Genomic DNA, 115343 nt, shown 5'->3' with positions numbered 1-115343 from the left:
AGTTGGCTGGGGCCTTGGCAATCCAGTTTCCTGAGTTAGAATAGAAGAGATCGTTCTTATTATAACCGCTAGTCAGTGGATCTTGATCATCTATAATTGCTTTCATGAGGCCTTCAAAATCACTGCCACCAGAGAATTTTTCAGCATCAAATCCGTCAATAAGTCCCAGTTTTTCGAGTCTTTGCATAGCAGAGCCGCCAACGACGATGGTTGGCTTAAGGCCGACTAGAGATTTGTCAAAATTATTGCTTTCTAAAACAACAACATCAGCTTCCTCTGGTGTGTCGACAAGATCAAAGCCTAGATTTTTTAGTGCTAGAGCTGTATGTGTAGGCGAATCAACACCTGCCCAATAAAATTGATGAGGAGGTGAATAGACTTTTAAGGCTTTCAAGCTTGGGCCATTAGGAACCTTATAGAGTGCATCCCCGTAGATGGCATAATCTCCCAGTAGGTTTTCAAATGTCGGTGTATCAACGATATATCCATCGTCTGTTAGATAGACTTTCTTTCCTTGGCGAATGGCTTGGTTAACTGCTTTTACGGCACTGTCAGATGTATTTGCAATCACATAGTAAGGAGCTGAGTGGTTAATTTCGCTTGTACGAGTAGCACGAAGAGCTGTTACGTCTCCTAATTTTCCTTCAAAGAGTTTATCCTTGAAGACAGCTTCTGCTTTAAAGCCACGCATGTCTGGGAAATTCACCAAAAGTTCGGCATACATAGCTGACCAAGCGGATTCATTAGAACCTTTATAAAGGATATGGTTGGCATAGCCTCGTTTAGCTTGGGCCATATCAACAACCAGGTCCCCTTTCTTATAGTTGCCTACATCTTCCTTCAATTCTTTAAGAGTGACACCATTTCTCTTGAAATATTCAATCATATTGAAGGCTTGTTGGGAGTCGTTGTTTTTATCAAGGCCCATCGGAATAACATAATAGTCAGGGAAGAATTTCTTTTGGCCATTCTTGATCCGTCCAACGACCTTACCATCAGGTCCTACTAATTCATTCTCTGCTTTAGGATCTTCTACCTTATTGATACCTCTGAGATAGAAGTTGAGGCGCATTTCCATCAATTTATCTGGGTTTTGAGATAAGTAAGAAATACCTCCCAATACTGCGTGGTATCCAGCTTTATAGGACTCTTGATTTCCTTCAGGTATTTCGATTGTATGCCCTAAGATACCATGGTACATAGCGTAAACTCCAGTATAGCCGGAGAAGGAATCGTCCCAGCCATCACCCCAGTCTAGTTTAGGGATAATATAGCTGTCATACTTAGAGTTAGCGACGCCGGCACGTCCCATGTGGTGGGCGTTTTCCAGCATATTTTCTGACAAGAGGTCATATTCGAAGTTGGGATCATGAGGTGGTGTTGCTGGTTCGATCAAGAATTCTTTAACGAATCCATGGATGTCATAAAGAGCAATGGGATTCCATTTATTGATGAGGCCAGCGACAGTTCGAGTTTCAGGGTTGGCCTGATAACTTGTGTCCCGGTTGGGGTCAATTCCATTAGCTAGTGCACGAGTATTGGCAACATCTCCGTCCGGATTTTCTGTGAAGTCAAATAAGAAAATAAATTTCTTGAGGAGTTCCTTGACACTAAGAGTCACATTTTTGGCAAGGCCATTGGCATCAGTTGTCTGGAAAGAAATAAGATCTTTAGTAGCAAAGGTATTGAAAAGTCCGGTGATGATGTCGATGGCGGGCTGTTCATCAGCGTGGGTATTGTTGATAAGGACTGGGAGCTTATAATCCAGTGTACCGTTCTTTAAGGCAGCCAGCATTTCGGCAGGCTTTGTGAGGGCTTTTGGATTGGTTGTATTGAGGTAGTCATCAATGCTCTTCTGATCGGAGCTAATAATTCCCAGTTTAACATCTCGTCCTTGCGCGCTCTTGCCAATCGTTTCGATTTGAACCAAACGATCATCTTTAGCTTCTTGTCGACTCTTTTCGATAGAGGCCAGCATTTCATCGTGGGTATGGAAGTCTTCATATGGTCTTAGGACAATGTTTTTGCGAATAGTAAGCCCCAAATCTTCGCTGACCCCGACTAATTCATGATTTCCCATAAAGTTGCGGTAGGTTCTGCGAATATTGTTGGGTGTTCGTAAACTCAGATCTTGGCCAAATAGTTCGTTAAATTTCAGAGATAGCTTGAGGTCGTTTCCTTCGGCTTTTTCTTCTATGGTTACAAAGGGATCTCCAGAGAAGGTTCCGTCTTCCATCTTCCATGTTTTCCACTCGCTAATTGGCTTATTATCAAGTGTCCAGTTAATTTTGTTAGCTTTGGCACCTTGTTCTTGAACGGTTTCCTCAATGCTGGCTTTTTCAGACATATAAACCTTACTGTCTGCAAGCTGAACTTTTGAGTCTTCGCTACTTGCTGCACGTGTTTCAGACTTATCAGGTGCAGTAGTGTTTTCAGAGCTAGTTTCCTTTTTGTTTTCTGCTCCTGTGGCTGGGCTAGTAGCCGTTTCGCTTGTAGTCTTATCCGATTCAGCTACAGGCTGAGTTTCCTTATTAGCAGTATCTGCCTGAGGTTGATCAGAATGATCCTCTGTTTTCTCGGCACTGACAGGAGTAGGATTTTCGACAAGACTACTTACTGGACTTGCTTCTTGTTGCGCTTCAGTCGGATTTAGCGTATCGGCAGCTACGTTTCCTTGGGCTAGAACAGCTAGAAGGGCTGCGGCTGACAGGCTAAGAACCTGAGTATATAAGCGTTTCTTATAGGTGTCTTTCATAAGAGACCTCCTTTGTAATGTGTTCTTTAATCTTACTATATCAATTTTTGTAATCGTTTTCAAGAAAAAGCATAGATAAAAAATATGCTTTCAATAGACAAATCTGAGAATCTTGTCTTGCAATTCCATCTATGAGCCTTGTCGAACAAGAAATGACGGGCTTATTTTATATGGATGAATTATGGATTCCTGCCTAAAATAGAAGAGTGAGAAGAAAGCATGTATAAGCTCGTCTGAGGAATTTCTACAATTCCATGCAAAATCACATCTTTTATGCTACAATAATACAAATAAAAAATGGATTGGAGTCGACAATGAAAGCAATTATTACGGTTGTTGGGAAAGATAGATCAGGGATTGTTGCAGGAGTCTCAACTAAGATTGCAGAGTTGGGATTGAATATAGATGATATTTCACAGACTGTTTTGGATGAATTTTTTACGATGATGGCTGTTGTTTCAAGTGAAGAAAAACAAGATTTTGCAGCTCTTCGTAGTGAATTTGAGAGCTTTGGCCAGACTCTTAACGTCAAAATCAATATTCAAAGCGCAGCAATATTTGACGCTATGTACAATATCTAAGGGGTGAAGGATGGATATCAGACAAGTAACAGAAACCATTGCCATGATTGAGGAGCAGAATTTCGACATTCGGACTATCACCATGGGTATTTCACTCTTGGACTGCATCGATACAGACATTGATCTGGCTGCTGAGAAGATTTACCAAAAAATCACGACCAAGGCTAAAAATTTGGTGGCTGTTGGGGACGAAATTGCTGCAGAGCTCGGGATTCCTATCGTCAACAAGCGGGTCTCAGTGACTCCGATTTCGCTGATTGGGGCGGCCACGGATGCTAAAGATTATATTCCTTTAGCTAAGGCTCTGGATCGAGCGGCTAAGGAAATCGGCGTAGACTTTATAGGTGGTTTCTCTGCCTTGGTCCAAAAGGGCTATCAAAAAGGCGATGAAATCCTCATTAATTCTATTCCACGAGCTTTAGCAGAGACGGACAAGGTCTGTTCTTCTGTCAATATCGGCTCAACTAAGACTGGTATTAATATGACGGCAGTTGCGGATATGGGACGGATTATTAAGGAAACAGCCCAACTGTCTGACATGGGTGCAGCTAAATTGGTCGTCTTTGCCAATGCGGTAGAGGACAATCCTTTCATGGCTGGTGCCTTCCATGGTGTTGGTGAAGCAGATGTGGTCATCAATGTCGGTGTTTCAGGACCTGGTGTTGTCAAGCGGGCTTTGGAAAAGGTGCGTGGTGAGAGCTTTGATGTGGTGGCGGAAACGGTCAAGAAAACGGCCTTCAAGATCACGCGTATCGGTCAGTTGGTTGGTCAGATGGCCAGCGAACGTCTGGGCGTTAAGTTTGGGATTGTTGACTTGAGTTTGGCTCCAACTCCAGCGGTCGGAGACTCAGTGGCCCGTGTTTTGGAAGAAATGGGCTTAGAAACAGTAGGTACCCATGGCACAACAGCAGCGCTTGCCCTGCTCAATGACCAAGTCAAAAAAGGTGGTGTTATGGCCTGCAATCAGGTTGGCGGACTATCTGGTGCTTTCATCCCTGTGTCAGAAGACGAGGGCATGATTGCGGCTGTGCAAAACGGTTCGCTCAATCTAGAAAAGTTAGAAGCTATGACAGCCATCTGCTCAGTAGGTTTGGATATGATTGCTATCCCTGAGGCGACGCCGGCTGAAACCATTGCAGCCATGATTGCGGATGAAGCAGCGATTGGCGTCATTAATCAAAAGACGACAGCTGTGCGGATTATTCCAAAGGGCAAGGAAGGCGATATGATTGAATTTGGCGGGCTCTTGGGAACAGCTCCGGTCATGAAGGTCAACCAAGCTTCGTCAGCAGCATTTATCGCGCGTGGTGGACAGATTCCAGCGCCGATTCACAGTTTTAAAAATTAATAAGAAAATCGGGTCTGTGCAGACAGGCCTTTTCGATTGAACAAGGAGAAGAGATGACAAAAACGAGATTATTTATCATTCGGCATGGGAAGACAATGTTTAATACCATTGGCAGAGCTCAAGGTTGGTCAGATACTCCTCTGACAGCTGAAGGGGAGCGTGGTATTCGAGCGTTGGGGATTGGCTTAAAAAAATCTGGCCTTTCCTTTGTAAAAGCTTATTCAAGTGACTCGGGTCGAACAATTCAGACTATGGGGATTGTGTTGGAGGAACTTGGCTTAACTGGGCAAATCCCTTATACCTTTGATAAAAGAATCCGAGAGTGGTGTTTTGGTAGTTTTGATGGTGCTTATGGTGGAGAACTCTTTCATGGTGTCATTCCTCGTGTTTTGAAGACGGATGACTACAAGGAGCTTAGCCTGCCGGACTTAGCGAATGGCTTGGTTGAAGTGGATACAGCAGGTTGGGCAGAACCATGGGATAAGCTCAGCGATCGGATTTTAGAAGGTTTTGAAGCTATTGCAAAAGATGTAGAGGCTTCCGGTGGAGGCAATGCTTTGGTGGTCAGCCATAGTATGACAATCGGTACACTTGCTTATTTAATTGATGAAGAGATTAAGAAGAATCCTGGAGTTGAAAATGGAAGTGTGACGGTTGTCGAATATGCCAATGGAAAACTATCCATTGAAAGTTTGGGAGATGTGTCCTATCGTCAAGCTGGTGCAGAGGTTTTAAATAGTCGCTGACAGGAATGGTCTTGATTTTTTCCTAAAAGTGGTATAATAAAGGAAGAATAAGGGAGGCAAGTAAATGTCAAAAACAAGATTGTATATCGTCCGTCACGGTAAAACCATGTTTAATGCGATTGGTCGAGCGCAAGGATGGTCGGATACCCCTCTGACAGCTGAAGGTGAACGAGGAATTCGAGAGTTAGGGTTGGGTCTAAAAGATGCTGGTATAGACTTTAAGCGGGCTTATTCTAGCGATAGTGGTCGGACTATTCAAACCATGGGAATCATTTTAGAAGAGCTGGGCTTGAGAGATAAGATTCCTTACCGTACAGACAAACGCATTCGTGAATGGTGCTTTGGTAGCTTTGATGGGGCTTATGACGGTGAACTCTTTATGGGAGTCATGCCCCGTGTCTTTCATGTCGAACATGTCCACCAGCTTAGCTATCCAGAATTAGCGGAAGGATTGGTAGAAGTGGATACAGCGGGCTGGGCAGAATCTTGGCCTAAACTCAGTGGCCGTATTTTAGATGGTTTTGAGAGTATCGCCAAAGAAGTTGAGTCGCTAGGAGGAGGAAATGCTCTGATTGTCAGTCATGGTATGACGATTGGAACCTTCGCTTGGTTGATTGACCACGCAACGCCTCGAGGTTTAGGCCTGCACAACGGCAGTGTAACTGTAGTAGACTACGAAGATGGTAAGTTTACGATTGACCGGATTGGTGATATGTCTTATCGTGAAGTGGGCGCCAAAGTAATGGAGTAATAAGTTGAAACACGCTAAACATCTAAGAGTAAAAAGGAAATCCAAGGCCAAGAAGGTTGGTTTGACGATCTTACTATTACTTATCTTGACCTTAGTCATAGGTGGAACGGTTATTTATTTTCGCCCATCCTTATTGAAGAATCTTCTCAGCTATGTTCAGGTTTCGAGTCAAGGGAGTAGCTCTACTAAGCCAAGCAGTTCTAAGTCTTCAAGATTAACAAGTTCTGATTCTGATTTACCCAAGGTGTCTTCAGCGGATTGGAATTTAGTCTTGGTTAACCGTGATCATCTACAGGAGGAAAAGACGCCATCTTTGACTCAGGTTGGGGAAATCCGGGTGGATAGTCGTATTGCTGAAAATACTCGCCAGTTTCTTGCTGCGGCTCAGACCGTAGCTCCAGGAGAAATACTAATTTCTGGTTATCGGAGCCGTGCAGAGCAAGAAGAGCTCTTTAATGAGAATGTTGCAGCAGAAGAGGCTAAGGGCCTGTCGCATGAAGAGGCTGTTAGTGCTGTCCAGAAACAGATTCAGCTTCCAGGAGCTAGTGAACATCAAACAGGTTTGGCTATTGATATGAGTGTTCCTGAAGGCCTGGAGGATGAACTAGCTGCTAAGATAGCTCAACTAGCACCTCAATATGGCTTTGTCCTTCGCTATCCCGAAGGCAAGAGTAATATTACTGGGGTTGATTTTGAACACTGGCATTACCGCTATGTCGGCGTAGAGAACGCCCAGTATATGCAAAAGCACAATCTAGTTCTGGAAGAGTACATCGCACTGCTAAAGGCAACAGAAAAATAAATCAAGTAAGTCAGGTGTTCCTGGCTTTTTTTATCGAGAAATTTGCATTATGATGACTAATGTGATATATTTATAACATAAGATGTGATATATTTATAACACAGAAGGAGGATCTATCATGAAAATAAGTCAAAAGTTAGCCTTGTTACTACCTTTGTGGATTCTGGTCTTATGGGGAGATTGGGCGGTTTTATCTGGGGCTGTTCGATTTAGCTTGCTGGAAAAGTTGATATTAATTGGTGGGACAGGAATTGGTCTATTTTTTGCTACTTGGGGTGCTTTAAAAAGCAAACAAAATGAAGTTAGGGAGAGGAAGATTTTCTCTATTAAAGAAAAATTAAATGGTATCCTCGTTTTATCTGCTTCGTCTATCTATACACTAGGCATTTGGCTCAGTACACCACCTGCTGGTCTTTTAAAAGAAATCGTGATGGCAGTAGGTCTCCTAGTGCAGCTGGTTTTTCTTGGTTACTTTATCTTAAGAAAAGCAGATGAGCAAGCAGATGAGCGTTTTTATGCAAATCTATCTAAGGCTGCCATGACAGCATTTGCTAGCAGTATAGTCGTTCTGTTAACCTTAGCCTTGCTTTTAACGATCATGAAGGAGCTGTATATTCCAGGAGGTATCTTTTTTATAGTAGCAGGGGTGCTGGTCTTGCTTTTCAATTTTGTATTCATGTATTTGGAAAGTAGAGGGGCATGAAGGGGAAAGTGAGCAATCTTATTACAAGTTTGAAGTCTACTCGTGAGGCTCGTGGCATGACCCAGCAAGAGTTGGCAGAGCGTATCGGTGTCAGGCGAGAGACCATTTTGCATCTAGAAAATAATCGTTACAATCCTTCTCTTGAAATGGCTCTAAAAATTGCACGAGTCTTTGATTTGAAGATAGAGGATCTATTTGAGCTAAAAGAATAATTTAAGCAAGATTCCTATATAAACTCTTGACAACTATATCGGACTGCGATATAATACATATATCAAGGTTCGATATATCGAAGTGAAAGGGAGGAGCAAAGATGAGTGGATTGACAGAAAAACTCAGGCGAGTCTATGTACCGATGACAGAGACAGGATTCTATATTCTCTTTTGTCTCCAGAAAGAAAGGCATGGCTACAGTATTACTCAAAAAGTCAAGGAATTGACAGATGGGCAACTATCTATCAGTCCCGGAACCATGTATGGAACCTTGTCCAAAATGGAAAAGGATGGTCTGATTGCCTTTGTTCGCGAGGAAGAAAAGAGGAAACTCTACCAGATTACAGATCTTGGGCAGAAGATTTTGAACTTGGAAATTCAGCGGATTGAACGCCTTTACCGGAATAGTAAGGAGGATGTTTGATGGGAAAGAAAGTCGTCTACAGGATCTTTACCATTGCAGACTACGATAGAGAAGCGTCCTATTTTAAAAAGATGCATGGCCAGGGCTGGAAGTTGAAAAAAGTAAACTATTCCCCTTTTATAATTGCAGTTCGTTATACTTTTGAAAAAACTTCACCTCAGGAAATGGCTTATCAATTAGATTTTCGTCCTATAAAGAAGGCGGAGCGAGACTCCTATTATCAACTATTCAAAGATTGTGGTTGGGAGCATATTACAAATTTTAATCAATTTTCCTATTTCCGCAAGCCGGCTTCTCAGCTTGATGCGGAAAGTGACCTTGAGATCTATAATGATGCTTGGTCTAAGCTAGAAATGGTTAAGCGTTTGCTTATATGGCGGTTTTTCCCAGCCCTTGTAGCTTTGTTTTTTGCTACTTATTTAGTTTTAAGTGTAGCTCAAAAAGGTTCAGATGTAGATTGGCTAGTAAAATGTATCTTATTAATAGATACGATATTGTTATTTATTTTATTTGGTCAATTGGTTCATATCGGCTTGAGTTTCTGGAGAAGGAAGCAGGAGCTCAAGAGCTGATGAGCCCCTTATCAACTGTTTTTTATGAAAGTGAGGATAATGATGAAAAAAATGATTATTGAAGTTCAAGGCTTAAAAAAGAAGTTCAAGGAACAAGAAGCCTTGGCAGGAATTGATTTTTCCATTCAAGAAGGAGAAATTTTTGGCTTTCTAGGACCATCTGGATCAGGAAAAACAACGACCATTAATATCTTGACTGGGCAGCTCAAGGCAGATGCTGGAACAGCTCATGTGCTGTCTGAAACGGTTGAGGATTTAAAGGTAGAAGTCCTGGAGCAGATTGGAATTGTCAGTGATACGAGTGGCTTTTATGAGAAGATGTCACTCTATAACAATCTCAAGGCCTATGCTATGATCTTTGGTGTTGATATGAAGAAAGTTGATGAGCTTCTTCAAAAAGTGGGGCTCTATGATAGTCGCAACAAGGTGGCTGAAAAGCTATCTACAGGTATGAAGCAACGGATGCTATTGGTCCGTGCCTTGATTAATCAGCCTAAATTGCTCTTTTTGGATGAGCCGACCAGTGGTTTGGACCCGTCAACTTCCCGAACAATCCATGACTTGCTACTGGAACTAAAAGCTCAGGGAACAACTATTTTTCTGACGACACATGATATGCAGGAAGCTACACTTTTGTGCGATCGTTTGGCTTTATTGCATAAGGGTAAGTTGGTCGAAGTAGGCAGTCCGCATGAGATTATCCAAAAGTACAATACAGATAAGAAAGTTCGTTTAGAATATGTAGATTTGACAACGAAGACGGTGGCCTTTGAGGAATTGCAAGGAGGCATGGATCTGTCAACTGTTATCAGTATTCATTCTTGCGAACCAACTTTAGAAGATGTTTTCATCACTTTGACAGGAGGTACCTTAAATGTCTAATAAATTAAAAGGTATGATTTGGCTGAGAGGTCAAGTGACATTAGCAAATAAAAGTATTCTATTACAAGTTCTCATGCCGGTTTTCTTCGTTTTTCTTTATAAATTTATTTTTTCACTGAATGGAGCGGGTCAAGAACTGGGAGCAGACAGACTAGCTACCTTGTTAATGAATATTTCTTTGCCCTTCTCTTTAGCCATGTCTGTTGGGACACCCATTATTATCATCTTAGCTGAGGAAAGGGAAAAACATAATTTGCAAAGTTTGCGCTTGGCTGGTGTGACAGCGGGTCAATACATTCTCTCCGCTTTAATCTGGCCGGCGATTATTGGGATTTTTTATATCGTCGTTACCCCGATTTTGATAGGAGCCAAGCTTTCTAATCAGGTATTCAGCTATGGTTTGGTTCTCTTGTTAACCTTGCTAGTCTTAATTTTCTTCTTCTTAATGGTTGGTCTGTTTTGTAAAAATCAAGTCATGGCTCAATCCCTTAGTGTTCCGGCTATGCTCTTGGTAGCTTTTATTCCTATGTTTTCAAATATGAATGAGGATTTATTTAAGGTTCTGCGTTATAGCTTTTTGGGCCTCTTTACTATTTTTATGAAAGATTGGTCTAACTTCCAATTTTGGAGTGGAGAACTTTTGGCTCTCGTTCTCTGGCTACTTCTTTTTGCAGGACTTTCCTTCTACTTAATGAGTCACATGAAATCCTTGGATGATTAAACTAGGTCTTTAGACTGATTTTTAGCACTCTTGTAAAAAGAGTGCTAATTTTTTGAGTTTTTATCTTGACATTGTTTCGGAAGAGTGTATAATAGAATCATGAGTTAGCACTCGAGGTTATCGAGTGCTAACAAAGAAGGGATCTTGAATGGAGGTGGTACCGTGGTAACGGAGCGTCAAAATGAGATTTTAAATTTGATTATTGATATCTTTACCAAGACTCACGAGCCAGTAGGATCTAAAGCTTTACAGGATTCTATCAATTCGAGTAGTGCTACTATCCGAAATGATATGGCAGCTCTAGAAAAACAGGGACTATTGGAGAAGGCTCATACATCTAGTGGTCGTAAACCTAGTGTTGCTGGTTTTCAGTACTTCGTCAAGCATTCGCTATCTTTTGATCGTCTAGCTGAGAATGAACTTTATGAGGTTATCAAGGCCTTTGACCATGAGTTTTTCAACTTGGAGGACATTCTTCAACAGGCAGCGGACCTTCTAGCTAAGCTGAGTGGTTGCACAGTTGTTGCCTTGGATGTCGAACCCAGTCGGCAACGTTTGACAGCATTTGATATCGTAGTACTCAGTCAGCATACGGCTCTAGCAGTCTTCACTCTAGATGAGTCCAATACTATCACCAGTCAGTTTATGATTCCGCGCAACTTCCTAAGAGAAGACTTGGATAGGCTTAAAGCTTTGGTTCAGGAGCGATTTTTGGGACAGACAGTCTTGGATATTCACTACAAGATTCGGACGGAAATTCCTCAGATTATCCAGCGCTATTTCACTACGACAGATAATGTCATTCATCTGTTTGAGCATATCTTCGGTGATATTTTCAAAGAGAATGTTATTGTGTCCGGCAAGGTTGGCTTGTTGAATTTTTCAGATTTGAAGGCCTATCAATTCTTTGATGATTCACAGAAGGTGGCCTTTGAGATTAGAGATAGTCTAGCCGAGGATCAGATGCAAAGTGTGCGCGTGGCAGATAGCCGAGAAAGTTGCTTGTCTGATTTGACCATTATTTCTAGCAAATTCCTGATTCCTTACAGAGGATTTGGAATTTTAGCAGTCATTGGACCAGTCAATCTCGACTATCAGCGAGTGGTCAGCCAGGTTAATGTGATTAATCGTGTCTTAACTATGAAACTGACGGACTTCTATCGCTACCTCAGTAGTAACCACTATGAAGTCCACTAATTACAGTATAATCATTCCTAAAAAGGAGGTGCCTTGTGGCAAAACATAAACAAGAAAAACATCCAGAAGATGTAGAAGTAAAAGAGGAAGCAGTAGAAACAGCTGAGCAAGCTGAATCTGCAAGCCCCGTAAAATCAGAATTAGAACTAGCAAATGAGCGGGCAGATGATTTTGAAAATAAATATCTCCGTGCTCATGCAGAAATGCAAAACATCCAACGCCGTGCCAATGAAGAGCGTCAGCTCTTGCAACGCTATCGTAGTCAAGATTTAGCGAAAGCGATCTTACCTTCTTTGGACAACCTTGAGCGTGCTCTTGCTGTTGAAGGATTGACAGACGATGTCAAAAAAGGATTGGAAATGGTGCAGGAAAGCTTGGTTCATGCTCTCAAAGAAGAGGGCATCGAAGAAATTCCGGCCGATGGAGAATTTGACCATAACTATCACATGGCCATTCAAACTGTTCCAGCTGACGACGAACATCCAGCAGATACCATCGCACAAGTCTTCCAAAAAGGCTACAAACTCCATGACCGCATCCTAAGACCGGCTATGGTGGTAGTATACAACTAAGATATAGAGCCCGAAAAAGCTCACAGTAAAAATAGGAGATTGACGAAGTGTTCGATGAACACAAGGAAATCTATCTTTTTTACCCAGAGCTTAGGGCGAGTTCGATTAGGCGGTAAGTCAGAAATCTGTGATTTCGTTGACGCACCCCTGCAAGGGTGATTAGGCTTGTCACGAGCGTTTGCGAAGTGAACTGCCAATCAGCTACTGCGTATAATTTCGACTTCTCATGTCGTAACCTTACATAATAGAAAACTTGTCCGAAACGACAATAAACTATGAAGAAAGATAAGAAGAAATTGTTCAGCTTTGCAATAGTGAGCGAAGCGAACAAAAGACGATACTCTTCGCCGTGGTGTTATTTGCGCAAACTTTGAGACCTTAGGCTCAAAGTTTAGTCAAAGAGATTGACGAAGTCAAGCTCTGACGGCGCCGCCACCTAAGAAGAGTATCAAAAAGAAAGAATGTAAAATTTAAGGAGAAAAACACATGTCTAAAATTATCGGTATTGACTTAGGTACAACAAACTCAGCAGTTGCAGTTCTTGAAGGAACTGAAAGCAAAATCATCGCAAACCCAGAAGGAAATCGTACGACTCCATCTGTAGTATCATTTAAAAACGGTGAAATCATCGTTGGTGATGCTGCAAAACGTCAAGCAGTAACAAACCCAGATACTGTTATCTCTATCAAATCTAAGATGGGGACTTCTGAAAAAGTTTCTGCCAACGGTAAAGAATACACTCCACAAGAAATCTCAGCTATGATTCTTCAATACTTGAAAGGCTACGCTGAAGAATATCTTGGTGAAAAAGTAACTAAAGCAGTCATCACAGTTCCAGCTTACTTTAACGATGCGCAACGTCAAGCGACTAAAGACGCTGGTAAAATCGCTGGTCTTGAAGTAGAACGTATCGTTAACGAACCAACAGCAGCAGCCCTTGCTTACGGTTTGGACAAGACTGACAAAGAAGAAAAAATCTTGGTATTTGACCTTGGTGGTGGTACATTTGACGTATCTATCCTTGAATTGGGTGACGGTGTCTTCGATGTATTGGCAACTGCAGGAGACAACAAGCTCGGTGGTGACGACTTTGACCAAAAGATTATCGACCACATGGTTGCAGAATTTAAGAAGGAAAATGGCATCGACTTGTCAACTGACAAGATGGCTCTTCAACGTTTGAAAGATGCAGCTGAAAAAGCTAAGAAAGACCTTTCAGGTGTGACTTCAACTCAAATCAGCTTGCCGTTCATCACAGCAGGAGCCGCAGGTCCTCTTCACTTGGAAATGACTCTGACTCGTGCGAAATTTGATGATTTGACTCGTGATCTTGTAGAACGTACAAAAACTCCAGTTCGTCAAGCTCTTTCTGATGCAGGCTTGAGCTTGTCAGAAATCGACGAAGTCATCCTTGTTGGTGGATCAACTCGTATCCCAGCCGTTGTAGAAGCTGTTAAGGCTGAAACTGGTAAAGAACCAAATAAATCAGTAAACCCTGATGAAGTAGTTGCCATGGGTGCAGCTATCCAAGGTGGTGTGATCACTGGTGATGTCAAAGACGTTGTCCTTCTTGACGTGACTCCATTGTCACTTGGTATCGAAACAATGGGTGGTGTCTTCACAAAACTCATCGACCGCAACACTACTATTCCAACTTCTAAATCACAAGTCTTCTCAACTGCAGCAGATAACCAACCAGCCGTTGATATCCACGTTCTTCAAGGTGAACGCCCAATGGCAGCAGATAACAAGACTCTTGGACGTTTCCAATTGACAGATATCCCAGCTGCACCTCGTGGAATTCCTCAAATCGAAGTAACATTTGATATTGACAAGAACGGTATCGTGTCTGTTAAGGCCAAAGACCTTGGAACTCAAAAAGAACAAACAATTGTTATCCAATCAAACTCAGGTTTGACTGATGAAGAAATTGATCGCATGATGAAAGATGCAGAAGCTAACGCTGAAGCAGATAAGAAACGTAAAGAAGAAGTAGACCTTCGTAACGAAGTTGACCAAGCAATCTTTGCGACTGAAAAGACAATCAAGGAAACTGAAGGTAAAGGCTTCGATGCAGAACGTGATGCTGCCCAAGCTGCCCTTGATGACCTTAAGAAAGCGCAAGAAGACAACAACTTGGACGAAATGAAAGCAAAACTTGAAGCATTGAACGAAAAAGCTCAAGGACTTGCTGTTAAACTCTACGAACAAGCCGCAGCAGCCCAACAAGCTCAAGCAGGAGCAGAAGGCGCACAAGCAACAGGAAACGCAGGCGATGACGTCGTAGACGGAGAGTTTACGGAGAAGTAGGCGGTAAGACAGAACTAAAAATTGAAAGTTTTTAGTTCGTAGTCGAACCCCCGCGAGGATGATTAGGATTTTTGGGAGTCTGAAAGACGAACCCAAAATCCAATCAGCTACCGCGTTAAAAGTGTTTTGAAAATTAGATGAGGTAGATAGGTCTTTGTCTTATCCTCTGTCTGATGTCAAAAGTATAAAAAGAAATCCAGAGGTTGCAACCCAGCCTCTGTTTTTCGGTAAGATAGAGGGTGATGCTTATGAAAAAAGCACTTTGTATCATTTATCCTAATTTTTCAATTTATGAAGTAGTTGGTCTGACCAGTACTTTAGCTCTATCTTTTGGTATTGAAATCGATTATGTTGGTTCAGATAGAAATGTTATAAGGTCGGAAGATGGATTAGCCTGTCAACCTACTAGAACACTGGATAAAGTAGTTATCGAAGACTATTCTTGTGTCATTTTGCCAGGAATGATAAATATTGCTTCTGCTTTGCACGATGAAAAATTGATTTCTTTCCTAAGAAGTTTGAATCAGCAAGAGATTTTGATTGCAGCTATTTCCTCAGCGCCCATTTTATTGGCGAAAGCAGGCTTATTGAAGGACACGAAATTTACGGGTGGGATTTGGCAAAACTTCTTTGACTATTTTGAATTTCTTCCACGGGAAAATTTCAAGGCTAAAGCTGTCCTGCAAGATAAAAATATCATTACTGCTGTTGGCTTTGCACATCAAGAGTTTGCAAGAAAAGTGCTTCTTAGTCTAGGCTTGGTAGGTAATGCTGACAACTATTTTAAAGAACGGAATCAGTATTCAGAAGAGGAATTGATATTCAATTTGTCAGAAGAAGAATTTGCTGAGATGAAACAGAGCATAAAAAACAACTTCTAAGAATTCTCTTAAAATTTAAAGAAAGAAACATGGGTGTTCGCAACTGAACACGGATTCCAAAAATTCTGACTCAATATGAAAGAAAGGAACTGAACCCGACCTAAATCGAGGGTTGGTTTCGAAAACATTATAGAAAGGAACGAGAGTGTTCGCAACTGAACACGGGTTCTAAAAATTCTGACTCAATATGAAAGAAAGGAATTGAACCCGACCTAAATTCTCAGAAAAAAGAGAAATCTGTCTAGGAGCGTCGCTCCGTCGCCTGATTTCCTATTTTTCAGTCGAATTTTACGGTCTTGGTATCTTATATGAACAATACAGAATATTATGACCGTCTAGGTGTCTCTAAAAATGCTTCACAGGATGAAATCAAGAGAGCCTATCGGAAATTATCAAAAAAATATCACCCAGATATTAATAAAGACCCTGGGGCAGAAGATAAGTACAAAGAGGTCCAAGAGGCTTATGAGACTTTAAGTGACGAGCAGAAAAGAGCGGCCTATGATCAGTATGGTGCTGCTGGAGCCAATGGTGGTTTTGGCGGTGGCGCAGGTGGCTTTGGAGGCTTTGATGGAGCTGGCTTTGGTGGTTTCGAAGATATCTTCTCAAGTTTCTTTGGTGGCGGTGCTTCGCGAAATCCAAATGCTCCTCGTCAGGGTGACGATCTTCAATATCGTGTAAATCTCAAGTTTGAAGAGGCTATTTTTGGTACTGAAAAGGAAATTAAGTACAATCGGGAAGCGTCTTGTCGTACATGTAGCGGATCAGGTGCTAAGCCAGGGACAAGTCCAGTGACTTGTGGACGCTGTCATGGCTCAGGTGTCATCAATGTAGATACGCAAACTCCTCTGGGCATGATGCGTCGTCAAGTGACCTGTGATGTCTGTCATGGACGCGGAAAAGAAATTAAGGAACCTTGTACGACCTGTCATGGAACAGGACATGAAAAACAAGCCCACAGTGTCCATGTTAAAATCCCAGCAGGTGTGGAAACTGGCCAGCAAGTTCGCTTAGCAGGCCAAGGAGAAGCAGGTTTCAATGGTGGCCCTTATGGAGACTTATATGTAGTCGTCAATGTCGAACCAAGTGATAAGTTTGAGCGAGATGGATCTACTATTTACTACAAGCTCAATCTAAACTTTGTTCAGGCCGCTCTTGGAGACAGTGTGGAGGTTCCAACCGTTCACGGTGATGTTGAGCTCAATATCCCAGAAGGCACTCAGACTGGCAAACGCTTCCGCTTACGTGGCAAGGGAGCTCCGAGTCTTCGTGGTGGAAGCATGGGGGATCAGTATGTGACTGTTAACGTTGTGACTCCAACAGGACTGAATGATAAGCAAAAAGCGGCGCTCAAGGACTTTGCGGCTGCAGGGAATATCAGTGTAAACCCTAAGAAAAAAGGCTTCTTTGACCATATTAAAGATGCTTTTGATGGGGAATAAAAGAAAGGCAGAGAGTGGACTGAAGTTATAGTTCACTCTCTCTTTTTTGGATTTAAGATTTTTTGAAATCTTGCTTTAAAATATAGGTATCTGAATTAAATCTCTTTATCATTAAATTATAGAATCTTGCTGAAGGCTCATTGCAGAACAGGGGGTAATAGCCTATAATGAAGAAAAAGAAACCGTTTACATATTGGTTTTTCTATTTATTAAAAAGGAGATTTTATGATGGTCTTTCATAGAGAACAGCGTTTTTCTATTCGCAAATTTTCAGTTGGGGCAGCTTCTGTTCTAATTGGAATTACTATGGCTGGACAGGTTGTTTCGGCAGAAGAGCTTCCAACTACGCAGTCAAATGTTGTCGCTCCAGCAGATTCTACTGAACCCAAAGCTACAGAAGAAGTGGCAACCTCTAGTCCCGCACAAGATAAGTCTACAGCAGAGGAAACGTCCGGAGCAAATCCTGTAAACAATAGTGAAGCAACTCCATCAACTTCTGCTCCAGCAGAATCTAATACAGATACTCCTAAGCAAGACAAGACCCCTGAAAAAGATGCTACAGGAGAAGCAGAAAAAAGAAATGATTCTGAGGAGAAAGCAGGCTTACCTACTGATGCACCTAAGAGCCAAGAGTCAGACCGTGTTGATGAAAAGCTTGCCATGAGGAAAATGATTTCAGTTGATGCAGGTCGTAAATATTTTAGCCCAGAACAATTGAAAGAAATTGTAGACAAGGCTAAGCGTTATGGTTTTACAGACATGCATTTACTGTTAGGAAATGATGGACTGCGTTTCCAATTGGATGATATGTCGTTAACTGTAGGCGGTAAGACCTATTCTAGTGAAGATGTTAAAAAAGCTATTGAAAAAGGGACCAACGATTATTATAATGATCCAAATGGCAATCACTTAACACAAGCTGAAATGACGGACTTGATTGACTATGCTAAACGACAAGGAATCGGTCTTGTTCCGACAATCAATAGCCCGGGCCATATGGATGCGATCCTGAATGCCATGAAGGAGCTGGGAATTGAAAAACCTAATTTTGACTACTTTGGCAAGGAATCTGCTCGAACAGTTGATTTAAATAATCAGCCTGCTGTTGATTTCACAAAAGCCCTGATTGAGAAATATGCTGCATATTTTGCCGGTAAAACGGATATTTTCAATATTGGTTTAGATGAATATGCTAATGATGCGACCAATGCTAAAGGCTGGCAGGTTCTACAAGCAGACAAGTATTATCCAGGAGAAGGTTACCCAGAAAAGGGGTATGAAAAATTCATTGCTTATGCCAACGATCTAGCTAAAATTGTTAAGCGAAATGGCTTGAAACCAATGGCTTTCAATGATGGTATTTACTATAATTCTGATCAGAGTTTTGGTGAATTTGATAAGGATATTATTGTGTCTTATTGGACTGGTGGCTGGGGAGGCTATGATGTTGCTTCTTCCAAACTTTTGTCTGAAAAAGGGCATAAGATTCTAAATACCAATGATGCTTGGTATTATGTTCTAGGTCGGAATGCAGAAGGGCAAGGTTGGTATAATCTGGACCAAGGATTGAAGGGAATTGCTTCTACACCGATTACCAGTGTTCCTAAGTCTGAGGGAGCAGATATTCCAATTATTGGTGGTATGGTGGCTGCATGGGCAGATGAGCCTTCAGCGCGTTTTTCCCCATCTCGGCTTTACAAGTTGATGCGTCGCTTTGCCGACCAAAATGCTGAGTATTTTGCTGCCAATTATCAAGATGTAGAAAAAGAATTGGCAGCAGTCCCAAGTGACTTAGCTTCTAAATATACACCAGAAAGTATCGCTCGACTTAAGGAAGCAGAAAATGCTGTTAAAGAATTAGACAGCCATCTTAGTCGAAGCAAGCAAGAAGAGATTGATCTTGCGGTTGCTCGCTTAAAAGAAGCCCGTGAGCATCTCCAGCCAACCCCTGATTATCAAAAGGTGCTAGATGCCCAAGCTGAAAGAGAAAAACTAGCTAAGAGCAAGGTGATTTCTATTGACGCTGGTCGGAAATATTTCTCATTGGATCAGCTAAAGAGAATCATTGACAAGGCTAGTGAATTGGGATATTCAGATTTGCATCTGCTAGTTGGAAATGACGGGATGCGCTTCATGTTGGATGACATGACCGTTGAAGCTAACGGTAAAACCTACACAAGTGATGAAGTGAAAGAAGCAATCTTGGCTGGTACCAAGGCTTACTACGATGATCCAAATGGAAATGCCCTCAGCCAGAAAGAGATGGATGAGCTGATTGCTTATGCCAAAGGAAAGGGGATAGGCCTTATTCCAGCACTCAATAGCCCAGGCCATATGGATGCCCTTTTGGTCGCTATGGAAAAACTAGGTATTCAAAATCCTCAGGCTTATTTTGATACACTATCCAAAACAACCCTTGATTTGGAAAATGAAGAAGCCAAGTCCTTTACCAAAGCTTTGATTGGAAAGTATATGGATTACTTTGCAGGCAAAACCAACATTTTCAACTATGGAACGGATGAATATGCCAACGATGCTACCAATGCTCAGGGTTGGTATTATCTCAAATACTACAACCTCTATGGTAAGTTCGCAGAATATGCTAATTCTCTAGCTGCTATGGCAAAAGAGAGAGGTTTGCAGCCAATGGCCTTCAACGATGGCTTCTACTATGAAGACAAAGACGATGTTGAGTTTGATAAGGATGTCTTAATCTCCTATTGGTCTAAAGGCTGGTGGGGCTATAACCTGGCATCACCACAGTATTTAGCAAGTAAGGGCTACAAATTCCTCAATACCAATGGGGATTGGTACTACATTTTGGGACAAAAACCGGAAGATGGCGGTGGTTTCTTACAGAAAGCACTTGATAATACTGAAAAGACACCATTTAATCAACTAGCTTCTACCAAGTACCCAGAAGTAGACCTTCCAACAGTCGGTAGCATGATTGCCATCTGGGCTGATAGACCGCAAGCTGAATACAAGGAAGAAGAGATTTTCCAATTAATGACTGCTTTTGCTGATCATAATAAAGACTATTTCAAGGCTAATTATGGCCCTATTCGGGAAGAAATTGCTAAAATTCCAACCGATTTAACCATCTATACACCAGAATCTGTTGCAGCTCTAAAAGCAGCTCAAGATGAGGTTGATTGGGAATTAAGCCGGATGAAGCAAGAAGAGGTGGATAAACTAGCAGCTAAACTAAAAGTTGCTCGCGAAAATCTCAAGCTAATCACCTACAATGGCAGCGCTGATGAGGAAGAAGTTCGCGCTCTTGTGGAATATAAACCATATCTTGATATTCAAACAGAAGAGATTGCCTTTGAGACAAAAGAAGTAGCAAATCCAAACCTTGAAAAAGGTCAACGCAAGATTTTGCAAGTGGGAATCAAAGGTGAAAAAACGAATTTAGTTGAAATATCTGCCCAGGACGGTAGTAGCAAGCTTGTGGAAAGTTTCGTTTCTAAGGATGCTGTAGCCGAAATTGTGGAAATTGGGACAAAAGAAGCAGATTCAGCAAAAATGGGTGGAAGGCAGGTTCAACCAGCCCCGTTGGTTACTCCTTCTGTTAAGGGATCATCACCTATTAGCCAAGTAAGTAAGAAAGAAGAGGGTCTAAAACCGACTCAAACTAAGCAGCCAATAGCTGAACAAAAATTATCTCAACCATCTGCCCAAGCAGTGGCTAAGGACAATAAACTTCCGCAAACTGGAACAACTTCAGCTTGGCCTATAACTCTTCTGGGAACAGCTTTAGCTATGATCGGTTTGGGTGGACGCAAGAAAAGGAAAGGATGATTTATTATCGTTCTAAAAATCGAGTGTAAACCTAGGCTTAAATAATTATTTGGACAAGAATAAAGACGAGGTCAAAGAAAATAGTTTGGCCTCGTCTTTTTGTTTATGACATTATGGGGAATAGGCCCTCTAAGGGGGGTGCTAGCTTAGGTTCTTTTTCTTCACTCGCCTGGTTTTCCAGTTATGATGTGTTGAATTCCTTGATGGATATGAGGGAGCAGTTCAGGTAGAAAATTAGGATAGGCTGTTTGGTGTTGGAGTTCTTCCAAAGGGATCCATTCGACAGTTTCATTTTCTGAAAGACTAGGGAATTGCTGTCCTTTTGGTTTCATCAAGTAATAAAAGCAAATTTCGTGACAGTCTAGTCCTGCCAATCGTCCTGTTTCCTGCCGGAAGAAGTTTTCATGGATAAATACTAGCCGATCAATCTCGTATTCTTGACCGGTTTCTTCTTGGATTTCCCTTTTGACAGCTTCCTGGGAGGATTCTCCCAACTGAATAGCACCTCCGAGTGGATAGAAGTAGCTTTCGTCAGGGTTGGTCATGAAGGCCACGGCTCCTTCTTCTATGATAAGTGCTGCGGCTTTGTATCTGAAACGTCTATGTTCTTCTTGAAAGCTGATATCTGCTAACATTCTTCCCTCCTTTTTTAGAATTAGTATATCATTTTTTTGTTGATAATGGCATAATGAAAATGTTCTTGCTACTACTAGCTTTTCCTGCTACAATAGGTCTTATGACTAGATATAAAGCGATTATTTCCTATGATGGACATGACTTTGCTGGTTTCCAAAGACAGCCTCATGCTAGAAGTGTCCAAGAAGAGATTGAAAAAACCTTGACTCGAATTAACAAAGGCCAGCCTGTGGTCATTCATGGTGCAGGTCGAACAGACAGTGGTGTTCACGCTCTGGGACAAGTCCTACATTTTGATTTAGCAGAAGAGCGGGATGAAGAGAAATTGCGTTTTGCCTTGGATACACAGACGCCAGAAGATATTGATTTCATCAGTGTGGAGCGGGTATCGGATGATTTTCACTCTCGCTACAATAAACACAGCAAGACCTATGAATTTTTGGTGGATATCGGTAGACCCAAGAATCCTATGATGCGCTATTATGCCACACATTATCCTTATCCTCTGGAGCTGAGCCTGATAGAAGAAGCGATTACTCAGCTAGAGGGGACGCATGATTTCACAGGTTTTACTGCTTCGGGGACCAGTGTGGAAGACAAGGTTCGGACCATCACTGAGGCCAAGGTCCGCTATGATGCAGAGCGTAATTTTCTGGTCTTTACTTTTTCGGGCAATGGCTTTCTCTATAAGCAGATTCGAAATATGGTTGGCACACTTCTCAAAATCGGCAACAAGCGTATGCCAATAGAGCAGATCCAGAGGATTTTAGCGGAGAAAGACCGTCATCTAGCAGGGCCAACTGCCGGTCCCAATGGCCTTTATTTGAAAGAAATTAGATATGAAGAATGAAGCTGAGATAATGGTATCTTGGCTTTATTTGATTGGGAGTAGCTTTCTAGAAAAGAGACTAAAAGATTCTTCTCTGATACATTTTTATTTCTATCTGGGAAGTCTCTTTAAAATGTCATATGGAATAGGTGTGAAATGACTATTTGGAGCGATTTTTAGCGATTCTACAAAAAAAGCTGAAAAATTCTCCATTTTTTAGTAGTTTTTAAAGAAATAAATAGCTTTTTCAGGAAAAATCTATTGTAAAAAACATCTAAAAGAATTATGATAATACTATGTGTATAAATGCTGTCTTTTAAAGGCTGATAGGGAGTTGGCTAGTGAAGACTTGGGGAGAAAATTTATACATCCAAACAAATAATGGGAGTTATGAAGTGAAGGATTTTAGAAAAGTACAGGAGAAAATTCAGAAATTTTCGATTAGAAAATTATCTGTTGGTGTAGGTTCCGTTGCAATTGCTGCTTTGATTTTTGGTAGCTTTTTGACTAGTCCAGCTGTTGCTGCTGATGAAGTTGGAAAGACTGGTCAGGCTCATTACACTTATGTTGAAGAGCAAGAGTTAACTGAGCAGGAGAAGGAACTGATTAAGCATGAGCTTCCTTCCGATTTGCAATCAGGTGAGAATTATTACCTGATTTATCGTAAGCAGGGGAAAGCAACAGTTTTGCCTCAAACAGGGAATAATGGTCAACCGCTTCTTGGCATGCTAGCTGGGACGGCTATTTTGGCTGTCTTGGTGTTTTCCCGTAAGAAGACTGGCAAGTTGGTGGGAGTGCTTTTGATTGGAGCGTTAGGACAGAGCCTTTTGCTTTCGCCTCAAGTTTTTGCGCTAGAAAATAAAGAGTTGGCTTCTTATAACCGTCAAGTTTCGATTTCTTCAGGTGTTTCTGAAGCAGATTTAGCGATTGAAGGTTACGACTATATCGGTTACTTTACTGCTTCTGATTTGCATTCTTTGAAGGGGACGGCGTCGGCCTCTCTAACTGAAGAATCTAACCATAAAAACCAACTAGCAGTACCAGAAAATTCAAAATCTGGACGGGATGTTAGGGGTCAAGAAAAGCAAACAGAGCTTATGGAAGAGGAAAAACCAGATCAAGATATTTCAAGTCAGGCTGGAAGCATCTCTGATTCCACTCCTAACCCATCTTCTCAAGGATTACATCCAAATAAGGAAACTTCAAAAGAAGAAAATAAAACGAATCCGAATCAGTCTGAAAAAAACAGCAGTAGTAAGGGAGAACCAGAAGTTCAACCGGAGAAACCAGCTTATACAGAGCCAATTGGAACAGCAGGAGATACAGCCCCAGTAGAGCCTGCGCTTCCAGCATACACAGGATCTGTGAATGGCGAACCAGAAGTTCAACCGGAGAAACCAGCCTATACCGGACCGGTTGGAACAGCTGGAGATACAGCCCCAGTAGAGCCCGCTCTTCCAGCATACACAGGGTCAGTAAATGGCGAACCAGAAGTTCAACCAGAGCAACCAGCCTATACCGGACCGGTTGGAACAGCGGGAGATATAGCCCCAGTAGAGCCTGCGCTTCCAGCATACACAGGATCTGTGAATGGCGAGCCAGAAGTTCAACCGGAGCAACCAGCTTATACAGAGCCGATAGGTACAGCAGGAGATACGGCCCCAGTAGAGCCTGCGCATCCAGAATACACGGGTGGTGTTAACGGGGAATCAACAGTTCAAGCTGAACTGCCTAGTTTGCATACAGAGGTCAAGCTAGAAACAATTGAACCAAAGGTTGTTCACAAAACTGATGATAGCAAGTATCTTGATGAAGAGACAACTGTAGAAGGAACTCCAGGCCAAAAAGAAATTGTAACCAGCTATGAAGTCTTGGATGGCAAGCGGATATCGGAGCCACAAATAACTGAGCGCACCTTGCATGAAGCAGTTGATACAGTGGTCACTCGAGGCACTAAGACTCGCGTTAATAAAGAAGAATTAAGTAAGCAGCTAGCTTTAGCAGCGGCTGTGGATCCTGCAGTTTACACCAATCAATCCTACCAGCAATTGCAAGCAATTAAGAATATGGCTGAGTCTGTTTATCAAACTTCGTCGAGTCAAGATGAAGTAGATGCAGGTGTCAACCAACTCAAGCAGGCTTTAGCCGACTTATTGGCTCTTAAAACAGCGCCAACTCTGACTGTTTCAGCGGTTAAGAAGGATGAATTGCAGAAATCAGCGCAAATTCAATACCAGCTGACGGACAGGGATCAAGCCTTTACTAGTGCTCATGTTCGCCTGAAGAAGGATGGTCAATTAATAGCAGAGCAAAACTTGGCGACCGGTCAGTTGACTGCCAGCTTCAGTGGTTTGGACTACTATACACCTTATGATATCGAGACGACCCTGTCTTATGACTTAGGAAATGGCTCTGAAAGCAAAGAGTTAGCTCGAGAGACAGTTCAGCTTGACCTGAAGAAGGTGGAACTCAAGTCCATCACTAATGTCGCCTTGATGAAGGTTGAGAATGGCCAGACAAAATTGATGCCTACTTTGGCTGAAAAACCAGCAAATCTGGATCAATATTACCTGCACTTTACATCCGATCAGTTCAAGGACACTGTATTGCCGGTTACCTCTATTGAGGAAGTGGTCGTTGATAACCAGCCTGTCTTCAAGATCAAGGCTCAGCTACCAGACTTGTTGCAAAGAAGTGCAACTGGTCTTCAAAACAGCTTTGATTTCTATCTGGAAAAGGCCAAGAAGCGTGAAGGGAATGTCTATTATGACTTCCAAGACCTCTTGGACGGTATCAAGGAAAATCCTTCTGGAACCTTTATTTTGGGTCGCAGTATCAGTGCCAAACTGATTGATAAACCTGCCAACAGCAAATCTTACTTGCCAGGTGAATTCAAAGGCCAGCTGATTGGTGGGCAAAATGGTGAGCGCCATGCGATTTTAGACTTGGCGCATCCTTTATTTGATACGATTACTGGCGGAACGGTCAAGGATATTGACTTTAAGCGAGTTAATATGGTTTATCCAGATTCGCAAGCGGGCGATACAATTGCGACAATTGCTGCTCGTTTGAAGAATAAAGGAGTAATCGAAAACGTCAATGTCCAAGGCTACTTGGAAGGAAGAGACCATATAGCCGGTCTGGTTAACAATATAGAAGGCCAATCTCGAGTTGAAAATGTCTCCTTTAAGGGCCAGATTAAGTCTAAAGGCGGAAACTCTGTAACAGGTGGTATTGCAGGCAGCAACTCTATGTCCTTGGTGAAACGCGCCTACGTTGAAGCGGATATTTGGGTGCACAGTGCTCGTAATGCAGGTATGTTGGTTGCTCAAAACTTCACTGACAATTCAGGCTCAGGCTGGGGCAATTGGGGCAAATTGATGCAGTCCGTTGCCAAAGGTAAGTTGGAGGATGCAGGCTCAAGAAATGCTGCTGGTATCTCTGCTTCCATTTGGCCATATGGAACTATCAATGACACTGTCAGCTATGCTACAGTAGTGAATGGTAAAGAGCTCTTTAGCTCTGATAATGAGATTACCGATGCTTGGATGGGACAAAAACTCCAAAACCTCTTTGGCGTACAGGGACAAAGCTCTGGAACCAAGACAGGAAAAGACGTCAAGTTCCGCCGCTTGACAGAAGCTGAAGCCGAGCAAAAAGTCAAGAGCTATCGGATTACGGCTCTTGAAGAAACCAGTGCAAATGAAGTAACGACTGAGAAACTAAATGCTGCTATCCTGAGAACAAGTACTTATCAAGATAAGCCAGGTTACAAGGCAGAAAATGAACAGCTTTATCAGAACCTAGAACGTTTTATGCCTTTCTACAATCAAGAGTTCTTGATCCACGAAGCCAATAAGCTGGTGGATGCTGGTAAGGCGGGCGACCTGTTGACCAAGAAAGTCTTAGCAGTTCAAGCCCTGAAAGGTAACCAGTTTGTTGCTGGCGGAACGGATGCAGATAAGATCATGGTTCATTTTGCAGACGGAAGCAAGACTATCTACAATCTTCAAAATCAAATACAATTTGAACAGACTGCTCTGCCGGAATATCAGATTGCAGAGCTTGGTACAGTCTATACTCCAAATCACTCAACGGCTGTCAAAGAAGACTTGCTGGCTCAGTTGACTGAGAGCTTGAAGAGTTTCGAACTGTACAGCGATGAAGTCTATCGTTCTGTTGGTCTGCCTAATGATAATGACAAGGTCAACAAAGTGAAGCGCCTCTTCCTAGATGAATCTTTGGCTGAAGTGAAAGCAAACTTGCAGGATATGCTTGGTAAGCTCTTGGCCAATGAATGGACAAGATTCCATGCTGACAATCCAGCAGCTAATGAAGCTTTGAAAACTAAAATCGAAGAAAACAAGACTGCTATCATGCTCGGTCTGACCTACCTCAACCGTTATTACGATCTCAAGTTTGGCGACTATAACCTCAAGGAGCTGGTGCTCTTCAAACCAGATTTCTATGGAGAAAAAGTACCATTGCTGGATCGCTTGATTAAGATTGGTCGTTCGACAGAAAATCAACTGAAAGGGGCAGACAATGTCAATATGTTTGCACGTCAGTTGAAGGCTGAGTCCAAGTCTAGTGATTTGGTAGCTTACTTGGATTACAACCGTCGCCTGCTGACTGACTTTGCGGACATGGATTCATGGTTCAAGGATGCAACTCGAGGCTTTATTCAGTTTGAAGAACGCCAGTCAGAAGTCGAGGAGATTAAGTCTGCTAAGTATCGCGTCTTTGATAACCTCAACTCTGAATATTTCAGCAACTATATCCTTCCACTTCTAACCTTGAAGAATACGCGCTTAGCCATTCTGTCAAACTATAGCACGATGGCCTTTGTCAACAGAGATAAGCGCCGGTCATGGTCTGATGAACGATTTAATGCACGCATCAAGGAAGTAGCGACCCAGCATCGAAATCACGTAGATACTTGGTACAAGCTTCTCTCAGATGATATCAAGTCCAGAATGGTCAAGCAAAATGTAACGGCTGTATGGGATGGTTTTGATGTGGAAGGACGTGGCTGGATTGATGTCAACGGAAATGATAATAAGGGCAATCCTTATGCTCCATCCCGCGAGTTCTTTAACCTAGTTGGCGGCAGAGCTGGTGGCTGGTACAAGTCAAATGGCTACGGTGCCCATGCTGCTGGTTCAATCCGTGTGAACTTCGAAGCCTTTGACCTCTTGACGGAATACGGTGTATCCGTCTTCACGCACGAACTCACCCACGTCAATGACGGCTATATTTATCTGGGCGGACATGGCAGACGACAAGGTATCGGACCAGAAGGCTATGCCCAAGGGTTGCTCCAATCACCTGTTCCTGGTCAGCCAGGCTGGGGTGCTCTGGGTCTCAACATGGCCTTTGATCGTCCAAATGATGGCAGCCTCATTTTCAATAGCTCGCCAAGTCTCTTCAAGAACCGAGCAGACATCGACCATTACATGAAGGGCTATAATGATACTCTCATGCTGCTGGATTATCTTGAAGGTCAAGCAGTTGTGGATAAAGGAAATGCAGCTGCGGCTAAATGGTTCAAGAAGGTTGAGCCTAAGATTGTAGATGCTCGAACTCAATATGATGTCGTGAGAGAGTTGACAGCAGAGGAGAAAGCGGCCATGTCAGTTTCATCTGTAAATGACTTGGTTGACCAAGGCTTGCTTTCTAACCGTGCAGTTGACAATAGAACTTATAATCCTGCTGATTACGACTCTAGTTACATTGCGATTGACTTTATGACGGGTATCTATGGTGGCGGTCAAAACAACACTGGAGCACCAGGCGCCTTGATGTTCAAGCATAATACCTTCAGAATCTGGGGTTACTATGGCTATGAAAAAGGCTTTGTAAGCTATGCTTCCAATAAACACCGTAAGACAGCCAATGAGCAAGGTGTGACTGGTTTGAGCGATAACTTTATCATCAAGCAAATTTCTGAAGGCGAATTTGAAACCATGGAGGCCTTCAAGAAAGCTTACTTCAGAAAAGTTGTGGATAAGGCACAAAGCTCAGGTATTAAGCCGGTGACTATCAACGGAAAAGTCTATAGTACTTATGAAGAACTGAAAGCTGGCTTTGCAGAAGCTGTTGACAAGGATCTGAAGAAGTCTCGTGTCGATGAACGGGTAACCAAGGACTTCAAGTATGCTGTCTTTACACAATTACTCAAGAACACCAACAGCTTTATGGACGAAAACTCTATTTGGGGTTCTTAAGAAAAAGTGTCAAATTTGTTGCGTGTATAATTGCAAATAATGACCTTTAGCAATATGCAATCAATAACCCATTTGGATTAGCTCTGTTTGTGTCGTCACTGACAGTCTGATTCAGATGGGTTATTTTCTTGCGTATTAGTGATTCCTAACATCAGCCATCTCCGATTGTTATACTCTATTTTCAAAAATCTGTCCCCAGACAGTTCCTGTTTTTAGTCCTTGCTGGGGTATTTTTTTCCTGCTAAAATAAACACATAGCACCTTATAAAGCTATTGTTTCGCTGGATTTACGTAAAAAATAGTAGATTTCAGAAGAGAAGACCGCCATCTGGCAGAAGGGCAATAGCAGGTTCAAACGGTATTATCTAAAGGAGATTCGTTATGAAGGATAAACTCATTTTAGCCCTATCGGGTAATGATATATTTAGCGGTGGCGGACTACATGCTGATTTAGCTACCTATACAGTCAATGGTTTGCATGGTTTTGTAGCTGTGACCTGCCTGACTGCGATGACCAACCAAGGATTTGAGGTCCTTCCGGTTGAAGAGGAGGTTTTTACTCAGCAACTATCCAGCCTCAAAGATGTTCCTTTTTCTGCTATTAAAATAGGGCTTTTACCCAATCTAGCAATAGCAGAGCAGGCATTGGAATTTGTCAAGCAGCATGCGGACATACCAGTAGTGTTAGACCCTGTCCTGGTCTGCAAGGAAAATCATGATCTGGAAGTTAGTGCATTGAGAGAAGAACTCATCAGGTTCTTCCCTTATGTCAGCATCATCACGCCTAATTTGGCAGAAGCTCAGCTATTGACCCAAAAAGAAATCAAAACTCTGGAGGACATGCAGGTAGCAGCGAAGGAGCTTTATGATTTAGGAGCCAAGCATGTGGTGATAAAGGGTGGCAATCGTTTGAGCAAGGAGCGGGCGGTGGATGTTTACTTTGACGGCCGAGATTTTGAGGTATTAGAATCGCCAGTGCTAGCTAGCAACAATACCGGAGCAGGTTGTACATTTGCTTCCAGTATTGCCAGTCAGTTGCTTCTAGGCAAGTCTCCTCTTGCAGCAGTTCAATTTTCTAAAGATTTTGTTTACGGAGCGATTCAGCGCTCAGATCAATATGGGGTGGTTCAATATGAGAAATAATCAAGTTAAAAAATTAGTTATCTTAGCTTTCATCACAGCTCTGTCTGTCGTTTTGGGGAATTTTTTGAAAATCCCTACGCCTACCGGCTTTTTGACCTTGTTGGATGCAGGGATTTATTTTACGGCCTTCTACTTTGGACACAAGGAAGCAGCTATTGTCGGAGGGCTTTCAGGCTTTTTGATTGATATGATTGCTGGCTATCCTCAATGGATGTTCTTTAGTTTGATTTGTCACGGACTGCAGGGCTTCTTTGCTGGTCTTGAAGGTAAGAGTCGCTATCTTGGTCTAGTTTTGGCCGCAGTTTCTATGGTTGGTGGCTACGCCCTCTTTGACAGTATCATGAATGGTGTCGGAGCAGGTCTGGCTGGTATGTTGGGTAATTTTATGCAGAATGCTTTTGGTTTGGTAGTCGGTTACGTCCTTTACAAAGCTTTTCCAGCTAGTTTGAAAAAGATGGTTACAGTGAAATAAGTGGGGTGAGACATGGACTTAGATAAGATTGGAGAAGAAACGCGTCAGATTCTTCAAGATGTTCTAGATAAAGCGTCCTTGGATGAGGGTGATATTTTTGTTTTGGGTCTATCCTCTAGTGAGGTTATCGGAGGTCATATTGGCCGAAATTCCAGTTTAGAAGTAGGTCAGGTCATTGTTAAAGCAGTTCTGGATATCTTAGAAGAGAAGGGGATCTTTCTAGCAGTTCAGGGATGTGAGCATCTCAATCGGGCTTTAGTGGTTGAGAGAAGCTTGGCAAAAAAGAAAGATTTAGAAATTGTTAACGTTCTCCCCACTCTTCATGCAGGAGGCAGTGGTCAGTTAGCAGCTTTCCAGTACATGAAGGATCCAGTTGAGGTGGAATTTATAGTAGCTCAGGCTGGTCTAGATATTGGAGATACTGCTATTGGCATGCATGTTAAGCATGTTCAGATTCCTATCAGACCAAAGCTTAAATCAGTAGGTGCTGCCCATGTTACAGCTTTAGCTAGCCGTCCTAAGCTGATTGGCGGTTCAAGAGCAGCTTATAGCGAAGATAAAATAAGAAAAGGCTAATAGTAAAAAAATATTATATAATTTTGAAAAATTTTTTAAATATGCTATAATGGAGTGTATTCAATAAATTTTAAGGAGAAATGACAGAATGTCTGTATCATTTGAAAAAAAAGAAACAAATCGTGGAGTTTTGACTTTTACTATTAGTCAAGAACAAATCAAACCAGAATTGGACCGTGTCTTTAACTCAGTAAAGAAAACAATTAATGTACCAGGTTTCCGTAAAGGTCATCTTCCACGTCCTGTCTTCAACCAAAAATTTGGTGAAGAAGCGCTTTACCAAGATGCTTTAAACAACTTACTTCCAAATGCTTATGAAGCTGCTGTGAAAGAAGCTGGTATCGAAGTTGTAGCACAACCAAAAATCGATGTCGTTTCTATGGAAAAAGGTCAAGATTGGACTATTTCTGCTGAAGTTGTTACAAAACCAGAAGTAAAATTAGGTGCTTACAAAGACCTTGAAGTATCTGTAGAAGTTTCAAAAGAAGTAACAGACGAAGACGTTGATGCACGTATCGAACGCGAACGCAACAACTTGGCTGAATTGGTTCTAAAAGAAGGTCCAGCAGCTGAAGGTGACACAGTGGTCATTGATTTTGTTGGTTCAGTTGACGGTGTTGAATTTGACGGCGGAAAAGGAGATAATTTCTCTCTTGGACTTGGTAGCGGTCAATTTATTCCAGGATTTGAAGATCAATTGGTTGGTCACAAAGCTGGCGAAACAGTTGATGTGGTTGTAACTTTCCCTGAAGACTACCAAGCAGCTGATCTTGCAGGTAAAGAAGCTAAGTTTGTAACTACAATCCATGAAGTAAAAGAAAAAGAAGTTCCAGCTCTTGACGATGAACTTGCAAAAGATATTGATGAAGAAGTAGAAACTCTTGATGAATTGAAAGAAAAGTACCGTAAAGAATTAGCTGAAGGAAAAGAAGCTGCATACAAAGATGCAGTTGAGTCAGCAGCAATTGATCTTGCGGTTGAAAATGCAGAAATCGTAGACTTACCAGAAGAAATGGTTCATGAAGAAGTTCATCGTTCAGTAAACGAATTCCTCGGCAACATGCAACGCCAAGGAATCTCACCTGACATGTACTTCCAAATCACTGGTACTACTCAAGAAGACCTTCACAAACAGCACGAAGCTGATGCAGAAGCTCGTACTAAGACAAACTTAGTGATTGAAGCTATTGCAAAAGCAGAAGGATTTGAAGCAAGCGCTGAAGAAATCGAAGCAGAAATTTCTTCACTCGCAAACGACTACAATATGGAAGCAGATCGTGTTCGTCAACTTCTTTCAGAAGATATGTTAAAACATGATATCACTATCAAGAAAGCTGTTGAAGTCATCACAAGCACTGCAAAAGTGAAATAATGATTTGAAAAGTCCTAGTTTGACTAGTGACTTTTCGTTTTTCTAAAAGGGAAAAAGAGCAAAATTCTTTTGACGAAAATTCAAAAATATCGTACAATAGAAAGTAGCGAAAAAATACGAGAGGGCGAATGTCCTTTATCAGCTTAAAAGGAGACCAACTTTGGAATTAGAAGTATTTGCTGGACAAGAAAAAAGTGAACTTTCTATGATTGAGGTAGCGCGTGCGATTTTAGAATTGCGCGGTCGTGACCATGAGATGTATTTTAATGACCTTGTCAATGAAATCCAAACTTATTTAGAAAAATCAAACAGCGAAATCCGAGAAGCTCTACCATTGTTCTATACTGAGCTAAATGTTGACGGAAGCTTTATTCCGCTTGGTGACAACAAATGGGGCCTTCGTTCTTGGTATGCAATTGATGAAGTGGACGAGGAAATTATCGCGCTTGAAGAGACTGATGAAGAAGATAGTCCGAAATCACGGAAGAAAAAACGCGTTAATGCCTTTATGGATGGTGATGAGGATGCCATCGACTACAGCGATGATGATCCAGAAGATGAGGATTCATACGAAGCAGATCCTGCACTCAACTATGACGATGAAAATCCAGACGATGAGAAGAATGAAGCAGACGCTTATGATGCTGAAATCAATGAGATTGCTCCGGATGATCTAGACGAAGATGTTGACATCAATGAAGAAGATGATGAATTTTCTGACGATGATGCAGAGGGCGAAGAAGAATAAAAAGAGAGACTGGGGCAAAAAAGCTCCAGTCTTTTTTGTCAGAATCGAATTCTTTTTTAAATACAAGTCAAGGAGAGAGTGTTCTTTGGCCTTGAAACAGACTTAAGAAAGTCGTATAATGATGGGGAATAAACAGAAAATAGCGACGACAGGGAGGGTGCTGCGATGAAATTTATCCTGGATCGAAGCCTAAGCGACTTAGGAATTGAAAGTGTAGTCATTGGTATTGCTAAAAATGTCAATCCGCATGCAGAATTATCTCTAACCTTTCTAAAAAAGAAAAAGGAAAGAGAAGAGTGGGCTCTAAGTTGTGACCTAGATCAGGTTCTCCAATCACCGATTATTCAAGGCTATGAAGATATCTTGCAACGTGTAGGTCGCAGTGTCAAAAAAAATCCTCCAACTGTTCCAGCTCTGATTAAAAATATCCGCCATCGCGGGTCTCTTCCTTCTATCAATACGATTATCGATATTTATAATGTAGAAGCCTTGCAATCCCTGTTAGCTATTGGCGGACATGATTATAATAAAATTGGAGAAAAGATTGAGTTCACTGTCAGTCAAAGAGAAGATACCTTTCTGCCAATTTTGTCTAAGGAGAAACACGTAGCTAAAACAGACTATGTCTATCGCGACGACAAAGGGATTTTAGCTTGGTTAGATATTCGAGATAGTGACCTCTATAAGTTTGATGATGATACCAAAGATGCAATTTTTATCATTCAAGGGAATGCTAATACTTCCGTTGAGATGCGTTTGGAAGCCTTGAAGCGAATCCAGTCTGACTTAAAAGAATGCATGCCAGATATGAAGTTTGAGGCATTGGTTATCAAGCAAGCTGAAGATTGATTTAGTAGCGGGGGATAGACATTATCGGTTTCAGTTTGAAACATTGCTCTCCTATATTTCGTATAAAAAGCCTCTTGGTTGAAAGAGGCTTTTTTTAACAAAAAGGACAGTTGTTTTGATAGAGGGTGTGAGAGGAGAAAATGCTATAACTGACCGGAAAAACTTATCATTATTTATCTTGAATGCTTACTTTGGTACGTGAAATAAAAGTAGAGTTAAATTGTGGGAATGAATCAAAGAGAAGGCTTTATTTCGGTATAAAAATGCTTAAGTTTCTTGAAAGTTATAGGAGAAAATGCTATAATGAAAAGAACATTCTAAAATCAGAAAGAATATAAAGTAAGGATAAAAATGGCAAATATTTTAAGAACAATTATCGAAAATGATAAAGGTGAATTAAGAAAATTAGAGAAAATGGCAAATAAGGTCATTGCTTATAGTGACCAGATGGCTGCCTTATCCGATGAGGAGCTAAAGGCTAAAACAGATGAATTTAAACAACGTTATCAGAATGGCGAAAGTTTAGATGACTTGCTCTATGAAGCCTTCGCAGTTGTTCGTGAGGGCGCGAAGCGTGTTCTTGGTCTCTATCCTTATCCAGTACAGATTATGGGGGGGATTGTTCTCCATCATGGTGACGTACCAGAGATGCGTACAGGTGAAGGGAAAACTCTTACTGCGACCATGCCTGTTTACTTGAATGCGTTGGCAGGAGAAGGAGTTCACGTTGTAACGGTCAATGAATACCTGACAGAGCGTGATGCGACCGAAATGGGTGAACTGTACTCTTGGTTAGGGCTTTCAGTTGGTATTAACTTGGCTGCTAAATCTCCAGCTGAGAAGAGAGAAGCCTATGCTTGTGACATCACCTACTCAACGAACTCAGAAATTGGCTTTGACTACCTCCGTGATAACATGGTAGTTCGTGCTGAAAACATGGTTCAGCGTCCACTTAACTATGCCCTAGTTGATGAGGTGGATTCCATTCTGATCGATGAAGCTAGAACCCCTCTGATTGTTTCTGGACCAGTTTCATCTGAAACTAATCAGCTTTACCACATGGCGGATAGCTTCGTTAAGAGTCTTAACAAGGATGATTATATCATCGACGTGCCATCAAAAACAATCGGCCTGTCTGACTCTGGAATTGACAAAGCTGAAAGCTATTTCAAATTAGATAATCTCTATGATATTGAAAATGTGGCATTGACTCACTTCATTGATAATGCCTTGCGTGCTAACTATATCATGATTTTGGATATCGATTATGTGGTTAGCGAAGAACAAGAAATTCTAATCGTTGACCAGTTCACCGGTCGTACCATGGAAGGACGCCGCTATTCTGACGGACTTCATCAGGCTATTGAAGCTAAGGAAGGTGTTCCGGTTCAAGATGAAACTAAGACATCTGCTTCTATTACCTACCAAAACCTCTTCCGTATGTATAAAAAACTGTCTGGGATGACTGGTACAGCTAAGACTGAGGAAGAAGAATTCCGCGAAACTTATAATATCCGTGTTATTCCAATTCCAACTAACCGTCCAATTGCTCGTATTGACCATGAGGATTTACTGTACCCTAGTTTAGAATCTAAATTTAAGGCAGTTGTGGAAGACGTGAAAGAACGCCATCTTAAAGGACAGCCTGTTCTGGTCGGTACAGTTGCAGTTGAAACCAGTGACTATCTTTCTAAAAAGCTGGTTGCAGCAGGAATTCCTCATGAGGTATTGAATGCTAAGAACCACTATCGTGAAGCGCAAATCATTATGAATGCTGGCCAACGGGGTGCTGTTACAATTGCAACCAATATGGCTGGTCGTGGTACCGATATTAAGTTGGGTGAAGGCGTTCGCGAATTGGGTGGTCTCTGTGTGATTGGTACAGAGCGCCATGAAAGCCGTCGTATTGACAATCAGTTACGTGGACGTTCTGGTCGTCAGGGAGATCCAGGTGAATCTCAATTCTATCTATCTCTTGAAGATGAGCTGATGCGTCGTTTTGGTTCTGAGAGAATCAAAGCTGTCTTGGATCGTTTCAAACTGAGCGAAGAAGAGTCTGTCATTAAGTCTAAGATGTTTACACGCCAAGTTGAAGCGGCTCAAAAACGGGTTGAAGGAAATAACTATGATACTCGTAAGCAAGTCCTTCAGTATGACGATGTGATGCGTGAACAGCGTGAAATCATCTACGCTGAACGTCATGATGTTATCACAGCTAACCGGGATTTGGCTCCAGAGATTCACGCTATGATCAAACGGACTATTGATCGTTTTGTTGATGGAAATAGCAGAGCTCCTCAAGAAGAAAAATTGGATTCAATTTTGTACTTTGCTAAGTATAACTTGGTTCCAGAAGAGTCAATTTCTTTGAGCGACCTTCAAGGTTTATCTGATGAGGAAATAAAGGCTAACTTATACGAACGTGCTTTGGAAGTCTACAATAATCAAATTGCTAAACTTCGTGATGAAGAAGCTGTTCGAGAATTCCAAAAAGTGTTGATTCTACGTGTTGTAGATAACAAGTGGACAGATCACATTGATGCATTGGATCAGCTTCGTAATGCTGTAGGTCTCCGAGGTTATGCTCAAAATAATCCTGTTGTTGAATACCAATCTGAAAGTTTCAGAATGTTTAACGATATGATTGGTTCAATCGAGTTTGATGTGACTCGTCTCATGATGAAAGCACAAATTCACGAGCAAGAGCGTCCTCGTACGGAGCATAACATTGTAACAACAGCAACGCGTAACATCTCAGCGCAAGAATCCGATCTGCCAGCAGATGTTGATTTGGCAAAGGTTGGCCGGAATGAACTATGCCCATGTGGCTCAGGTAAGAAATTTAAAAATTGCCACGGCCGTCGTTAAAAAAGATTGAGGGGGAGTTGGAATGACATTTACAACAAGAGGTCCTATTGTTGACGTAGAGCAGGTTCGTACCTTGTCTCAGCTTGATGAAAAAGCTTTGGCAACGAAGCAAGTTCGCGACCAGGAGTTGGCTGCTATTCTCAGAGGAAAAGACAAGCGGATTTTATTGGTCATAGGTCCTTGCTCCTCTGATAATGAAGAAGCGGTCATAGAATATGCTAAACGTCTGGCCGCCCTTCAGGAAGAAGTAAAAAAACATGTTTTCATTGTTATGCGGGTCTATACAGCCAAACCCCGTACAAATGGTGACGGTTATAAAGGCTTGATTCATCAGCCTGATGCAGCAGGAGCACCAGATTTAATGGCTGGTATCAAGGCAGTTCGTCATCTGCACTACCGTGTCATTACTGAGACAGGCCTGACTACGGCTGATGAAATGCTCTATCCTGAAAATGTATCTCTAGTCGACGATTTGGTTTCCTATATGGCTGTAGGAGCACGTTCGGTTGAAGATCAACAACACCGTTTTGTTGCTTCAGGTTTGTCTACTCCTGCGGGAATGAAAAATCCGACTTCAGGTAATTTAGCTGTGATGTTTAATGCCATCTATGCTGCACAAAATAAACAGACCTTCCTCTATCGTTCTCAGGAAGTGGAGACCTCAGGTAATCCTCTGGCCCATGCCATCCTTCGTGGCGCAATTCATGCTAATGGAAAGAATGAGCCGAATTATCATTATGAACATCTTCTTGAAGCGATTTCAGGTTATGAAAAGTTAGGCTTGTCCAATCCTTTCATCATGGTTGATACGAACCATGACAATTCAGGGAAGCAATATTTAGAGCAAGTGCGGATTGTTCGTGAGACTCTCTTAAATCGAGACTGGAATGAAAAGATTGAGCAGAGTGTTCGTGGCTTTATGATTGAATCATATTTGGAAGATGGCCGACAAGATCAGCCAGAGGTCTTTGGAAAATCCATTACAGATCCTTGCTTAGGATGGGACAAGACTGAACAGTTGATTCGAGAAATTTATAGCCATTTAGAAAAATAACTCTATTATTGAAATGAAAGGGACCGTTTGGCAAAAGAAAATGTCGCCAATTGGTCGGAATGCAGCAAGCTCAGTTGGATTTCCAGCTGAGTTTTGTCTCATTCTGAGAACAAAGATGATTATAGGACATGGAATTGATATAGAGGAGTTATCTTCTATTCAGCGGGCCTATGAAAAAAATGCTCGCTTCGCAAAAAAAGTCTTGACAGAGAAAGAATGGCTTCGTTTTGAAGAACTTTCTGGCAAGCGAAAGATAGAATATTTGGCCGGTCGCTGGTCAGCTAAAGAGGCTTTTTCCAAAGCTTGGGGAACAGGAATTGGCAAGCTTAGTTTTCAAGATTTAGAAGTCTTGAATGATGAAAGAGGTGCTCCAGTATTTACGAAGACCCCTTTTTCTGGGAAGGTTTGGGTATCTATTAGCCATGCAGGTACCCTAGTGATGGCTAGCGTTATTTTGGAGGAAAGAGATGAAAACTAGTATACATAGGCCAAGTCAAGCACTTGTTGATTTATCAGCAATTCATTTTAATATTGAGCAATTAAAAGCCCATTTGCCTCAAGATGTTGAAAAATGGGCTGTCGTCAAAGCTAATGCCTACGGGCATGGTGCAGTAGCTGTTTCAAGTTATATTGATGATATTGTAGACGGTTTTTGTGTCTCAAACATTGACGAAGCTTTGGAATTAAGAGAGGGTGGCCTGGATAAAAAAATCTTAATTTTAGGGGTTTCAGCCATAGAGGCAGTACCTCTGGCAATTCAGCACAAGATTACATTGACCGTGGCTAGTTTAGAATGGCTGGACTTGCTGGAGGCTTCAGGCTCGTCTTTGCAAGGTCTGGTTGTTCACCTGAAAGTGGACTCAGGTATGGGCCGGATTGGCTTTAGAGATAGCCAGTTTCTTCAAGAGGCCATTAATCGTCTCCAGGTAGCTGGTGTTCAGGTGGAAGGAATCTTTACTCACTTTGCAACAGCTGACGAGGCAGATGCTAGTAAGTTTGAAGAGCAGTTAGCTTGTTTTAAGGGGATCTTAGCGGAATTAGATGATCTTCCACCGATTATTCATGCTAGCAATTCAGCTACTTCTCTTTGGCATGCGGACACTGTTATGAATGCTGTTCGTTTGGGAGATATTATTTATGGTCTCAATCCTAGTGGAAGTGCCCTTGAACTGCCTTATGAGATAAAACCAGCTCTTTCTTTGGTTTCAGAATTGGTTCATGTCAAAGAAGTAGAAGCAGGGGCTGATGTTGGTTACGGAGCAACCTACACAGCGGATGAAGGACAATTTATTGGAACAATTCCACTGGGTTATGCAGATGGCTGGACTAGGGATATGCAAGGTTTTGACGTTCTCATTGATGGTCAACGTTGTCCAATAGTTGGTCGAGTATCCATGGACCAGATTACAGTTCGCTTGCCGAAGAAATATCCTCTGGGCACACCAGTTGTTTTCATTGGTAAGAGCGGAACAGAAAGTATCTCGGCGACTGACGTTGCTGAGAAACGAGGAACGATTAACTATGAAGTGGTTTGTTTGATTAGTGATCGGGTACCAAGAATTTACAAGAATTAATTAGTTTAAGCCTCCTTGATGAAATATGTAGTTAGAGAAAGCCATTTGATGCTAGAACTGAAAGAGGAACTATGAATTTACACCAACCCTTATCGGTTCTGCCGGGAGTAGGACCGAAATCAGCAGAAAAGTTTGCAAAGCTTGGTATTGAGACCTTACAGGATTTACTACTGTATTTTCCTTTTCGCTATGAAGATTTTCAAAGCAAGCAGGTGCTTGATCTAGAGGATGGAGAAAAGGCCGTCATTTCTGGTATAGTTGCGACACCAGCAAATGTTCAGTATTACGGGTTTAAACGCAACCGTCTCCGTTTTTCAATCAAGCAAGGGGAAGTCATCCTAGCTGTCAATTTCTTTAACCAGCCTTATTTGGCGGATAAGGTTGAAGTGGGGGCAAATATTGCTGTTTTTGGAAAGTGGGATAAGGCTAAAGCTAGCTTGACTGGGATGAAGCTCTTGGCTCAGGTCGAAGACGACTTGCAGCCAGTTTATAGGGTGGCTCAAGGGATTAGCCAGACAAGTCTGATTAAATTAATTAAAACAGCTTTTGACCAAGGCTTGGATTTACTGATTGAAGAAAATTTACCCCAGGTCTTGTTGGAACGCTACCAATTGCTATCTCGAGCAGAAGCAGTGAGGGCCATGCATTTTCCAAAAGATTTGGCAGAATACAAACAGGCGCTACGTCGTGTCAAATTCGAAGAATTGTTCTATTTCCAAATGCAACTTCAGGTGCTTAAAATGGAAACAAAGGATGTCAGCAATGGTTTGGTACTGGATTGGCAGGAAGAGCAGCTACAAGAGAAAAAAAGTCAGCTACCTTTTCCTCTGACAGGAGCTCAGGAGAGAGCTTTGACTGAAATTTTGTCTGATTTGAAGTCGCCTGCTCACATGAACCGACTCTTACAGGGAGATGTTGGAAGTGGGAAGACAGTAGTGGCTGGTTTGGCCATGTATGCTGTGCATACAGCTGGCTACCAATCGGCTTTAATGGTTCCAACAGAAATTTTGGCTGAGCAGCATTTTGAAAGCCTCAGTCAGCTCTTTCCTGATTTAAAACTAGCCTTATTAACCGGTAGTATGAAAGCAGCTGAGCGTAAAGAGACTTTGCTGGCTATAGAGCTTGGTCAGGTAGATATGGTAATTGGAACCCATGCTTTGATCCAAGATGGCGTTCAATACCATCGTCTAGGACTGGTTATCGTAGATGAACAGCATCGCTTTGGGGTTGCTCAACGTAGAATTTTGCGGGAAAAAGGAGACAATCCTGATGTTCTCATGATGACTGCTACTCCCATTCCCAGAACTTTGGCCATTACGGCTTTTGGGGATATGGATGTATCCATTATTGACCAGATGCCGGCGGGACGAAAGCCTATTATTACCCGTTGGGTTAAGCATGAGCAACTCGAGGTCGTACTCGATTGGATAAAAAAAGAATTAGTAAAGGGAGCTCAGGTTTATTTTATTTCTCCTTTGATTGAGGAATCAGAAGCTCTGGATCTAAAAAATGCTATTGACTTAGAAGAAGAACTGCAAGCTTACTTTGGAGGAGATGCCCGAGTCTCTCTTCTTCATGGTAAGATGAAGAGTGACGAAAAAGAGGCTATTATGCAGGACTTCAAGAATAAAGAGGTAGATATTTTAGTGTCTACAACGGTCATTGAAGTGGGTGTTAATGTGCCCAATGCAACGATTATGGTTATCATGGATGCTGATCGTTTTGGTCTCAGCCAGCTCCATCAGTTGCGCGGGCGTGTGGGACGTGGTGATAAACAATCCTATGCCGTTCTTGTCGCAAATCCAAAAACAGAGTCCGGGAAGAAACGTATGAAAATCATGACGGAAACGACAGATGGCTTTGTACTTGCTGAGGAAGATTTAAAAATGCGTGGTTCAGGAGAGATTTTTGGAACTCGTCAGTCTGGTATTCCAGAATTTCAAGTGGCCGATATCGTAGAGGACTACCCTATCTTGGAAGAAGCTAGAAAGGTAGCTAGCCAAATTGTGCAGAATAAAGACTGGCGGAGGGATCCTAACTGGCATCTAGTGGCTCTTCATTTTGATAAGCAAGATTATTTGGATTAAGCTTTTTGAAAGTTTTTTATAAGAATGACTTAAGTTTTACTGCCTATAATAAAGTCAATCAAAAGAAACGAGGTATTGATCATGACAGTAAATATTCACGTAGATTATAAAAAAGTTTTCAAGGATTCGGAAAAGATTTTTTCTACTTACGGCAAGTAGGGAATCTCCTTTTTATAACATAAATGAAAATAGGGAGACCACTTAGGATGAGTGGTCTTTTTTTGTTGTCTTAAAACAAATTCCGATTTTTATACGTACTCTTCTACGATACATTATTTTGTAGTCAATTACACAGTCATCATGGGAGTCTATCCTACTCTTCGTTTTATTCCAAGTTGATTTCTTTTCCTATCAGAAGCAAAAACTTGGACTTTACGTGCTTCGTTTCAAAATTATATAATAAGAATGAGGAGGAAAGAAATGGAAAGTCGATTATCAGAATTGTTCCAACGTGTTTGTACGACTGAGCAGCTTACCACAATTGATGAGCTTAGTCGATTATTTAAGGTGTCTAATCGGACGATTCTCAATGATATTGAAAAGGTAAATGGCTATTTAAAACAACATGATTTTCCGCCCATACAAGTCAAAAATAAGAGAATTTCTTATCCATTAAAGTTATATCTGACCTTCTCAGATTTATTGGTAAATAAGAGCGAACTGCTCCTTTTAGATGAGGAAATTCGGCGGAAACAGCTGCTGCTTGATATGCTATTGGATATGGATCATTTTAGCATTACCGCAGCAATTGCCAAATATGGTCTATCTAGAAATACGATTATTAAAGAAATTAAAACGATTCGGGCGGCACTCTCCACACAAGGGATAGAGTTAATACCAATTTCGTTTGTGGGCTATCATCTATCTGGTGATGAGGCAGTGATTAGACGGCTTGCGGCGAGTTTATTTCCTGTTGCCAAAATTAATATTTTTGCTTCCTCTGAATTTGTTGCGCAATTGGAAGAGCTCAGCCAACTTTTGTCAGTACTATTAGAAAAACTAAACCGGCGCATTTCGCAAACGGCCTTTGAACGTCTGCTGGCTTATTTCTGGGTTTCTTATTCTCGTTTTCAACAGCAGCATTTCATACCTAAGAAAGAGACAGTTGAACAGCTAATTTTAGAAGAGCTAATACTGCAAAGTATCCCCCTTTTCCATCAGCTGTTTGCAACAATTAGTCATCATCCAGAAGATTTAAAGTACCTAGCAGATCGGGTGGCGGAAGCTTCTTTATTAGACCCAGAAGAAAGACTTTCGGATGACTGGCTGTCTTGGAACGTGATTGTACTAGATTTTATCAATAGCGTTTCTAAGTTGACGGAAGAATCGTATTTTTGTGTTGATACAGATTTATTTGAAGGAATTCTGACTCATTTAAGGCCTGCGACGAAGCGACTTTTAAATGGGGAAGAACTCTTGAACCCTTTGTATGATGAGGTTATTAGCCATTTTAAGGAGTTGCATGAGGCTGTTCTTGAAAGTTTGCCAGCACTTGAAAGAAAACTGGGAGTGACCTTTACTTTACAAGAGAGTTCATTTTTAACCTTGTTTTTTGAATCATCTCTGCAACGTAAACGATTTCAAAAGCGGGTTTTAAATGATATTATTATTGTTTGTAATGAGGGGATTAGTACTTCTCAGATGTTAAACAGCCGTTTGCAGCGAGTATTTGCTTTTAATATTCTAGGAACTTTCAGTAAACGTGAAGCACTTGCTTGGCAGCAAACCCATCATGCAGATTTGATTATTACAACAGTTGATATCCCAGAAGCGCGTTTTCCAACAATCAAGGTTAATGCCTTGCTTTTGAGTGAAGATATTGAGAGAATTCAAAAAATATCTAATCAGTCCTTAAAAGAGATTCATGCTGATGAAATCCTAACCGTCATTAAACGGCGGATTCATTTAAAAAAAGAGCAAGAAAGTGCTATCTTTTCAGATTTGACTTTCTTACTGCAGGGAACAATTTTTAAGCAAAAACAAAAGAAAGAGGAGAAAAAAGAGCCAATGTTAATGGAAGTTTTAACCCAAGCAACAATTGAAGCCAATTATCCTGCCAAAGACCGTGAAGATGCGGTTAGAGAGTGCGGGCGCCTGCTTGTTCAAAGTGGAGCAGCAAGAGAAAGTTATGTCGAAGGAATGCTAGAAAATGTCCAGGTAAATGGGACTTATATTGTCATTGCCCCAGGGATTGCCATGCCACATGCACGACCGGAAAAAGGAGCGATAAAAATAGGATTTAGTTTACTGACCTTGCAAGACCCTATAAAATTTAACCATCCAACAAATGATCCGGTAAAATTAGTGATTGGTCTTTGTGCAACGGATCATCAGACGCACTTAAAGGCTTTGTCAGAATTGGTTGAAACACTCAGCCATCAAGAAATCATTACTCAACTTTATAGTGCTAAAACTAGCCAAGAAATTTATTCTATCATCAAAGGAGGAACAGAAAATGATTAAGATTGTTACAGTTTGCGGTGCTGGAGTAGGAAGTTCCATGATGGAGCGTTTGTTTGCTCAGCAAATTCTTGATGCGGAAAACATTGAAGCTGAAATCGATGCGTCTGATATTGGTTCGGTTGATCCGAATAGCTACGACATTGTGATTACGACATCCGATTTTGCCAATCAATTAGCGCATGCCCAAAGCAAAGTAATCCGTATTGATAATTTAATGGACAAGGAGTACTTGAAAGAACAGCTATTAGCCACGATTGCTCAGTTAGAAAAGTAAGCTCATAAAGTAGGAGGTATCAAAAATGAATTTTTTATTATATCTGATTAATAATGTTCTAAGCCAGCCGATTTTTATCATTGGTCTTGTCGTAATTTTGGGTATGCTTGCGGAGAAGAAATCGTGGGATAAGATTCTTCCCAGTACCATTAAAGCGATTATTGGCTTTACAATGATTAATATTGGCGGCCAGACATTGGGTGGAGCTTTGCTTCCGCTTCAATTGATGATTTCTAAGATTTTTGGGGTTGATGCACAAAATATGACTGATATTGGAGCAGCTCAGGCTGAGAGTCTTGCTTCCATTGGAACAGAAATGGCTCTAATTTTTGCAGTAGGGTTTTTAATCAATATTCTATTAGCCCGCCTTACTCCCCTTAAGTTTGTACATTTATCTCCTCACGTTTCTTTCTTCTTTGCTGGAATGATAGCAGCCTTGTTGAAATTTAACACCCAGCTGGACTTTATCCCGCTTGTTCTCCTTGGTGCAGTTATACTAGGTCTTTATATGACTCTAAGCTGTGCGTATGTCAATGTTTTTATCAAGCCAGTTAAGGGAGCAGATGGTTTTACTTTGGCGCATTCCAGTTCAACAGGTTTGGTTGTTGCCTCTATTTTAGGAAAAATTTTTGGCAATAAAAACAGTGATTTGGAAAATCTAAAACTATCAAAGAAATTAAATTTTCTGCGAGAAATGACGATTGCTTTGACCCTCGTAATGACCTTGCTTTTCTTTTGTCTCGGTCTTTTTGCAGGCAATGACTGGATGATGGAAGAAGTCAGTGGCGGTAAGGATATTGTTGTATTTAGTATTACCAAAGGGGTAGAATTTGGTATGTGGATTACGGTGATTATCACAGGCGTTCGTATGATGCTGGCGGAGATTATTCCTGCCTTTCATGGAATTGCTGGGAAGTTCATTCCAAATGCTAAACCCGGCTTGGATATTCCGCTGCTCTTTCCTAATTATCCCACCTCTGTCATCGTTGGTTTCCTCTGCAGCCTAGTCTCTGGGCTCATTGGTATGCTGATTTTGGGAGCGGTAAACTATCCAGTGATTGTATTTCCAGCCCTGATTCCGACTTTCTTTACTGGCGCCATTACAGCTATTTTCGGCAATGCTCACGGAGGAACGCGTGGGGCGATTATTGGTTCTCTGACCAATGGCTTTTTGCTCATATTTGGACAAGCTCTGTTGCTGCCTTTGGTTGCAAGCTATGCACCAATTATGAGAATTCTTAGTGAAACGGATTACTGCGTTTATGGTCCAATTTTAGGTTTCTTCCTTAAAGCAGTAGGTGGTGGTTTCTGATGATGCCTATTTTCTATTTACCCATTTCCTATCCAGACAGAGAAACCTTCTTTCAGTTACTGGATTTATTGCAGAAATATCAAGTGCCAATGGTAGAAATCGGTCTTCCTGCAACAAATTCTTTTTTAGATGGAGAGCTGATTCAAAGAATAAATCACCAACTGCTTCAAGCGGGGCTGTCAACAGCTGAACTGACAAAAATATTGTTACAAATCAGGGAAAAGTACACTTTTCAAGTAGTGCTGATGACCTATAAAGAAGGAGTAGAACGTTTTTCTCTACAGGAGCTCCCAATGGACTTGTATGCAGGAATCTTGTGTGTGGATGCTGTTTTATCGCAGATTACCTTTCCAAAACAGGTAGCTCTTGTATCTCCCGCAAGCAAAGCAGTCGATGTGAAAACTCAATGTGTTTTGTCGCATACATTTATCTACTTAATGTCTCATTCTGGGAAAACTGGTGAAAAAGTTTCTTTAGAAAATGCCCCCTATCAAGAAATTTTACCCCTACTCAAACATTATTCAAAAGATCCAGTTTATGTTGGTTTTGGCGTAAAAAATGCTCAAGATGTTTCTTGCATCAGGGATTCAGGTGCAGATGGTGCCATTGTTGGAACAGAATTTCTCCACCAATATGAACTGGGCGGTCTTTCTCAGATTGAACAGTATTTACAATCATTTCAGTAAAGCTATTCTTAGATTAAAAGGCGGTGGGACAGAACAAAAAATGAAAATTTTTAATTCATCGCTTCTCAGTTTTAAAGCTCTACATTTTCATTTTCGAATTTTTAAGTTCAACAAAAAACGGGGCTGGGACAAAAGAATCCCAGCCTCGTTTAAACTTACTTATAATAGAAAAAGGCGATTTATCCCTCCATGTATTCTTTTAATTCCTGTCCTTTTAGTCCTGCATTAAGAGCAATGAGGAGTTTAAGACGGGCCTTAGGTGCATTTAGCTCTTTGACGAAATAGACGCCGGATTCGTGAAGCTGTACACCACCGCCAGGATAGGCATAGACAGGTTCAGCGATACCATTAAAGCATCGAGAAACCAAGGCAACAGGGATTCCTTGATTAATGAAAAAGGTTAATTTTTCAGCGACTTCCTGAGGGAGGTTACCTGCTCCAAAAGCTTCAATGATCAAACCATCCAGATGACTACAATCAAGTATATCTAGTAATTCAGTCTTCATGCCAGCGTAGGCAGGGATAATAGGGACAAAGCCGGTGATCTTGTCTAAGTCAAAACGAACACGTGGCTCAGCTGTTTTAAAATATAGAACCTCTTGTTTCATGATAAGTCCAAGGGGGCCGTGGGTTGGAGTTTGGAAGGTGCTGACATTTGTGGTATGAGTCTTGGTAACGTATTTAGCTGCGTGAACTTCATCATTCATAACGACTAAGACGCCTTTGCCGTGAGCTTTCTGGTCAGCAGCTACACGCAAGGCAGAAAGGTAATTATAGACCCCGTCGCTACCTAGCTCATTTGAACTACGCATGGCACCTGTGAGGACGACTGGGATGTCAGGAATTTCCATAGTGTCTAGGAAATATGCTGTTTCTTCAAGGGTATCGGTCCCGTGGGTAATGACGACTCCATCAAAATCCTTAGAAGAGGTTTTGATTTTTTTATAGAGTTGAAGCATATGTTCTGGTGTCATATGGGGGCTAGGGATGTTGAAAAAATCGAGAGCTGTAACTTGGATGCCTTCCAAGGGGACGGTAACATGATTCATAGGATTTTCGTCGTTTGTTACAACCTTGCCGGTTCCATCAGCCTGCATAGAAATGGTGCCACCAGTATGCAATACCAATATTTTTTTGTTCATAGATGAGCTTCTTTCCAAATTGTGTTATAATTTATTTTATCATAAAAGGAAAGAATAAGAAGTATGGAAGTAAAAGCTGTTTTTTTCGATATTGATGGTACTCTGGTCAATGACAGCCGAACTGTCCTCAAATCAACAGAGCAGGCTATTCAGAGTCTGAAAGAACAAGGTATTTTTGTCGGTTTGGCCACAGGAAGAGGTCCCTTTTTCGTCCAATCTTTCATGAAAGATTTGGATTTGGATTTTGCAGTTACCTATAATGGCCAGTATATATTTTCAAAGGAAAAGGTTATTTCTGCGACCCCTATTGATAAGTCTAGTCTTCGAGAAATCATTGATTATGCCAAAAAGCATAAAAAGGAAATTGCTCTTGGGACAGAAACAGATATGGTTGGCAGTCATATTATGCGCTTTGGCATGAGCAAATTCTCTCAGTGGAGCAGTCGCTTTGTGCCTAAAGGTTTTGCACGTTATATTAGTTATGGCTTTAACAGGGTTGTTAGTAAAGCTCTTCCACAACAGAAAGACGATCTGTTAGATATTTCGCGAGAGCCCATTTATCAAGTGGTGATGTTGGCTACACCTGAAGAAACTCAGGCTATGGAGGAATATTTCCCAGATTTGAAGTTTACTCGTTCTAGTCCCTATGCGGCAGACATCATCAATGGGGATACCTCAAAGTTGCAGGGTATTGCGCGTGTAGGAAAAGAATATGGCTTTGATATCAACCAAGTGATGGCTTTTGGCGATTCAGACAATGATCTTGAAATGTTGTCGGGAGTAGGCATGTCAATTGCAATGGGAAATGGAACTAGTAAGGTTAAAGAAGTTGCCAAGCATACAACGACCAGCAATAGTCAAGACGGGATTCATAAAGCCTTGGAGCATTTTGGTATTTTAGCAAGTGAGAAAGTCTTTACTAGTAGTGACCATCATTTTAATAAGGTTAAAGAATTTCATGGAGTCATGGATAAGAAGACTCAGGAAGAACCGATCGCATGGACGCCTGAAGGAGCTCGCCATCGGGCAGCCTTTAAACTTGAAGAATTAGTGGAATTTTTGCGTGCTTCAAGTAGTTCAGAAGAAGAGTTTGACGAGGCAGTTGCCCACTTGCACGATGCTCTAGACAAGGCAGCTACCAAGGTTAAGAGAAAGAATCCAGCAGAGATTTCTTTAGTTGGTCAAGTAGATGCCTTGATTGATACACTCTACTTTACTTATGGAAGTTTTGTTTTAATGGGGGTGGATCCAGAGCGACTTTTCACAATTGTCCATCAAGCCAATATGGGTAAAATTTTCCCTGACGGAAAAGCCCATTTTGATCCGGTAACTCATAAAATTTTAAAGCCGGATGATTGGGAAGAGAAATACGCGCCAGAACCCGCCATTAAAGAAGAATTAGGAAGACAGATAAAAGCCTACGAAAAAAATTGTGGCTCCAAAGAAAAAAACTGAGATTATCTCAGTTTTTTTATATCTAAAACAAAATGTCTATAAGGTTTTTTCGCTATCACGGACAACGAGCAAGTCAACTTTAGCATGACGCAGGATATACTCAGATGAAGAACCGACCAATAAGCGCTCAAAAGCATTGAGTCCTGTTGCTCCAACCATGATTAAGTCAACCTTTTGTTCATCTGGAATTTCTGTTGCTAGTAAAGTTTTAGGATTTCCAAGTTCAACTACAGTAACAACATCACCAACACCAGCCTCACGAGCTTTCTTTTCATAGCCAGCGACTAATTTCTTTGCATCTTCCTGCAGTTCTTCATATACTTCAGCATCAAATGTTGATACACTTTGAAGAGCGCGAGTATCAATAACATGAGCAATGGTTAAGCGAGATTTGTTTCTAAGCGCAACATTGACTCCTTTTTCAAATGCCAATTCTGCTTCACGGGAACCGTCAATTGCAACTAGAATATTTTCATATTTTTGTAACATAAGCCTACCTCCATAAAGATGCTAAGAAAGTTTCAGCAGTTTAGGAACCTGTTGAAAACGATGGTTAAGAAAAACCTGGCTTTCAACTTGAATTCTATTTCATAAAATATGAAGATTGTTTTAAGAGTTCCAATCCTTGCTGAAAATTCTCTTATATTTATATTGTAAACCTTTTCATGAAAGAAGTAAAGCAATTTTCGGTAAGAAGGGGAGAAATTCTCGTTAAAAAATGAAAAGAAATCAAGGCTCAAATAGCTTAATGAAGGGTGAAGAGCTCCCTTTACAGGAAGTTCCTAATCAATTTTTCTTTCATTATTTTTGTGATATTTTTTGGATTTTTGAGAAAAATTGAGTTATAATAAGACGATTGATTGAAACGAGGAGTTCAAAATGAAAGAATACAATAAATCTGTCAAACTAGAGCATGTAGCATATGATATTCGTGGCCCAGTCCTCGAAGAAGCTATGCGTATGCGAGCGAATGGTGAACGGATTTTGCGTTTAAATACTGGAAATCCAGCTGAGTTTGGCTTTACTGCTCCAGATGAAGTCATTCATGACTTGATTATCAATGCTCGTAGTAGTGAAGGCTATTCTGATTCTAAGGGATTGTTCTCAGCTCGGAAGGCTATTATGCAATATTGCCAGCTCAAAAATATTCCTAACGTTGGAATTGAAGACATTTACCTAGGAAATGGTGTCAGTGAGCTGATTGTAATGTCTATGCAGGGCTTGCTAGACAATGGAGATGAAGTTCTGGTTCCTATGCCGGATTATCCATTGTGGACAGCGGCAGTAAGCCTAGCTGGAGGAAATGCAGTTCATTATCTTTGTGATGAAGAAGCAGATTGGTATCCAGATATTGATGACATTAAATCAAAAATTACTTCAAACACCAAAGCTATCGTTGTGATTAATCCCAATAACCCAACAGGAGCCCTGTATCCGAAGGAAGTGTTAGAAGACATTGTTGAAGTTGCCCGTCAGAATGATTTGATTATCTTCGCAGACGAGATCTATGACCGTTTGGTTATGGATGGTGAGAAGCATACGGCTATTGCAAGTCTAGCACCCGATTTGTTCTGTGTCAGCATGAATGGTTTGTCAAAATCTCACCGCATTGCTGGCTTCCGGGTTGGCTGGATGGCGTTGTCAGGTCCTAAGAAGCATGTTCAAGGCTATATTGAAGGATTGAATATGTTATCCAATATGCGTCTCTGTTCCAATGTTCTTTCCCAACAGGTGGTTCAAACTTCATTGGGAGGGCATCAGTCTGTAGATGAGTTATTGTTGCCAGGCGGTCGTATCTACGAACAGCGTAACTTCATTTATAAAGCTATCAATGACATCCCGGGTCTTTCTGCAGTCAAGCCTAAGGCAGGTCTATACATTTTTCCTAAGATTGATCGCGAAATGTATGAGATCGATGATGATGAGCAGTTTGTTTTAAATTTCTTAAAACAAGAAAAAATTCTGCTAGTTCATGGCCGTGGCTTCAATTGGAAGGATCCTGATCATTTCCGAATTGTATATTTGCCACGTGTGGATGAATTGGCCCAAGTGCAAGAAAAAATGACTCGTTTCTTGCAACAATACCGGCGCTAATTAAGTTAATAAAAGTGAAAAGAAGAACGAAATGTTCTTCTTTTTTTGTTGTTTAAATGGAATAAGGCTAAATTACTGTATCAGATGGTTTCTAAATTAACTTTTTAAGTTAAATAGTTCTAATTTTAAAATTGTTAAAAAAATGAAATAAATGACATAAAAGCAGATCTAAAAAAATGGGAGTGGAAATTATGTTTGTTTTTATCAAGTTTTCGTATATTTTTTATGTAACATTTTAATGACAAAATTTTCGATTCTCTTGTTTGAAGTCCAAATGAACTGGGTACCTACTTTTCTGTCAAATCTAAAGATGGTAGAATAATTCCATCATTATTTTACTAATGATGAAAAGATTTAAACACAAAGGAGAGTTTTTATGTTTAAAAAAATGCTGAGTGCATTTTCTGTTGGTGCCCTTGCTTTGTCTTTGCTCTTTGCCAAAGAGGCCAAAGCAGATCAAGTGACAGGAGGCAAGCCGGCGCCAGAAGATACGATTGATCAAGGGACAAATACCCAAGCTGTTTCAGCAGTTAATAAGGCTGAAGTTGATGCTGCTAAAGACAGCTTAGATCAAAAGAATGAGCAGGTCAAAGAAGAGGAAGCAGCGGTCAAGGAAGCGGAAAAATCCGTAGAAACTGCCAAAGCGAATGCTGAGCTGGCAAAAGAGGCAGTTAAAACTGCTGAAGAAGGGACTCAAGCATCTTCTGCAACTAAAGAAGCGGCTAGAGAGGCTGTAGCTAATCAAACGGAAGCCGTGAAGGAAGCAGAAAAAGTAGCTCAAGCAAGTCAAACTGAACTGGATAAAAGTCAGAATCAGGCAAACTCTCAAGCTCAAAAAACTCAAGAGGCTAAAGAAGCTCTGAAAAAAGCAGACGAAAAGGTTAGTCAAGCTCAAGCTGATTTGGAACGAACTCAAAAGAGTCAAGAGGGATCGAGTGCAGAAGTTTCTGCAAATCTTGAACAAGCAAAAGCAGATGTAGCCAATAGTCAGGCTGCAGTCAATAAAGCACAGGAGGAAGTGAACAAGGCTGAGCAATCAGATAGTCAGCGTCAAGAAAAAATTGATCAGGCTGTTTCAAATAAAGCTCAGGCAGACTCTGATGCTGAAAAGGCTAAACAAACTTTGGATAAAGCAAGTTCTCAGGAAGCTGAAGCTCAAGCTAAGCTCAGTCAGGCACAGGCAAATTTGGAAGCAGCCCAGGCTACTGAAAATGACAGTCTGAAACCTTCTGTTTCTAACAACAAAAACAGGCTTTACATGACGCCGGAGTATATTGCCGCATTGAAACAGTTGGCTGATCCAAATACACCGCAATCTCAAATCAGTCAGATTGAAGCAACGTTGACAGCAGTTAACGATAGGGCCAAATCTTACAATAACTACATAGCAGATCCGAATGATAGCACTAAAATGTATGATACCAATAATATTCCTTATGAGGTTCGCAGAGAGTTATCGCAGTTTGCTTCAGAATTAATTAACCAATTGCGTGCTCAAATGGGAACGGGTGAAACCTTACTAACTCCATCATCTTTAGAGTTTGCTGACAAGGTTTCCCAAGCATACAGAAATGACAATTGGAACTGGGATTTGATGAATCGCTATCACCATGATACTTGGGGGATAAATCGGGTGGCTCGTGAATATGGATTGGTCACGACCACTTCTGAGCAAGAGCAACAAGGGCTTCAATACTACGAAAATGCCTATATCTGGCGAGCTAATACAGCTCAGATGAGCGTGGCAGATATGAAGCGAGACATCTACTTCTCTCTTGTTGAATTTATGTATAATGGCTATGAATGGGTCCATGCCAAATCAATTTCTGGTCTTAATACAGGAAGCCAGAAAAATTATCTAGGCGTTGATTTTTCGATGGAGAGCGATATCACGGTAGCCCATTTCACTATGGTTTCCGAAGATCAAGTTAAATATGCGACAAAAAATAACTTTGATGCTACACCTTTAACAGCCAGTGGAAATTCTACTTCTAGTGATCCGCAAGCTTTAGCCCAGGCTCAGGCAGCCTATGATCAAGCTAAAAGCGCTCATGATCAAGCGCAAGCAGAAAAAAGTACTGCTCAAACTGCTTATGACCAAACTATAACTGCGGTGCAAGTGGCGCAAAAACAATTAGATGAAGCCAAGCAAGCGCCTCTAGAACTTGCAACTGCCCAAGCCGCCCTAGCTACTGCTAAGCAGGAATTAGAAAAGAATCAAGAAAAATTATCTAAGGCTCAAGAGGCACTGAATCTTGCGAATTCGGATCAGGCAGATAAGGCAGCTGCCCTCTCAAAAGCTCAAGAGACCTTGTCGGCTGCTCAGGCCGCCCAAGCTGTAGCCAGAGATAGACTAGCTCAAGAAGAAAAAGCGTTGGCTCAGGCCAATCAGGCTTTGGATCAAGCTCGAACCAAGCGTGATGCCGCCCAAGTGGCAGTTGCTCAAGCTCAGACTGCTTTGGATCAAGCCCAAAAGAATTTAGCAAACCTGCAGGATGCTCAAACGAATCTGGAACAAGCTCAAGCCAATCTGGCAGCAGCTGAGAAGGATTTAGCTGATAAGACAAGCGATCTAGCAGCTAAACAGCAGACTCTATCAGAGCTGAAAGCTGCTCAGGCCCAAGCAGAGAAACTCTATAACCGTTTAGCTGCTCAAATCCAAGCTCAAGAGAAACAAAAACGCGATGATCACTATCGAAATATTTTGGATCAGACAGAGAAGCACTTGAATGGCTCTGTCCAGTCTAATCCAAGCGTGGAAATGCAGACGCAAGAACCTAGCCCAGATCCGCTAGTGAAAACGAAAGAGGAGCCGATTGTTAAAGGAGTTGCTACTCGCAAAGCGCCTGCTAACAGAGTGGCATCGACGTCATCAGACCCTGGTGAAAATCATTCTATGCAGACGTCTGTAGGCTCTTCAAAATTGCCAAATACTGGAAGCAGACTTTCGGTCTGGGCGATGATGAGCGGAATTCTCGCTTTGGTATCTGGTTTTGCATTGCTGGTCTGGAAGCATAAAAAAGAGAGTAAAAACTAGATTTTTTGAAAAAACTATAGATATAGCAAACAAGATAATAGGCCGGAAGTTAGGGTAAGTTAAAACCCTAGCTTCCTTTTATCTTTCAAAAAAAGAAGCGTTGAAATCCCAATAAATTTAAATCAGGACCTCGCGCTGTTTTCAAAAATATGTTGGTTTTGAAGGAACTAAAATCGTTCGCTGGATAAAATGTAAAGAATTATTATTCAATAGGCAATTTTCAGATAATTATTGAAATTTCTGTCAATTTATGATATAATCAATCGGACTAAATACGAGGTGGCTTATGGCACATTTATTAGAAAAAACAAGAAAAATTACATCTATTTTGAAGCGCTCTGAAGAGCAACTTCAAGAAGAGTTGCCATACAATGACATTACAAGACAGTTGGCAGAAATTATGGACTGTAATGCTTGTATTGTTAATAGCAAGGGACGTTTGTTGGGTTACTTTATGCGGTACAAAACAAATAATGACCGTGTAGAGGCCTTCTACCAAACTAAAATGTTCCCAGATGATTATATTCGTTCTGCTAATTTAATTTACGATACAGAGGCTAATTTGCCAGTCGAGCATGAATTATCCATCTTTCCGGTTGAGACACAGTCGGATTTTCCAGATGGTTTGACAACTATTGCACCAATTCATGTTTCAGGGATTCGTTTGGGTTCCTTGATTATTTGGCGAAATGACGAGAAATTTGATAATGATGATTTGGTCTTAGTAGAAATTTCAAGTACCGTTGTGGGCATTCAGTTATTGAATTTCCAAAGAGAAGAAGATGAAAAGAATATCCGTCGTCGTACAGCAGTGACAATGGCAGTAAACACTTTGTCTTATTCAGAATTACGGGCTGTTTCGGCCATCCTAGGAGAGCTAAATGGGAATGAAGGCCACTTGACAGCTTCTGTCATTGCTGACCGTATTGGAATTACGCGATCTGTTATTGTCAATGCCTTGCGTAAGCTAGAGAGTGCTGGGATCATTGAGAGCCGGTCTTTGGGAATGAAAGGGACCTATCTGAAAGTGCTGATTCCAGATGTTTTTGAGGAAATAAAAAAGAGGGACTACTGATGGCAAAAGCGCTAATTTCCATTGATTATACAGTTGATTTTGTAGCAGATGAGGGTAAATTAACTGCAGGAGCGCCTGCTCAGGCAATTTCTGAAGCCATTGCCCAAGTAACTGAGGCGGCCTTTGAGCGTGGAGATTATATCTTCTTTACTATTGATGCCCACGATGAGAACGATGCCTTTCATCCTGAAAGCAAGCTTTTTCCACCCCACAATATCAAGGGAACTAGTGGTCGAAACTTGTATGGGCCTTTGGCTGATTTCTATGAGAAACATAAAGGAGATTCACGGGTCTTTTGGATGGATAAGCGCCACTATTCGGCTTTTTCTGGGACGGATTTAGATATTCGTTTGCGGGAAAGAAAGGTAGATACGGTCATTTTGACAGGAGTCTTGACGGATATTTGCGTTATGCATACGGCAATTGATGCCTATAATTTAGGCTATCATATCCAAGTGGTGGAACCTGCTGTGGCTTCGATTTCAGAGGAAAATCACAAATTTGCCCTCAATCACTTGCAAAATGTACTCGGTTCGACTATAATAGAAACAATTTAAAAGTAAAAGAGAAGCAGAGTAGGTTTGCTAACTTGCACAGAGAGCGCTGGAAGCTGAGAGCAGCGCCAAGAAGGCAAAATCCGAAAAACATGTTTCATAATCTTTTGCGTGATAAAGCGCAAACGTTGCTCACGTTACGAGCTTAGAGGCTACCTTCTTAGGTGGCAAATAACAGTGGTACCACGGTTTTCGTCTGTTTTACAGAGGAAGCCGTGGTTTTTTCTATATCTCTAAGATTTCATTCAAAATAGAAAACAAAGTTCGATCCAAGGCTTTTTGATCAACCATTAGGGAAATTGATAATTGGATTTCAATAATAGCTTTGTGTACTACGGTATAGGCAATCCAGAATATAGAAAAAGAAGTTTTTACAAAATGAGAGTATAAAGAAAGAGGAAGAGATGAAAGAAATTTTTATCGGAAACTATGGTTTAGAGCAGGTCGGACAGACTATGACAGCACAAGGCTGGGTGGCCAACATCCGCAATCACGGTAAGCTGGCCTTTATTGAGTTGCGGGACCGTGAGGGCTTGCTTCAGGTTTTTGTTGGCGGTGAGATTGAAGACTTTGCTAAGCTAGAAGAAATCGGCAAGGAAGATCTTATTGCAGTGACTGGACAAGTGGTTCAGCGTGAAGATCGTTTTATCAATAAGTCCATTAAGTCTGGTCAGGTTGAGCTGAGAGCTGAAAAAATTGAAGTCATTGCTAGCAGCAAGGCCTTGCCTTTCGAGCTAGACCAACATGCCCATACAGGGGAGGACCTGCGTCAGAAATACCGCTACCTGGACTTGCGCCGTGAGAAGATGACACATAACCTTAAAGTTCGTCATCAGGTCACCTCAACTATTCGGGAATATTTGAATGGTTTGGACTTTTTGGAAGTGGAGACGCCTTATCTGACTAAGTCAACCCCTGAAGGTGCTAGAGACTTCTTGGTTCCTAGTCGGGTCTATAAAAATCAATTCTACGCGCTACCTCAGAGCCCACAGATGCTCAAACAGTTGCTTATGGGAGCTGGCCTTGAGCGCTATTATCAGATTGTTCGTTGCTTCCGTGACGAAGACCTGCGGGGGGACCGGCAACCAGAGTTTACTCAGGTGGATTTGGAGTTGAGCTTTGCCAGCGAGGAAGAAATCCGAGCTCTGGTTGAAGCTATGCTCAAGTCTGTTGTCAAGAAAACTCATGGTTTAGAGCTGACGGAAGCTTTTCCGACGATCAGCTATGAAGAAGCTATGAGTCGTTTCGGCTCTGATAAGCCAGATACACGCTTTGGTTTAGAGCTGAAGAATTTGACGGATTTATGCCAGTCCAATGAATCGCTTCTTATCAAGAAAGCCTTGGATAACCAAGAGGAAGTGATGGGAATCTGTGTGCCAGGTGCGGCTAGTGCTTTTAGCAAAAAGCAACTAAGTCACTACTATCAGGAAATGAAGGAATTTGGTTGTAGCCGTTTTGCCAGCCTCAAGGTTGAAAATGGCCAGTTGGTTGGTGATTTGGCTAGCACCTTTGAAGCTGAAAGTCAGGAGTTACTGACACGTTTTGAGGCAAAGGATGGAGATTTAATCCTGCTAGTCATGGCTAAGAAGCGTCGAGCTCAGGAAGCTTTGGGACATCTTCGCCTAGAAGTCGCAAAAGCTTTAGACTTGATTGATCCGAGTCTGCTTCATTTCCTCTGGGTTGTAGATTGGCCACTGCTGGAGTGGAATGAAGATCAAAATCGCTATCAAGCTATGCACCATCCTTTCACACAGGGAATCTTTGAAGAAGGCCAAGAGCCTGGTCAATTCCGTAGCCACGCCTATGACATCGTCTTGAATGGCTATGAAATTGGCGGAGGAAGTCTGCGGATTCATGACCGGAAGGCTCAGGAAGCTATGTTTGAGCTATTAGGCATGAGCCGAGAAGACTATGAGCGGGACTTTGGTTTCTTCTTGGAAGCCTTGGAATACGGATTCCCGCCACATGGTGGTTTAGCTCTAGGATTGGATCGTTTAGTTATGATCTTGGCTGGAGAGCAAAATATCCGCCAGGTCATCGCCTTTCCCAAAAATGGTACAGGCTTTGATCCTATGCTGGAAAGTCCGAGTCTGGTTGACTACAGACAGGTCAAAGAATTGCATTTGGAATTGAAGAAATAGAGCCAAATATGGTAAAATGAAATGATGCGAATTCCTGGAGGATAGCAGGAATAAGCCCAAGAAAGGAGTTAGTGGATGCTAAACAAATCGGTGTCCTCTAGCTTATCAAAACAAACGTGAGCTAAGCTCTGGAAATAAAGAACTCATCTCAAATTCTTATTTTCAGTCGCTAAAACTCACATATTCTACGAAAGGAATCAGAGATGAAGATTACTCAAGAAGAAGTAAGTCATGTAGCTAAGTTGTCAAAACTGGCTTTCTCACCAGAAGAAACAGCTGAGTTTGCAACGACTTTGTCTAAGATTGTCGACATGGTCGAATTGCTCAATGAAGTAGATACAGAAGGAGTGCCTTTTACTTCCAATGTAGCTGCCAATATCAACTACATGCGAGAAGATGTGGCTCAGCCAGGCTGGAATCGGGAAGAGCTTTTCCAAAATGTGCCTGAAAAAGAGCGGGGGTACATCAAAGTGCCTGCCATCCTAGATGACGGAGGAGATGCCTAATGACTTTTAATCACAAGACTATTGAAGAGTTGCATGATTTGCTGGTCAAGAAAGAAATTTCTGCGGTAGAGTTAACTCAGGCAACTTTGGCGGATATCAAAGAACGTGAAGGAGCTGTAGACAGCTTCATTACTGTCAGCGAAGAGGAGGCTTTGGCTCAGGCTGCGGCTCTAGATGCCAAGGGCATTGATGCTGACAATCTCATGAGCGGAATTCCGCTGGCGGTTAAGGACAATATCTCAACCAAGGGAATTTTGACAACAGCTGCATCAAAAATGCTCTACAACTACAAGCCAATTTTCGATGCGACCAGTGTAGAGAAGCTCTATGGTAAGGATATGATTATCGTTGGGAAGACAAACATGGACGAGTTTGCCATGGGTGGTTCTAGCGAAAACTCCTACTTTAAGACGACTAAGAATGCTTGGGACAGCAGCAAGGTTCCTGGTGGATCATCTGGTGGTTCAGCGACAGCTGTTGCCTCTGGTCAGGTCCGTCTATCACTGGGTTCTGATACTGGTGGTTCTATTCGCCAGCCTGCTTCCTTTAACGGTGTAGTCGGCCTCAAGCCAACTTACGGACGGGTTTCTCGTTTTGGTCTCATTGCTTTTGGTTCTTCTTTAGACCAGATTGGGCCTTTCTCTCAAACGGTTAAGGAAAATGCACAGCTTCTGAATGTTATTTCTGGTAATGATCCTAAGGATTCGACATCATCACAAGAGGCAGTGCCAGACTTTACCAGCAAGATTGGCCAAGACATCAAGGGAATGAAGATTGCCCTGCCTAAGGAATACATGGGTGAGGGAATTGACAGCAAGGTTAAGGAAACGATTTTAGCAGCTGCGAAGCACTTGGAAAGCTTGGGAGCTATCGTTGAAGAAGTTAGCTTGCCTCATAGCAAGTACGGTGTGGCTGTTTACTATATCATTGCTTCCTCTGAAGCCAGCTCTAACCTGCAACGTTTTGACGGTATTCGCTATGGCTACCGCGCGGAAGACATTGAAAATCTAGAAGATGTCTATGTCAAATCTCGCAGCGAAGGCTTTGGTGAAGAAGTGAAACGTCGGATTATGCTGGGTACTTTCAGTTTGTCATCTGGTTACTACGATGCCTACTTCAAGAAAGCTGGTCAGGTTCGGACCTTGATTATGCAGGATTTTGCCAAGGTTTTTGAAAAATATGATTTGATCTTAGGTCCAACTGCACCAACAGTAGCATATGACTTAGGCAGTCAAAACCAAGATCCAGTGGCTATGTATCTGGCTGACCTTTTGACCATTCCAGTCAATCTGGCTGGCCTACCTGGCATTTCAATCCCAGCTGGCTTTGCAGATGGTCTTCCTGTTGGCTTGCAGCTGATTGGTAACCACTTCGATGAAGCGACTATCTATCAAGCAGCCGCAGCATTTGAAGCGACGACTGACTATCACAAACAGCAGCCAGTTATCTTTGGAGGTGAAAAATAATGAACTTTGAAACAGTTATCGGACTGGAAGTCCATGTTGAATTGAAGACCAATTCAAAAATTTTCTCACCAGCTCCAGCTCACTTCGGTGAAGATCCTAATGCCAACACCAATATCATTGACTGGTCCTTCCCGGGTGTTTTACCTGTTATGAACAAGGGTGTCATTGACTATGGTATCAAGGCTGCTCTGGCTTTGAACATGGATATTCACCAGAAGATGCACTTTGACCGCAAGAATTACTTCTATCCGGACAATCCCAAAGCTTATCAAATTTCTCAGTTTGATGAGCCGATTGGCTACAATGGTTGGATTGAGATTGAGCTAGAAGATGGCACGACCAAGAAAATCCGTATCGAGCGGGCTCACTTGGAAGAAGATGCCGGAAAGAATACCCATGGTAGCGATGGCTACTCTTATGTGGACCTCAACCGCCAAGGGGTGCCACTGATTGAGATTGTATCGGAAGCGGATATGCGCAGTCCAGAAGAAGCTTATGCCTATCTGACTGCCCTCAAGGAAATCATCCAGTACACTGGGATCTCTGATGTCAAGATGGAAGAGGGGTCCATGCGGGTCGACGCCAATATTTCTATCCGTCCTTTCGGTCAGGAAGAATTTGGTACCAAGACTGAGCTGAAAAACCTTAACTCCTTCAACTTTGTTCGTAAGGGTCTAGCATTTGAGGAAAAACGCCAGGCTGAAATCCTACGCAGTGGCGGTCAAATCCGTCAGGAAACCCGTCGTTATGACGAAGCAACTGGCGAAACCCTACTCATGCGGGTCAAGGAAGGTTCAGCGGACTACCGTTACTTCCCAGAGCCTGATCTGCCTATCTTTGAGATTGAGGATGCTTGGATTGAGCAAGTGCGCAGCAGTCTGCCAGCCTTTCCAAAAGAACGCCGGGCTAAGTATGTGGGCGATTACGGCCTGTCTGACTACGATGCCAAGCAGTTGACAGCGACCAAGGCTGTGTCAGACTTCTTTGAAGCAGCTGTTGCAGCAGGCGGTGACGCCAAGGCTGTTTCTAACTGGCTCCAAGGAGATGTGGCTCAATACCTCAATGCCGAAGGCAAGACCATATCTGAAATTGAGCTGACTCCTGAAAACCTGACTGAGATGATTGCCCTGATCGCAGACGGAACGATTTCCTCTAAGATTGCTAAGAAGGTCTTTGTTCATCTGGCTAAAAATGGTGGCTCTGCTAAGGAATATGTGCAGAAAGCAGGCTTGATTCAAATCTCAGACCCTGCCCAGCTTCTGCCAATCATCCAAGAAGTATTTGCCAACAACGAAAAAGCTATCAATGACTATAAGGGTGGCAATAAGAATGCGGCTAAGTCCCTGATCGGTCAGCTCATGAAAGCAACCAAGGGCCAAGCCAACCCACAAGTAGCACAAAAACTGCTCAATGAAGAGTTGGAAAAACTATAGAAATAAGTAGAAAACCAGTCGTGAGGCTGGTTTTTTGCTTTTTCTTGAAATATCCGATATGATAGAATAGATAAAAATTAAAGGAGTTAGTTATGTCGGAAATTACAATTACGCGTGATACGGGTATGGTTGGTGTTGCTCAAAAAGTAGCGGTATATCTTAATGGTGAACTTGTACATAAACTTTCAAATAATGAAAGCAAAACTCTGTCATTTGAGGGAGACAGTATTGAGCTACAGGTTGGACAAAGTTTTATGAAGTCTCATAAAATTCAAGTAAAAAATGGCCAAAAGGTACTTGTTAAAGCTTCTGGAATTCGTGTTATGCTTGGAATTCTTGGGACTATCTTAGGCTTACCTTATTTACTTCTTGAAATAGAGGGTTAATATTCCCAAATTGCAGCAGGAGCGGAATTTAACAGTTTCTAAATCATAGAAAAATCAGTCAAAAGTGACTGATTTTTTGTCTCTTCTACGGTTATAACAAATAAAGTGATATGATTGGAAGAATCAAATTTTTAAAATTAAAACTTATTTTCTGAGATTCTGTTAATCATTTGACAAGAAAAATGAAAAGGCTTACAATTGAGCTAATAATTTATAAAGCGAGGTATGTTTATGGCAAAAATGAAAGCTGCTCGTTGGTATGGCGCTAAAGATGTTCGCATTGAAGAGTTGGACGTACCAGAAGTCAAACCTCATCAGGTCAAGATTGCGGTCAAGTTCACAGGAATCTGTGGTACTGACTTACATGAATACTTGGATGGACCAATTTTTATTCCGACAGAAACAGAGCATGTCTACTCTGGACAGAAAGCGCCTGTAACCTTGGGACATGAGTTTGCTGGGGAAATTGTTGAGGTTGGAAGTGACGTAACACGAGTCAAAGTTGGCGATCGGGTAACAGTTGAACCTATTTTAGCTAAGCATAATCTTGTCGGTGATTACAATCTGGACCCCAATCTAAACTTTGTCGGTTTGGCGGCTGATGGTGGTTTTGCCAAATATTGTGTTTTGGATGGAGACATTGTTCACAAAGTTCCAGATAGTCTTAGCTATGAGCAGGCAGCCTTGACAGAGCCTGCTGCTGTGGCAGTTTATGCAGTTCGTCAGTCAGCTCTTAAGACGGGCGATACAGCGGTTGTATTTGGTTTGGGACCAATCGGGCTCTTGATTGTAGAGGCTTTGCGGGCGGCCGGTGCCTCTAAGATTTATGGTGTCGAGTTATCTCCAGAGCGCCAAGCAAAAGCAGAGGAGCTTGGGGCCATCATTGTGTGACCAGAAGAAGGTGAAGATGTGGTAGCTGCTATCCAGCGTTTAACGGGTGGTGGAGCAGATGTGTCTTATGAAGTAACTGGGGTGCCAGTTGTGCTGGGACAAGCTTTGGCTTCTGTCCACAAGGCTGGAGAATGTATGGTTGTTTCTATTTGGGAGCGAGAAGCCAGCATTAATCCAAATGAATTTGCCATTCAAGAAAAATCACTCAAGGGTATCATCGCCTATCGGCATATTTTCCCTAAAGTGCTGGAGCTGATGGAGCAGGGCTACTTCTCTGCAGACAAGCTTGTGACCAAGAAGATTAAGCTGGAGGATATTGTACAAGAAGGCTTTATTGAGCTGACTCAGGACAAGGCTCAGATTAAAATTTTGGTGTCCCCTGAATAAATTTTTGCTTAACTATGATATGAAAGTCAGTCAAAATTGGCTGATTTTTCTTTATGGTTTATGCTATAATAAACGAAGTAATAGGAGAGAGATTTAGGATGTCTAAGACAGTAAGAGGGACCATTTATACATTAGTGGCTGGGACAGCTTGGGGGCTGTCTGGAACGAGTGGCCAATATTTGATGGTGCACGGATTTTCGGCTCTGAGTTTGACCAACTTTCGCTTATTAGTGGCGGGTCTAGCTCTGATGGCGATGGCTTATTTTGCTGATCCCAAGTCATTTGGTCAGATTTGGAAGGACAAGCAATCACTTGTCATGATCTTTGTTTTTGCCTTGTTTGGTCTTTTTCTTAATCAATACGCCTATTTGGAGGCTATTCATGAAACAAATGCAGGGACAGCAACAGTGCTACAATATTTATGCCCTGTGGGAATTTTAGCCTACACCTGTATCAGAGACAAGGTTGCCCCAACAGTTTCCGAAGTATGCTCCATGTTTTTAGCGATTGGGGGGACTTTCTTGATTGCCACTCATGGTCAGCTCAATCAGCTTTCTATGACACCAAAAGGTTTGCTTATTGGTCTCTTTTCGGCCTTTACTTATTCGCTCTATATCCTTTTGCCCATTGATTTGATTAAGAAATGGGGCAGTATGTTGGTCATTGGAATTGGCATGACTATGGTGGGGATTTTGTTATTTCCTTTCAGTGGGCTTATTCAGCATCAATGGCAGTTTCGCCTGGATATTCTCTTTGCCCTGCTCGGTATTATCGTGATTGGAACGATCTTTGCCTACACCGTCTTCTTGAAAGGGACAAGTTTGGTAGGGCCGGTAAAATCAAGCTTACTGGCTTCAATTGAGCCGATTTCTGCTGTTTTCTTTGCTTTTCTAATTATGCATGAACATTTTTATGCCTTGGATTTTCTGGGAATGGGGATGATCCTAGCTGCCGTGATGTTGATTTCCTTGAAAGATTTATTCATTCAAAGAAAAAAAGGACTTTTATAAATCTATATCAAAAGACCGAGGCAAATGTCTCGGTCTTTTAGTTTGCTGATTTTGCTTTGTTTATTTGGGGACCATTTGCCAGAAGAGATCAATAATATAAGTCAAGCCATAAGTGTAAACAACTAGTGTAAAGGGTTTGCACAGAATGATAATAATCATATAGCGCTTGAAAGTCATCTTGGTCAGAGCAGCCAGCATACAAAGAAAATCTGCGGGGCTGATTGGCCAAATCATCATAAAGATGAAAAAACGATCAAAACGATTGCCTTCATCAAGCCAGCCAATGTATTTGTCGTAAGTTCGCTTGCTGACAACGGATTGAACAAAGGCTGGGCCATAGATTCGAACCAGGTAGAAGATGATGGCGCAACCAATGACGATACCGATGTAGTTATAGATCGTTCCTACAATGTGCCCATAGATAAAGACACCAGCAACTGAGGTTAAAGCTCCAGGAATAATTGGGACCACAGTTTGCAGAATTTGTAAAAAGATAAAGAGTGGGGGTCCCCATATGCCTGCTTGTTGGATGAAAGCAGAGAGTGTTTCTTTTGATTGTAAAACTCCGGCTTGATAAGCCCAGATACAAAAGGCGATAGTCCCAACAGCTCCAATAATAGAAGACCAATTAATAACTTTTTGTAAAAAAGGGGACACAGCCTGTAATTGTCGATTTCTCTCTGACATACTCTCCTCCAATGAAATAAACTAATTCTACTATAGCATGTTTTACGTTTTTTGTAAGCTTTGGGCTGTGAGGGTCCAAAATTCTAAAAGATGGTAAAATTATATAAGCAATTGACAATAATCTATAATTGTGCAAAAATTGGAAAGATTACATATATCTAGGTTGAAATTTCAGTATGTCAGGAGGTTCTCTAGTGGAAGAATATTTAAATTTATATCATCAAAAACTGTGGGAGATTGCTTTCAGTAATGTCGAGAAAGTATTTGGCGTTTTTTTCGTCATTTTGTTAGTTCTATCAATTCTTCCTATTTATATTTTTTTTAACTCCTTAGTCAGAAGAAAAAAACTCATTTTAGTTCTTATCTGTATTCCATTTTTAATGTTCATTCTTTGTATAGCTGCGGAGTATGCCCACAGTTATGATAAAATTATGAATCCAGCTTCAATATACAACAGTTCATTACACGTTGCTTCCTTAAAACATGAAACCGTTCTTCCTATACTTGAGCATGTAGATGAGATTTGCCTAGCTAGTGTTGATGGAGAGCTTAAGAGAGAAGATATTATATTATTTGCGGTATCTAATCCCACATATTATGATGGTCTGTTTGCAGATGTGGCAAACTCTTTGGCGGGTAGTCGGACGATAGGAACAGCTTTTCTAGTTGCTTTAGTAGGCTACGAAGAGAAAAATGGTAAATGGGAATCTGTTGATATTCGCATTGCCCCGGGTGTTGAGGAGAAGGATTTTCAGAAATTTTCTAAGGTTCTTCACATCACAAGTGATGGAAAAGAAGGAGAAACGACTATTATCCTTGAACTTCAAAAATTTTATGAATTGAAGTTACGGAAAGAAAAAAATTGAGATTTGTCTGGACTATGAGCATGATCTTTGTCCCATTTTAAAATAAAGCTTCCTGTTTGGGGAGCTGTTTTCATTTGCTTGGAAAATAGAAAAGTGAACATCACCTAGCCACTCTAGAAGAAAGAGGACCATGAGTGCCAAAAAGCCTATTTTATGCTATAATAATGAGAATACGAATTTTTGGAGAGAGATGTGGCGATTGAAGATTATATGCCGGACTTTGCGGTTGAGGCAGTTTACGATTTGACAGTAGAGAGTTTGAAAAGACAAGGCATTAAAGCAGTTTTGGTGGATTTAGATAACACCCTGATTGCTTGGAATAATCCAGATGGGACCCCAGAGATGAAGAAGTGGCTCCATGATTTGCGGGACGCGGGTATTCGGATTATCGTAGTGTCCAATAATAACAAAAAACGGGTCAAGCGGGCTGTTGAAAAGTTTGAAATTGACTATGTCTACTGGGCGATGAAGCCTTTCACTTGGGGTATTGACCGAGCGCTCAAGCTTTTTCATTTTGAAAAAAATGAAGTGGTCATGGTGGGCGATCAGCTCATGACGGATATTCGGGCGGCTCATCGGGCTGGGATTCGTTCAATTTTGGTTAAACCACTGGTTGAGCATGACTCTATCAAGACCCAGATCAATCGGGCGCGTGAGCGCCGTGTGCTCAAGAAAATTACTGAAAAATACGGCCCAATTCAATACAAAAAAGGAATTTAAGCATGGAAGAACTTCTCTGTATCGGCTGCGGAGCCACTATTCAGACCGAAGATAAGGACAAGCTAGGCTACACGCCTCAGTCAGCTCTGGAAAAAGGCTTGGAGACAGGCGAACTCTATTGTCAGCGCTGTTTCCGCCTGCGCCATTATAATGAAATCAGCGATGTCCAGCTGACGGATGATGACTTTCTACGGCTTCTGCATGAAGTTGGAGATAGCGATGCTTTGGTCGTCAATGTTGTCGATATTTTTGACTTTAATGGCTCGGTCATTCCTGGCCTGCCTCGCTTTGTCGCTGGAAACGATGTTCTCTTGGTTGGGAATAAAAAGGACATTCTGCCCAAGTCGGTCAAGAACGGCAAGGTGACCCAATGGCTGACGGAGCGGGCTCACGAAGAAGGTCTGCGTCCAGTCGATGTGGTCTTGACCTCTGCTCAGAACAAGCAGGCAATCAAGGACTTGATTGACAAAATTGAGCACTGCCGTAAGGGGCGTGATGTTTATGTGGTCGGCGTTACCAATGTCGGCAAATCCACTTTGATTAACGCGATTATTCAGGAAATCACAGGTGACAAGGATATTATTACGACTTCGCGCTTCCCGGGCACAACTCTGGATAAAATCGAGATTCCTTTGGCAGATGGCAGTCACATCTATGATACACCGGGTATCATCCATCGTCACCAGATGGCTCACTATCTTTCTGCTAAGAATCTCAAATACGTCAGTCCCAAGAAGGAAATCAAACCCAAAACCTACCAGCTCAATCCAGAGCAAACCCTCTTCTTGGGTGGTTTGGGTCGCTTTGACTTTGTGGCAGGCGATAAGCAGGGCTTCACAGCTTATTTTGACAATGAGCTCAAGCTCCACCGGACTAAGTTGCAAGGCGCTAGCGATTTTTATGACAAGCATGTCGGCAGTCTCTTGGTGCCACCAGTTGGCAAGGAAAAGGAAGAATTTCCAGCCTTGGTCAAGCATGAATTTACTATCAAGGACAAGACAGATATCGTCTTCTCTGGTTTGGGTTGGATTCGCGTCAGTGGTCCTGCTCGAGTAGCCGGCTGGGCGCCAGAGGGTGTGGCGGTTGTCACTCGGAAAGCGATTATATAATACTCAAGAAACAAAGGGGAATAAATCCCCTTAAAACAAGGAAGGAAAAGGCTATGAGCAGTGGGAAGACAAGCAAGTCCTAACTGATTCAAGCCTTATAGAAGAACATGACACTAACATCAAAACAACGCGCCTTTCTCAACAGTCAGGCACATAGTCTCAAACCTATCATTCAGATTGGGAAAAATGGACTCAACGACCAAATCAAAACTAGCGTCCGTCAAGCACTGGATGCTCGAGAACTGATTAAGATCACACTTTTGCAGAATACAGATGAGAATATCCACGAGGTCGCTGAGATTCTGGAAGAGGAAATCGGAGTGGATACGGTGCAGAAGATTGGCCGGATCTTGATTCTCTACAAGCAGTCCAGCAAAAAGGAAAATCGCAAACTCTCTGTCAAAGTAAAACAAATTTAAGGAAAAATTTCTGTGGAGATGTCAGCCTATGGCTATTGAATTACTGACCCCCTTTACCAAGGTGGAATTAGAACCAGAAGTTAAAGATAAAAAACGCAAACAGATTGGCATTTTAGGTGGGAATTTCAACCCTGTCCACAATGCTCATTTGGTCGTGGCGGATCAGGTCCGACAACAGTTAGGCTTGGATCAGGTCCTGCTCATGCCAGAGTACGAGCCACCCCATGTGGATAAGAAAGAGACCATTGATGAAAAGCATCGGCTGAAAATGCTGGAGCTGGCTATTGAGGGCATTGAAGGCTTAGGGATTGAAACTATTGAGCTGGAGCGCAAGGGAATTTCTTACACCTATGACACCATGAAGCTCTTGACAGAGCAGCACCCAGATACAGACTATTACTTTATCATCGGTGCAGATATGGTGGATTATCTGCCCAAGTGGTGCCGGATTGATGAGCTGGTTGAACTGGTTCAGTTTGTTGGTGTTCAGCGGCCACGCTACAAGGCGGGGACTTCTTACCCCGTTATCTGGGTGGATGTGCCCCTTATGGATATTTCCTCCAGTATGGTGCGGGATTTCCTGTCTCAGGGACGGACTCCTAATTTCCTACTGCCTCAGTCAGTTTTAGACTACATCGAGAAAGAAGGGCTTTACCTATGACCTATGAAAGCTATATCAGTATGAGTCGTGAGGCCTTACTGGCTAAGATGGAAACAGTCATGCCTGAGAAACGCCTGCGTCATTGTCTAGGTGTGGAAAAGGCTGCCCGTGAATTAGCAGAGCGTTTTGGTCTTGATGTCGAAAAAGCAGGTCTGGCAGGTCTCCTACACGACTATGCTAAGAAGGTATCGGACGAGGATTTTCTGGCCTTGATTGACAAATACCGGCTGGATCCGGACTTGAAAAACTGGGGCAATAATGTCTGGCATGGTATGGTGGGCATTTACAAGATTCAGGAAGACTTGGGAGTGAAAGATACTGAGATACTGCGGGCCATTGAAATCCATACAGTGGGCAGTGGCACCATGTCTGAGCTGGACAAGGTGGTCTATGTCGCCGACTATATTGAACACAACCGGGACTTTCCAGGAGTGGACAAGGCCAGAGAGCTGGCTAAGCGGTCGCTCAACCAAGCTGTGGCCTATGAAACCGCAAGGACTGTGGAGCATTTGGCTCACAAAGGGATTCCTATCTACCCGCAGACCTTGGAAACCTACAATGCCTTTGTAGGATATTTGAAGGAAATAGAAGAATGAAAACAGCTTTAATCATTATAGATGTACAAAATATCCTAGTGGAGACAGGTTTTCAGTCTGATAAAATGATGGATAAAATTTCCTTTCTGCGGCATCAGGCTAGGAGTAAAGGTGTCGAAATTATCTATATTCAGCATATTGAAAATCCAGAAGATAGTGCATTGGAAGATTGGCAGTTGTCTCCTCTCTTGAATCGAAAGTCAGATGAAAAGGTCTTTCAGAAGAAATATAATAGCATATTTAAAGAGACTGGTTTAAAAGACTACTTGGATAAAGAAGATATTGGCCGTCTAGTTTTATGTGGAATGCAGACAGAATATTGTGTAGATGCATCAGTTAAAGTTGGATTTGAATTTGATTATAAACTTGTCATTCCAGAAGGTGCTTTTACAACTTTTGATGGAGAAGACGCTTCGGCAGAAAAAATAAATACATTTTACCAAAAAATTTGGGATGGACGTTTTGCGGAAGTTCTAGATTACAAAAACATTTTTAATTAAAGAGGAACTATGAAAGAACAAGAATTATTAGAACTGGTCGTGAAGGCGGCCGATGAAAAGCGTGCAGAAGATATTGTGGCTTTGGACTTGCAAGGTCTGACTACTGTAGCAGATTACTTTATCATCGTCAGCTCTATGAACAGTCGTCAGCTGGATGCGGTCGCTGAAAATATCCGTGAGAAAGCTGCTGCGGCTGGTGTTTCTGCTGGTCATATTGAGGGAGATGCAGCTGGTGGCTGGGTACTCTTAGACTTGAGAGGCATCGTCGTCCATGTCTTTTCTGAGGAAATGCGGACGCATTACAATCTGGAAAAGTTATGGCACGAAGCAACTGGTGTGGATGTTGCGGCCTTATTGGAAGAAAAAAACAAGTGATTTTTTGCCCTTGGGCAGAAAGCAGAATTTGGCTCAGTCAGCCTGCTGGCTGGGCTATTTTTGAAAGGAAAAGTATGGCAACTTATGAAACCTTCGCGTCGGTTTACGATGCGATTATGGATGATTCTTTGTATGAGAAGTGGACGGATTTCAGCCTGCGTCATTTTCCCAAGGATAAGAAAAAGCTGCTGGAGCTGGCCTGTGGAACGGGCATTCAGTCTATTTATTTTAAGCAGGCTGGTTTTGATGTGACGGGGCTGGATCTGAGTCAGGAAATGCTGGATTTGGCAGAGAAACGTAGCAGGGAGGCCGGTTTGGACATTCCTTTTATTCAGGGCAATATGCTGGATTTGAGTGGCGTCGGTCAGTTTGATTTGGTAACTTGCTATTCAGACTCGATTTGCTATATGGAAGATGAAGTAGATGTTGGTCAGGTCTTCACTCAAGTTTCCCAGCATCTAAATGAGGGCGGTCGCTTTATCTTTGATGTCCACTCGATTTACCAGATTGACGAGGTTTTTCCAGGCTATTCTTATCATGAAAATGCTGAAACCTTTGCTATGGTCTGGGATTCTTATGCGGACGAACCGCCTCATTCCATCGTGCATGAGCTGACCTTCTTTGTCCAAGATGAGGATGGGCGTTTCACGCGCCATGATGAGGTGCATGAGGAGCGGACCTATGAGATTCTGACCTATGATATCTTGCTGGAGCAGGCTGGCTTTAAGAACGTCAAGGTGTACGCGGACTTTGAGGACAAGGAGCCAACTGACAAGAGCGCTCGCTGGTTCTTTGTGGCGGAGAAATGAGATGACAGTTACTGGTATTATCGCAGAGTTTAATCCTTTTCATAATGGACACAAATATCTGCTGGAGCAGGCTACTGGTCTGAAAATTATCGCTATGAGTGGAAATTTTGTTCAACGAGGGGAGCCGGCTATCGTGGACAAGTGGACTCGGGCACAGATGGCTTTAGAAGCTGGAGCGGATCTGGTTCTTGAGTTGCCTTTCTTGGTCAGCGTTCAGGCGGCGGACTTTTTCGCTAAGGGGGCAGTAGACATCTTAGAGAGACTGGGCATCGAACAGCTGACTTTTGGGACCGAGGAAGTGCTGGATTATGAGAGTGTTTCCAAGGTCTATGCTGAAAAGGCAGAGCAGATGGCGGCTTATCTGACTGGCTTGCCTGATTCCCTATCCTATCCCCAGAAGACTCAGGCTATGTGGCAGGAGTTTGCAGGGCTCAATTTCTCAGGCTCTACGCCCAATCATATCTTGGGCTTGGCCTATGCCAAGGCTGTGACGGGAAAAGATATAAAGCTGTGTCCGATTCAACGTCAGGGAGCTGGTTATCATTCCTTGTCAGCTGATCAGGAATTTGCTTCGGCAACAGCCCTTCGTCAGAATCTGGATAAGCCAGACTTTCTGAAAAAATTCACCCCAGCCCATCACTTGATTGAAGCGGCTCCCAAGGTGACCTGGTCGGACCTCTTTCCTTATCTCCGTTACCAGATAGTGACTTGTTCGGATTTGACAGACTTTTATCAGGTCAATCAGGAGTTGGCCGTTAGGATTAGAGAGGCCTTGAAAAGCAGTGAGACCATAGAAGAGCTAGTTGAGCAGGTGGCTACAAAGCGCTATACCAAGGCTCGGGTTCGGCGTTTGCTGACCTATATCCTGGTCGGAGCTAGGCAAGAAGAGCTTCCGTCTGGAATCCATATTTTAGGTTTTTCTGAACAGGGGCGTCAACATTTGTCCAAGCTTAAGGGAAAAGTTGAATTGGTCAGCCGTATTGGCAAGGAACCATGGGACAGTTTGACCCAGCAGGCCGACAAGGTCTACCAGCTAGGAAATCCTGCACTTAAGGAACAGAATTTTGGACGAGTTCCGGTGATTTTGTTGTAAAGAAAACTTCTATCTAAACTAGAAAGATAGAAGTCAAAGAATAGAAAAAGGAGTCTTCTTTTATGAGAATGAAAAAATCAATCTTACTTTCCCTCTTGGCTATCATTGCCCTTGGCTTAGGTGCCTGCTCGAACTCAAGCAATAATAAGCAGGCCAATGGTCAAGAAAACAGTGCTCAGAAAAAAACTAGTCAAAGTTCTAGTAAAACTAAGGATATAGCGACTCTTCTAGAAGAAATAGAAACTGCTAATCAAAAAATGACTAGTGTTCGTCAAAAAACCAATATAGGTGGCTTGCTGGGAACAACAGATAAAAAGATTCAAAAAGAACAAAATATGACTTCGCAAGTTATCTATAAGACCGAAAAACAAGAAGTAGAGATGGCAAGCATTACAGTTAAGACTGTGGAAGATGGAGAAGAGAATTTTAAAGAACTCTTGATGCCTGGTGGTGAAAAGGCTCCATTATATACCCGTTATAATAAAACTGGTGAATGGGATAAAGAGGTCCAAGAAAAAGGAGGAAAGTATATTGTTTATCCAGACTATTTCCAACTCTTAAATGGCTTAAATGAACTAGCACAAGACTTAAAACTAGAAGAGACAGATAACGATTATGTCTTTACTTTGAAAACTCAAGATGCGGATATTTTAGGAGTATATGGGAAAGAGTTTCGGTTTAACTTTTCTCAATTTCCTAAATCCAACTTCAAAAAAGAATTGACCGTAAAGATTGACAAAAAAAGCAAATTCCTCAAAGAATTTAAGATGAATATATCTACCTCTGGTGATCAAGGAACACTTGCTATCAAGAGTGAAACGAGTTACTCAGACTGGAACTTGGTTAAAAAGGAAGACATTCCAACTATCTCTGACGAGAAAAAAGAGCAATAAGCCGGTGAGTTGAGCTTTGTTATTCTATTTCAGTTTTCCAAGGCTAAGTTCAGAAAGAGCAAGTCAATGGGGAATTTTAAGTTTAAGGTTAACAGGTAATGATCTTCTTTTCTGTGAAAGAAAAGATATAAAAGAGAGCAAATTAGACTATTTTTCTTAGTGATTTTTCCTTGTTCCTGTGTTATAATAAGAAAGATTAAAATGTAAACTATTAAAAGGAGAACCTCCAATGGGACGTAAATGGGCCAATATTGTGGCAAAGAAAACGGCCAAAGATGGCGCAAACTCAAAAGTATATGCTAAATTCGGTGTTGAAATCTATGTAGCAGCGAAAAAAGGTGATCCAGATCCGGAAACAAATACAGCTCTGAAATTTGTTATCGACCGAGCTAAGCAAGCACAAGTACCAAAGCACGTTATTGATAAAGCTATCGATAAAGCAAAGGGAAATACAGATGAAACCTTTACAGAAGGTCGTTACGAAGGTTTTGGGCCTAATGGTTCAATGTTAATCGTGGATACTTTGACTTCAAATGTGAACCGCACTGCAGCGAATGTTCGTGCTGCTTTTGGTAAAAACGGTGGGAACATGGGAGCAAGTGGTTCTGTTTCTTACCTTTTTGACAACAAAGGAGTTGTTGTATTTGCAGGAGATGATGCAGATAGCATCTTTGAATTGCTTTTGGAAGCAGATGTCGATGTAGATGATGTTGAAGCAGAAGAAGGAACAATTACGGTTTATACTGCACCAACGGATCTTCACAAGGCTATCGTAGCTCTGCGTGAGTCTGGCATTGAAGAATTCCAAGTGACAGAGTTAGAAATGATTCCTCAGTCAGAAGTGGTACTCTCTGGTGATGATCTTGCAACTTTTGAAAAATTAGTAGATGTCCTTGAAGACGATGAAGACGTTCAAAAAGTCTACACAAATGTCGAAGGCTTTTAATCTACTGGACCTGCAGTTGGAACTGCAGGTTTTTTTATTATAATCGAAAACTCCAAATGACGTTTACCAGTTAAGGCGATTATGATAAAATAAAGAGAACATATTATTTCAAGGAGACAAGCATGAAAAAAATCTTTCAATATGTAGCCATACTTGTAGCTGGACTGAGCTTGATGGCTTGTGATCTACTTCCTGGCCAAAGTAAGGGTGGGGGCACTCCAGCAGAGCAGAAAGAGGCGAAATCAGGTGCCCTATCAGCTAGCAACAAAGAGATAGAAATGAAAGTAAAGGGCGGCCAGTATATTCTGCCAAGTGATGGAAAAGAAAATTCAAAATATTTAGCCTTGGAATTGGAAATTAAGAATAAATCAGATGAAACAGTTAGAATTTCTCCTTCTGATATTGATATCTATAATCCTAATGGTGAAAAAGTTAAGTTAAGCAGAGTCAGTGATTATAAGCATGGTTTTGAGACAATACAATTCGATAATCTCTCGGCAGGAAAATCTCTTTCTGGTTATTTAGTCTTTGAGGTTGAAACCAACGGTAAGTATGAACTTGAGTATGAGAAAAAGATTTATAACCCAAAACAGAAAATCAAAGGATTTAAATTGACTATTGATCCAGCTAAGTATCCTAATCAGGTGGCAGAAAGTAAGAAACTTGCTTTTGACTATCTCAATACTGTTTTCTTGGGCGGAAAAGCTAAAAGTAAGGATGAGGCTAAATCATCTGGTGGTAAGGAAGATTTTGTTTTGGGAGGCGACCTGTCCCAAAATGAAAGTGACTTCAGGGCAGCGTTTACAGAGGATTTCAAGCGTAAATTACATGATTATCCATTTACTGATGACGAAGTTAATGCTTTTATCGATTCTTATGTAGAAATGAATGCCAAAAGGGCTGAGATTTCTTATAGGGTAACTCAGTACCTACCAAATTCGGTTGTGATCAAGATTAGACCAAAAACGATCAGTCTAAGTAGAACGATTTTAAACCATCGTAAAGCGTTTTATGAAAAACATCGTTCAGAATATGCCAATCTGACCGAAATTAATAAGGCAATTGACAAGAATTATGCTGACGTGATGACGGCTGGTTTAGATTCTCATCCTCTTCTTACAACTGAATCTGAATACCAGTTGACATTTGTTAAGACAGATGGGAAATGGGTTGTAGAACCAGATTATACTTATGATTCCATTGTTGTCGCTTTTGAAGGCGATATATCATAAAAAGTAAAAGAAGAGAGCCTGATTCATCCATCAGGTCTCTCTTTTTTGTTTCTTCCTTAAGCTTTGTGCTATACTGGAGAATAGATAAGTTAGAGGAAAAGGAGCCTGCTATGAAGAAATTTTATGACAAACTAATACAAACCCGCCATTATCTCCATCGTCATCCAGAACTGTCTGGTCAGGAATATCAAACAACGGATTTTTTAAAAAAATATCTGGAAGACCTTGAGATTAGAATATTAGATTCTAATCTGAAAACAGGTCTAATTGCTGAAATCGGCTCCGGACAGCCTATAATTGCCCTGAGAGCTGATATAGATGCACTGCCCATTTTTGAACAGACTAATCTGCCTTATGCCAGTCAAAATCCAGGTGTCATGCATGCCTGTGGACATGATTTTCATCAGACAAGTCTCTTAGGGGCAGCTGAACTGCTCAAGGCTATGGAGGAAGATTTGCGAGGGACAATCCGTCTTATTTTTCAACCTGCTGAGGAGACTTCTTGCGGAGCTTTGGAAGTTATAGAAACAGGCTATTTGACTGATGTGAAAGCTATTGTTGGTTTTCACAATATGCCTCAGCTAAAAGCAAATCAGTTAGCCCTAAAGCCAGGGGCTATGATGGCTGGAGTAGAAAAATTCAAAGTAGAAGTGGAAGGGATTAGTAGTCATGCTGCACGGCCGGATCTGGGGGTTGATACAGTTTTAGCTTTGACTAGTATGGTCCAAGCTTTGCAAGTTTTGGTGGCCAGAACGGTCTCCCCTTTTGAGGCCAATGTTCTTTCTATTACCCATATCAAGGCAGGGACTACTTGGAATGTTCTGCCCCAAAAAGGTTTTTTTGAAGGCACCATTCGATCCTTTAGCCCAAGCTCTCAAAAAAAATTAAAAGAAGACTTTATTAAAATTGTTGAAAATACAGCAGAAAACTTTGGTGCACGAGTTTCTATTACTTGGGATCAAACACCACCTGTGACCTATAATGATCCGAATTTGACCGAACTCTTGTTTGAAAATTCCAAAACATTTGCTGAGGTGGTGGAAGCCAGACCTTCCACAGCTGGAGAAGACTTTGCTTTTTATCAGGAGAAGATTCCGGGAGTTTTTGCCTTTATTGGTTCAAATGGAGCAGATGATGCACCAGATCTCCACCATGATACGATAACTATCGATGATGAAGCTTTTAAAGTATCTGTTCCATATTATGTCGAAAGCGCCCTATGCTTATTAAAATGCTATAAATAACAACTATATCCCTATATAAAAAAATGAAACTAGGCAAATCTCCTTCCTTTTGTTAAGATAGAACAGTGGCAAGGAGATTTTATTGTGCCTTTATTATGTGCCTGCAATAAATAAAATTTATACCCTTGATAAAAAATATATACTAGGCAAGCTTAGGGATATTTGTTATTATAGGACATAGTTTATAAATGAATAGGAGAATATCTGTGAAAAAATTAGTAAAATATTCTGCCCTTCTTGCTCTTACTTTTGCAGCAGTCGGAACCTTAGCTGCTTGCTCAGCTTCAAATAGCAAGTCTGAATCAGGTAAATCAGATGAGAAGAAGGTAACAGTTGAAATTGCAACCGTTGGAACAACCCGACCTTTCTCATATGATGATGAAGATGGAAAATTAACAGGTTATGAAATTGAAGTGCTTAGAGAGGTCTTTAAGGGATCAGACAAGTATGAAATCAATTTCAATAAAACTAAATGGACTTCTGTCTTTGCTGGTTTGGATAGCGATCGCTTCCAAATTGGTGCCAACAATATTAGTTATTCAAAAGAACGTGCTGGTAAATATCTTTATGGAAACCCATATGCTAAAAACCCAACTGTTTTAGTAGTTCGTAAGGGAACAGATATTAAATCTTTAGATGATATTGGTGGTAAATCTACGGAAGTGGTACAAGGAACTTCTACAGCGAAACAGCTGGAAGATTACAACAAAGAGCATCCTAAAAAGGAGACGAAAATTAACTACACGGACGGAACGATTCAACAAATCCTAGTGAATCTGAATGAGGGACGTACAGATTACAAGATTTTTGAACGTATTTCTGTTGATACCATTATCAAAGAGCAAAATTTGGAAAATCTAGAAGTTATTGAACTTCCTAGCGATCAACAGCCATATGTTTATCCTTTATTTGCTCAGGGACAAGAAGAATTAAAAACTTTTGTAGACAAACGTATTAAGAAGCTATATGAAGACGGTACTCTTGAAGAACTTTCTCAAAAATACTTCGGTGGCAGTTACCTTCCAGAGGCAAAAGATATTAAATAATTAAAAAGACTTAAACTATAAGGAGAGAAGAATATGAAATTAGCAAAATGGTTTGGAGCAGCTGCAGTTGCGGTTGCAGTCCTTGGTTTGGCAGCTTGTGGAGCTTCTAATAAAGAAGCAGGAAATGGCAAAGATAAAACAGTAACCATTAAAATTGGTACAATGACCATTGACAACGATGAGCAACAACGTTGGGATCTCATTCAGAAGAAACTTGAAAAAGAAAATGTGAAACTTGAATTTACTCAATTTACAGAATACCCACAAGTAAATAAGGCCGTGGCAGATGGTGAGCTTGATGTCAATGCTTTCCAACACTACTACTACCTTAACAACTGGAATAAGGAAAATAATCAGGATCTAGTTGCGATTGCGGATACTTACATTGCGCCAATCCGTCTCTACTCAGGTACAAAAGACGGTAAAAACAAGTATAAAAAAGTTAACGAACTTCCAGACGGAGCAGAAATCGCTGTACCAAATGATGCGACTAACGAAAGCCGCGCATTGAACTTGCTTCAAGCTGCTGGCTTAATTAAATTGGACAAATCTGGTAACGAGCTTGCAACAGTTGCAAACATTAAAGAAAATCCAAAGAAATTGAAAATTACAGAATTGGATGCTAGCCAAACAGCTCGTTCATTGACATCAGTAGATGCTGCTGTTGTAAACAATACTTTTGTAAACGAAGCAAAATTAGACTATAAGAAAGCTTTGTTTATCGAACCAAAAGATAAAAATTCTAAACAATGGTACAACATCATTGCAGCTAAGAAAGATTGGGAAAAATCTGACAAGGCTGATGCAATTAAGAAGTTGATTGCAGCCTACCATTCTGACGATGTTAAAGAGTTAACAGAAAAAACTTCAGATGGCTTGCTTGAGCCAGTTTGGTAAGAAGTAAAAGACAGTAGGCACCAGTCTTAATGGATTTATCAAGCATGCAAGACTGAAAGTGTTTAATAAAACTCAGTTGGGATGACCAGCTGAGTTTTATCGCCTTATTTATGGGAGGAATTATGGCTTTTTTCAGTGAAAAAGAGCAGTTACAAAAATTTGAAGAGGATGAACTCGCGCAGGCTTATTTTGAGGTTTTACGGGAGTTGATTGCTAAAAAATCTATTTTTGCTCAGCAGATAGGCTTGAAAGAAGTAGCAGATTATTTGAGAGAAGTTTTTGAAGAGGCTGGTGCAGAAGTGACTGTTGATGCAAGTTACAGAGCTCCTTTTGTCATTGCTCGTTTTAAGAGTTCAGATCCTAATGCTAAAAGTATCATTTTTTACAACCATTATGATACAGTACCTGCAGATAGTGATCAACCTTGGACAGAAGATCCTTTCACCTTGTCTGTCAGAGATGGGGTCATGTATGGCCGAGGTGTTGACGATGACAAGGGGCACATCGTGGCTCGCCTGACAGCCTTGCAGAAGTATCGAGAAGGTAAGCAAGATTTACCTGTGAATGTTACTTTTATTATAGAGGGAGCGGAAGAGTCTGCTTCGACTGACTTGGATCGCTATTTGGAAAAGCACAAGGAGGAATTGTCCGGCGCCGATCTCCTCATCTGGGAACAGGGTAGCCGGAATGCACTAGGTCAGCTAGAAATCACAGGTGGTAATAAGGGGATTGTAACCTTTGATGCCAAAGTGAAAAGCGCTGATGTAGATATACATTCGAGTTTTGGTGGCGTAATTGATTCAAGTAGCTGGTATCTTTTAAATGCGCTAGCTAGCTTGCGAGGAGCTGACGGTCGCATCTTGGTAGAAGGCATCTATGAACAAATTGTTGAGCCAAACGAACGAGAACTAGCTCTGGTTGAGGAGTTTGCGCGACGCAACCCAGAAGAACTAAAACAAATTTATGGTTTAGAATTACCCCTGCTTGAGGAGGAAGGACATAAGTTCCTACGACGCTATTTTTTTGAACCAGCTATCAATATTGAAGGATTATCTTCAGGTTATCAAGGTCAGGGAGTCAAGACAATCCTGCCTTCAGAAGCCAAGGCCAAGCTTGAGGTAAGACTTGTACCTGGTTTAGAACCACAAGACGTGCTTGATAAGATTCGACAACAACTGGTCAAGAACGGTTATCCTAAGGTCGAGCTTATTTATACTTTGGGAGAAATGAGCTACAGAAGCGACATGAGTGCTCCGTCTGTTCTTAGTGTTATTGAGTTGGCCAAGAAATATTACAGCGAAGGAGTAGCAGTGCTGCCTACTTCTGCCGGGACTGGACCTATGTTTACTGTTTATGATGCTTTAAAGGCACCAATGATGGCCTTTGGCTTGGGCCATGCTAACAGTCGGGACCATGGTGGAGATGAGAATGTTCGCCTAGCCGATTACTACACCCATATAGAATTAGTAAAGGAGTTGATTGCAAGCTATGAGTAAAGAGATTATTACATTAGATCGGATTGATGTGACCTTCCAGCAGAAAAAACGTCAAATCCAAGCTGTAAAAGATGTGAGTATCCGCATTAACCAAGGAGATATCTATGGAATTGTTGGCTATTCTGGAGCTGGGAAATCTACTCTGGTTCGGGTGATTAACCTATTGCAGGTACCAACTGGAGGAACTATTACCGTTGACAATGATGTCATTTTCAAGGACAAAAGAGTTCAACTTTCTTCAGCTCAGTTACGTCAAAAGCGTCAGGATATTGGGATGATCTTCCAACACTTCAATCTAATGAGCCAGCTGACGGCTGAAGAAAACGTAGCCTTTGCCTTAAAGCATTCAGGACTGTCTAAGGAAGAGAAAAAAGAGAAGGTGAAGAAGCTGCTAGATTTGGTAGGCTTGGCAGATCGAGCTGAGAACTATCCTTCACAGCTGTCAGGTGGACAAAAGCAGCGTGTAGCGATTGCTCGTGCCTTAGCTAATGATCCTAAAATCTTGATTTCAGACGAAGCAACATCAGCCTTAGATCCTAAGACGACCAAGCAAATCTTGGCTCTCTTGCAAGACTTGAATCAAAAATTAGGTTTGACGATTGTTCTCATTACTCATGAAATGCAAATCATTAAGGATATTGCTAACAGAGTAGCAGTGATGCAGGATGGACAATTGATTGAAGAGGGTTCTGTTCTCGATATTTTCTCTAATCCTAATCAGGATTTGACTAGAGACTTCATTACAACAGCAACAGGAATTAATGAAGCTATGGTTAAAATCGAAAAGCAAGAAATTGTGCAGAATCTGGCTCCGAATAGTATCTTGGTGCAGTTGGAGTACGCGGGTACAGCAACAGATGAGCCTTTGTTGAATCAAATTTACAAAAAATATCAAGTTACTGCCAATATCTTATATGGGAATATCGAAATTTTGGACCATACACCTGTTGGTGCTTTGGTAGTTGTCTTGTCTGGCGAATCAGAAAATCTTACTGCGGCTAAGACGGCTATTAGTGAAGCAGGCGTTCGTTTGACTGTTCTAAAGGGAGGTGCATAAGATGCTGAAATTAATCGAAACTTATTTGCCAAATGTATATAGGATGGGCTGGACTGGTCAAGCAGGCTGGGGAACAGCTATTTATACGACCCTTTATATGACAGTAATCTCTTTCTTGATTGGTGGTTTCTTTGGCTTGATAACTGGACTTTTTCTTGTATTAACCAAGCCAGGTGGGGTTCTGGAAAATAAGGTGGCTTTCTGGATTTTGGATAAAGTGACTTCTATCTTCCGTGCGATTCCTTTTATCATTTTGTTGGCTGTCCTATCACCTTTTTCTCACTTGATTGTTGGGACAGGAATTGGACCAAACGCTGCTATTGTGCCACTTTCATTTGCCGTTTATGCCTTTTTTGCTCGTCAAGTTCAGGTGGTTTTATCTGAGTTGGACGGTGGAGTGATTGAAGCAGCCCAGGCTAGTGGTGCAACTTTATGGGATATTATTGGTGTCTATCTTATTGAAGGTCTACCAGATTTAATCCGTGTAACGACAGTCACTTTGATTTCTTTGATTGGTGAAACTGCTATGGCGGGTGCAGTCGGTGCAGGGGGTATCGGTAATGTAGCGATTGCTTATGGTTTTAACCGGTATAATAATGACGTTACCATTCTTGCGACGGTTGTCATTGTAGCTATCATCTTTACGATTCAATTTGCAGGAGACTTTTTGACTAAAAAATTAAGTCATAAATAGAAGTTAATTTGCTAGCCACTTTGGCTAGCTTGTTCTTTGATTAAATATTCTGAAAATTTAATTTACATTCAACTTTGTGAATGTTATAATAAGGAGAAAAAACCTACGGAAAGGGAAAGCTATGGCTCAAGAAGAGGAAAAGATCTCAAGAAGCAGGAAAAAACAGCTATTAGCTCGCTTGAAAGAGCAAATTCAACCAAAGAAGGGCATGATTTATCTGGCTGCTTTTTTATCATGGATTCAATTTTTAACGAGAATTACTAGTTTTGCTTTGATTGCTCAAGCATTGACAGAGTTCTACGAAGGAAAACAGCTTGACTTATACACTCTTTTTCTTTATTTGCTAGCCTTAAACGGTTTAGGATTTGGAATTGCTTTATTTGCCAAAAAGTTTCAAGGCTTAGCCTCTCAGTTTGCACGAAACAAGCTAAAGAGAGAATTCTTTCAGGCTTTTGTTGCTAAGGACGGTGAGTTTCAAGATAGCCGAACTGCAGCGGATATTCTAACAGTTGCTGCTCAGGGAATTGATAGCTTGGATACCTACTATTCCTACTATCTATCCTTAAATCTACGAACCTATTTTAACTGTTTAACAGTCCTTATCTTAGTCTTTTGGCTCTTTCCCTTGGGTGGTTTAATTTTTATATTATCCTTGCCTTTCATTCCTGTGTCTATCATCCTGATGCAGAAGCGATCGCGTAGGATAATGAATCGCTATTGGGGCTCTTATATGGATGTGGGCAACCTTTTTCTGGATGATTTAAAGGGGTTAAACACATTGTATTCTTATCAGGCTGATGAGAAATACGAGCAGGAATTTGCGGAGCAGGCCGAAGATTTTCGCGATGCCACTATGGAACTGCTTGGTTTTCAACTACAATCAGTGGGCTATATGGATGCTGTTATGTATTTGGGAATCGGCCTGTCAGGTTTTTTAGCCCTTTCCTGGCTGGCCGCTGGGCAATTGTCCTTGTTTAGCATGATTTATTTTGTCTTAATTGCAACAGAATTTTTTACTCCGATTCGAGAAGCAGGCTACGGTATGCATTTGGTAATGATGAATACCAAGATGGCAGATAGGATTTTTAGTTTTTTGGATTCGGTCCAAGAGACTAAAGTAGAAACAAAACAAGATTTGGCACCATTTCAGCACTTGAGTGTGCAGGATTTGTCCTTCTCCTATGGGGACAAAAAGATTTTGGATAGGGTCTCTTTTAACGTAGAAGTAGGCCAAGTATTTACTATTGCTGGGGAAAGCGGGCGTGGTAAGACGACCTTGGGCAAGATTCTACTAGGGAAATTGGAACCCGAGCAAGGCCAGATATTCTTTGGAGAGACTTCCAATGAAAATTTGGCACAATCAGCTCTCTACAAAGAGATGATGTATGTGTCGTCAAACAGCTTTCTTTTGAATACCAGTATTTTAGAGAACTTGCAGTTGGCAAGGGATTGGAGTCGGGAGAAAATTCAGCAATGGCTGACCGAGAAGAAGCTTTTATCTTTTATTGAAAATTTACCTGAGGGTCTAGATACCCTTGTTGGTGAAGATGGCAACCAGCTGTCACCAGGTCAAAGACAGCAAGTGATTTGTGCCCGGGCAATTCTTGCTCAAAAATCGCTCTATATCTTTGATGAAATTACTTCTAGTGTTGATAAGGAGAATGAAGACCTTATTTATGAACTGCTAAACGTGCTTTCTAAAGAAGCCCTTGTCATCGAGATTACTCATAAAATGAAGCGGGTAGCAGAGGCTGACCAAGTTCTTTTTATGAGCAAAGAGGGAACGGTTTTGGCTAGTCCGACCAAGCTTTACTGGGAGAATCAGGAGTACAGAACTTTAGTGGATAGACAAAGAGAGCTGGAGGAGAGAATTCATGGAAGCTAAAAGAACTTATCCAAGCAAGCAACTCCTTTTCAGGCTTTTTCAGATCATGAAGCATCTATTGCCTGCTCTAGGATTAGCTGTTATTTTTGCAGTTTCAGGCTTTACAGTTTCAGTCGCGATTCCTGTTTTATTGGTAAATCAAGGATTTCGGGCTGTAGGAGGGCAAGCTCCGTCTCTAGGTTTTCTGTTTCTTCTTTTAGGTTTGGCCTTGGCCCGAGGACTTTGTCGCTATGGAGAACATTATTTTGGCCATTATGTGGCCTTTCATTCCCTAGCGGATCTGCGAAAGCTTGTCTTTGCTAAACTACGACGTCTTGCACCTGCTAAGTTAGACCTACAAGATAGTGGGAGCTTATTAAAAATGATCGGGGAGGATATTGAAGCAATTGAAGTCTTTTTTGCCCATACAGTTGCACCAGTTTGTACAGGGCTTATCTCTGCTTTCATTATGTGGGTCTTTCTCTCTAGGATATCCCCAGCTCTAGGTTTTCTGGCTTTGCTGACTTACCTGCTTTTAGCCGTGGTCTTGCCTCAAAATTTTGCTCGACATTTACAAAAACTCTTATCAAAACAAGCGGATGATCGGACAAGATACATTTCTTATTTCTTGGAGAGCCTGAAGGCAATACATGATTTGTCCCAGCTCGGACAAACTTCAAAACGTTTTGCTTGTTTAGAACAAAAAAGTAAAAACTTAAATAGCGTAGAAAGACAGGTTGCTCAGAAGCAATTTTTTGAACAAGCTCTAACCTTTTTAGTGGTGGGCTTATCTGTTATGGGCTTTGCCATCTTGTCTCTCTTCCAACTTAATCAAGGTGATATTGATCTGACTCAAGCAGGCCTAGCTCTAGTAGCTTTTTCAAGCTCTTTTGCTCCATTTCTGGAATTAGGGCGACTGCCTCTAGGTTTTAAAAGAGCAATGAATGCCAGTCGGCAGGTCTTTTCGCTCTTGGATGAGCCAGAGGCAGATAGCGGTGGTTTGAAGACTGATGTCAGGATCGAATCAGTTGATGTTAATCATTTAAACTTTGATTATGAGGGGCGAGAGCAAGGACTTTTTCAAGGTTTGTCAGCACGATTTGAGAAAGGCAGAATAATTGGTATTGTAGGTGGAAGTGGAACAGGAAAATCTACTCTCATGAAAATTATCATGCGCTGGTATGATCCTAAGGCAGGACAGGTTTTGCTGTCTGGACAGGATCATCAAACCTTCCAACGCCAGCATTTACAAGGCTCTTTCGCTTATGTTCCCCAAGTTGCTCAGCTTTTCTATAAAAGCCTTCGGGAAAATCTAGTCTTGGGCCGAACTGATATCAGTGATGAGGCGATCTGGACCTTGGCAACTAAATGTCGTCTTAAGGAGCGTTTAGAGCACTTGCCAGAGGGGCTAGATACTGTAATTGATGGAGAAACAACTTTTTCTGCTGGTGAAGCCCAGCGTTTGGAGCTGATGCGAGCCCTGCTTAAGGAGGCAGATTGTTATATTTTTGATGAACCCACCAGCAATCTCGATTCTCTTAATGAAGCGACATTCCTATCTATTGTCAAAGAAGAATGCCGTGGCATGGTCTTTCTCATCTCCCATCGCTTGTCAACGGTTGCTTTTGCAGATGAGGTTTATGAATTAAATCATTCTCAAGTAAGGAGGATAAAAGGATGAGAAAAGGTCTACAAGTAAAAGACCTTGTGATGACAGGTGCTTTTGCAGCCCTCTATTTTCTATGCGTCGGTTTAGGAGTCCTGGTTGGTCTGATTTTCGACCGGTCAGGGAATATGTTCTATGCCCCAGCTGGAGCAGCAATCTTTGGTGGGACGGTTTACATGCTTCTACAAAGCAAGATCAAAAAATTCGGAGCTATCAGTCTCTTGGGAATCGTGATGGGAGGATTTTTCTTCTTATCTGGCCATTTCTTTGTGGCCTTTTTGCCAGGCTTGATTTTTGGCTTTCTAGCTGATTTGTTAGCCAAACAAGGAAATTATCAAAATAAATGGCTAAGTTTAGCGTCCTTTGTCCTTTTCTCCTTTGCTAATTCAGGTCCGATTATTATGATGTGGCTAGCTCGGGAGACTTATGTTCAAAGTTTGCTAGCGCGTGGTAAAACTCAAGAGTATATTGACCGGGTCATGGTTCCTGTAAATCCACAAGTGGTTCTTGCTTTTTTAATTATGGTTGTTATTGCCGCTATTATAGGGGGACTATTTGGTCAATATATGGTCAAGAAGCACTTTATAAAGTCAGGGATGGTCTCATGAAATTAGATGTACGAAGCAAGGTCCTTTTGGTTTTATTTGCCAATCTGGCCTTTCTTTTTAGAGTATCCGGCTGGCTTGAACTGATAATCGTTTCAGGCTTGGCGATGCTCTTATACTTTGCTGAAAAAGGTAAGATTGCCGTCTATAGTTTATTGGCCTTTGTCCTTTTTTGGACTCTAGATGCTTATCTAACTGATTTCTTTTCTTTTCAACTGATACGAAATTTCGTAACTCTGCTCACGGCTGGACGTTTTATGCTTCCTTCTTTTATGGCTGGGAGTTTGCTTTTGACAACTGCTACAGCCTACGACCTGGTTCATGGCCTCAGAAAATGGCATCTACCGGAATCTTTTCTTTTAACCTTAGGAGTAATGATGCGATTTTTGCCAGCTATACCAGCAGATGCGAAAACGATTCATATAAGTTTACGTCTTCGAGGGATTTTCCTTAGAAAAAGGGATTTTATCTTTCGTCCAGTGACCTACTTTGAGTATCTCCTGGTACCGCTACTCATGTCACTCATGCGAACGGTTCAAGCGTTGACCATAGCTAGCCTTACCAAAGGATTAGCACTAGGAAAAAGACCGACAGAAACTTTTTCATCAACCTTTAATTTAGCAGATTGGAGTACCTGTGCATGGATGTTTATCATGACCTTGTGGATGATAAGAGGCTGATTGCTGCGACCGGCTTTCGTTTTACTTATGAAAATAGCAGAGCTAGTAGCTTGCTGGTTGAAGATTTACAAATCTTATCAGGCCAGTTGGTCGTCTTATGTGGCAAGAGTGGGAGTGGCAAATCAACCTTCTTAAGATTAATTAATGGCTTAATTCCAGATTACTATGAGGGAAAATTAGAAGGTCAATTAGAAATAGCCAATCAGTTAGCAGGAAAACAGATGGTTGAAGAATGTTCTAAACAAGTTGCTTCAGTTTTTCAGAATCCCTCTAGTCAGTTTTTTCATAAATACGTTAAGCATGAATTAGTTTTGCCTGGTGAAAATCATGGTCAGTCAGCAGCAGGAATTTTGAATAAATTAGAAAAATTAACTGCTGACTTTGCTTTAGAAGACTATCTTGAACGTGATCTTTCTACTTTATCAGGTGGAGAAAAGCAGAGAATTGCCCTTTTAACGGCCCTAATGCAGGATACAGATATCTTGGTTTTAGATGAACCGACAGCTAATTTGGACAGGTCAGGGATTGAGCAAGTAGCTAGTTATCTTTCTATCTTAAAACAAGAAGGGAAAACGATTCTTATAGCGGAGCATCGCTTGGATTATTTAAAGGACTTGGCTGACCGCTATCTTTATTTTGATCAAGGTGTTCTTAAAAGAGATTATTCAAAAAAGGAGTTTGATAGCTTAACGGAAACAGAACGACATGATTTAGGGCTTCGAAGTCAGGATCTATCTAGCTCTATTTCTAAACTTGAGGCAAAGAAGCAAATTGCTCCTTCACCACTGACGGGGGATTTGACCATAAAAAATCTTTGCTTACAGGCAGGGGACCAGGAATTGAGTTTTCTTGAAGAAGCCAACTTCAAGTCAGGTGCGATTACAGCCCTTGTGGGACATAATGGGAGAGGTAAATCAACTCTAGCTTTTTATCTGGCCGGTTTATTAGACGATGAAGAAGCGGATTTTTATTTAAATGGACATGCTCTGTCAGCTCATGATCGTCTGAAACAAACTGCTTTTGTTCTGCAATAGGTTGCTCTTCAGCTCTTTTCAGATAGTGTCCAAAAGGAGTTGACCTTGGGTTTGAAAAAAGTCGTTGATGCATCAAATATCTTAGAAAACTTAGGATTAAAAGGCTTAGAAGAAAGGCATCCAATGACCCTATCAGGTGGAGAGATGCAACGGCTAGTCATAGCTAGTCAAGTCCTTACTAAAAAAAGAGTGTTTATCTTTGACGAACCTAGTTCAGGTTTAGATTATCAGCAAATGTTACAAGTAGCTGACTTACTGAAGGCATTAAAAGAGCAGGGAAAAATTATTCTGCTCATTTCTCATGATGAAGAACTGCTTGAGAAGACAGCTGATTACTTTCTTACCTTAAATTAATTACTCGCTATACAAAAAAACTATAGCTTTTACAGTTGTTTATCTAGATTTCCCCTCCTATTTTTGGTATGATTGAAGAACAGTAATGTGGCTTCTGGCTTTGCTATTTTTGTATTTCTAGAGTTGATTAGACTGATAGAATAGTAGATAAGTAGGTTAAAGTTCAGGACTATAAGAGGGAGAATACATGAACAATTTACTTGTATTGCAATCGGATTTTGGTCTTGTGGATGGTGCAGTATCAGCGATGATTGGTGTGGCTCTGGAGGAGTCAGCTACGTTAAAGATTCACCATTTAACACACGACATTACGCCTTATAATATTTTTGAAGGTAGCTATCGTCTTTTTCAAACGGTCAACTACTGGCCAGAAGGGACAACCTTTGTTTCAGTGGTTGATCCGGGTGTCGGCTCTAAGCGGAAGAGCGTAGTTGCAAAAACAGCGCAAAACCAATACATTGTTACTCCAGACAATGGAACCTTGTCTTTCATTAAGAAACACGTTGGTATTGTAGCTATTCGGGAAATTTCTGAAGTCGAAAATCGTCGAAAGAATACTGAACATTCCTATACCTTCCATGGTCGTGATGTCTATGCCTACACAGGAGCTAAATTGGCTAGTGGCCACATCACTTTTGAAGAAGTAGGACCAGAATTAAGCGTGGATGGCATCGTCGAGATTCCAGTTGTGGAGACCACCTTTGGCGAAGGTTCTGTCAGCGGGGCTATCGATATTCTAGACGTTCGATTTGGATCTCTTTGGACTTCTATTACTCGCGAAGAATTCCAAGAATTAGAACCTCAGTTTGGAGAACGCTTTGAGGTAACGATCTACAATAACGATATGTTGGTTTACCAAAATCAAGTGACCTATGGGAAGTCCTTTGCGGATGTTCGCATTGGTCAGCCGATTATTTATATCAATTCGCTCTATCGGGTTGGTCTAGCAATCAACCAAGGTTCTTTTGCCAAAGCCTACAATGTTGGTGTGGGTGCCCAGTGGCATATTGAAATCAAGCGTATTGAAAATTAGTGATTTGTAAAGAGGAGATAAACATGAAAAAAATATTTGATACAACTTTTACGATTAAAGAAGTCGTGGCAACTGGTATTGGTGCAGCACTCTTCGTTGTGATTGGGATGGTCAGCATTCCAACGCCTGTTCCAAACACTAGCATTCAGTTGCAATATGCTGTCCAAGCTTTGTTTGGCGTTGTTTTTGGTCCAATCGTTGGTTTCTTAACAGGATTTATTGGCCATGCCCTAAAAGACTCCATCCAATCTGGAAACCCTTGGTGGACTTGGATCTTGGCTAGTGGTTTGTTTGGATTTGTAGTCGGATTACTTAAGAACTACCTCCGTGTGGCTCAGGGAGTATTTGAATCAAGAGATATCATTACATTTAATGTGGCTCAGTTTGTGGCTAATGCCTTGGTTTGGGTAGTCATCGCTCCACTTGGAGATATCTTGATCTATAATGAACCAAGCAATAAGGTCTTTGCACAAGGTGTTGTCGCAACCCTTGCCAATGGTCTGACTGTTGCAGTTGCCGGAACCATACTTTTAATTGCCTATGCACGTACTCAGACAAAGAGTGGCAGCCTTAAAAAAGATTAAATCACGCGATAAGAATAAAAAGACCGAGATTTCCCTCGGTCTTTTTTGTTAAAAATAAAATACTTTTTGCAATTTATATATTGCATTTTAAAAAATATATTGTATAATAGACTTATAAAAATGAAGGGAGAACCGATATGAAAAACATCAAAAATATATATTCACCACTTATTTGGCTTGTTTTGGGTGTAATTTTTTTGGTTATAGGACTGAACAATCAAAATGATACTTTTCTTATTTTTGCTGGCTGTGATGTTACAATTGGTTGTGCACTTTTAAGCATAGCAACTAAGAAGAAAAATGATAAGGACGATGATCATGGCAAAAAATCTTAAGCTAAAGATGGCGCGAGTGGAGCATGATATGACTCAGGGCGACTTGGCAGATGCTATCGGAGTGACCCGCCAGACCATTGGCTTGATTGAGGCAGGTAAGTATAATCCCAGTCTCAGTTTATGCATAGCGATTTGCAAATGTCTCGATAAAACGCTGGATCAATTGTTTTGGGAGTAAAAATGTCCGGGGGATATTTTTAGCCTGAGCCGAAAAACACGAAAGCGAGGGAATGTCCGGGGGACATTTTTAGCCCGAGCCGAAAAATGTGAAAGAAATGACCAGCAATAGTTGAAGAGCAATTTTTGCATAAAGATTAAATTGGGATGAAATTTTAAGCAAAAGAGGAAAATATATATGAAATCTAAGGTTAAACAAGAGATCTTTAAAGATGAACGAATAGAGAAATTGGACGGAAAAGTTGCAGGAGAGTTAGTGTTAGGAATGTTTTTCTTCTTAGCTATATCTGTGTTTTTCAAAGTCTATATTCTCCGTCTAAGCTTGCTAGCTTATCTGCCAGAAGGGATTCTCCTTATCCTAGTAGGTCTCTATGCTTTGCTTCGTCGCTTAAGCCTAGGCATTGATGTTCGTGATATGGTGAGAGAGGAAAAATGGGCAGAACGTGTTGGTAGTGGAATTATTTTTGCTTTAATTCTTGTGGCTATTGATTTCTTTGGACAGCGAGAAAGTATGGCTAGCATGCTGAGTATGATCTATCTGCTTAAGATGCTTTTTGCAATGGTTCTTTTTATGTTTGGAAGCTTGACCATGGACAAGATTAGTCTTTTCCTAAACGGCAAACGTCAGGCAAAGTTAGATCAGGAATTGGAGGATGAAGAATGACTTGCTGGAAAAGATTGATGTGGAGTGGTTGTGCTTTCTTAGCCTTAGCCTTGTATGTGCTACCTATGGTATTTCAGCAGAAAGCAGAAACTTATCAAATTTCAAAACAGTGGACTATTGGCATAGGTATTTTGCTGATCTTCCTCGCTTTACTGGTCTTTATTGTGGTAGCAAAGAAGATTGGAATTTTATCTCAGTCTGGAAAAGTCTTTCAAAAAGGAGACGGGAAACGAATTTTTCTTAGCATCTTAGGCATGTTCCTTATATCTATCCTTGGAACGGCTTTATTACGGTGGCTAAATGGAGAAGTTACGACGGCTAATCAGGCGTCTTTGATAGAGGAGTTTCAAAGAGGAAATGGGATTTTGTTACCCATCATGCTTGGAGTTTTAGCACCTGTTGTAGAAGAAATTATCTTCCGTGGAATCCTCCCACTAAAAATCTTTAAAGGCTATGAGGGATGGGGCTATATCGTAGGCGGCCTCCTCTTTGCGCTTTTTCACGGGCCAACCAATATCGTCTCTTTTGTGATTTATGCTGTTTCTTCTGTGATTTTGACATTGCTGGCCTATCGAACTCGTCGCTTGGAAGTTAGTATTGCAGTTCACATGATTAATAATGGACTTCCTGCCATTATCATGTTGTTAATTGGTATTTTTGGAATGGAAGTATAGGAGCTTAAAATGAAGATAAAACTAATTCACCGTCACATCTTAGACGAACGTGAAGAGCAACTTGTTAACAAGGCTGGCATGGAAGCTTTTAGTTTCCTGCTGTTTAGTAGTTTGGCATTATATGTTGGATCGGTGGTTATGAATGCGGGAGCCATTCACTATCAACCATTCTTGATCCTGATTGCGATTGCATTTCTATATTTTCTCTGTCGAGCTCAATATCTAGGAGGTAATTATTACAATAGTTTCAGTCTGACTATCTGGGGTGTGCTGGCTGCAACAGGCTTTCTGACCCTTTTAATTGCCTGCCAGAATTTCCAACTGAATCATGCTATTTATCATAATAATGTTTTTCACCCCATGTTTCTATTTGTTATTTTAATTACTTTTGTCATTCACTTTCCCTTGATACTGGTGGTTAATATTTTCTTAGACGCTATAAGCAAGAATCAAAAGAAGCGTTTTGAACGCTATTTGAACCAACTTGAGGAGGAGTGAAGTGTTTAGCAATTCAGCTCTGCTATTTTCCAAACAAATTTTTTGCCCAGTTTTTTCAATCAGGTTATAATAAATAGATGAATTAAAAATTCAGAAAATTTTATAGAGAAAAGAGAGTTGAAATCTTATGGCAAAAGATATTCGCGTCCTACTTTACTACAAATATGTTCCGATTGAGAATGCTGAGAAATTTGCAGCTGATCATCTGGCCTTCTGTAAATCTATTGGTCTTAAAGGCCGTATCTTGGTGGCAGATGAGGGAATCAATGGAACGGTTTCCGGTGATTATGAAACCACTCAAAAATACATGGATTATGTACACAGCCTTCCGGGCATGGAAGACCTTTGGTTCAAGATTGACGAAGAAAATGAGCAAGCTTTCAAGAAAATGTTTGTTCGCTACAAGAAAGAAATCGTGCACTTGGGCTTGGAAGACAATGATTTTGACAATGACATCAACCCGCTGGAGACGACAGGAGCTTACCTGTCACCTAAGGAATTTAAGGAAGCACTCTTGGACGAGGACACTGTCGTCCTAGACACTCGTAACGACTACGAGTACGATCTAGGTCACTTCCGAGGAGCCATTCGTCCAGACATCCGCAACTTCCGCGAATTGCCGCAATGGGTCCGTGATAACAAAGAGAAGTTCATGGACAAGCGCGTGGTTGTTTACTGTACAGGTGGTGTTCGCTGTGAGAAATTCTCAGGCTGGATGGTGCGTGAAGGATACAAGGATGTCGGTCAGCTTCATGGCGGTATCGCGACTTACGGCAAGGATCCAGAAGTTCAAGGTGAGCTTTGGGACGGCAAGATGTATGTCTTTGATGAGCGTATATCCGTTGATATCAACCATGTTGATCCAGTTGTGATTGGGAAAGACTGGTTTGACGGTACTCCTTGCGAGCGCTATGTCAACTGTGGCAATCCAGAGTGTAACCGCCGCATCCTGACTTCAGAAGAAAATGAAGACAAGTATCTCCGTGGCTGTTCTCACGAATGCCGTGTTCACCCTCGCAACCGCTATGTGGCTGAAAACGACCTGAGCCAGGCAGAAGTGATGGAACGTTTGGCTGCGATTGGAGAAAGCTTGGAAACATTGGTAGCTCAGTAATCTCATAGTAAAGATCAAAAACTTTAGACGTTTCAAATGTCTAAAGTTTTTTCATTATTTATTTGCAGCTTGGCTTTTCTTTATTCAGGTTTTGATTTTTTGTCCTTTCTTTTTGATGTGATATAATGGGCTTAATAAATGGGAAAGGAGCAAGTCTATGTCTAAAGCTATCATGGAAAAAGTGGCAGCCTATTTGCGTCAGCATGCAGATGAAGAGCTGAGTCTGACCGATTTAGCTCAGTATTTCCATTATAGTCCTTCCCATCTATCCAGAACTTTCAAGAAAAAGATGGGCTTTTCTATCAAGCAATATGTGGAAGCTCTTAAGATGGAAAAAGGGATTCAGGAAATTGTGGAAGGCCAGCAAAATGTGACTGAGACATCTATGGAAGCTGGTTATGATAGTCTAGGCAGTTTTTCTAATACTTTTAAGCGGCATACTGGACTTTCGCCTAAAAAATATTATCAGGAATCAACCAAGGCTTATGATTTCATGATTAAACAGCTAGATGAGAAGGGAGCTTTCTTGCATCAGGATCCCGACTGTAAAAGTGGCAATCGATTGACCGTAGAGTTATCTTATCCTGAGGGCTATGAACCACGTATTAGCTGTGTCGGGCTTTTTAAAACCCGCATTCCCAAAGAAGAGCCAGTTATCGGAGTAGCACTGAGTCAGAAGAGAAAGTTTACTTTTGAAAATGTACCGGATGGCCACTACTATCTTTTGGCCTGTGAATTGCTGGAGGATTTACGCCTAACTAAAAACTATGTCTTGAAGCATAACTTTCGCTGGGGCAGCGATGAGCCTCTCACTTTTTCAGGCGATAGCATCTATCAGGAGGAAATCAGCATGCGCAGGCCCTTGCCCAGCGATCCCCCTATTACAGTTAATCTTCCAGTTTTAATCATGCGTTCCCTAGCCAAACAAGCGCAATTGAGAATAAGAAAATTTTTATCCTAATTGATAAACTGATACTAGAGATTTATTCTCAGTTATAAACAATTGGAGGAACAATAATGAAATTAGACGTGTTTTTAAGTTTTAATGGTCAGGCCGAAGAAGCTTTTCGTTTTTATGCAGATCTTTTTCAGACTGAGATAAAGGGACTTGCCCGAGCCAGTGAGATGATGGATCCAGCTGACCTTCCTGCAGAAAAACGGGATAAGCTTGCCTGGATTGCCTTAGATACGGAAAACTTAACCCTGCATGGTGAAGATGTAGGCATTTTTAACGACCTATCTATTCCTAGCAATCATCAGCCCAATCAATGGTTAGTTCTGAGCCCAGACAGTAGAGAAGAAGCTGATGAACTTTTTGCAAAGCTTGCTGAAGGTGGTCAAATTCTCTATCCTTTAGAGGAACAAGCTTTCGCAGAGTTTTATGGGCGCTTGATTGACCGTTTTGGTATCGGCTGGGATGTGATGAAATGAGGCCGAAGGATGGCTTATAGTGAATCCTTAGCCCAGCAAGTCCGTGCCATTTTAGCTACTGAACTTCCTCTTCATGTTTTTGAAGAAGAGGTAGAAGAGAAGAAGATGTTTGGTGGCTTGGCTTTTATGGTCCGAGGTAAGATGTCTGTTACTGTGAGTTCGAGAAGTCAAGAGCTTGTCATGGTCCGCATCGGTAAGGAAATGGAAAAGCAGGTTCTACCTAAAAATGGTGCTAGTGTAACGTTAATGAAGGGCAGGCTTTACCATGGCTATATTGATTTAGATGTCGAAGCACAAAAGGAACTATCTTACTGGATCAAGTTAGCTTTGGCCTACAATCAGGAGTTGAGCCAATCGTCTGAAACTTAATAAAGAAATAATAAAGAAGAAAGTCTAGCTAAATTTTGATTCAGCAAGCTTGTCTTCTTTTTTAATACAAATGTTTATATACTTTTGCACTAGATACCCCGTTAATTGAGAGTCTAGAAGATTATTAGAGTTGCGCTAGTATAAAAAATGAGTTTTACCTTACTATGACATGCTAAGAATAAGCAAAAACTATCCCAATCTCGTGATTTTAGGTATAATAGTAGCCAGAGGTGATCTTATGGGAATTCTAATATTTCTATTTCTTTTAGCTTTGATCTTTTTATTCTATTTTGTCGGTTTCATTATCAAGTTGATTCTAGGGGTCGTCTTCTTTGTTACTGGTTTGGTGGTACTTTTATTCCTACTGGGTCGTTACCGAAAGTAGAGTAAGTGACTGCTATGAACCAATGGAAAATGGGGGGAGATCCATGTTAAAAATAGAGCAACCAATTACGATTATTTCATTTCTTTTTGATGATTTTGAGACCCTAGATTTGATGGGGCCAGTAGAGTTTTTAGCTACTTTACCCAATGTAGAGACGAAATATGTCTCCCTTGCTGGTGGTCTGATTTCTAGTCGTCAAGGTTTTCAAATCATGACGGATAATTTTAAAAGCTTACCTCCCAATTCTCTTCTCTTATTACCTGGTGGTCAAGGTGTCAGAAAGATGGTGGAAGATAAGATTTTCCTATCTTCGCTAGAAAAGGCTGTCCAGCAAGCTGAGTTGGTCTTAAGTATTTGTACAGGAGCAGCTCTTTTAGCTCAGATTGGTCAACTCAAGGGGCGTAAAGCCACTAGCAACAAGCTTGCCTTGTCTTGGGTCGCTTCACATGATAGAGAAGTCCTTTGGCAAGATCAAGCTCGCTGGGTCGTAGATGGAAAGTTCTACACTTCATCAGGTGTCTCGGCCGGTATGGATATGTCCTTGGGCTTTGTAGCTGATTTTTGGGGGCAGGACTTGGCAGAAGAATTGGCAAAAAAAGCAGAATACGTGTGGCAAAACAAGGCTGATCAAGACCCTTTTTCTGATAAATAAAGAGCAGTCTGAGGAAATCAGATTGCTTTTTGACTATGCCCGTAATTTGTTCTACTATGCTAAAGGGAAACATTAAAAAAAGGTGTTTGAGTTCCTTATTTTTCAATAGTAACTTATGCTATAATATAGTTAAAATATGGTAGGGGCATTATTTTATGAGTATAACATTTTCCGTTTTGAATAAACGAAGTCTTCTAGGATTTCAGAAAGTTATAAAGGTCAGTGATCTACTTGGATTGGTCGACGGACTTGAACCTCACCCTGCTCAGAAGGATTCTTTGTCTCTTGGCTTGGATAAGCTTCCTTTGTTGAAGTGTTGGGCTCCTGCTAAGTCTGGCCGTTACATGGACTTAGAATATGACAAAACTCATAAAACTTATAATGTGAGGATTTTGACACCTTCAACACTTGCTGATTGGGAGTATGCCTTAACTTTGGTTTCTAAGCTATCAGCTTATCTGGGCACTAGTATTTATGATGAGCATGGCAGGGAATATAGTAGCTCAAGTGTATTAGCTTTCCCATATCAAGAAGATATACTCTTAGGCTTGGAGAACTTTCTAAAGTTAGGATATCCCTTAGTGTATCAAGATGGGGTTCGCAGGAGAATTGCCCTGAACCCTCAGATGGTGGAAGAATTTCTGAAAGAGGATAATCCTGCTCAGAGTTATAGTGATTTCTTTACACTTAGACAGTACCTCGACGCTTACGATGCGCAAAGTAAATTTTATGGGAATGAGCAGAATCAACAAATTTTAGGAGTATATACTCTAACTGCTGGTGTTGACACGATTCTACCCTTTGAACTTAGTCTAGCTCCGGAAGATGTAGAGTATATAGATGAATCAAAATTAAGCTGGTGTTGCAATCTTGTGGGATGTGATGATACGGATCCAGATAATGTTGAAAAGTTCTTCTTTTATAAGAGAATTTCTTATTCAGATTTTTTGGACAGGCTCCCTAAGGATATGGCTCAAGTATTTGATGGTGAGAAAATTTATGTTCCTGCTATGACTTTTGCCCAAATGAAGGATCTTTTTGACAGCTGTTCTGAGTTTGTGTAAGAGAGACTTGGTCATTTTACTCGATTCATTTAGCAAAGCCTTGTATAAGATACTCTAAAATTTCTTCCAAGCAGTTAACTTGTCATATCAAGAAAAGCAATCTGTTCTATTCAGATTGCTTTTTGAGTTTATTGGAGATTCCTTTTGTTATGTTAGAGAGAAATGTTAAAGGTTATCCGGCCCTTTTTGTAGGAAGCCCAGATTCTCCCTTTGAAGAGGCTGGTTAGATGTTGGGCCATGGAGAGACCAATGCCATAGCCAGAAACGGCTTGGTTATTGTGGGAAGTTTCGGCTCGGTAAAAGCGGTCAAAGAAACGTTTGTAATCAATCTTTGTTCCAGCAGCATAGTCATTTGAAATTTCAATGCGAATCTTGCGTCTAAAGGATCGACGGTTATTGTAGGCCTTAATCATAATCGTTCCTTTATCATCGCAATACTTACGAGCATTATCCAAGAGAATGCTAATTAATTCGTAGCCTTCATCTTCTGACATCATAGCCTTTAAATCTGGCTGAACGTCTAGTTCTAGATATTTGTTTTCCTGCTGGATGAGGGATGAATGGTCTTTCCCAACTTTTTCAATCAATTCTGAGAGATTGACGCTGGTTTGCTCAAGATTTTCGTGTTCCTCCATCCGAGACAGCCTGATCAAGCGGGCAATTAGTTTGTTTAAGCGTTCCGTTTGAGCCTTGGTACTTTCTGTCCATTCGTTTTCACCTGTCATCATCTCTTGCAGTTCAGTGTTGGCTGCGATAATGGCTAGAGGCGTTTTGAGCTCATGTCCTGCATTGGTGATAAAAACACGTTGTTTCTCATAATTTTTAACGTAGGGACGGATAACAATGCCTGAAACTAAGGCGATAATGAGCGTTAGGAAAAAGAGGCTCGCAAGGGCGATCCAGGTAGAAAATTGAGCTAAAATACTTCGTTCACGATTGTAGTTGGTCGTTTCTAAAAAGGCAACTAGGAGTTTTTGGCCTTTGCTACTAATTTGGTAGGAGAAGTAGCGATTGTTGGCTTGCATTTGGCCATATTTACCACCTGTTTTTAAGGCCTTTTGAGCCATCTGATAAATAGTATTTTCACTGAGTGATTGGATATTGCCTAGGTTGATGCTGGTAGCCTGCTTTGTTTGGCTGGCAGAGAAATATTGGAAGTTGTAAATAATACCTTCTTGGATGTTTTTATCGGTCAAGTCTTGCTTAATTTCTTCTGTCATGGGTAATTGGCCGTCATTATCTGTTAGTACAGACAAGACAGTTTGGATATTGCTCTCCGTTTGAGCATAGACAGCAGAGTTAATCAAGAGCCAAAACATTCCCAAGATTAAGGCGACAACCAGAGTGGCAAGACCGATAAAACGAAGCTGGAGCTTACGAAACATGATCCTCACCTGCCTTTTCAGTAAGTTGGAATGGGCCCGCTTCATCACCAAGGATTTCTAAATTAGAATGGACACTTTTCAATTTTTGCCGAAGGTAGGATACATAAATAAAAGCAAGCTCTTGGTCTGTTTCTTCATCTGACCAGACTCGTTCAAGGATTTGCCTACGACTTAGTTCTTTATCTGAGTTCTGCATGAAGTATTGAAGAAGTTTAAGCTCTTTTCCGGCTAAGCGGATACTATTGGAAGCACGAAGTTCTTGTTCGTCTAGACGAAGCTCGGTATTGCCAATCTGGAGCTGAACAGGACTATAATTATCTGCTCGACGAGCCATTGAGCGGAGGCGAGCCAAGAGTTCTTTAAGAGAAAAGGGCTTGGTCAGATAGTCATCAGCCCCAGCATCTAGTCCATTCACTCGGTCATCGACCTCAGCCATGGCAGTCAGCATAATGACATGGGTGGTATTACCAGTTGCTCTGATTTCTTTGAGCGCCTCTAATCCAGTCATGATGGGCATCATAATATCAAGAATAATAACATTGTAGGTGTTTTGATTAGCAAGGTTTAAGGCCTCTTGGCCATTAAAGACACTATCAACTTGATAGCCGTCATGCTCAAGAGCAGCTAGGATAACACGGTTGAGTTGGGCTTCATCTTCAGCTAACAAAATTCTCATAACTTAGTCCTCTCTTTCGTTAGATTCTTGAATGAGATTGCGAATCGTCTGCATGGTCAAGTCGCAGGAAGCGAGTTCATCGGCACAGCGTTTTAGTTCCCGCTCGATCCGTTCTGGATTTTTGATCTCGTGCTTGTATTTCATCTGGTGCTCAAGGCTTGCCCAGGAGTCCATGGCAATGGTTCGTAGTTGGACCTCAATAAAGTACTTGCCTGGAGTCTTGCCATAGCAGTCAGGGTAGGGGGTCTCTACTTCTAAAATGAGGTGGTAGGAGCGGTAGCCATTAGGTTTGACTTGATTGATGTAGTCTTTTTCCTTGAAGATATGAATGCCAGGCATTTGACGGATAAAGTCAATAATTTGGTAAATGTCATCCACAAATCCTGTAATAATACGAATGCCGATAGCATCCCGAATCTGTTTGAGAGCCGATTCAGCAGTCAGAGGTAAATTTTTTCGTTGGCATTTTTCAGCCATGCTGTCAGCGGTCTTAATACGAGCATGGAAATGTTCATAGAGTTTGAAAGAAGTTGTTTTCTTGTGCTCTAGTGCGGCTGTTTTGATTTTTTGAGTAAAGTCCTCTAGGATAAGAGGCAGGTACTGCTCGTAAGCTTCATAAATACTCGTCATGATTCTCTCTCTTTGCTTGCTTTAGTCTTTCTATTATACCACGAAAGACAGGTAAACATATCAGCCTTTAGCAGGAAGTGATTTACTTTAAGTTTTGTGAAAGGAAAGATTCGTCTTTTGTTCTGTTAATGCATGAATTTAATTGATAAAGCTGAAGGATCCAAGCTTTTTATGATACAATAGAAAGAACAAATGCGAAAGTGAAAGGAGTAGGCGTGATACTAGAAGAATTTGACCAAAATCCCAAAGCCATTATCAATCCTGAAGATTTGATTGAGCCTATTTCCGATTTTCCTTCAGTAGCAGTTTCTTGCTTTGCTAGAGAAACTTTCAAAAGACTCTTGGAAAATTTTAATCATGAGCTTATCACAACAACGAGTATGGCCAATATAGAGATTCCGATATACAGAGTTTTTGTGGCTGATCAGGAACTAGCTTTTTTTAATGCTCCGGTGGGGGCCTCGGCCTGTGTTGCCATTTTAGAAGATCTTATTGCTTTTGGAATGAAGAAGCTTGTCCTCTTCGGCACCTGTGGCGTGCTGGACGAGGATATTAGTGAGACTTCCATCATTGTGCCAACAGTTGCCATACGAGATGAGGGGACTAGTTATCATTACCAAGCAGCATCTGATGAAATTGTGGTGAATGATGGTCTGCAGGATTTTCTGCTAGAATTTTTAGATGAACGAGGCATTTCCCATAGTCGGGGCAAGGTTTGGACCACAGATGGTATTTACCGAGAGACAGCAGAGAAACTCTTAAGGAGAAAAGAAGCAGGAGCTATTTGCGTCGATATGGAATGTTCTGCTGTTGCTGCTCTGGCAGCCTTTCGTTCTGTAACTGTCTGCCAATTTTTCTATGCTGCTGACCATTTGTCAGAGGAAAAATGGGATATGAGAAATCTGTCCAATCATGCCGACTTGGATGAAAAAGATAAGATAGCAAATCTGGCGGTGCAAATCGCCCTAGCTTTATAATGAGAATACAATGAAACAACCTATAATTCAGTTTGAAAATTTCACTTTTCAATATCAGGCCCAGCTGGAGCCGACCTTAAAAGAGATTAATCTGACCATTTATGAAGGCGAAAAGGTCTTAATTGTCGGTCCTTCCGGGTCAGGAAAGTCAACTCTGGGCCAGTGTCTAAACGGTATCATTCCTAATATCTATAAAGGCCAAGCTAGCGGTCACTTAAAGGTTCAGGGACAGGATGCCTTTGCGTCTAGCATTTATGACAAGTCCAATTTAGTCAGTACAGTCCTACAAGATACAGATGGTCAGTTTATTGGCCTCAGTGTGGCGGAAGACTTGGCTTTTGCTTTAGAAAACGACATGGTTGAATTACCCGTCATGAAAGAAAAAGTTCAGCATTGGGCGGAAAAATTAGACTTGGTGAACTTACTTCAGCATCGGCCTCAGGATTTGTCTGGCGGTCAAAAGCAGCGGGTCAGCCTGGCAGGTGTCTTAATTGATGAGAGTCCCATTTTGCTTTTTGATGAACCGTTAGCCAATTTAGATCCGAAATCTGGTCAGGATGCAATTGATTTGATTGATCAGATTCACAAGGAAGCTGGAACGACCACTATTATTATCGAGCACCGTTTAGAGGATGTCCTTTATCGCTCAGTAGACCGTTTGGTCTTGGTCAATGATGGTCGGATTCTCTTTGATGATCACCCCGATCTTTTGCTGAAGACAACTTTACTGGCTGAAAATGGAATACGAGAGCCCCTCTATCTGACCACCTTGCGCCAGCTAGGTCTCGATATAGCTGAGATGGATCATTTGTCTGATCTGGCCAGTCTAGAGTTACCAGTTTTGCCATTTTCAAAAGAGGCTGTTGTAGAGGCGACTCAAGAAAGGGATTCTAACCTATTTTCCGTTGAGCATATCAGTTTTTCTTATGGCAAGCGACCTGTTTTGCAGGATATTTCTCTTGAGATTTCTAAGGGAGAACGGATTGCTATTGTCGGCAAGAACGGGGCCGGTAAGTCCACTCTAGCCAAGGCTTTCTGTCAATTTATCCAGACAGAGGGTGCCTACAGCTGGCAGGGAAAAGATATCAAGGGTGATTCTATTAAGGAGCGAGCGGAACGGATAGGCTATGTGCTGCAAAATCCTAATCAGATGATTTCAGAAACCATGATTTTTGATGAAGTGGCCCTAGGCCTTCGCTTGCGAGGTCTCCCAGAGGAGGAAATCGAAGAGCGGGTCTTGGCAGTTTTGAAGACTTGTGGCCTGTATGAATTTAGGAATTGGCCTATTTCAGCCCTGTCTTTCGGCCAAAAGAAGCGGGTGACCATAGCATCTATCTTGGTCTTAGGGCCAGAAGTGATCTTGTTAGATGAGCCAACGGCGGGCCAAGATCAGCGCAATTATACGGAAATTATGAATTTCTTGGATGAGCTGAATCAAAAGGGGCATACGATTATCATGATTACCCATGACATGCAGCTGATGCTGGATTATTCTGACCGTGCGATTGTAATAGTGGATGGGCAGTTTTTGGCAGACAAATCGCCTGCCCAAGTACTGACTGATAAAGATTTGATTGAGGCAGCGAATCTGAAGGAAACCTCAATTTTTACTCTGGCCAAGAAGTTGGGAGTTGACCCTCTAGCCTTGACAGAGTTTTATATGAAAGAGAAGGGAGCAAGCCATGTTTCAAGATAAGAAAATCATTGGTTATCATGCTGGAACTGGCTTTGTTCATAGTCTGTCAGGTGCCAGTAAATTATTATTTTTCATCCTTGTGTCTGTAGCAGCCATGATTAGCTATGATACGCGACTTTTGCTAGTGATTGCTATTCTGTCTCTATCCCTGTTTCGCTTGTCAGGAATTCGTCTACGTGATGTTAGTTTTGTCTTGGTTTTTGCAGGAGTCTTTGCCATCCTCAATATACTGATGGTTTATCTCTTTGCGCCCCAGTATGGTCAGGATATTTATGGGAGCAGTACGGTTCTGCTGAATGGTTTCGGAATTTATAATGTTTCCTTGCAGGAATTATTTTATCTCTTCAATCTATGTTTGAAGTACCTCTGTACCATTCCTTTGGCAGTTATTTTTCTAATGACAACACATCCAAGTCAATTTGCTTCCAGTCTCAATCAGATTGGTATTCCTTATAAAATCGCCTATTCTGTCAGCCTTACCCTCCGCTATATTCCAGATTTACAAGAAGAGTTTTATCTGATTAAGATGTCACAAGAGGCGCGTGGTTTAGAATTGTCAAGCAAGGCCAAATTGAGCCACAGAATCAAGGGGAATTTACAGATTATTATTCCTTTGATTTTCAGCTCTTTAGAACGAATCGAAACGATTGCGACAGCCATGGAACTCCGCCGTTTTGGAAAAAATAAAAAGAGAACCTGGTATAGTTACCAAGCCTTTACTAAGTTAGATGTCCTTGTTATTACTCTTTCTCTAGTTTTCTTGTTGATTAGTTTAGTTTTATTCTTTGTCAACCATGGACGATTTTATAACCCTTGGAGATAGAAAATGGAGAACAGAAGGTATAGGAAAAAAGAGACTTAAAGAAGAATACAGGTTACAGATTCAGCTTATTTTGTTCATTTATCTGATTTGCTTTATACTACGGATTGCAGAATACCTGATTTTGAGGACGGATCAGACATTCTGGGGAGAATCATTTGTCCACAAGTTTCTGGGGCTAATGCTACTGATTCCGGCTTTGCATTTCTTCGGTTTGAATTCAAAACAAATCGGCTTTGGGACAAAAGGTTTGTTCTCCTATGTTAGTTTTGGTCTAGTCTGGGGGGAGTCTGTTTTTTGCCTTAGCTTATCTGATAGAAATCACTTTGTTGCTGAGTCAAGGCAATCTTTTAGGACTTGATTTCTATGTGTCTGCTTATTCAGTTAGTGGTAATATCGGTCAACAAAGGGGCTTTCTTTTTCTGTTGATCTGTCTGGCGGGCAATCTCATCAATGTCCTTATGGAAGAAGGAATCTTCCGTGGACTTTTTCAAAAAGTATTTGAAAGAAAATACAGCTTTTTGAAGGCGGCTCTTTTGTCCAATCTTCTTTTTGGTTTTTGGCATATTATGGGACCATTCAGAAGTTTTCTCGATGGGGAAATGAGTTTGACAGGCTTCTGGATTAATAGTTTGATTTTAATTCTCACCAGTTTTCTAATTGGCTTTCAGTTTGCTCTTATGACCAAGATGACAGGCAGCCTTTATATGGGGATGGCCGTTCATTTTGTTAATAACACGGTCGTCAATCTCCTTCACGTTTTATCAAAAGGTGGAGTGGATCAGCTATTGAGTCTTCGAATCACTCTGGCTCAGACCTTGTCATTTTTGATGCTTTTGATCATCTATCAAATACGAAAGCGATCGCGTAACGAAGTTCTTTAGTACATCGGATTTTTTCAACTAATCTCAACGAGACATTTAAAAAGCAGGCAATTTCTGAATTGCTTGCTTTTCTTCTTATAATGGTCTTTTGTTTGGCATGCCGGCTTTGCGGGGGTATTTATTGGGGGTTTCTTTCTTCTTTTCTACCACTGTGATAAAGCGGGGGTCGCCGTTTGGTAGGGCATAGCTGAGATTGTCTTGGACCTTGCTAAAGAGTAAGTTGAGGGCGTTTTTTGCCTCGTCCAGTTCTTCAGGAGCGTTGGAAGCCTTGAGCGCCAGCAATTTCCCGCCAACTTTTAGATAGGGAATGGTCAGTTCAGACAGGACTTGCATGCGAGCGACTGCACGGGCAGTGACCAGGTCAAATTGAGCTCGAAAGGCCTTGTCCTGAGCAAAGTCTTCTGCACGGCCGTGGTAGAAATGTACCTTGTCTAGGCCAAGCTCCTCTGCCAACAGTTTGAGGAAGTTGATTCGTTTATTGAGCGAGTCAATGATAGTCACATCTAGCTGAGGGCAGATGATTTTCATAGGGAGACTTGGAAAGCCGGCCCCGGCTCCGATATCCAATAGCTTAAGCTCTTGATTATCAATCAGGCCTTGCAAAACGGGAGCAATTGAATCATAGAAATGCTTGAGATAGACTTCATTTTTCTCGGTGATAGCTGTCAGATTGATTTTTTCATTCCATTCTACTAGAAGTTCAAAATAACGCTCAAACTGATCTTTCTGGCGGTCGGTCAGCTCGATCCCCTGCTGGCCCAATAGCTGGTAAAATCCTTGCGGTGTCATAGTTTCATCCTTGTTTGTCAGTATTTATCCTATTATATCATAAAAAGGAGACCCCCGTTCAAGAGGGAATCTTTTATATCATTCTGGATTAATCTTAGAAACGTATTCTAGCTCCTTTATTGCGGGTTGGCGGTAGAGAAAGAGTGCACTAATACTGATACAAAATCCTGCAAGGATGAGAAGAAGTCCATAACCTCGGCCACTTCCTATTCCGATGATGGAGCCGATCCAAGTGGTCAATGCTCCTTTAGGTAGGAGGAGTGGTTTAAAGAAGCTATCGGCCACCCAGCCCATACTAGCATAGGCGATGACGTAACCGAACTGAGAGATGATTCCGATTGTGCCCCAGGCTTTTCCTTGCTCGCTCTTATCTATATTTAAGCGAATCAAATAATCAATAGCCGTATTCGCAAAAGGCAGAGACATAAACAGTAAGAAGCCAAAAAAGCAAATCCAGACTAGGTTTTCTTTACTGCCCATACCTGCCATAAAGATTCCCAATAAACCTAATGACAGACTAATAATCAAATGAAAATGACTTTTAATGGAAAAGATTCCTAAGATAAGTCCGCCAAGGAGCATACCGCTACTGGAAATGGCCATGGTCCAGCCGACTTCCTGACTAGAGGCAAAGCCCAGAATCATAGGAGAAAGCAAAATCTCAACAGTGCCTAGAAAGAAAGAGAAAGCTGTTCCTAGTAGAACCAAGAGCCAGATTCCTCTCTTTTCATGGATAATCTGAAAGCCCCGTATAAATTCACTCCAGAAAGGATGAGGTGTAGACTTTCTCGGACTTTTGATGTGACGGCGAGCGATCAGGCTGCAAATAACCGTCACAAAAATAGTTGAAAAATCAATTAAGAGGATCTGACCGATTGTCCCCTGAGCTAAGATCAGCCCAGCGAGACTAGGAGAAATGAGGTAACGAGCAATGCCATTAATCTGTGACAGACCGGTTGCCTTGGAAATCTGGTCCTTCGGAACTAGGTCGGAAATGGTGGCTCGAAAAGCTGGGTTCACTAAAGCAGAGAATACGGAACTAATTGCAGCACCAAGACAAATGTTTAGTAGGGAGGGTTGGCTAGTCTGTAAGCTAAAGTAAATCCAGAGGACTCCCAGACCTGATAGACCATCACCCAGAGCCATTAGAAGACGACGGTCATAACGATCGGCTAGAATCCCTGCAAGTGGAGTCATTAAGAGACCAGGTAAAAAAGCACAAAGGGTGACTAGGGCAGAAGAGGCAGCTTGACCAGTCAGCTGGTAGATGTAAATTCCTAGTGCAAAAGAGGTCATACCTGTTCCGATTTCCGAAATAAAAGTTCCTAGCCATATCAGGAGATAGATTTTAAAGCCACTATGTTTCATAAGGAGCCTCCTTTAGTGGATTAATTGTGCCAAAGAAGCAAAATACCCTTCTTTTGTTTGAAAAATTTTCTCTAATAGGTAGATGAAAGCTTGAATTTTATGATTTTGTTCTGCTTGGTCTAATTTCTGGAAGGAGTTGTCAAAAATCTGCAGGGAATAAGTTAGCATCATCTCGATACTCTCATAAGGATAAGCTGTTTGCATCTCGCCTGTTTGAAAGCCTTCTTGAAAAAGGGGATAGAGGATTTCAGGAACCTTGCTCAATAAGATTTGATTGGTTTTTTCGTGAAGAAGTGCGTTTTGGGGCGCGTGTAAGTGGTCTAGAAGTTCTTGGCCATCTTTTTGCATATTCAATGAAGCTAGAGCACCCATTAATCTTTCAAGTATTGGAAGTTGTTTTTGCTCCACCCAAATGCGCACTTGCTCAAAAGATCGATCAATCCACCGTTCAATGATGGCATCCATAATCTCTTCTTTTGAGGTAAAGTAATAATAGAGGGTTCCTTTTGCAATCTGGGTTGCATCTAGAATCTGAGCAATAGATGTTTGGTCAAACCCTTGTTCGATAAACATTTTTTCTGCGGTATCTAAGATAAATTCTTTTTTATTTGCCATGAGAAACTCCTAAATTTTATCTACCGACCGTCGGTCTGTAGCTTTCTATCTACAAGATACTCTTTTTGTAAAAGATTGTCAATAATTTAGCCACTTTTTCAAAATTTTGATATAATGACTAAAACAGTAGATTTTCTGTTTATTCATATCTCTTAGGAATGTGAACTTTAAGTTGCTGTTTCATTCCTACAATGTTGTTAAAAAGGAGACTTCTTATGTCATTTATTATTACTATTGCAGTTATTGTCGTTATAGTCTTGTTTGTGATTTCTGTTTATAATTCGCTTGTTCGGGCACGGATGCAGACTCAAGAAGCTTGGAGTCAGATCGATGTTCAACTTAAGCGTCGGAATGACTTGCTTCCTAACTTGATTGAAACTGTTAAAGGCTATGGGAAATATGAACAAGCTACTTTGGAAAAAGTGACTCAGTTACGTGCTCAAGTGGCGTCTGCTTCTTCGCCTGCCGATGCGATGAAGGCCAGCGATGCCTTGACTCGTCAGATTTCAGGAATTTTTGCTGTTGCGGAAAGTTATCCTGATTTGAAGGCAAATGAAAACTACTTGAAGTTGCAAGAAGAATTGACAAACACTGAAAATAAGATTTCTTACTCACGCCAGCTTTATAACTCTGTTGCTGGTAACTATAATGTGAAGTTGCAAGCTTTCCCAAGTAATGTTATTGCAGGAATGTTTGCCTTTAGACCTGCTGATTTCTTGTCTACTCCTGAAGAAGAAAAAGCTGTGCCTAAAGTTGATTTTGGTAGCAATGGTTTAGGTGAGTAATATGTTATTTGAACAAATTGCTGCAAATAAAAGGCGGACCTGGTTTCTCTTGGTCGCCTTCTTTGCTCTTTTAGCTCTTATCGGAGCGGCTGCTGGCTATCTTTGGATGAATTCTCCTTTGGGTGGGGTGATTATTGCCTTCATTATTGGCCTTATTTATGCTATCACGATGATTTTTCAATCTACTGAGGTAGTCATGTCCATGAATGGTGCTCGACAAGTGTCTGAGCAAGAAGCACCTGAACTTTACCATATTGTTCAAGATATGGCGATGGTAGCTCAGGTTCCAATGCCTAGGGTTTATATTGTGGAAGATGATTCTCCCAACGCTTTTGCGACGGGTTCTAATCCTGAAAATGCTGCTGTCGCAGCGACAACCGGTCTTTTAAAACTGATGAATCGCGAGGAATTAGAAGGTGTCATAGGGCATGAAGTTAGCCATATTCGCAACTATGATATTCGTATTTCAACTATTGCAGTCGCCCTAGCTAGTGCTATTACTATGATTTCTAGTATTGCTGGTCGGATGATGTGGTATGGTGGAGGACGAAGAAGGAATGACCGTGATGATGATAGTGGTCTTGGTCTTTTAATGTTAGTCTTTTCATTAATTGCGATTATATTAGCCCCTTTGGCAGCTACCTTGGTTCAGTTGGCCATTTCCCGTCAACGTGAATTTTTAGCAGATGCTTCAAGTGTTGAGTTGACTAGAAATCCTCAAGGAATGATTAGGGCCCTGCAAAAATTGGATAATAGTGAGCCCATGCATCGACATGTGGATGATGCTAGTGCAGCCTTATATATTAGCGATCCTAAGAAAAAAGGTGGCCTGCAAAAACTTTTCTACACTCACCCACCAATCTCTGAGCGGGTAGAAAGATTAAGAAAAATGTAAAAACTGGGATTTTTCTCAGTTTTTTATTATGACAATGCTTCAAACTGAGGAGGAATGTAGTTGTAGATGGTATGATCAACCTTACAGCCAGAGTGCCTCGTCGCAAAACAAAAGGATGCAATTAGCTGATGAATTGTGTAAGTGTTAATTACCTGGTATGTGCAGTTCTTCCTTTTGACTAAGGAAAACAAACAAGATTAGATATCTTTTATTGACGGAGATTAGCAAAAAGTCTTTTATAATACCACGTTTTCAGGTGTTTTAGTATCGAATTTAATAGGTTGGAATTACTGAGAAATCTTTTGTTGTCAGCCCTTAACATAACTGTAAAATAGGACTAGTATATTAAAAATAGAATTTTATTACATATATGCAAGTGAGGTATGCTTATCGTAAAGTCGTCGGGAAAAATTTTAAAAATCATTAGAGAATCAAAGAATATGTCCCTCAAAGAAGTGGCGGCAGGTGATATTTCTGTTGCCCAGCTGTCTCGATATGAACGAGGGATTAGTAGCCTTACAGTTGATTCTTTTTATAGTTGTCTCAGGAACATGTCGGTCTCTTTGGCTGAATTTCAGTATGTTTATCATAATTATAGGGAAGCTGATGATGTTGTGTTGTCTCAAAAACTTTCTGAGGCTCAACGTGAGAATAATATCGTCAAATTAGAAAGTATTTTAGCTGGTTCTGAAGCCATGGCTCAAGAATTTCCAGAAAAAAAGAACTACAAGTTAAATACCATTGTGATCAGGGCTACCTTAACTTCCTGTAACCCAGACTATCAAGTCAGTAAGGGAGATATTGAGTTTTTGACAGATTACCTCTTTTCCGTTGAAGAATGGGGGCGCTATGAGCTTTGGCTCTTTACCAACAGTGTGAACCTATTGACCTTGGAAACGCTGGAAACCTTTGCCAGTGAAATGATTAACCGCACTCAATTTTACAATAATCTGCCGGAGAATCGTCGACGGATTATTAAGATGCTACTTAATGTTGTGAGTGCATGTATAGAGAATAATCATTTACAAGTAGCTATGAAATTTCTCAATTATATTGATAACACAAAAATCCCTGAGACAGATCTCTATGACCGGGTGCTGATCAAATATCATAAGGCTCTTTATTCTTATAAGGTCGGCAATCCTCATGCCCGACATGATATTGAACAATGTTTGTCTACTTTTGAATATTTAGATTCCTTTGCTCTTGCTCAAAAACTTAAAGAACAATTTGAGCGGATTCAACTAACAGTAGTTGCAGATTTGCAAATAGAATAGAACCTCCTCTGAAAAAGATTAAAATAAGGGTAAAACTTTATACTATTTTCAGAAGGAGGTTTTATGATGGAGAAAAAAGTTCATTATAAAATGCATAAGGTTAAGAAGAACTGGGTAGCGATTGCGGTTACCTCTCTGGCCCTTCTTGTGGCTCCAAAGGCCTTAGGGCTTGAATCAGATGTGATCTATGCGGATGATGCTAATCAAGTGGCCGATGTAAAAGAACAGTCCACTGTTCAGAGCAAGGACACGGAGCACACTACTTCAGACAAAGCAGCTGAACCGTCTCAGCTGGAAGCAAAAGAACAGCCTTCTAGCAAAGAAACTTATCAAGCTAGTGCGGCAACTAATCCAACTGCTAAGGAACAGACGACACAACAGGATAAAGAAGCCGAAACTACAAGAATTGACTCCAGACAGGAATTGACTCAGAAAGTAAGTGATGACTCTTCTGAAAAGAATGATTCCTCCCAAGAGCCTAAAGTAGCCGATCAGGCTGAGGCAACTGACAAAACTCAAGCTACACCACAGGCTAAACAAGAAAGTAGAGCCAATGATCAAGAAGAAACTACCGAAAATGTAGCAAAAGCTACCGTTTCTGACAAGATTATAGCGACACCAAAGAAAGGTCATTTGCCAGAACCTGCCCAAAGAAAAGAATCAATAACCGAAAAAATGTTGGCTGCTCAAGCACAAGCGGCGCCGGTAAATACTGAGCATGATGACGATGTGTTAGCTCATATCAAGACGATTGATGGTAAGAAATACTATGTTCAGGATGATGGCTCAGTTAAGAAAAACTTTGCTGTTGAGCTAAACGGAAAAATTCTTTATTTTGATGCAGAAACCGGGGCTTTGGTTGATTCAAATGAATATCAGTTCCAGCAAGGAACCAGCAGTCTCAATAATGAGTTCACCCAAAAGAATGCTTTTTATGGTACAACTGACAAGGATATTGAGACTGTAGATGGCTATTTGACAGCTGATAGTTGGTATCGTCCAAAGTTCATCTTAAAAGATGGAAAAACATGGACGGCCTCGACAGAAACAGACTTGCGTCCTCTTTTAATGGCTTGGTGGCCTGACAAGCGGACTCAGATTAATTACCTCAACTATATGAATCAAGAAAATCTGGGAATCGGCGCTTTTGAAAGCAAGACCGAGCAAGTTCTTTTAACAAATGCTGTTCAGCAGGTACAGCGAAAAATCGAAGAAAGGATTAGCAAAGAAGGTGACACGAAATGGTTGAGAACTCTGATGAGTGCTTTTGTCAAAACTCAGCCAAATTGGAATATCAAGACAGAATCTGAAACAACTGGGACGAACAAGGACCATCTGCAAGGTGGGGCTCTACTCTATACAAATAGTGATAAGACATCTCATGCCAATTCTAGATATCGTCTGCTTAACCGCACACCAACCAGCCAGACCGGTACGCCTAAATACTTCATCGACAAGTCAAATGGTGGTTATGAATTCCTATTAGCCAATGATTTTGATAACTCTAATCCAGCTGTTCAAGCTGAGCAACTTAACTGGCTCCACTATATGATGAACTTTGGAAGCATCGTAGCCAATGATCCAACTGCTAACTTTGACGGAGTTCGTGTTGATGCGGTGGACAATGTCAACGCAGACTTGCTCCAAATCGCATCTGACTACTTCAAGTCTCGCTACAAGGTTGGCGAAAGTGAAGAAGAAGCCCTCAAGCATCTGTCTATCTTGGAAGCTTGGTCTGATAACGATCCTGACTATAATAAGGATACCAAGGGCGCTCAACTAGCAATTGATAACAAACTTCGTCTGTCCTTGCTTTATTCGTTCATGCGTAAGCTTTCTATCCGTAGCGGAGTTGAGCCAACGATTACGAATAGTCTAAATGACCGTTCTACTGAAAATAAAAATGGCGAGCGGATGGCTAACTATATCTTTGTCCGTGCTCATGACAGTGAAGTACAAACCGTTATTGCCGACATCATTCGGGAAAATATTAATCCAAATACAGATGGTTTGACCTTTACCATGGATGAACTCAAGCAAGCATTCAAGATCTACAACGAAGATATGCGCAAGGCCGACAAGAAGTATACGCAGTTCAATATCCCAACTGCCCATGCTCTCATGCTCTCCAATAAAGACTCTATCACTCGGGTCTACTATGGCGACCTCTATACCGATGATGGTCAATACATGGAGAAAAAATCTCCATACCATGACGCTATTGATGCCTTGTTGCGTGCTCGGATTAAGTATGTAGCTGGTGGACAGGACATGAAGGTAACCTATATGGGTGTGCCTCGCGAGGCTGATAAATGGTCATATAACGGTATCTTGACTTCTGTTCGCTACGGTACTGGTGCTAATGAGGCTACGGATGAAGGTACAGCAGAAACCCGTACCCAAGGGATGGCAGTTATTGCTTCTAATAACCCGAACCTTAAACTGAACGAATGGGATAAATTGCAAGTCAATATGGGGGCAGCCCATAAGAATCAATACTACCGTCCTGTGCTCTTGACGACCAAAGATGGCATTTCTCGCTATCTAACTGACGAAGAAGTGCCACAATCGCTCTGGAAGAAGACAGATGCTAATGGTATTTTGACTTTTGATATGAATGATATCGCAGGCTACAGTAATGTCCAAGTTTCTGGCTATCTGGCTGTTTGGGTACCAGTTGGTGCTAAAGAAAATCAGGATGCTCGTGTAACAGCTAGCAAGAAGAAAAATGCTAGCGGTCAGGTTTATGAATCTAGTCCCTCTCTTGATTCACAGCTGATTTACGAAGGCTTCTCTAATTTCCAAGACTTTGCAACTCGTGATGATCAATATACCAATAAGGTCATTGCTAAAAATGTTAACCTCTTCAAGGAATGGGGAGTGACTTCATTTGAGTTGCCACCTCAGTATGTATCTAGCCAAGACGGTACATTCCTAGATTCTATCATCCAAAATGGTTATGCCTTTGAAGACCGCTATGATATGGCTATGAGCAAGAACAATAAATATGGTTCTTTAGATGACCTGCTCAATGCTCTCCGTGCTCTTCACAGTGTCAATATCCAAGCCATTGCGGATTGGGTGCCAGACCAAATCTACAACCTGCCAGGTAAGGAAGTGGTAACAGCAACTCGTGTCAACAACTACGGAACCTACCGTGAAGGCGCAGAAATCAAAGAAAAACTTTATGTGGCTAATAGTAAGACCAATGGGACCGACTACCAAGGCAAGTATGGTGGAGCCTTCTTGGATGAGCTTAAAGCTAAATACCCAGAAATCTTTGAACGAGTACAAATTTCTAACGGCCAAAAGATGACAACGGACGAGAAGATTACTAAGTGGTCGGCTAAGTACTTCAACGGAACCAATATCTTAGGTCGTGGTGCTTACTATGTTCTTAAAGACTGGGGAAGCAAAGAATACCTGTCTAACAAGACTGGGGAAGCAGCATTGCCTAAACAGCTGGTCAATAAAGAAGCTTCTACTGGATTCGTAAAAGACACAAATGGCTTTAAGTTCTATTCAACTAGTGGGAATCAAGCCAAAGACACTTTTATCCAGGATGAAAATGGCAATTGGTATTACTTTGATAATCAAGGATATCTAGTAACAGGAGCTCGTGAGATTGATGGCAAGCAGCTTTACTTCATGAAGAATGGGGTTCAGTTGCGTGATGCTTTACAGGAAGATGAAAATGGCAATCAGTACTACTATGATAAGACTGGTGCCAAGGTTCTCAACCGTTACTACACTTCTGATGGCCAAAACTGGCGTTATTTTGACGACAAAGGTGTTATGGCTAGAGGTCTCGTCAAGATAGGAGATGGACAGCAATACTTTGACCAAAATGGTTATCAAGTCAAGGGCAAGGTTGTACGTGCTAAGGATGGCAAACTTCGATACTTTGACAAGGATTCAGGAAATGCTGTCATCAATCGTTTTGCTCAGGGTGACAATCCAAGTGATTGGTACTATTTCGGGGCAGACGGAGTCGCTCTAACAGGCCTTCAAAAGATTGGTCAGCAAACTCTTTATTTCGACCAAGATGGCAAGCAGGTCAAGGGTCAAGTAGTGACACTAGCAGATAAGAGCATTCATTACTTCGATGCCAATTCAGGAGAGATGGCCGTCAACAAATTTGCAGAAGGTGCTAAAAATGAATGGTATTACTTTGACCAAGACGGAAAAGCTGTAACAGGTCTCCAAACGATCAACAAACAGGTTCTCTATTTCGGCCAAGACGGCAAGCAAATCAAGGGTCAAGTAGTGACTTTGGCTGATAAATCCATCCGTTACTTCGATGCCAATTCAGGAGAGATGGCCATCAACAAATTTGCAGAAGGTGCTAAAAATGAATGGTATTACTTTGACCAAGACGGCAAAGCTGTAACTGGTCTCCAAACGATCAACAAGCAGGTTCTCTACTTCGGTCAAGATGGCAAGCAAGTCAAGGGTCAGGTAGTGACGCTAGCAGACAAGAGTATTCGTTACTTTGATGCCAATTCAGGAGAGATGGCCGTCAACAAATTTGCAGAAGGCGCTAAAAATGAATGGTATTACTTTGATCAAGACGGCAAAGCTGTAACGGGTCTTAAGACAATCAACAATCAAGTTCTCTACTTCGGCCAAGATGGCAAGCAGGTCAAGGGCCAAGTTGTCTATGTTGATGGTGCTGAACGATACTTTGATCCGAAGTCAGGTGATATGGTTCGTAACAAATGGATTCGTCTAGAAGACGGAACCTGGATGTACTTTGACCGAAATGGTAGAGGCAGACGCTTTGGCAGAAACTAATCAAGAAAGAGCATAAGCTAAATGACACTTGATCTTTTAGCTTTCCATGACTCAAAAAAACGATAACTCCTTATTTGGAAGTTGTCGTTTTTTACTGTCTAAAATAAGAGTGCTTTTAACTCAAAGTCAATAGAATTGCATTCATCTGACTTATTTTATCTCATTCTTTTTTTTTCAATAGATAAGAGCAGAGCGATCACACCGATAATGCTGAAGATTAGCCAGCTAGCATTCATATTCCAAAGAGCTAGACTTGAGAAAATCATAGTTCCCAGAGGAACGGAGAAGGAAAAGAGCAAACTCAGAAAGCTTGAAGTTTGAGCGAGAACATCGGAAGGTAGCTTACTTAGCAAGAGGGTGTTGATTTTGGGATTGATCTTGCCGGAAGCATAAGCAAGAAAAAATCCAAAAGTAATACCGACGAAAACGGGCAGATGTAAGAAGTTGCTGATAGCAAGCAGAATCATCATAACAGCAGCCCAGATGATGAGCTGATTTAGTGATAGACGGCTGAAGTAATCGTTGGGAGTCAGACTCGCGATGATCATAGCTAGGACAAGCGTCGTCTGAAGAATCAAGAGCGACTGGCTAAAAGATAGATGAAAGATGGGGTTGTCTAGCAAATAGAGATTATAAAGTGCTATAAGAGAACCTGCCATAGCGTTAATGACCAAGATTTGAGCCAGCAACTTGAGAAAGTTGTTAGAGCCCTCCTGCTCAAAGATGAGTTTGGAAGATGTATACATTTTTTTCAGTTCTTCCTTGAGAGGAGGTTTATTCTCAGAAATGGTTACCGGATCATGGGTCAATCGACGTCGGACTAGATAGAGGGTAGTAGAGGAGAGAAGGAAGGTCAAAGAATTGACTAGAGCTACTAGGAAAAAGTTTTGCTGGCTGATCGCTAAGAGCCAAACTCCTAAAGCTTGTCCAGCTAAGCTACAAAGAAAACTGATAAGCTGGGTAAAGGAGAAGGCCTCCATTAGATCTTGCTCGGGAATATTCTTTTTCAAAATTGGCATTTGCAGACCACTTCGATAGTCGCTGATAATATCAGAAAGAATATTCATGAAGCAGACCACTGAAAAGGCTAGATAAGAGCTGGACCGAGTCATAAAGGCAACAAGAACAAATAGCAGGGCTTGTACATAACCAAAATGAATCAGCCAGCGAGCTTTATGGATGGTCTTATCTGCTTTGATGCCGACGAAGATAGTAAAGAAGGTCGGAACCAGGACGATAAAATTAGCCACAGCAATAGCAAACTTGGGGCTGGGCATGCTGGAGGCAAATACAACAAAAACAATATTGAAAATAGAAGCTCCCAGAGTGTTGAAGATTCGGGAGAGGCTAATAAAAGCAAATAATTTATTCCGTAAGGCAAGTTTCATAAAAATCTCCTTTAGTAATGAATGGTTTGAAAGATTTTTCAAAAATAGTCAATAACTACAAGGCCTTGATAGTTTTGATTATAGCAGGAAAAGTCTTGATTTCAATAGCTTTTCCGCAAGTGGTCAAGTCTCCTAGGTAAGTGGTCAGGTTCTAAAAGTGACTTGCGAGAGCTCTTTCTAGTTTTAGTATAAAATAAAAGATTTAAGAAGCAGAAAATGTTGCATATATTCAACAAATTTGATGGAAGTTATTGAAATTAGTAAGCTAGAGATCGTCTAGTATCAAAAAATCTCCACTTTTTAACTCAAAATCGTCGAGTTTAAAAGTGGAGGTTCGTTTTATTTACCATATTTTTGAAAAGTAGCTTCAAGAGCTTCTTGGTAGTAGTC

At 41.3% G+C, this 115343-nt stretch carries 102 protein-coding genes and 3 pseudogenes (2 of these 105 running past the window's edge); 92 read left to right on the top strand and 13 right to left on the bottom strand.

What is annotated here, in order from left to right:
* Positions 1-2755, bottom strand: the 5' portion of a protein-coding gene (locus tag O3640_RS01060) for an LPXTG-anchored zinc carboxypeptidase (RefSeq protein ID WP_371586479.1). The gene continues 503 nt to the left of window position 1, outside the view; the window shows 2755 of its 3258 coding nt (coding positions 1-2755); it begins with the start codon at positions 2753-2755; its stop codon lies off the left edge, out of view.
* A gap of 314 nt (positions 2756-3069) precedes the next feature.
* Here O3640_RS01060 and O3640_RS01055 point away from each other — a divergent pair, with 314 nt between their 5' ends.
* From O3640_RS01055 to strH, 17 genes are all read left to right on the top strand, one after another.
* Positions 3070-3336 (top strand): ACT domain-containing protein, encoded by a 267-nt coding sequence (locus O3640_RS01055; protein ID WP_011999901.1) that lies wholly within the window; start codon positions 3070-3072, stop codon positions 3334-3336.
* Between the two features lie 10 nt (positions 3337-3346).
* Positions 3347-4684, top strand: coding sequence for a PFL family protein (locus tag O3640_RS01050; protein ID WP_008808405.1), 1338 nt, complete (start codon positions 3347-3349; stop codon positions 4682-4684).
* A gap of 53 nt (positions 4685-4737) precedes the next feature.
* On the top strand, positions 4738-5430 hold the full coding sequence (locus O3640_RS01045) for a histidine phosphatase family protein (protein ID WP_061601544.1): 693 nt from the start codon (positions 4738-4740) through the stop codon (positions 5428-5430).
* Between the two features lie 64 nt (positions 5431-5494).
* Positions 5495-6181 carry a histidine phosphatase family protein gene (locus tag O3640_RS01040; RefSeq protein ID WP_053794140.1) on the top strand — a complete coding sequence of 229 codons (687 nt, stop codon included), beginning with the start codon at positions 5495-5497 and terminating at the stop codon, positions 6179-6181.
* 4 nt (positions 6182-6185) lie between these two features.
* Entirely contained in the window at positions 6186-6983 is a 798-nt protein-coding gene (locus O3640_RS01035; RefSeq protein WP_195321410.1) for a D-alanyl-D-alanine carboxypeptidase family protein, read from the top strand.
* Positions 6984-7101: 118 nt separating this feature from the next.
* Positions 7102-7686 (top strand): DUF3796 domain-containing protein, encoded by a 585-nt coding sequence (locus tag O3640_RS01030; protein ID WP_195321409.1) that lies wholly within the window; start codon positions 7102-7104, stop codon positions 7684-7686.
* Complete coding sequence (locus O3640_RS01025; RefSeq protein WP_125365674.1) at positions 7683-7898, top strand: helix-turn-helix transcriptional regulator; 216 nt, start codon at positions 7683-7685, stop codon at positions 7896-7898. The genes O3640_RS01030 and O3640_RS01025 overlap by 4 nt, the downstream gene beginning before the upstream one ends.
* 101 nt (positions 7899-7999) lie before the next feature.
* Positions 8000-8323, top strand: coding sequence for a PadR family transcriptional regulator (locus O3640_RS01020; protein WP_008808411.1), 324 nt, complete (start codon positions 8000-8002; stop codon positions 8321-8323).
* Positions 8323-8895: a DUF2812 domain-containing protein gene (locus tag O3640_RS01015; RefSeq protein ID WP_195321408.1), complete on the top strand. Its 573-nt coding sequence runs from the start codon at positions 8323-8325 to the stop codon at positions 8893-8895. Before O3640_RS01020 ends, O3640_RS01015 begins: the two co-directional genes overlap by 1 nt.
* A 42-nt stretch (positions 8896-8937) precedes the next feature.
* Complete coding sequence (locus O3640_RS01010; RefSeq protein WP_105026223.1) at positions 8938-9777, top strand: ABC transporter ATP-binding protein; 840 nt, start codon at positions 8938-8940, stop codon at positions 9775-9777.
* A complete protein-coding gene (locus O3640_RS01005) occupies positions 9770-10498 on the top strand; it encodes an ABC transporter permease (RefSeq protein ID WP_045772845.1) in 729 nt (242 codons plus the stop codon). The genes O3640_RS01010 and O3640_RS01005 overlap by 8 nt, the downstream gene beginning before the upstream one ends.
* 162 nt (positions 10499-10660) lie before the next feature.
* On the top strand, positions 10661-11695 hold the full coding sequence (gene hrcA, locus O3640_RS01000) for a heat-inducible transcriptional repressor HrcA (protein WP_011999912.1): 1035 nt from the start codon (positions 10661-10663) through the stop codon (positions 11693-11695).
* A 35-nt stretch (positions 11696-11730) separates the two neighbouring features.
* Positions 11731-12267: a nucleotide exchange factor GrpE gene (grpE, locus tag O3640_RS00995; RefSeq protein ID WP_048778192.1), complete on the top strand. Its 537-nt coding sequence runs from the start codon at positions 11731-11733 to the stop codon at positions 12265-12267.
* Between the two features lie 486 nt (positions 12268-12753).
* A complete protein-coding gene (dnaK, locus tag O3640_RS00990; protein ID WP_045505634.1) occupies positions 12754-14577 on the top strand; it encodes a molecular chaperone DnaK in 1824 nt (607 codons plus the stop codon).
* A 248-nt stretch (positions 14578-14825) separates the two neighbouring features.
* A complete protein-coding gene (locus tag O3640_RS00985) occupies positions 14826-15458 on the top strand; it encodes a DJ-1/PfpI family protein (protein ID WP_061596135.1) in 633 nt (210 codons plus the stop codon).
* A 308-nt stretch (positions 15459-15766) separates the two neighbouring features.
* Entirely contained in the window at positions 15767-16900 is a 1134-nt protein-coding gene (dnaJ, locus tag O3640_RS00980; protein WP_008808419.1) for a molecular chaperone DnaJ, read from the top strand.
* Between the two features lie 228 nt (positions 16901-17128).
* A complete protein-coding gene (gene strH, locus O3640_RS00975) occupies positions 17129-20704 on the top strand; it encodes an LPXTG-anchored beta-N-acetylhexosaminidase StrH (RefSeq protein WP_371586474.1) in 3576 nt (1191 codons plus the stop codon).
* Between the two features lie 161 nt (positions 20705-20865).
* On the opposite strand, the gene O3640_RS00970 is transcribed toward strH, so the two are convergent.
* Complete coding sequence (locus O3640_RS00970; protein ID WP_045634300.1) at positions 20866-21339, bottom strand: NUDIX hydrolase; 474 nt, start codon at positions 21337-21339, stop codon at positions 20866-20868.
* Positions 21340-21440: 101 nt separating this feature from the next.
* Between O3640_RS00970 and truA the strand changes: the two genes are divergently transcribed.
* The 17 genes from truA (at position 21441) to O3640_RS00885 (ending at position 45874) form a co-directional block, all read left to right on the top strand.
* Positions 21441-22190 carry a tRNA pseudouridine(38-40) synthase TruA gene (gene truA / locus O3640_RS00965; protein ID WP_061598526.1) on the top strand — a complete coding sequence of 250 codons (750 nt, stop codon included), beginning with the start codon at positions 21441-21443 and terminating at the stop codon, positions 22188-22190.
* Positions 22191-22564: 374 nt separating this feature from the next.
* Entirely contained in the window at positions 22565-28396 is a 5832-nt protein-coding gene (locus O3640_RS00960; RefSeq protein WP_048778204.1) for a ZmpA/ZmpB/ZmpC family metallo-endopeptidase, read from the top strand.
* 381 nt (positions 28397-28777) lie between these two features.
* Positions 28778-29539, top strand: a complete 762-nt coding sequence (locus O3640_RS00955; RefSeq protein WP_045634299.1) for a bifunctional hydroxymethylpyrimidine kinase/phosphomethylpyrimidine kinase — start codon at positions 28778-28780, stop codon at positions 29537-29539.
* A complete protein-coding gene (locus O3640_RS00950) occupies positions 29529-30011 on the top strand; it encodes an ECF transporter S component (RefSeq protein WP_045634298.1) in 483 nt (160 codons plus the stop codon). The genes O3640_RS00955 and O3640_RS00950 overlap by 11 nt, the downstream gene beginning before the upstream one ends.
* 12 nt (positions 30012-30023) lie before the next feature.
* The gene (locus O3640_RS00945) at positions 30024-30587 is read left to right on the top strand and encodes a TIGR01440 family protein (RefSeq protein ID WP_008808426.1); all 564 of its coding nucleotides are present in this window, start codon (positions 30024-30026) and stop codon (positions 30585-30587) included.
* Between the two features lie 88 nt (positions 30588-30675).
* Positions 30676-31959 carry a trigger factor gene (gene tig, locus O3640_RS00940; RefSeq protein WP_008808427.1) on the top strand — a complete coding sequence of 428 codons (1284 nt, stop codon included), beginning with the start codon at positions 30676-30678 and terminating at the stop codon, positions 31957-31959.
* A gap of 160 nt (positions 31960-32119) precedes the next feature.
* Positions 32120-32707: a DNA-directed RNA polymerase subunit delta gene (rpoE, locus tag O3640_RS00935; RefSeq protein WP_045505656.1), complete on the top strand. Its 588-nt coding sequence runs from the start codon at positions 32120-32122 to the stop codon at positions 32705-32707.
* A 165-nt stretch (positions 32708-32872) separates the two neighbouring features.
* Complete coding sequence (locus O3640_RS00930) at positions 32873-33556, top strand: B3/4 domain-containing protein (RefSeq protein WP_125396878.1); 684 nt, start codon at positions 32873-32875, stop codon at positions 33554-33556.
* Positions 33557-33907: 351 nt separating this feature from the next.
* On the top strand, positions 33908-36424 hold the full coding sequence (gene secA, locus O3640_RS00925) for a preprotein translocase subunit SecA (RefSeq protein ID WP_060553046.1): 2517 nt from the start codon (positions 33908-33910) through the stop codon (positions 36422-36424).
* Positions 36425-36446: 22 nt separating this feature from the next.
* Entirely contained in the window at positions 36447-37478 is a 1032-nt protein-coding gene (locus tag O3640_RS00920) for a 3-deoxy-7-phosphoheptulonate synthase (protein ID WP_195321401.1), read from the top strand.
* Between the two features lie 115 nt (positions 37479-37593).
* Positions 37594-37956: a holo-ACP synthase gene (acpS, locus tag O3640_RS00915; RefSeq protein ID WP_045506039.1), complete on the top strand. Its 363-nt coding sequence runs from the start codon at positions 37594-37596 to the stop codon at positions 37954-37956.
* A complete protein-coding gene (gene alr, locus O3640_RS00910) occupies positions 37946-39052 on the top strand; it encodes an alanine racemase (RefSeq protein ID WP_195321400.1) in 1107 nt (368 codons plus the stop codon). Before acpS ends, alr begins: the two co-directional genes overlap by 11 nt.
* A 71-nt stretch (positions 39053-39123) precedes the next feature.
* Positions 39124-41139, top strand: a complete 2016-nt coding sequence (gene recG, locus O3640_RS00905; RefSeq protein WP_371586467.1) for an ATP-dependent DNA helicase RecG — start codon at positions 39124-39126, stop codon at positions 41137-41139.
* A gap of 420 nt (positions 41140-41559) precedes the next feature.
* Positions 41560-43602: a PTS sugar transporter subunit IIA gene (locus tag O3640_RS00900; protein ID WP_061596132.1), complete on the top strand. Its 2043-nt coding sequence runs from the start codon at positions 41560-41562 to the stop codon at positions 43600-43602.
* A complete protein-coding gene (locus O3640_RS00895; protein ID WP_011999933.1) occupies positions 43595-43876 on the top strand; it encodes a PTS sugar transporter subunit IIB in 282 nt (93 codons plus the stop codon). The genes O3640_RS00900 and O3640_RS00895 overlap by 8 nt, the downstream gene beginning before the upstream one ends.
* Positions 43877-43901: 25 nt before the next feature.
* Positions 43902-45188 carry a PTS ascorbate transporter subunit IIC gene (locus O3640_RS00890; RefSeq protein WP_011999934.1) on the top strand — a complete coding sequence of 429 codons (1287 nt, stop codon included), beginning with the start codon at positions 43902-43904 and terminating at the stop codon, positions 45186-45188.
* The gene (locus O3640_RS00885; RefSeq protein ID WP_045634292.1) at positions 45188-45874 is read left to right on the top strand and encodes a tryptophan synthase subunit alpha; all 687 of its coding nucleotides are present in this window, start codon (positions 45188-45190) and stop codon (positions 45872-45874) included. Before O3640_RS00890 ends, O3640_RS00885 begins: the two co-directional genes overlap by 1 nt.
* A gap of 179 nt (positions 45875-46053) precedes the next feature.
* Here O3640_RS00885 and O3640_RS00880 read toward each other — a convergent pair whose 3' ends face one another.
* The gene (locus tag O3640_RS00880; RefSeq protein ID WP_371586463.1) at positions 46054-47016 is read right to left on the bottom strand and encodes an asparaginase; all 963 of its coding nucleotides are present in this window, start codon (positions 47014-47016) and stop codon (positions 46054-46056) included.
* A gap of 63 nt (positions 47017-47079) precedes the next feature.
* Between O3640_RS00880 and O3640_RS00875 the strand changes: the two genes are divergently transcribed.
* Positions 47080-48471 (top strand): Cof-type HAD-IIB family hydrolase, encoded by a 1392-nt coding sequence (locus O3640_RS00875; RefSeq protein WP_061596130.1) that lies wholly within the window; start codon positions 47080-47082, stop codon positions 48469-48471.
* A 36-nt stretch (positions 48472-48507) separates the two neighbouring features.
* On the opposite strand, the gene O3640_RS00870 is transcribed toward O3640_RS00875, so the two are convergent.
* Entirely contained in the window at positions 48508-48960 is a 453-nt protein-coding gene (locus tag O3640_RS00870) for a universal stress protein (protein WP_011999938.1), read from the bottom strand.
* A gap of 390 nt (positions 48961-49350) precedes the next feature.
* Here O3640_RS00870 and O3640_RS00865 point away from each other — a divergent pair, with 390 nt between their 5' ends.
* From O3640_RS00865 to O3640_RS00815, 11 genes and pseudogenes are all read left to right on the top strand, one after another.
* Positions 49351-50565, top strand: coding sequence for a pyridoxal phosphate-dependent aminotransferase (locus O3640_RS00865; protein WP_008808439.1), 1215 nt, complete (start codon positions 49351-49353; stop codon positions 50563-50565).
* A gap of 376 nt (positions 50566-50941) precedes the next feature.
* Positions 50942-53602 carry an SEC10/PgrA surface exclusion domain-containing protein gene (locus O3640_RS00860; RefSeq protein ID WP_061596129.1) on the top strand — a complete coding sequence of 887 codons (2661 nt, stop codon included), beginning with the start codon at positions 50942-50944 and terminating at the stop codon, positions 53600-53602.
* A 286-nt stretch (positions 53603-53888) separates the two neighbouring features.
* Positions 53889-54677, top strand: a complete 789-nt coding sequence (gene codY / locus O3640_RS00855; RefSeq protein WP_008808441.1) for a GTP-sensing pleiotropic transcriptional regulator CodY — start codon at positions 53889-53891, stop codon at positions 54675-54677.
* The gene (locus tag O3640_RS00850) at positions 54677-55234 is read left to right on the top strand and encodes a cysteine hydrolase family protein (RefSeq protein ID WP_048778225.1); all 558 of its coding nucleotides are present in this window, start codon (positions 54677-54679) and stop codon (positions 55232-55234) included. Before codY ends, O3640_RS00850 begins: the two co-directional genes overlap by 1 nt.
* Positions 55235-55635: 401 nt before the next feature.
* Positions 55636-57372, top strand: a complete 1737-nt coding sequence (aspS, locus tag O3640_RS00845; RefSeq protein ID WP_061596128.1) for an aspartate--tRNA ligase — start codon at positions 55636-55638, stop codon at positions 57370-57372.
* Positions 57373-57575: 203 nt separating this feature from the next.
* A complete protein-coding gene (gatC, locus tag O3640_RS00840) occupies positions 57576-57878 on the top strand; it encodes an Asp-tRNA(Asn)/Glu-tRNA(Gln) amidotransferase subunit GatC (RefSeq protein ID WP_005591696.1) in 303 nt (100 codons plus the stop codon).
* Positions 57878-59344 (top strand): Asp-tRNA(Asn)/Glu-tRNA(Gln) amidotransferase subunit GatA, encoded by a 1467-nt coding sequence (gatA, locus tag O3640_RS00835; protein ID WP_061596127.1) that lies wholly within the window; start codon positions 57878-57880, stop codon positions 59342-59344. The genes gatC and gatA overlap by 1 nt, the downstream gene beginning before the upstream one ends.
* Entirely contained in the window at positions 59344-60777 is a 1434-nt protein-coding gene (gatB, locus tag O3640_RS00830; RefSeq protein WP_046165065.1) for an Asp-tRNA(Asn)/Glu-tRNA(Gln) amidotransferase subunit GatB, read from the top strand. Before gatA ends, gatB begins: the two co-directional genes overlap by 1 nt.
* A gap of 92 nt (positions 60778-60869) precedes the next feature.
* Entirely contained in the window at positions 60870-61163 is a 294-nt protein-coding gene (locus O3640_RS00825; protein ID WP_045505682.1) for a hypothetical protein, read from the top strand.
* 231 nt (positions 61164-61394) lie between these two features.
* A pseudogene (locus tag O3640_RS00820) lies at positions 61395-62441 on the top strand (2,3-butanediol dehydrogenase).
* A 98-nt stretch (positions 62442-62539) separates the two neighbouring features.
* Entirely contained in the window at positions 62540-63451 is a 912-nt protein-coding gene (locus O3640_RS00815; RefSeq protein WP_061598501.1) for a DMT family transporter, read from the top strand.
* 60 nt (positions 63452-63511) lie between these two features.
* On the opposite strand, the gene O3640_RS00810 is transcribed toward O3640_RS00815, so the two are convergent.
* Entirely contained in the window at positions 63512-64138 is a 627-nt protein-coding gene (locus O3640_RS00810) for a TVP38/TMEM64 family protein (RefSeq protein WP_046165068.1), read from the bottom strand.
* Between the two features lie 194 nt (positions 64139-64332).
* On the opposite strand from O3640_RS00810, the gene O3640_RS00805 reads away from it, so the two are divergent.
* The 37 genes and pseudogenes from O3640_RS00805 (at position 64333) to O3640_RS00625 (ending at position 95974) form a co-directional block, all read left to right on the top strand.
* On the top strand, positions 64333-65004 hold the full coding sequence (locus O3640_RS00805; protein ID WP_223359878.1) for a hypothetical protein: 672 nt from the start codon (positions 64333-64335) through the stop codon (positions 65002-65004).
* 192 nt (positions 65005-65196) lie between these two features.
* Positions 65197-65724: a YqeG family HAD IIIA-type phosphatase gene (locus O3640_RS00800; protein ID WP_009659961.1), complete on the top strand. Its 528-nt coding sequence runs from the start codon at positions 65197-65199 to the stop codon at positions 65722-65724.
* A gap of 2 nt (positions 65725-65726) precedes the next feature.
* A complete protein-coding gene (gene yqeH, locus O3640_RS00795) occupies positions 65727-66833 on the top strand; it encodes a ribosome biogenesis GTPase YqeH (protein WP_061596126.1) in 1107 nt (368 codons plus the stop codon).
* A 107-nt stretch (positions 66834-66940) separates the two neighbouring features.
* A complete protein-coding gene (gene yhbY / locus O3640_RS00790; RefSeq protein ID WP_008808453.1) occupies positions 66941-67252 on the top strand; it encodes a ribosome assembly RNA-binding protein YhbY in 312 nt (103 codons plus the stop codon).
* Positions 67253-67280: 28 nt separating this feature from the next.
* Complete coding sequence (locus tag O3640_RS00785) at positions 67281-67913, top strand: nicotinate-nucleotide adenylyltransferase (protein WP_061596125.1); 633 nt, start codon at positions 67281-67283, stop codon at positions 67911-67913.
* On the top strand, positions 67910-68509 hold the full coding sequence (gene yqeK / locus O3640_RS00780; RefSeq protein WP_061596124.1) for a bis(5'-nucleosyl)-tetraphosphatase (symmetrical) YqeK: 600 nt from the start codon (positions 67910-67912) through the stop codon (positions 68507-68509). Before O3640_RS00785 ends, yqeK begins: the two co-directional genes overlap by 4 nt.
* Positions 68506-69009, top strand: coding sequence for a cysteine hydrolase family protein (locus O3640_RS00775; RefSeq protein ID WP_061596123.1), 504 nt, complete (start codon positions 68506-68508; stop codon positions 69007-69009). The genes yqeK and O3640_RS00775 overlap by 4 nt, the downstream gene beginning before the upstream one ends.
* Before the next feature lie 9 nt (positions 69010-69018).
* Positions 69019-69384: a ribosome silencing factor gene (rsfS, locus tag O3640_RS00770; RefSeq protein ID WP_061596122.1), complete on the top strand. Its 366-nt coding sequence runs from the start codon at positions 69019-69021 to the stop codon at positions 69382-69384.
* Between the two features lie 74 nt (positions 69385-69458).
* A complete protein-coding gene (locus O3640_RS00765) occupies positions 69459-70193 on the top strand; it encodes a class I SAM-dependent methyltransferase (RefSeq protein ID WP_061593882.1) in 735 nt (244 codons plus the stop codon).
* 1 nt (position 70194) lies between these two features.
* Positions 70195-71286 carry a nucleotidyltransferase gene (locus tag O3640_RS00760; RefSeq protein WP_061596121.1) on the top strand — a complete coding sequence of 364 codons (1092 nt, stop codon included), beginning with the start codon at positions 70195-70197 and terminating at the stop codon, positions 71284-71286.
* Between the two features lie 62 nt (positions 71287-71348).
* Positions 71349-72179 carry a DUF6612 family protein gene (locus O3640_RS00755; RefSeq protein WP_061596120.1) on the top strand — a complete coding sequence of 277 codons (831 nt, stop codon included), beginning with the start codon at positions 71349-71351 and terminating at the stop codon, positions 72177-72179.
* A 229-nt stretch (positions 72180-72408) separates the two neighbouring features.
* Positions 72409-73125, top strand: coding sequence for a YebC/PmpR family DNA-binding transcriptional regulator (locus tag O3640_RS00750; protein WP_008808461.1), 717 nt, complete (start codon positions 72409-72411; stop codon positions 73123-73125).
* Positions 73126-73247: 122 nt separating this feature from the next.
* Positions 73248-74357 (top strand): DUF4352 domain-containing protein, encoded by a 1110-nt coding sequence (locus tag O3640_RS00745; protein WP_048778258.1) that lies wholly within the window; start codon positions 73248-73250, stop codon positions 74355-74357.
* A gap of 110 nt (positions 74358-74467) precedes the next feature.
* On the top strand, positions 74468-75601 hold the full coding sequence (locus tag O3640_RS00740) for an amidohydrolase (RefSeq protein ID WP_371586449.1): 1134 nt from the start codon (positions 74468-74470) through the stop codon (positions 75599-75601).
* A gap of 188 nt (positions 75602-75789) precedes the next feature.
* Positions 75790-76647 (top strand): amino acid ABC transporter substrate-binding protein, encoded by an 858-nt coding sequence (locus tag O3640_RS00735; RefSeq protein ID WP_371586447.1) that lies wholly within the window; start codon positions 75790-75792, stop codon positions 76645-76647.
* A 33-nt stretch (positions 76648-76680) separates the two neighbouring features.
* Positions 76681-77544, top strand: a complete 864-nt coding sequence (locus tag O3640_RS00730; protein ID WP_045772878.1) for a MetQ/NlpA family ABC transporter substrate-binding protein — start codon at positions 76681-76683, stop codon at positions 77542-77544.
* A gap of 122 nt (positions 77545-77666) precedes the next feature.
* A complete protein-coding gene (locus tag O3640_RS00725; RefSeq protein ID WP_268723016.1) occupies positions 77667-79040 on the top strand; it encodes a M20/M25/M40 family metallo-hydrolase in 1374 nt (457 codons plus the stop codon).
* A complete protein-coding gene (locus O3640_RS00720) occupies positions 79033-80097 on the top strand; it encodes a methionine ABC transporter ATP-binding protein (RefSeq protein ID WP_268723015.1) in 1065 nt (354 codons plus the stop codon). The genes O3640_RS00725 and O3640_RS00720 overlap by 8 nt, the downstream gene beginning before the upstream one ends.
* Position 80098: 1 nt before the next feature.
* Entirely contained in the window at positions 80099-80791 is a 693-nt protein-coding gene (locus O3640_RS00715) for a methionine ABC transporter permease (protein WP_268723014.1), read from the top strand.
* A gap of 121 nt (positions 80792-80912) precedes the next feature.
* A complete protein-coding gene (locus tag O3640_RS00710; RefSeq protein ID WP_268723013.1) occupies positions 80913-82676 on the top strand; it encodes an ABC transporter ATP-binding protein/permease in 1764 nt (587 codons plus the stop codon).
* Entirely contained in the window at positions 82666-84336 is a 1671-nt protein-coding gene (locus O3640_RS00705; RefSeq protein WP_268723012.1) for an amino acid ABC transporter ATP-binding/permease protein, read from the top strand. The genes O3640_RS00710 and O3640_RS00705 overlap by 11 nt, the downstream gene beginning before the upstream one ends.
* Positions 84333-84929 (top strand): MptD family putative ECF transporter S component, encoded by a 597-nt coding sequence (locus O3640_RS00700; protein ID WP_268723011.1) that lies wholly within the window; start codon positions 84333-84335, stop codon positions 84927-84929. The genes O3640_RS00705 and O3640_RS00700 overlap by 4 nt, the downstream gene beginning before the upstream one ends.
* Positions 84926-85606, top strand: coding sequence for an energy-coupling factor transporter transmembrane component T (locus tag O3640_RS00695; protein ID WP_268723010.1), 681 nt, complete (start codon positions 84926-84928; stop codon positions 85604-85606). Before O3640_RS00700 ends, O3640_RS00695 begins: the two co-directional genes overlap by 4 nt.
* Positions 85567-86994, top strand: a pseudogene (locus tag O3640_RS00690) (ATP-binding cassette domain-containing protein). The gene O3640_RS00695 and the pseudogene O3640_RS00690 overlap by 40 nt, the downstream one beginning before the upstream one ends.
* A gap of 187 nt (positions 86995-87181) precedes the next feature.
* On the top strand, positions 87182-88027 hold the full coding sequence (locus O3640_RS00685; protein ID WP_223348969.1) for an S-adenosyl-l-methionine hydroxide adenosyltransferase family protein: 846 nt from the start codon (positions 87182-87184) through the stop codon (positions 88025-88027).
* Between the two features lie 23 nt (positions 88028-88050).
* Positions 88051-88611 carry an ECF-type riboflavin transporter substrate-binding protein gene (locus O3640_RS00680; protein ID WP_268723009.1) on the top strand — a complete coding sequence of 187 codons (561 nt, stop codon included), beginning with the start codon at positions 88051-88053 and terminating at the stop codon, positions 88609-88611.
* A 137-nt stretch (positions 88612-88748) separates the two neighbouring features.
* A complete protein-coding gene (locus O3640_RS00675) occupies positions 88749-88946 on the top strand; it encodes a hypothetical protein (RefSeq protein WP_061596114.1) in 198 nt (65 codons plus the stop codon).
* On the top strand, positions 88930-89124 hold the full coding sequence (locus O3640_RS00670; RefSeq protein ID WP_045505738.1) for a helix-turn-helix transcriptional regulator: 195 nt from the start codon (positions 88930-88932) through the stop codon (positions 89122-89124). The genes O3640_RS00675 and O3640_RS00670 overlap by 17 nt, the downstream gene beginning before the upstream one ends.
* Before the next feature lie 177 nt (positions 89125-89301).
* The gene (locus O3640_RS00665) at positions 89302-89787 is read left to right on the top strand and encodes a DUF6773 family protein (RefSeq protein ID WP_061596113.1); all 486 of its coding nucleotides are present in this window, start codon (positions 89302-89304) and stop codon (positions 89785-89787) included.
* Positions 89784-90461 carry a CPBP family intramembrane glutamic endopeptidase gene (locus O3640_RS00660; protein WP_061596112.1) on the top strand — a complete coding sequence of 226 codons (678 nt, stop codon included), beginning with the start codon at positions 89784-89786 and terminating at the stop codon, positions 90459-90461. The genes O3640_RS00665 and O3640_RS00660 overlap by 4 nt, the downstream gene beginning before the upstream one ends.
* Positions 90462-90470: 9 nt before the next feature.
* Positions 90471-90959 carry a DUF6773 family protein gene (locus O3640_RS00655; RefSeq protein WP_061596111.1) on the top strand — a complete coding sequence of 163 codons (489 nt, stop codon included), beginning with the start codon at positions 90471-90473 and terminating at the stop codon, positions 90957-90959.
* A 127-nt stretch (positions 90960-91086) separates the two neighbouring features.
* Positions 91087-92073: a rhodanese-related sulfurtransferase gene (locus O3640_RS00650; protein WP_061596110.1), complete on the top strand. Its 987-nt coding sequence runs from the start codon at positions 91087-91089 to the stop codon at positions 92071-92073.
* Positions 92074-92230: 157 nt separating this feature from the next.
* Positions 92231-93034 (top strand): helix-turn-helix transcriptional regulator, encoded by an 804-nt coding sequence (locus O3640_RS00645; RefSeq protein ID WP_268723007.1) that lies wholly within the window; start codon positions 92231-92233, stop codon positions 93032-93034.
* A gap of 56 nt (positions 93035-93090) precedes the next feature.
* Positions 93091-93504 carry a VOC family protein gene (locus O3640_RS00640; protein WP_125367311.1) on the top strand — a complete coding sequence of 138 codons (414 nt, stop codon included), beginning with the start codon at positions 93091-93093 and terminating at the stop codon, positions 93502-93504.
* A 9-nt stretch (positions 93505-93513) separates the two neighbouring features.
* A complete protein-coding gene (locus tag O3640_RS00635; protein WP_125367310.1) occupies positions 93514-93873 on the top strand; it encodes a TfoX/Sxy family protein in 360 nt (119 codons plus the stop codon).
* A 428-nt stretch (positions 93874-94301) separates the two neighbouring features.
* Positions 94302-94910 (top strand): DJ-1/PfpI family protein, encoded by a 609-nt coding sequence (locus tag O3640_RS00630; RefSeq protein WP_061600207.1) that lies wholly within the window; start codon positions 94302-94304, stop codon positions 94908-94910.
* A 155-nt stretch (positions 94911-95065) separates the two neighbouring features.
* Positions 95066-95974 (top strand): DUF4299 family protein, encoded by a 909-nt coding sequence (locus O3640_RS00625; RefSeq protein WP_125367309.1) that lies wholly within the window; start codon positions 95066-95068, stop codon positions 95972-95974.
* 152 nt (positions 95975-96126) lie between these two features.
* Here the strand turns inward: O3640_RS00625 and O3640_RS00620 are convergent, their stop codons facing one another.
* From O3640_RS00620 to O3640_RS00610, 3 genes are read right to left on the bottom strand one after another with little or no spacing between them, the layout of a single operon-like run.
* The gene (locus tag O3640_RS00620; RefSeq protein ID WP_125367308.1) at positions 96127-97359 is read right to left on the bottom strand and encodes a cell wall metabolism sensor histidine kinase WalK; all 1233 of its coding nucleotides are present in this window, start codon (positions 97357-97359) and stop codon (positions 96127-96129) included.
* Positions 97349-98035, bottom strand: a complete 687-nt coding sequence (locus O3640_RS00615; RefSeq protein WP_125367307.1) for a response regulator transcription factor — start codon at positions 98033-98035, stop codon at positions 97349-97351. Before O3640_RS00615 ends, O3640_RS00620 begins: the two co-directional genes overlap by 11 nt.
* A gap of 3 nt (positions 98036-98038) precedes the next feature.
* A complete protein-coding gene (locus tag O3640_RS00610; protein ID WP_125367306.1) occupies positions 98039-98665 on the bottom strand; it encodes a GTP pyrophosphokinase family protein in 627 nt (208 codons plus the stop codon).
* Between the two features lie 215 nt (positions 98666-98880).
* Between O3640_RS00610 and O3640_RS00605 the strand changes: the two genes are divergently transcribed.
* The 5 genes and pseudogenes from O3640_RS00605 (at position 98881) to O3640_RS00585 (ending at position 103042) form a co-directional block, all read left to right on the top strand.
* Positions 98881-99642: a nucleoside phosphorylase gene (locus O3640_RS00605; protein WP_125367305.1), complete on the top strand. Its 762-nt coding sequence runs from the start codon at positions 98881-98883 to the stop codon at positions 99640-99642.
* 10 nt (positions 99643-99652) lie between these two features.
* A pseudogene (locus O3640_RS00600) lies at positions 99653-100504 on the top strand (DUF3744 domain-containing protein); the annotation flags it as partial.
* The gene (locus O3640_RS00595; RefSeq protein ID WP_371586650.1) at positions 100484-101338 is read left to right on the top strand and encodes an energy-coupling factor ABC transporter ATP-binding protein; all 855 of its coding nucleotides are present in this window, start codon (positions 100484-100486) and stop codon (positions 101336-101338) included. The pseudogene O3640_RS00600 and the gene O3640_RS00595, both read left to right, overlap by 21 nt.
* On the top strand, positions 101325-102161 hold the full coding sequence (locus O3640_RS00590; RefSeq protein WP_268723005.1) for an energy-coupling factor transporter transmembrane protein EcfT: 837 nt from the start codon (positions 101325-101327) through the stop codon (positions 102159-102161). The genes O3640_RS00595 and O3640_RS00590 overlap by 14 nt, the downstream gene beginning before the upstream one ends.
* A 323-nt stretch (positions 102162-102484) precedes the next feature.
* The gene (locus O3640_RS00585; RefSeq protein ID WP_227221209.1) at positions 102485-103042 is read left to right on the top strand and encodes a CPBP family intramembrane glutamic endopeptidase; all 558 of its coding nucleotides are present in this window, start codon (positions 102485-102487) and stop codon (positions 103040-103042) included.
* A gap of 75 nt (positions 103043-103117) precedes the next feature.
* On the opposite strand, the gene rsmG is transcribed toward O3640_RS00585, so the two are convergent.
* The 3 genes from rsmG to O3640_RS00570 all read right to left on the bottom strand — a co-directional run bounded on the left by rsmG (position 103118) and on the right by O3640_RS00570 (position 105814).
* The gene (gene rsmG, locus O3640_RS00580; protein ID WP_125367302.1) at positions 103118-103831 is read right to left on the bottom strand and encodes a 16S rRNA (guanine(527)-N(7))-methyltransferase RsmG; all 714 of its coding nucleotides are present in this window, start codon (positions 103829-103831) and stop codon (positions 103118-103120) included.
* Between the two features lie 78 nt (positions 103832-103909).
* Positions 103910-105199 carry an MFS transporter gene (locus O3640_RS00575; RefSeq protein ID WP_125367301.1) on the bottom strand — a complete coding sequence of 430 codons (1290 nt, stop codon included), beginning with the start codon at positions 105197-105199 and terminating at the stop codon, positions 103910-103912.
* 12 nt (positions 105200-105211) lie between these two features.
* Positions 105212-105814 (bottom strand): TetR/AcrR family transcriptional regulator, encoded by a 603-nt coding sequence (locus O3640_RS00570; RefSeq protein WP_125367300.1) that lies wholly within the window; start codon positions 105812-105814, stop codon positions 105212-105214.
* 215 nt (positions 105815-106029) lie between these two features.
* Here O3640_RS00570 and O3640_RS00565 point away from each other — a divergent pair, with 215 nt between their 5' ends.
* From O3640_RS00565 to O3640_RS00550, 4 genes are all read left to right on the top strand, one after another.
* Positions 106030-106599 carry a LemA family protein gene (locus O3640_RS00565; RefSeq protein WP_012000000.1) on the top strand — a complete coding sequence of 190 codons (570 nt, stop codon included), beginning with the start codon at positions 106030-106032 and terminating at the stop codon, positions 106597-106599.
* Position 106600: 1 nt separating this feature from the next.
* Positions 106601-107494: a zinc metalloprotease HtpX gene (gene htpX / locus O3640_RS00560; protein ID WP_061583366.1), complete on the top strand. Its 894-nt coding sequence runs from the start codon at positions 106601-106603 to the stop codon at positions 107492-107494.
* Between the two features lie 383 nt (positions 107495-107877).
* Positions 107878-108771, top strand: coding sequence for an XRE/MutR family transcriptional regulator (locus O3640_RS00555; RefSeq protein WP_081105901.1), 894 nt, complete (start codon positions 107878-107880; stop codon positions 108769-108771).
* A gap of 66 nt (positions 108772-108837) precedes the next feature.
* The gene (locus O3640_RS00550) at positions 108838-113565 is read left to right on the top strand and encodes a glycoside hydrolase family 70 protein (protein ID WP_371586647.1); all 4728 of its coding nucleotides are present in this window, start codon (positions 108838-108840) and stop codon (positions 113563-113565) included.
* 155 nt (positions 113566-113720) lie between these two features.
* Here O3640_RS00550 and O3640_RS00545 read toward each other — a convergent pair whose 3' ends face one another.
* Together O3640_RS00545 and O3640_RS00540 are read right to left on the bottom strand one after the other, a co-directional pair.
* On the bottom strand, positions 113721-114953 hold the full coding sequence (locus tag O3640_RS00545) for an MFS transporter (protein ID WP_268709802.1): 1233 nt from the start codon (positions 114951-114953) through the stop codon (positions 113721-113723).
* Between the two features lie 339 nt (positions 114954-115292).
* On the bottom strand, positions 115293-115343 hold the final stretch of the coding sequence (locus O3640_RS00540) for an Rgg/GadR/MutR family transcriptional regulator (RefSeq protein ID WP_061597296.1). The gene runs 819 nt beyond the window's last position; only the last 51 of its 870 coding nucleotides appear in the window; its start codon lies beyond the right edge, outside the window; its stop codon occupies positions 115293-115295.

This window comes from Streptococcus sp. 27098_8_75 (assembly GCF_041432475.1).
GTDB classification, from domain to species: domain Bacteria; phylum Bacillota; class Bacilli; order Lactobacillales; family Streptococcaceae; genus Streptococcus; species Streptococcus gordonii.
The sequence above is the reverse complement of the archived record's forward strand: the minus strand, read 5'-3'. Positions and strand labels throughout refer to the sequence as shown.

What these genes read in the sequence shown, in the direction of transcription:
- O3640_RS01055 (WP_011999901.1), top strand. Translation starts at nt 3,070, where the DNA reads ATGAAAGCAATTATTACGGTTGTTGGGAAAGATAGATCAGGGATTGTT.
- O3640_RS01050 (WP_008808405.1), top strand. Translation starts at nt 3,347, where the DNA reads ATGGATATCAGACAAGTAACAGAAACCATTGCCATGATTGAGGAGCAG.
- O3640_RS01045 (WP_061601544.1), top strand. Translation starts at nt 4,738, where the DNA reads ATGACAAAAACGAGATTATTTATCATTCGGCATGGGAAGACAATGTTT.
- O3640_RS01040 (WP_053794140.1), top strand. Translation starts at nt 5,495, where the DNA reads ATGTCAAAAACAAGATTGTATATCGTCCGTCACGGTAAAACCATGTTT.
- O3640_RS01030 (WP_195321409.1), top strand. Translation starts at nt 7,102, where the DNA reads ATGAAAATAAGTCAAAAGTTAGCCTTGTTACTACCTTTGTGGATTCTG.
- O3640_RS01025 (WP_125365674.1), top strand. Translation starts at nt 7,683, where the DNA reads ATGAAGGGGAAAGTGAGCAATCTTATTACAAGTTTGAAGTCTACTCGT.
- O3640_RS01020 (WP_008808411.1), top strand. Translation starts at nt 8,000, where the DNA reads ATGAGTGGATTGACAGAAAAACTCAGGCGAGTCTATGTACCGATGACA.
- O3640_RS01015 (WP_195321408.1), top strand. Translation starts at nt 8,323, where the DNA reads ATGGGAAAGAAAGTCGTCTACAGGATCTTTACCATTGCAGACTACGAT.
- O3640_RS01010 (WP_105026223.1), top strand. Translation starts at nt 8,938, where the DNA reads ATGAAAAAAATGATTATTGAAGTTCAAGGCTTAAAAAAGAAGTTCAAG.
- O3640_RS01005 (WP_045772845.1), top strand. Translation starts at nt 9,770, where the DNA reads ATGTCTAATAAATTAAAAGGTATGATTTGGCTGAGAGGTCAAGTGACA.
- dnaK (WP_045505634.1), top strand. Translation starts at nt 12,754, where the DNA reads ATGTCTAAAATTATCGGTATTGACTTAGGTACAACAAACTCAGCAGTT.
- O3640_RS00985 (WP_061596135.1), top strand. Translation starts at nt 14,826, where the DNA reads ATGAAAAAAGCACTTTGTATCATTTATCCTAATTTTTCAATTTATGAA.
- dnaJ (WP_008808419.1), top strand. Translation starts at nt 15,767, where the DNA reads ATGAACAATACAGAATATTATGACCGTCTAGGTGTCTCTAAAAATGCT.
- strH (WP_371586474.1), top strand. Translation starts at nt 17,129, where the DNA reads ATGGTCTTTCATAGAGAACAGCGTTTTTCTATTCGCAAATTTTCAGTT.
- O3640_RS00970 (WP_045634300.1), bottom strand. Translation starts at nt 21,339, where the DNA reads ATGTTAGCAGATATCAGCTTTCAAGAAGAACATAGACGTTTCAGATAC.
- truA (WP_061598526.1), top strand. Translation starts at nt 21,441, where the DNA reads ATGACTAGATATAAAGCGATTATTTCCTATGATGGACATGACTTTGCT.
- O3640_RS00955 (WP_045634299.1), top strand. Translation starts at nt 28,778, where the DNA reads ATGAAGGATAAACTCATTTTAGCCCTATCGGGTAATGATATATTTAGC.
- O3640_RS00950 (WP_045634298.1), top strand. Translation starts at nt 29,529, where the DNA reads ATGAGAAATAATCAAGTTAAAAAATTAGTTATCTTAGCTTTCATCACA.
- O3640_RS00945 (WP_008808426.1), top strand. Translation starts at nt 30,024, where the DNA reads ATGGACTTAGATAAGATTGGAGAAGAAACGCGTCAGATTCTTCAAGAT.
- tig (WP_008808427.1), top strand. Translation starts at nt 30,676, where the DNA reads ATGTCTGTATCATTTGAAAAAAAAGAAACAAATCGTGGAGTTTTGACT.
- O3640_RS00930 (WP_125396878.1), top strand. Translation starts at nt 32,873, where the DNA reads ATGAAATTTATCCTGGATCGAAGCCTAAGCGACTTAGGAATTGAAAGT.
- secA (WP_060553046.1), top strand. Translation starts at nt 33,908, where the DNA reads ATGGCAAATATTTTAAGAACAATTATCGAAAATGATAAAGGTGAATTA.
- O3640_RS00920 (WP_195321401.1), top strand. Translation starts at nt 36,447, where the DNA reads ATGACATTTACAACAAGAGGTCCTATTGTTGACGTAGAGCAGGTTCGT.
- acpS (WP_045506039.1), top strand. Translation starts at nt 37,594, where the DNA reads ATGATTATAGGACATGGAATTGATATAGAGGAGTTATCTTCTATTCAG.
- alr (WP_195321400.1), top strand. Translation starts at nt 37,946, where the DNA reads ATGAAAACTAGTATACATAGGCCAAGTCAAGCACTTGTTGATTTATCA.
- recG (WP_371586467.1), top strand. Translation starts at nt 39,124, where the DNA reads ATGAATTTACACCAACCCTTATCGGTTCTGCCGGGAGTAGGACCGAAA.
- O3640_RS00900 (WP_061596132.1), top strand. Translation starts at nt 41,560, where the DNA reads ATGGAAAGTCGATTATCAGAATTGTTCCAACGTGTTTGTACGACTGAG.
- O3640_RS00895 (WP_011999933.1), top strand. Translation starts at nt 43,595, where the DNA reads ATGATTAAGATTGTTACAGTTTGCGGTGCTGGAGTAGGAAGTTCCATG.
- O3640_RS00890 (WP_011999934.1), top strand. Translation starts at nt 43,902, where the DNA reads ATGAATTTTTTATTATATCTGATTAATAATGTTCTAAGCCAGCCGATT.
- O3640_RS00885 (WP_045634292.1), top strand. Translation starts at nt 45,188, where the DNA reads ATGATGCCTATTTTCTATTTACCCATTTCCTATCCAGACAGAGAAACC.
- O3640_RS00880 (WP_371586463.1), bottom strand. Translation starts at nt 47,016, where the DNA reads ATGAACAAAAAAATATTGGTATTGCATACTGGTGGCACCATTTCTATG.
- O3640_RS00875 (WP_061596130.1), top strand. Translation starts at nt 47,080, where the DNA reads ATGGAAGTAAAAGCTGTTTTTTTCGATATTGATGGTACTCTGGTCAAT.
- O3640_RS00870 (WP_011999938.1), bottom strand. Translation starts at nt 48,960, where the DNA reads ATGTTACAAAAATATGAAAATATTCTAGTTGCAATTGACGGTTCCCGT.
- O3640_RS00865 (WP_008808439.1), top strand. Translation starts at nt 49,351, where the DNA reads ATGAAAGAATACAATAAATCTGTCAAACTAGAGCATGTAGCATATGAT.
- O3640_RS00860 (WP_061596129.1), top strand. Translation starts at nt 50,942, where the DNA reads ATGTTTAAAAAAATGCTGAGTGCATTTTCTGTTGGTGCCCTTGCTTTG.
- codY (WP_008808441.1), top strand. Translation starts at nt 53,889, where the DNA reads ATGGCACATTTATTAGAAAAAACAAGAAAAATTACATCTATTTTGAAG.
- O3640_RS00850 (WP_048778225.1), top strand. Translation starts at nt 54,677, where the DNA reads ATGGCAAAAGCGCTAATTTCCATTGATTATACAGTTGATTTTGTAGCA.
- aspS (WP_061596128.1), top strand. Translation starts at nt 55,636, where the DNA reads ATGAAAGAAATTTTTATCGGAAACTATGGTTTAGAGCAGGTCGGACAG.
- gatC (WP_005591696.1), top strand. Translation starts at nt 57,576, where the DNA reads ATGAAGATTACTCAAGAAGAAGTAAGTCATGTAGCTAAGTTGTCAAAA.
- gatA (WP_061596127.1), top strand. Translation starts at nt 57,878, where the DNA reads ATGACTTTTAATCACAAGACTATTGAAGAGTTGCATGATTTGCTGGTC.
- gatB (WP_046165065.1), top strand. Translation starts at nt 59,344, where the DNA reads ATGAACTTTGAAACAGTTATCGGACTGGAAGTCCATGTTGAATTGAAG.
- O3640_RS00825 (WP_045505682.1), top strand. Translation starts at nt 60,870, where the DNA reads ATGTCGGAAATTACAATTACGCGTGATACGGGTATGGTTGGTGTTGCT.
- O3640_RS00815 (WP_061598501.1), top strand. Translation starts at nt 62,540, where the DNA reads ATGTCTAAGACAGTAAGAGGGACCATTTATACATTAGTGGCTGGGACA.
- O3640_RS00810 (WP_046165068.1), bottom strand. Translation starts at nt 64,138, where the DNA reads ATGTCAGAGAGAAATCGACAATTACAGGCTGTGTCCCCTTTTTTACAA.
- yqeH (WP_061596126.1), top strand. Translation starts at nt 65,727, where the DNA reads ATGGAAGAACTTCTCTGTATCGGCTGCGGAGCCACTATTCAGACCGAA.
- yhbY (WP_008808453.1), top strand. Translation starts at nt 66,941, where the DNA reads ATGACACTAACATCAAAACAACGCGCCTTTCTCAACAGTCAGGCACAT.
- O3640_RS00785 (WP_061596125.1), top strand. Translation starts at nt 67,281, where the DNA reads ATGGCTATTGAATTACTGACCCCCTTTACCAAGGTGGAATTAGAACCA.
- yqeK (WP_061596124.1), top strand. Translation starts at nt 67,910, where the DNA reads ATGACCTATGAAAGCTATATCAGTATGAGTCGTGAGGCCTTACTGGCT.
- O3640_RS00775 (WP_061596123.1), top strand. Translation starts at nt 68,506, where the DNA reads ATGAAAACAGCTTTAATCATTATAGATGTACAAAATATCCTAGTGGAG.
- rsfS (WP_061596122.1), top strand. Translation starts at nt 69,019, where the DNA reads ATGAAAGAACAAGAATTATTAGAACTGGTCGTGAAGGCGGCCGATGAA.
- O3640_RS00765 (WP_061593882.1), top strand. Translation starts at nt 69,459, where the DNA reads ATGGCAACTTATGAAACCTTCGCGTCGGTTTACGATGCGATTATGGAT.
- O3640_RS00760 (WP_061596121.1), top strand. Translation starts at nt 70,195, where the DNA reads ATGACAGTTACTGGTATTATCGCAGAGTTTAATCCTTTTCATAATGGA.
- O3640_RS00755 (WP_061596120.1), top strand. Translation starts at nt 71,349, where the DNA reads ATGAGAATGAAAAAATCAATCTTACTTTCCCTCTTGGCTATCATTGCC.
- O3640_RS00750 (WP_008808461.1), top strand. Translation starts at nt 72,409, where the DNA reads ATGGGACGTAAATGGGCCAATATTGTGGCAAAGAAAACGGCCAAAGAT.
- O3640_RS00745 (WP_048778258.1), top strand. Translation starts at nt 73,248, where the DNA reads ATGAAAAAAATCTTTCAATATGTAGCCATACTTGTAGCTGGACTGAGC.
- O3640_RS00740 (WP_371586449.1), top strand. Translation starts at nt 74,468, where the DNA reads ATGAAGAAATTTTATGACAAACTAATACAAACCCGCCATTATCTCCAT.
- O3640_RS00735 (WP_371586447.1), top strand. Translation starts at nt 75,790, where the DNA reads ATGAATAGGAGAATATCTGTGAAAAAATTAGTAAAATATTCTGCCCTT.
- O3640_RS00730 (WP_045772878.1), top strand. Translation starts at nt 76,681, where the DNA reads ATGAAATTAGCAAAATGGTTTGGAGCAGCTGCAGTTGCGGTTGCAGTC.
- O3640_RS00725 (WP_268723016.1), top strand. Translation starts at nt 77,667, where the DNA reads ATGGCTTTTTTCAGTGAAAAAGAGCAGTTACAAAAATTTGAAGAGGAT.
- O3640_RS00720 (WP_268723015.1), top strand. Translation starts at nt 79,033, where the DNA reads ATGAGTAAAGAGATTATTACATTAGATCGGATTGATGTGACCTTCCAG.
- O3640_RS00715 (WP_268723014.1), top strand. Translation starts at nt 80,099, where the DNA reads ATGCTGAAATTAATCGAAACTTATTTGCCAAATGTATATAGGATGGGC.
- O3640_RS00710 (WP_268723013.1), top strand. Translation starts at nt 80,913, where the DNA reads ATGGCTCAAGAAGAGGAAAAGATCTCAAGAAGCAGGAAAAAACAGCTA.
- O3640_RS00705 (WP_268723012.1), top strand. Translation starts at nt 82,666, where the DNA reads ATGGAAGCTAAAAGAACTTATCCAAGCAAGCAACTCCTTTTCAGGCTT.
- O3640_RS00700 (WP_268723011.1), top strand. Translation starts at nt 84,333, where the DNA reads ATGAGAAAAGGTCTACAAGTAAAAGACCTTGTGATGACAGGTGCTTTT.
- O3640_RS00695 (WP_268723010.1), top strand. Translation starts at nt 84,926, where the DNA reads ATGAAATTAGATGTACGAAGCAAGGTCCTTTTGGTTTTATTTGCCAAT.
- O3640_RS00685 (WP_223348969.1), top strand. Translation starts at nt 87,182, where the DNA reads ATGAACAATTTACTTGTATTGCAATCGGATTTTGGTCTTGTGGATGGT.
- O3640_RS00680 (WP_268723009.1), top strand. Translation starts at nt 88,051, where the DNA reads ATGAAAAAAATATTTGATACAACTTTTACGATTAAAGAAGTCGTGGCA.
- O3640_RS00675 (WP_061596114.1), top strand. Translation starts at nt 88,749, where the DNA reads ATGAAAAACATCAAAAATATATATTCACCACTTATTTGGCTTGTTTTG.
- O3640_RS00670 (WP_045505738.1), top strand. Translation starts at nt 88,930, where the DNA reads ATGGCAAAAAATCTTAAGCTAAAGATGGCGCGAGTGGAGCATGATATG.
- O3640_RS00665 (WP_061596113.1), top strand. Translation starts at nt 89,302, where the DNA reads ATGAAATCTAAGGTTAAACAAGAGATCTTTAAAGATGAACGAATAGAG.
- O3640_RS00660 (WP_061596112.1), top strand. Translation starts at nt 89,784, where the DNA reads ATGACTTGCTGGAAAAGATTGATGTGGAGTGGTTGTGCTTTCTTAGCC.
- O3640_RS00655 (WP_061596111.1), top strand. Translation starts at nt 90,471, where the DNA reads ATGAAGATAAAACTAATTCACCGTCACATCTTAGACGAACGTGAAGAG.
- O3640_RS00650 (WP_061596110.1), top strand. Translation starts at nt 91,087, where the DNA reads ATGGCAAAAGATATTCGCGTCCTACTTTACTACAAATATGTTCCGATT.
- O3640_RS00645 (WP_268723007.1), top strand. Translation starts at nt 92,231, where the DNA reads ATGTCTAAAGCTATCATGGAAAAAGTGGCAGCCTATTTGCGTCAGCAT.
- O3640_RS00640 (WP_125367311.1), top strand. Translation starts at nt 93,091, where the DNA reads ATGAAATTAGACGTGTTTTTAAGTTTTAATGGTCAGGCCGAAGAAGCT.
- O3640_RS00635 (WP_125367310.1), top strand. Translation starts at nt 93,514, where the DNA reads ATGGCTTATAGTGAATCCTTAGCCCAGCAAGTCCGTGCCATTTTAGCT.
- O3640_RS00630 (WP_061600207.1), top strand. Translation starts at nt 94,302, where the DNA reads ATGTTAAAAATAGAGCAACCAATTACGATTATTTCATTTCTTTTTGAT.
- O3640_RS00625 (WP_125367309.1), top strand. Translation starts at nt 95,066, where the DNA reads ATGAGTATAACATTTTCCGTTTTGAATAAACGAAGTCTTCTAGGATTT.
- O3640_RS00620 (WP_125367308.1), bottom strand. Translation starts at nt 97,359, where the DNA reads ATGTTTCGTAAGCTCCAGCTTCGTTTTATCGGTCTTGCCACTCTGGTT.
- O3640_RS00615 (WP_125367307.1), bottom strand. Translation starts at nt 98,035, where the DNA reads ATGAGAATTTTGTTAGCTGAAGATGAAGCCCAACTCAACCGTGTTATC.
- O3640_RS00610 (WP_125367306.1), bottom strand. Translation starts at nt 98,665, where the DNA reads ATGACGAGTATTTATGAAGCTTACGAGCAGTACCTGCCTCTTATCCTA.
- O3640_RS00590 (WP_268723005.1), top strand. Translation starts at nt 101,325, where the DNA reads ATGTTTCAAGATAAGAAAATCATTGGTTATCATGCTGGAACTGGCTTT.
- rsmG (WP_125367302.1), bottom strand. Translation starts at nt 103,831, where the DNA reads ATGACACCGCAAGGATTTTACCAGCTATTGGGCCAGCAGGGGATCGAG.
- O3640_RS00575 (WP_125367301.1), bottom strand. Translation starts at nt 105,199, where the DNA reads ATGAAACATAGTGGCTTTAAAATCTATCTCCTGATATGGCTAGGAACT.
- O3640_RS00570 (WP_125367300.1), bottom strand. Translation starts at nt 105,814, where the DNA reads ATGGCAAATAAAAAAGAATTTATCTTAGATACCGCAGAAAAAATGTTT.
- O3640_RS00565 (WP_012000000.1), top strand. Translation starts at nt 106,030, where the DNA reads ATGTCATTTATTATTACTATTGCAGTTATTGTCGTTATAGTCTTGTTT.
- htpX (WP_061583366.1), top strand. Translation starts at nt 106,601, where the DNA reads ATGTTATTTGAACAAATTGCTGCAAATAAAAGGCGGACCTGGTTTCTC.
- O3640_RS00555 (WP_081105901.1), top strand. Translation starts at nt 107,878, where the DNA reads ATGCTTATCGTAAAGTCGTCGGGAAAAATTTTAAAAATCATTAGAGAA.
- O3640_RS00550 (WP_371586647.1), top strand. Translation starts at nt 108,838, where the DNA reads ATGGAGAAAAAAGTTCATTATAAAATGCATAAGGTTAAGAAGAACTGG.
- O3640_RS00545 (WP_268709802.1), bottom strand. Translation starts at nt 114,953, where the DNA reads ATGAAACTTGCCTTACGGAATAAATTATTTGCTTTTATTAGCCTCTCC.